At 67.6% G+C, this 111,433-nt stretch carries 119 protein-coding genes and 2 tRNA genes (2 of these 121 only partly in view); 65 read left to right on the top strand and 56 right to left on the bottom strand.

Going from position 1 to position 111,433, the window contains the following annotated elements; translation table 11 throughout:
• On the top strand, positions 1–269 hold the end of the coding sequence (gene rdgB / locus QRN16_RS09715; protein ID WP_056448927.1) for an RdgB/HAM1 family non-canonical purine NTP pyrophosphatase. Its footprint begins 343 nt before the window's first position; only the last 269 of its 612 coding nucleotides appear in the window; the start codon falls outside the window, past its left edge; the stop codon is at positions 267–269.
• Here rdgB and QRN16_RS09710 read toward each other — a convergent pair.
• From QRN16_RS09710 to QRN16_RS09690, 4 genes are all read right to left on the bottom strand, one after another.
• On the bottom strand, positions 259–573 hold the full coding sequence (locus tag QRN16_RS09710; protein ID WP_374107253.1) for a DUF3817 domain-containing protein: 315 nt from the start codon (positions 571–573) through the stop codon (positions 259–261). The two genes, rdgB and QRN16_RS09710, sit on opposite strands and share 11 nt — an antisense overlap.
• A 59-nt stretch (positions 574–632) precedes the next feature.
• Entirely contained in the window at positions 633–1,046 is a 414-nt protein-coding gene (locus QRN16_RS09705) for a transcriptional regulator (protein ID WP_285185958.1), read from the bottom strand.
• 70 nt (positions 1,047–1,116) lie between these two features.
• Positions 1,117–1,201: transfer RNA gene (locus QRN16_RS09700), tRNA-Leu, on the bottom strand.
• A 512-nt stretch (positions 1,202–1,713) separates the two neighbouring features.
• Entirely contained in the window at positions 1,714–2,433 is a 720-nt protein-coding gene (locus QRN16_RS09690) for a DUF8548 family protein (protein ID WP_285185954.1), read from the bottom strand.
• 451 nt (positions 2,434–2,884) lie between these two features.
• On the opposite strand from QRN16_RS09690, the gene QRN16_RS09685 reads away from it, so the two are divergent.
• Together QRN16_RS09685 and acpS are read left to right on the top strand one after the other, a co-directional pair.
• Positions 2,885–12,085 carry a type I polyketide synthase gene (locus QRN16_RS09685; RefSeq protein ID WP_285185949.1) on the top strand — a complete coding sequence of 3,067 codons (9,201 nt, stop codon included), beginning with the start codon at positions 2,885–2,887 and terminating at the stop codon, positions 12,083–12,085.
• Positions 12,082–12,474, top strand: a complete 393-nt coding sequence (gene acpS / locus QRN16_RS09680) for a holo-ACP synthase AcpS (protein ID WP_027505498.1) — start codon at positions 12,082–12,084, stop codon at positions 12,472–12,474. Before QRN16_RS09685 ends, acpS begins: the two co-directional genes overlap by 4 nt.
• A gap of 39 nt (positions 12,475–12,513) precedes the next feature.
• Here acpS and QRN16_RS09675 read toward each other — a convergent pair whose 3' ends face one another.
• Positions 12,514–13,125, bottom strand: coding sequence for a TetR/AcrR family transcriptional regulator (locus QRN16_RS09675; RefSeq protein ID WP_027505499.1), 612 nt, complete (start codon positions 13,123–13,125; stop codon positions 12,514–12,516).
• A gap of 348 nt (positions 13,126–13,473) precedes the next feature.
• Between QRN16_RS09675 and QRN16_RS09670 the strand changes: the two genes are divergently transcribed.
• Entirely contained in the window at positions 13,474–14,814 is a 1,341-nt protein-coding gene (locus tag QRN16_RS09670) for a hypothetical protein (RefSeq protein ID WP_285185946.1), read from the top strand.
• 31 nt (positions 14,815–14,845) lie between these two features.
• Entirely contained in the window at positions 14,846–16,237 is a 1,392-nt protein-coding gene (locus QRN16_RS09665) for a dipeptidase (RefSeq protein ID WP_285185943.1), read from the top strand.
• Here the strand turns inward: QRN16_RS09665 and bcp are convergent.
• Entirely contained in the window at positions 16,215–16,688 is a 474-nt protein-coding gene (bcp, locus tag QRN16_RS09660) for a thioredoxin-dependent thiol peroxidase (protein WP_285185942.1), read from the bottom strand. The two genes, QRN16_RS09665 and bcp, sit on opposite strands and share 23 nt — an antisense overlap.
• Before the next feature lie 112 nt (positions 16,689–16,800).
• On the opposite strand from bcp, the gene QRN16_RS09655 reads away from it, so the two are divergent.
• The 6 genes from QRN16_RS09655 to QRN16_RS09630 all read left to right on the top strand — a co-directional run bounded on the left by QRN16_RS09655 (position 16,801) and on the right by QRN16_RS09630 (position 20,283).
• Positions 16,801–17,022: a DUF3618 domain-containing protein gene (locus tag QRN16_RS09655; RefSeq protein ID WP_027505503.1), complete on the top strand. Its 222-nt coding sequence runs from the start codon at positions 16,801–16,803 to the stop codon at positions 17,020–17,022.
• 92 nt (positions 17,023–17,114) lie between these two features.
• A tRNA-Lys gene (locus QRN16_RS09650) sits at positions 17,115–17,190 on the top strand.
• Positions 17,191–17,559: 369 nt separating this feature from the next.
• Positions 17,560–17,928 carry a hypothetical protein gene (locus tag QRN16_RS09645; protein WP_285185939.1) on the top strand — a complete coding sequence of 123 codons (369 nt, stop codon included), beginning with the start codon at positions 17,560–17,562 and terminating at the stop codon, positions 17,926–17,928.
• A gap of 522 nt (positions 17,929–18,450) precedes the next feature.
• Positions 18,451–18,930, top strand: a complete 480-nt coding sequence (locus QRN16_RS09640) for a DUF5994 family protein (protein WP_285185937.1) — start codon at positions 18,451–18,453, stop codon at positions 18,928–18,930.
• Positions 18,927–19,802 carry a universal stress protein gene (locus QRN16_RS09635; protein ID WP_285185935.1) on the top strand — a complete coding sequence of 292 codons (876 nt, stop codon included), beginning with the start codon at positions 18,927–18,929 and terminating at the stop codon, positions 19,800–19,802. Before QRN16_RS09640 ends, QRN16_RS09635 begins: the two co-directional genes overlap by 4 nt.
• Before the next feature lie 112 nt (positions 19,803–19,914).
• A complete protein-coding gene (locus QRN16_RS09630) occupies positions 19,915–20,283 on the top strand; it encodes a DUF5313 family protein (RefSeq protein WP_285185933.1) in 369 nt (122 codons plus the stop codon).
• 105 nt (positions 20,284–20,388) lie between these two features.
• On the opposite strand, the gene QRN16_RS09625 is transcribed toward QRN16_RS09630, so the two are convergent.
• Together QRN16_RS09625 and QRN16_RS09620 are read right to left on the bottom strand one after the other, a co-directional pair.
• Positions 20,389–21,258: a universal stress protein gene (locus QRN16_RS09625; RefSeq protein ID WP_285185930.1), complete on the bottom strand. Its 870-nt coding sequence runs from the start codon at positions 21,256–21,258 to the stop codon at positions 20,389–20,391.
• A gap of 62 nt (positions 21,259–21,320) precedes the next feature.
• Positions 21,321–21,644, bottom strand: a complete 324-nt coding sequence (locus tag QRN16_RS09620; RefSeq protein ID WP_285185927.1) for a DUF1003 domain-containing protein — start codon at positions 21,642–21,644, stop codon at positions 21,321–21,323.
• A gap of 286 nt (positions 21,645–21,930) precedes the next feature.
• On the opposite strand from QRN16_RS09620, the gene adhP reads away from it, so the two are divergent.
• The 3 genes from adhP to QRN16_RS09605 all read left to right on the top strand — a co-directional run bounded on the left by adhP (position 21,931) and on the right by QRN16_RS09605 (position 24,530).
• Positions 21,931–22,941 carry an alcohol dehydrogenase AdhP gene (adhP, locus tag QRN16_RS09615; RefSeq protein WP_285185926.1) on the top strand — a complete coding sequence of 337 codons (1,011 nt, stop codon included), beginning with the start codon at positions 21,931–21,933 and terminating at the stop codon, positions 22,939–22,941.
• Positions 22,942–23,033: 92 nt separating this feature from the next.
• Complete coding sequence (locus tag QRN16_RS09610; RefSeq protein WP_285185924.1) at positions 23,034–23,807, top strand: GAF and ANTAR domain-containing protein; 774 nt, start codon at positions 23,034–23,036, stop codon at positions 23,805–23,807.
• 144 nt (positions 23,808–23,951) lie between these two features.
• Positions 23,952–24,530: a hypothetical protein gene (locus QRN16_RS09605; RefSeq protein ID WP_285185922.1), complete on the top strand. Its 579-nt coding sequence runs from the start codon at positions 23,952–23,954 to the stop codon at positions 24,528–24,530.
• Between the two features lie 12 nt (positions 24,531–24,542).
• Here QRN16_RS09605 and QRN16_RS09600 read toward each other — a convergent pair whose 3' ends face one another.
• On the bottom strand, positions 24,543–24,992 hold the full coding sequence (locus QRN16_RS09600; protein WP_285185921.1) for a VOC family protein: 450 nt from the start codon (positions 24,990–24,992) through the stop codon (positions 24,543–24,545).
• 23 nt (positions 24,993–25,015) lie between these two features.
• Positions 25,016–25,531, bottom strand: coding sequence for a flavodoxin domain-containing protein (locus tag QRN16_RS09595; RefSeq protein WP_285185918.1), 516 nt, complete (start codon positions 25,529–25,531; stop codon positions 25,016–25,018).
• A 258-nt stretch (positions 25,532–25,789) separates the two neighbouring features.
• Here QRN16_RS09595 and QRN16_RS09590 point away from each other — a divergent pair, with 258 nt between their 5' ends.
• The 7 genes from QRN16_RS09590 (at position 25,790) to QRN16_RS09560 (ending at position 34,144) form a co-directional block, all read left to right on the top strand.
• Positions 25,790–26,461: a response regulator gene (locus QRN16_RS09590; protein WP_285185916.1), complete on the top strand. Its 672-nt coding sequence runs from the start codon at positions 25,790–25,792 to the stop codon at positions 26,459–26,461.
• Positions 26,454–28,163 (top strand): sensor histidine kinase, encoded by a 1,710-nt coding sequence (locus QRN16_RS09585; RefSeq protein WP_502943988.1) that lies wholly within the window; start codon positions 26,454–26,456, stop codon positions 28,161–28,163. The genes QRN16_RS09590 and QRN16_RS09585 overlap by 8 nt, the downstream gene beginning before the upstream one ends.
• Positions 28,164–28,778: 615 nt before the next feature.
• The gene (locus QRN16_RS09580; protein ID WP_285185910.1) at positions 28,779–29,624 is read left to right on the top strand and encodes a universal stress protein; all 846 of its coding nucleotides are present in this window, start codon (positions 28,779–28,781) and stop codon (positions 29,622–29,624) included.
• Positions 29,625–29,777: 153 nt separating this feature from the next.
• Entirely contained in the window at positions 29,778–30,656 is an 879-nt protein-coding gene (locus QRN16_RS09575) for a universal stress protein (protein WP_285185908.1), read from the top strand.
• Positions 30,653–33,049, top strand: coding sequence for a phosphoketolase family protein (locus QRN16_RS09570; RefSeq protein ID WP_285185906.1), 2,397 nt, complete (start codon positions 30,653–30,655; stop codon positions 33,047–33,049). The genes QRN16_RS09575 and QRN16_RS09570 overlap by 4 nt, the downstream gene beginning before the upstream one ends.
• Positions 32,940–33,329: a cation transporting ATPase C-terminal domain-containing protein gene (locus tag QRN16_RS09565; protein ID WP_285185904.1), complete on the top strand. Its 390-nt coding sequence runs from the start codon at positions 32,940–32,942 to the stop codon at positions 33,327–33,329. The genes QRN16_RS09570 and QRN16_RS09565 overlap by 110 nt, the downstream gene beginning before the upstream one ends.
• The gene (locus QRN16_RS09560) at positions 33,326–34,144 is read left to right on the top strand and encodes a universal stress protein (RefSeq protein ID WP_285185902.1); all 819 of its coding nucleotides are present in this window, start codon (positions 33,326–33,328) and stop codon (positions 34,142–34,144) included. The genes QRN16_RS09565 and QRN16_RS09560 overlap by 4 nt, the downstream gene beginning before the upstream one ends.
• Here the strand turns inward: QRN16_RS09560 and QRN16_RS09555 are convergent.
• From QRN16_RS09555 to QRN16_RS09545, 3 genes are read right to left on the bottom strand one after another with little or no spacing between them, the layout of a single operon-like run.
• Complete coding sequence (locus QRN16_RS09555) at positions 34,129–34,545, bottom strand: hypothetical protein (RefSeq protein ID WP_285185900.1); 417 nt, start codon at positions 34,543–34,545, stop codon at positions 34,129–34,131. The two genes, QRN16_RS09560 and QRN16_RS09555, sit on opposite strands and share 16 nt — an antisense overlap.
• Entirely contained in the window at positions 34,542–36,062 is a 1,521-nt protein-coding gene (locus QRN16_RS09550) for a bifunctional aminoglycoside phosphotransferase/ATP-binding protein (protein WP_285185897.1), read from the bottom strand. Before QRN16_RS09550 ends, QRN16_RS09555 begins: the two co-directional genes overlap by 4 nt.
• Positions 36,062–36,253, bottom strand: coding sequence for a hypothetical protein (locus QRN16_RS09545; RefSeq protein ID WP_285185895.1), 192 nt, complete (start codon positions 36,251–36,253; stop codon positions 36,062–36,064). Before QRN16_RS09545 ends, QRN16_RS09550 begins: the two co-directional genes overlap by 1 nt.
• A 672-nt stretch (positions 36,254–36,925) precedes the next feature.
• Here QRN16_RS09545 and QRN16_RS09540 point away from each other — a divergent pair.
• Positions 36,926–37,216, top strand: a complete 291-nt coding sequence (locus QRN16_RS09540) for a hypothetical protein (RefSeq protein ID WP_285185893.1) — start codon at positions 36,926–36,928, stop codon at positions 37,214–37,216.
• A 220-nt stretch (positions 37,217–37,436) separates the two neighbouring features.
• Here the strand turns inward: QRN16_RS09540 and QRN16_RS09535 are convergent, their stop codons facing one another.
• From QRN16_RS09535 to QRN16_RS09520, 4 genes are all read right to left on the bottom strand, one after another.
• Complete coding sequence (locus tag QRN16_RS09535) at positions 37,437–38,465, bottom strand: LLM class flavin-dependent oxidoreductase (RefSeq protein ID WP_027505529.1); 1,029 nt, start codon at positions 38,463–38,465, stop codon at positions 37,437–37,439.
• A gap of 521 nt (positions 38,466–38,986) precedes the next feature.
• Positions 38,987–39,157, bottom strand: coding sequence for a hypothetical protein (locus tag QRN16_RS09530; RefSeq protein ID WP_155957004.1), 171 nt, complete (start codon positions 39,155–39,157; stop codon positions 38,987–38,989).
• Positions 39,154–39,369 (bottom strand): hypothetical protein, encoded by a 216-nt coding sequence (locus tag QRN16_RS09525; protein ID WP_261769312.1) that lies wholly within the window; start codon positions 39,367–39,369, stop codon positions 39,154–39,156. Before QRN16_RS09525 ends, QRN16_RS09530 begins: the two co-directional genes overlap by 4 nt.
• Positions 39,370–39,765: 396 nt before the next feature.
• Entirely contained in the window at positions 39,766–41,067 is a 1,302-nt protein-coding gene (locus tag QRN16_RS09520; RefSeq protein ID WP_285186162.1) for an alpha-hydroxy-acid oxidizing protein, read from the bottom strand.
• A 549-nt stretch (positions 41,068–41,616) separates the two neighbouring features.
• Here QRN16_RS09520 and QRN16_RS09515 point away from each other — a divergent pair.
• Positions 41,617–42,489 (top strand): alpha/beta fold hydrolase, encoded by an 873-nt coding sequence (locus QRN16_RS09515; RefSeq protein WP_285185886.1) that lies wholly within the window; start codon positions 41,617–41,619, stop codon positions 42,487–42,489.
• Between the two features lie 161 nt (positions 42,490–42,650).
• Here the strand turns inward: QRN16_RS09515 and QRN16_RS09510 are convergent, their stop codons facing one another.
• The gene (locus tag QRN16_RS09510) at positions 42,651–43,457 is read right to left on the bottom strand and encodes a MerR family transcriptional regulator (RefSeq protein ID WP_285185884.1); all 807 of its coding nucleotides are present in this window, start codon (positions 43,455–43,457) and stop codon (positions 42,651–42,653) included.
• A gap of 108 nt (positions 43,458–43,565) precedes the next feature.
• Here QRN16_RS09510 and QRN16_RS09505 point away from each other — a divergent pair, with 108 nt between their 5' ends.
• The 3 genes from QRN16_RS09505 to QRN16_RS21840 all read left to right on the top strand — a co-directional run bounded on the left by QRN16_RS09505 (position 43,566) and on the right by QRN16_RS21840 (position 45,639).
• Positions 43,566–43,955 (top strand): ArsR/SmtB family transcription factor, encoded by a 390-nt coding sequence (locus tag QRN16_RS09505; RefSeq protein ID WP_285185882.1) that lies wholly within the window; start codon positions 43,566–43,568, stop codon positions 43,953–43,955.
• A 4-nt stretch (positions 43,956–43,959) separates the two neighbouring features.
• On the top strand, positions 43,960–44,607 hold the full coding sequence (locus QRN16_RS09500; protein WP_056448793.1) for an SRPBCC family protein: 648 nt from the start codon (positions 43,960–43,962) through the stop codon (positions 44,605–44,607).
• Between the two features lie 204 nt (positions 44,608–44,811).
• Complete coding sequence (locus QRN16_RS21840; protein ID WP_414891996.1) at positions 44,812–45,639, top strand: VOC family protein; 828 nt, start codon at positions 44,812–44,814, stop codon at positions 45,637–45,639.
• A 47-nt stretch (positions 45,640–45,686) separates the two neighbouring features.
• Here QRN16_RS21840 and QRN16_RS09490 read toward each other — a convergent pair whose 3' ends face one another.
• Entirely contained in the window at positions 45,687–45,824 is a 138-nt protein-coding gene (locus QRN16_RS09490; protein ID WP_285185879.1) for a hypothetical protein, read from the bottom strand.
• Positions 45,825–45,863: 39 nt separating this feature from the next.
• Between QRN16_RS09490 and QRN16_RS09485 the strand changes: the two genes are divergently transcribed.
• The 6 genes from QRN16_RS09485 to QRN16_RS09460 all read left to right on the top strand — a co-directional run bounded on the left by QRN16_RS09485 (position 45,864) and on the right by QRN16_RS09460 (position 49,364).
• Positions 45,864–46,079 (top strand): hypothetical protein, encoded by a 216-nt coding sequence (locus QRN16_RS09485; protein WP_285185877.1) that lies wholly within the window; start codon positions 45,864–45,866, stop codon positions 46,077–46,079.
• A 307-nt stretch (positions 46,080–46,386) separates the two neighbouring features.
• Positions 46,387–46,989 carry a hypothetical protein gene (locus QRN16_RS09480; RefSeq protein ID WP_285185875.1) on the top strand — a complete coding sequence of 201 codons (603 nt, stop codon included), beginning with the start codon at positions 46,387–46,389 and terminating at the stop codon, positions 46,987–46,989.
• 279 nt (positions 46,990–47,268) lie between these two features.
• The gene (locus QRN16_RS09475) at positions 47,269–47,472 is read left to right on the top strand and encodes a three-helix bundle dimerization domain-containing protein (RefSeq protein WP_027505531.1); all 204 of its coding nucleotides are present in this window, start codon (positions 47,269–47,271) and stop codon (positions 47,470–47,472) included.
• 584 nt (positions 47,473–48,056) lie between these two features.
• On the top strand, positions 48,057–48,317 hold the full coding sequence (locus QRN16_RS09470) for a hypothetical protein (RefSeq protein WP_285185873.1): 261 nt from the start codon (positions 48,057–48,059) through the stop codon (positions 48,315–48,317).
• 90 nt (positions 48,318–48,407) lie between these two features.
• Positions 48,408–48,587 (top strand): hypothetical protein, encoded by a 180-nt coding sequence (locus tag QRN16_RS09465; protein WP_285185871.1) that lies wholly within the window; start codon positions 48,408–48,410, stop codon positions 48,585–48,587.
• A gap of 51 nt (positions 48,588–48,638) precedes the next feature.
• Complete coding sequence (locus tag QRN16_RS09460) at positions 48,639–49,364, top strand: hypothetical protein (RefSeq protein ID WP_285185869.1); 726 nt, start codon at positions 48,639–48,641, stop codon at positions 49,362–49,364.
• 211 nt (positions 49,365–49,575) lie between these two features.
• Here the strand turns inward: QRN16_RS09460 and poxB are convergent, their stop codons facing one another.
• Positions 49,576–51,309, bottom strand: a complete 1,734-nt coding sequence (gene poxB, locus QRN16_RS09455) for a ubiquinone-dependent pyruvate dehydrogenase (protein ID WP_056448978.1) — start codon at positions 51,307–51,309, stop codon at positions 49,576–49,578.
• Between the two features lie 227 nt (positions 51,310–51,536).
• Between poxB and QRN16_RS09450 the strand changes: the two genes are divergently transcribed.
• The 4 genes from QRN16_RS09450 (at position 51,537) to QRN16_RS09435 (ending at position 56,049) form a co-directional block, all read left to right on the top strand.
• Positions 51,537–51,737 carry a helix-hairpin-helix domain-containing protein gene (locus QRN16_RS09450; protein WP_285186157.1) on the top strand — a complete coding sequence of 67 codons (201 nt, stop codon included), beginning with the start codon at positions 51,537–51,539 and terminating at the stop codon, positions 51,735–51,737.
• 125 nt (positions 51,738–51,862) lie between these two features.
• Positions 51,863–53,974, top strand: a complete 2,112-nt coding sequence (helR, locus tag QRN16_RS09445) for an RNA polymerase recycling motor ATPase HelR (protein WP_285185865.1) — start codon at positions 51,863–51,865, stop codon at positions 53,972–53,974.
• Positions 53,975–54,109: 135 nt separating this feature from the next.
• Positions 54,110–54,625: a DUF3995 domain-containing protein gene (locus QRN16_RS09440; protein WP_285185863.1), complete on the top strand. Its 516-nt coding sequence runs from the start codon at positions 54,110–54,112 to the stop codon at positions 54,623–54,625.
• Entirely contained in the window at positions 54,622–56,049 is a 1,428-nt protein-coding gene (locus QRN16_RS09435) for a serine hydrolase domain-containing protein (protein WP_285185862.1), read from the top strand. Before QRN16_RS09440 ends, QRN16_RS09435 begins: the two co-directional genes overlap by 4 nt.
• A 54-nt stretch (positions 56,050–56,103) precedes the next feature.
• Here the strand turns inward: QRN16_RS09435 and QRN16_RS09430 are convergent, their stop codons facing one another.
• Genes QRN16_RS09430 through QRN16_RS09420 form a run of 3 tightly spaced genes read right to left on the bottom strand, consistent with a single transcriptional unit; the run spans position 56,104 to position 59,380 of the window.
• Entirely contained in the window at positions 56,104–57,762 is a 1,659-nt protein-coding gene (locus QRN16_RS09430; RefSeq protein WP_222647429.1) for an efflux permease Rv1217c-related protein, read from the bottom strand.
• On the bottom strand, positions 57,759–58,688 hold the full coding sequence (locus QRN16_RS09425; protein ID WP_502943994.1) for an ABC transporter ATP-binding protein: 930 nt from the start codon (positions 58,686–58,688) through the stop codon (positions 57,759–57,761). Before QRN16_RS09425 ends, QRN16_RS09430 begins: the two co-directional genes overlap by 4 nt.
• Positions 58,682–59,380 carry a TetR/AcrR family transcriptional regulator gene (locus tag QRN16_RS09420; protein ID WP_056448759.1) on the bottom strand — a complete coding sequence of 233 codons (699 nt, stop codon included), beginning with the start codon at positions 59,378–59,380 and terminating at the stop codon, positions 58,682–58,684. Before QRN16_RS09420 ends, QRN16_RS09425 begins: the two co-directional genes overlap by 7 nt.
• A gap of 184 nt (positions 59,381–59,564) precedes the next feature.
• Between QRN16_RS09420 and QRN16_RS09415 the strand changes: the two genes are divergently transcribed.
• Positions 59,565–61,022 (top strand): cytochrome P450, encoded by a 1,458-nt coding sequence (locus QRN16_RS09415; RefSeq protein WP_350310204.1) that lies wholly within the window; start codon positions 59,565–59,567, stop codon positions 61,020–61,022.
• Between the two features lie 79 nt (positions 61,023–61,101).
• Here the strand turns inward: QRN16_RS09415 and QRN16_RS09410 are convergent, their stop codons facing one another.
• Entirely contained in the window at positions 61,102–61,797 is a 696-nt protein-coding gene (locus tag QRN16_RS09410; protein WP_285185850.1) for an SMI1/KNR4 family protein, read from the bottom strand.
• A gap of 247 nt (positions 61,798–62,044) precedes the next feature.
• Between QRN16_RS09410 and QRN16_RS09405 the strand changes: the two genes are divergently transcribed.
• The gene (locus tag QRN16_RS09405; RefSeq protein ID WP_156380572.1) at positions 62,045–62,452 is read left to right on the top strand and encodes a hypothetical protein; all 408 of its coding nucleotides are present in this window, start codon (positions 62,045–62,047) and stop codon (positions 62,450–62,452) included.
• 122 nt (positions 62,453–62,574) lie between these two features.
• Here the strand turns inward: QRN16_RS09405 and QRN16_RS09400 are convergent, their stop codons facing one another.
• Positions 62,575–63,006, bottom strand: coding sequence for a hypothetical protein (locus QRN16_RS09400; RefSeq protein ID WP_027505539.1), 432 nt, complete (start codon positions 63,004–63,006; stop codon positions 62,575–62,577).
• Positions 63,007–63,067: 61 nt separating this feature from the next.
• A complete protein-coding gene (locus QRN16_RS09395) occupies positions 63,068–63,244 on the bottom strand; it encodes a hypothetical protein (protein ID WP_285185848.1) in 177 nt (58 codons plus the stop codon).
• A 297-nt stretch (positions 63,245–63,541) separates the two neighbouring features.
• Between QRN16_RS09395 and QRN16_RS09390 the strand changes: the two genes are divergently transcribed.
• Positions 63,542–64,684, top strand: a complete 1,143-nt coding sequence (locus tag QRN16_RS09390) for a DUF6745 domain-containing protein (protein ID WP_285185846.1) — start codon at positions 63,542–63,544, stop codon at positions 64,682–64,684.
• A 29-nt stretch (positions 64,685–64,713) separates the two neighbouring features.
• Entirely contained in the window at positions 64,714–65,166 is a 453-nt protein-coding gene (locus QRN16_RS09385) for a DUF8820 family protein (RefSeq protein ID WP_056448975.1), read from the top strand.
• A 133-nt stretch (positions 65,167–65,299) separates the two neighbouring features.
• Here QRN16_RS09385 and QRN16_RS09380 read toward each other — a convergent pair whose 3' ends face one another.
• Positions 65,300–66,559, bottom strand: a complete 1,260-nt coding sequence (locus QRN16_RS09380; RefSeq protein WP_285185842.1) for a hypothetical protein — start codon at positions 66,557–66,559, stop codon at positions 65,300–65,302.
• 37 nt (positions 66,560–66,596) lie between these two features.
• On the opposite strand from QRN16_RS09380, the gene QRN16_RS09375 reads away from it, so the two are divergent.
• Positions 66,597–66,764, top strand: a complete 168-nt coding sequence (locus tag QRN16_RS09375) for a hypothetical protein (RefSeq protein WP_285185841.1) — start codon at positions 66,597–66,599, stop codon at positions 66,762–66,764.
• Between the two features lie 24 nt (positions 66,765–66,788).
• On the opposite strand, the gene QRN16_RS09370 is transcribed toward QRN16_RS09375, so the two are convergent.
• The gene (locus tag QRN16_RS09370) at positions 66,789–67,775 is read right to left on the bottom strand and encodes a phytanoyl-CoA dioxygenase family protein (protein ID WP_222629857.1); all 987 of its coding nucleotides are present in this window, start codon (positions 67,773–67,775) and stop codon (positions 66,789–66,791) included.
• Positions 67,766–68,578 (bottom strand): class I SAM-dependent methyltransferase, encoded by an 813-nt coding sequence (locus QRN16_RS09365; RefSeq protein WP_222629860.1) that lies wholly within the window; start codon positions 68,576–68,578, stop codon positions 67,766–67,768. The genes QRN16_RS09370 and QRN16_RS09365 overlap by 10 nt, the downstream gene beginning before the upstream one ends.
• A gap of 48 nt (positions 68,579–68,626) precedes the next feature.
• On the opposite strand from QRN16_RS09365, the gene QRN16_RS09360 reads away from it, so the two are divergent.
• On the top strand, positions 68,627–69,508 hold the full coding sequence (locus QRN16_RS09360) for a class I SAM-dependent methyltransferase (protein WP_162246787.1): 882 nt from the start codon (positions 68,627–68,629) through the stop codon (positions 69,506–69,508).
• Here the strand turns inward: QRN16_RS09360 and QRN16_RS09355 are convergent.
• A complete protein-coding gene (locus tag QRN16_RS09355; RefSeq protein WP_027505550.1) occupies positions 69,489–70,343 on the bottom strand; it encodes an alpha/beta fold hydrolase in 855 nt (284 codons plus the stop codon). The two genes, QRN16_RS09360 and QRN16_RS09355, sit on opposite strands and share 20 nt — an antisense overlap.
• A gap of 91 nt (positions 70,344–70,434) precedes the next feature.
• Here QRN16_RS09355 and QRN16_RS09350 point away from each other — a divergent pair, with 91 nt between their 5' ends.
• Both QRN16_RS09350 and QRN16_RS09345 read left to right on the top strand, forming a co-directional pair.
• The gene (locus QRN16_RS09350; protein ID WP_285185833.1) at positions 70,435–71,112 is read left to right on the top strand and encodes an alpha/beta fold hydrolase; all 678 of its coding nucleotides are present in this window, start codon (positions 70,435–70,437) and stop codon (positions 71,110–71,112) included.
• Positions 71,113–71,213: 101 nt separating this feature from the next.
• Entirely contained in the window at positions 71,214–72,716 is a 1,503-nt protein-coding gene (locus QRN16_RS09345; RefSeq protein ID WP_056448723.1) for a flavin-containing monooxygenase, read from the top strand.
• 18 nt (positions 72,717–72,734) lie between these two features.
• Here QRN16_RS09345 and QRN16_RS09340 read toward each other — a convergent pair whose 3' ends face one another.
• Genes QRN16_RS09340 through QRN16_RS09330 form a run of 3 tightly spaced genes read right to left on the bottom strand, consistent with a single transcriptional unit; the run spans position 72,735 to position 74,949 of the window.
• A complete protein-coding gene (locus tag QRN16_RS09340; protein WP_285185830.1) occupies positions 72,735–73,388 on the bottom strand; it encodes an enoyl-CoA hydratase/isomerase family protein in 654 nt (217 codons plus the stop codon).
• The gene (locus tag QRN16_RS09335) at positions 73,385–74,038 is read right to left on the bottom strand and encodes a TetR/AcrR family transcriptional regulator (protein WP_285185828.1); all 654 of its coding nucleotides are present in this window, start codon (positions 74,036–74,038) and stop codon (positions 73,385–73,387) included. The genes QRN16_RS09340 and QRN16_RS09335 overlap by 4 nt, the downstream gene beginning before the upstream one ends.
• 59 nt (positions 74,039–74,097) lie before the next feature.
• On the bottom strand, positions 74,098–74,949 hold the full coding sequence (locus QRN16_RS09330; RefSeq protein ID WP_082544688.1) for an SDR family oxidoreductase: 852 nt from the start codon (positions 74,947–74,949) through the stop codon (positions 74,098–74,100).
• A 200-nt stretch (positions 74,950–75,149) separates the two neighbouring features.
• Between QRN16_RS09330 and QRN16_RS09325 the strand changes: the two genes are divergently transcribed.
• Complete coding sequence (locus QRN16_RS09325; RefSeq protein WP_222638515.1) at positions 75,150–76,430, top strand: sensor domain-containing phosphodiesterase; 1,281 nt, start codon at positions 75,150–75,152, stop codon at positions 76,428–76,430.
• A gap of 56 nt (positions 76,431–76,486) precedes the next feature.
• On the opposite strand, the gene QRN16_RS09320 is transcribed toward QRN16_RS09325, so the two are convergent.
• The 3 genes from QRN16_RS09320 to QRN16_RS09310 form a co-directional block, all read right to left on the bottom strand.
• The gene (locus QRN16_RS09320) at positions 76,487–78,121 is read right to left on the bottom strand and encodes an FAD-dependent monooxygenase (RefSeq protein ID WP_285185823.1); all 1,635 of its coding nucleotides are present in this window, start codon (positions 78,119–78,121) and stop codon (positions 76,487–76,489) included.
• 175 nt (positions 78,122–78,296) lie between these two features.
• A complete protein-coding gene (locus QRN16_RS09315; protein ID WP_285185821.1) occupies positions 78,297–78,974 on the bottom strand; it encodes a TetR/AcrR family transcriptional regulator in 678 nt (225 codons plus the stop codon).
• Between the two features lie 180 nt (positions 78,975–79,154).
• Positions 79,155–79,730 (bottom strand): TetR/AcrR family transcriptional regulator, encoded by a 576-nt coding sequence (locus tag QRN16_RS09310; RefSeq protein WP_285185819.1) that lies wholly within the window; start codon positions 79,728–79,730, stop codon positions 79,155–79,157.
• 98 nt (positions 79,731–79,828) lie between these two features.
• On the opposite strand from QRN16_RS09310, the gene QRN16_RS09305 reads away from it, so the two are divergent.
• Positions 79,829–80,449, top strand: a complete 621-nt coding sequence (locus tag QRN16_RS09305; RefSeq protein ID WP_285185818.1) for an NAD(P)H-dependent oxidoreductase — start codon at positions 79,829–79,831, stop codon at positions 80,447–80,449.
• 9 nt (positions 80,450–80,458) lie between these two features.
• Here the strand turns inward: QRN16_RS09305 and QRN16_RS09300 are convergent, their stop codons facing one another.
• On the bottom strand, positions 80,459–80,974 hold the full coding sequence (locus tag QRN16_RS09300; RefSeq protein WP_285185816.1) for a hypothetical protein: 516 nt from the start codon (positions 80,972–80,974) through the stop codon (positions 80,459–80,461).
• A 143-nt stretch (positions 80,975–81,117) separates the two neighbouring features.
• Between QRN16_RS09300 and QRN16_RS09295 the strand changes: the two genes are divergently transcribed.
• Positions 81,118–82,065, top strand: coding sequence for an ABC transporter substrate-binding protein (locus QRN16_RS09295; RefSeq protein WP_285185814.1), 948 nt, complete (start codon positions 81,118–81,120; stop codon positions 82,063–82,065).
• 155 nt (positions 82,066–82,220) lie between these two features.
• On the opposite strand, the gene QRN16_RS09290 is transcribed toward QRN16_RS09295, so the two are convergent.
• The 4 genes from QRN16_RS09290 to QRN16_RS09275 are packed head-to-tail and all read right to left on the bottom strand — an operon-like array spanning position 82,221 to position 84,686.
• Positions 82,221–82,688 carry a Sec-independent protein translocase subunit TatA/TatB gene (locus tag QRN16_RS09290; protein ID WP_285185812.1) on the bottom strand — a complete coding sequence of 156 codons (468 nt, stop codon included), beginning with the start codon at positions 82,686–82,688 and terminating at the stop codon, positions 82,221–82,223.
• Positions 82,676–83,458 carry a twin-arginine translocase subunit TatC gene (tatC, locus tag QRN16_RS09285; protein WP_285185809.1) on the bottom strand — a complete coding sequence of 261 codons (783 nt, stop codon included), beginning with the start codon at positions 83,456–83,458 and terminating at the stop codon, positions 82,676–82,678. Before tatC ends, QRN16_RS09290 begins: the two co-directional genes overlap by 13 nt.
• Complete coding sequence (locus tag QRN16_RS09280; protein ID WP_027505561.1) at positions 83,455–83,688, bottom strand: twin-arginine translocase TatA/TatE family subunit; 234 nt, start codon at positions 83,686–83,688, stop codon at positions 83,455–83,457. Before QRN16_RS09280 ends, tatC begins: the two co-directional genes overlap by 4 nt.
• A gap of 23 nt (positions 83,689–83,711) precedes the next feature.
• The gene (locus QRN16_RS09275) at positions 83,712–84,686 is read right to left on the bottom strand and encodes an intradiol ring-cleavage dioxygenase (protein ID WP_285185806.1); all 975 of its coding nucleotides are present in this window, start codon (positions 84,684–84,686) and stop codon (positions 83,712–83,714) included.
• Between the two features lie 161 nt (positions 84,687–84,847).
• Between QRN16_RS09275 and QRN16_RS09270 the strand changes: the two genes are divergently transcribed.
• On the top strand, positions 84,848–85,183 hold the full coding sequence (locus QRN16_RS09270; protein ID WP_285185804.1) for a nuclear transport factor 2 family protein: 336 nt from the start codon (positions 84,848–84,850) through the stop codon (positions 85,181–85,183).
• A gap of 12 nt (positions 85,184–85,195) precedes the next feature.
• Positions 85,196–86,008 (top strand): MerR family transcriptional regulator, encoded by an 813-nt coding sequence (locus QRN16_RS09265; RefSeq protein ID WP_285185802.1) that lies wholly within the window; start codon positions 85,196–85,198, stop codon positions 86,006–86,008.
• A 175-nt stretch (positions 86,009–86,183) separates the two neighbouring features.
• On the opposite strand, the gene QRN16_RS09260 is transcribed toward QRN16_RS09265, so the two are convergent.
• From QRN16_RS09260 to QRN16_RS09250, 3 genes are all read right to left on the bottom strand, one after another.
• Positions 86,184–86,519 (bottom strand): hypothetical protein, encoded by a 336-nt coding sequence (locus QRN16_RS09260; protein WP_285185800.1) that lies wholly within the window; start codon positions 86,517–86,519, stop codon positions 86,184–86,186.
• Positions 86,520–86,580: 61 nt separating this feature from the next.
• Positions 86,581–86,988, bottom strand: coding sequence for a hypothetical protein (locus tag QRN16_RS09255; RefSeq protein WP_285185799.1), 408 nt, complete (start codon positions 86,986–86,988; stop codon positions 86,581–86,583).
• A gap of 22 nt (positions 86,989–87,010) precedes the next feature.
• Positions 87,011–87,994 (bottom strand): arsenic resistance protein, encoded by a 984-nt coding sequence (locus tag QRN16_RS09250; protein WP_056448682.1) that lies wholly within the window; start codon positions 87,992–87,994, stop codon positions 87,011–87,013.
• 93 nt (positions 87,995–88,087) lie between these two features.
• On the opposite strand from QRN16_RS09250, the gene QRN16_RS09245 reads away from it, so the two are divergent.
• From QRN16_RS09245 to QRN16_RS09230, 4 genes are all read left to right on the top strand, one after another.
• The gene (locus tag QRN16_RS09245; protein ID WP_285185797.1) at positions 88,088–88,738 is read left to right on the top strand and encodes a dihydrofolate reductase family protein; all 651 of its coding nucleotides are present in this window, start codon (positions 88,088–88,090) and stop codon (positions 88,736–88,738) included.
• Between the two features lie 31 nt (positions 88,739–88,769).
• Positions 88,770–92,294: an ATP-binding protein gene (locus tag QRN16_RS09240; RefSeq protein ID WP_285185791.1), complete on the top strand. Its 3,525-nt coding sequence runs from the start codon at positions 88,770–88,772 to the stop codon at positions 92,292–92,294.
• A gap of 60 nt (positions 92,295–92,354) precedes the next feature.
• A complete protein-coding gene (locus QRN16_RS09235; RefSeq protein WP_027505574.1) occupies positions 92,355–93,371 on the top strand; it encodes a LacI family DNA-binding transcriptional regulator in 1,017 nt (338 codons plus the stop codon).
• Positions 93,372–93,488: 117 nt separating this feature from the next.
• Positions 93,489–94,673: a phytanoyl-CoA dioxygenase family protein gene (locus QRN16_RS09230; RefSeq protein ID WP_285185788.1), complete on the top strand. Its 1,185-nt coding sequence runs from the start codon at positions 93,489–93,491 to the stop codon at positions 94,671–94,673.
• Position 94,674: 1 nt separating this feature from the next.
• Here the strand turns inward: QRN16_RS09230 and QRN16_RS09225 are convergent, their stop codons facing one another.
• Positions 94,675–94,878 carry a zinc-ribbon domain-containing protein gene (locus tag QRN16_RS09225; protein ID WP_027505576.1) on the bottom strand — a complete coding sequence of 68 codons (204 nt, stop codon included), beginning with the start codon at positions 94,876–94,878 and terminating at the stop codon, positions 94,675–94,677.
• Positions 94,879–94,947: 69 nt separating this feature from the next.
• Here QRN16_RS09225 and QRN16_RS09220 point away from each other — a divergent pair, with 69 nt between their 5' ends.
• Both QRN16_RS09220 and QRN16_RS09215 read left to right on the top strand, forming a co-directional pair.
• Positions 94,948–96,210: an MFS transporter gene (locus tag QRN16_RS09220; protein ID WP_285185785.1), complete on the top strand. Its 1,263-nt coding sequence runs from the start codon at positions 94,948–94,950 to the stop codon at positions 96,208–96,210.
• A 14-nt stretch (positions 96,211–96,224) separates the two neighbouring features.
• A complete protein-coding gene (locus tag QRN16_RS09215) occupies positions 96,225–96,587 on the top strand; it encodes an ArsR/SmtB family transcription factor (protein WP_027505578.1) in 363 nt (120 codons plus the stop codon).
• Between the two features lie 6 nt (positions 96,588–96,593).
• Here the strand turns inward: QRN16_RS09215 and QRN16_RS09210 are convergent, their stop codons facing one another.
• The 5 genes from QRN16_RS09210 to QRN16_RS09190 are packed head-to-tail and all read right to left on the bottom strand — an operon-like array spanning position 96,594 to position 100,302.
• Positions 96,594–97,199: a response regulator transcription factor gene (locus QRN16_RS09210; protein ID WP_027505579.1), complete on the bottom strand. Its 606-nt coding sequence runs from the start codon at positions 97,197–97,199 to the stop codon at positions 96,594–96,596.
• Positions 97,196–98,335 carry a sensor histidine kinase gene (locus QRN16_RS09205; protein WP_285185782.1) on the bottom strand — a complete coding sequence of 380 codons (1,140 nt, stop codon included), beginning with the start codon at positions 98,333–98,335 and terminating at the stop codon, positions 97,196–97,198. Before QRN16_RS09205 ends, QRN16_RS09210 begins: the two co-directional genes overlap by 4 nt.
• A gap of 40 nt (positions 98,336–98,375) precedes the next feature.
• Entirely contained in the window at positions 98,376–99,161 is a 786-nt protein-coding gene (locus QRN16_RS09200; protein ID WP_285185780.1) for an ABC transporter permease, read from the bottom strand.
• On the bottom strand, positions 99,158–100,078 hold the full coding sequence (locus QRN16_RS09195; protein WP_056448663.1) for an ABC transporter ATP-binding protein: 921 nt from the start codon (positions 100,076–100,078) through the stop codon (positions 99,158–99,160). The genes QRN16_RS09200 and QRN16_RS09195 overlap by 4 nt, the downstream gene beginning before the upstream one ends.
• On the bottom strand, positions 100,075–100,302 hold the full coding sequence (locus tag QRN16_RS09190; RefSeq protein ID WP_056448660.1) for a hypothetical protein: 228 nt from the start codon (positions 100,300–100,302) through the stop codon (positions 100,075–100,077). Before QRN16_RS09190 ends, QRN16_RS09195 begins: the two co-directional genes overlap by 4 nt.
• Before the next feature lie 123 nt (positions 100,303–100,425).
• On the opposite strand from QRN16_RS09190, the gene QRN16_RS09185 reads away from it, so the two are divergent.
• The 5 genes from QRN16_RS09185 to QRN16_RS09165 all read left to right on the top strand — a co-directional run bounded on the left by QRN16_RS09185 (position 100,426) and on the right by QRN16_RS09165 (position 103,838).
• Positions 100,426–100,581 carry a hypothetical protein gene (locus QRN16_RS09185; RefSeq protein ID WP_197027779.1) on the top strand — a complete coding sequence of 52 codons (156 nt, stop codon included), beginning with the start codon at positions 100,426–100,428 and terminating at the stop codon, positions 100,579–100,581.
• A 106-nt stretch (positions 100,582–100,687) separates the two neighbouring features.
• Entirely contained in the window at positions 100,688–101,359 is a 672-nt protein-coding gene (locus QRN16_RS09180; RefSeq protein ID WP_222629975.1) for a TetR/AcrR family transcriptional regulator, read from the top strand.
• Positions 101,356–102,288, top strand: coding sequence for a TIGR01777 family oxidoreductase (locus QRN16_RS09175; protein ID WP_222638495.1), 933 nt, complete (start codon positions 101,356–101,358; stop codon positions 102,286–102,288). The genes QRN16_RS09180 and QRN16_RS09175 overlap by 4 nt, the downstream gene beginning before the upstream one ends.
• 80 nt (positions 102,289–102,368) lie before the next feature.
• A complete protein-coding gene (locus tag QRN16_RS09170) occupies positions 102,369–102,773 on the top strand; it encodes a four-helix bundle copper-binding protein (RefSeq protein ID WP_027505583.1) in 405 nt (134 codons plus the stop codon).
• A 207-nt stretch (positions 102,774–102,980) separates the two neighbouring features.
• The gene (locus tag QRN16_RS09165; protein WP_285185772.1) at positions 102,981–103,838 is read left to right on the top strand and encodes a cyclopropane mycolic acid synthase family methyltransferase; all 858 of its coding nucleotides are present in this window, start codon (positions 102,981–102,983) and stop codon (positions 103,836–103,838) included.
• Here QRN16_RS09165 and QRN16_RS09160 read toward each other — a convergent pair.
• Together QRN16_RS09160 and QRN16_RS09155 are read right to left on the bottom strand one after the other, a co-directional pair.
• A complete protein-coding gene (locus QRN16_RS09160) occupies positions 103,822–104,343 on the bottom strand; it encodes a hypothetical protein (protein ID WP_285185770.1) in 522 nt (173 codons plus the stop codon). The two genes, QRN16_RS09165 and QRN16_RS09160, sit on opposite strands and share 17 nt — an antisense overlap.
• Complete coding sequence (locus QRN16_RS09155) at positions 104,334–105,008, bottom strand: RNA polymerase sigma factor (RefSeq protein ID WP_231476307.1); 675 nt, start codon at positions 105,006–105,008, stop codon at positions 104,334–104,336. Before QRN16_RS09155 ends, QRN16_RS09160 begins: the two co-directional genes overlap by 10 nt.
• A 233-nt stretch (positions 105,009–105,241) precedes the next feature.
• Here QRN16_RS09155 and QRN16_RS09150 point away from each other — a divergent pair, with 233 nt between their 5' ends.
• The 4 genes from QRN16_RS09150 to QRN16_RS09135 all read left to right on the top strand — a co-directional run bounded on the left by QRN16_RS09150 (position 105,242) and on the right by QRN16_RS09135 (position 108,892).
• On the top strand, positions 105,242–105,661 hold the full coding sequence (locus QRN16_RS09150; protein WP_285185767.1) for an Asp23/Gls24 family envelope stress response protein: 420 nt from the start codon (positions 105,242–105,244) through the stop codon (positions 105,659–105,661).
• Between the two features lie 217 nt (positions 105,662–105,878).
• On the top strand, positions 105,879–106,577 hold the full coding sequence (locus tag QRN16_RS09145) for an aquaporin (RefSeq protein ID WP_285185764.1): 699 nt from the start codon (positions 105,879–105,881) through the stop codon (positions 106,575–106,577).
• A 92-nt stretch (positions 106,578–106,669) separates the two neighbouring features.
• On the top strand, positions 106,670–107,305 hold the full coding sequence (locus QRN16_RS09140; protein ID WP_285185762.1) for a luciferase domain-containing protein: 636 nt from the start codon (positions 106,670–106,672) through the stop codon (positions 107,303–107,305).
• Positions 107,306–107,392: 87 nt separating this feature from the next.
• A complete protein-coding gene (locus QRN16_RS09135; protein ID WP_285185760.1) occupies positions 107,393–108,892 on the top strand; it encodes an amidase in 1,500 nt (499 codons plus the stop codon).
• Here QRN16_RS09135 and QRN16_RS09130 read toward each other — a convergent pair.
• From QRN16_RS09130 to QRN16_RS09120, 3 genes are read right to left on the bottom strand one after another with little or no spacing between them, the layout of a single operon-like run.
• Complete coding sequence (locus QRN16_RS09130; protein WP_285185757.1) at positions 108,873–109,316, bottom strand: Rieske (2Fe-2S) protein; 444 nt, start codon at positions 109,314–109,316, stop codon at positions 108,873–108,875. The genes QRN16_RS09135 and QRN16_RS09130 overlap by 20 nt on opposite strands.
• 28 nt (positions 109,317–109,344) lie before the next feature.
• Positions 109,345–109,641: a hypothetical protein gene (locus QRN16_RS09125; RefSeq protein ID WP_027505588.1), complete on the bottom strand. Its 297-nt coding sequence runs from the start codon at positions 109,639–109,641 to the stop codon at positions 109,345–109,347.
• Positions 109,638–110,585, bottom strand: coding sequence for a DMT family transporter (locus tag QRN16_RS09120; protein WP_285185755.1), 948 nt, complete (start codon positions 110,583–110,585; stop codon positions 109,638–109,640). Before QRN16_RS09120 ends, QRN16_RS09125 begins: the two co-directional genes overlap by 4 nt.
• Before the next feature lie 35 nt (positions 110,586–110,620).
• On the opposite strand from QRN16_RS09120, the gene QRN16_RS09115 reads away from it, so the two are divergent.
• Complete coding sequence (locus tag QRN16_RS09115) at positions 110,621–111,202, top strand: TetR/AcrR family transcriptional regulator (RefSeq protein ID WP_056448620.1); 582 nt, start codon at positions 110,621–110,623, stop codon at positions 111,200–111,202.
• Here QRN16_RS09115 and QRN16_RS09110 read toward each other — a convergent pair.
• Positions 111,176–111,433, bottom strand: the final stretch of a protein-coding gene (locus tag QRN16_RS09110) for an LLM class flavin-dependent oxidoreductase (protein ID WP_285185751.1). Its footprint extends 768 nt past the window's final position; the window shows 258 of its 1,026 coding nt (coding positions 769–1,026); the start codon falls outside the window, past its right edge — the gene reads right to left on this strand; it ends in the stop codon at positions 111,176–111,178. The two genes, QRN16_RS09115 and QRN16_RS09110, sit on opposite strands and share 27 nt — an antisense overlap.

Below are 111,433 nucleotides of genomic sequence, written 5' to 3'. Positions count from 1 at the left end.
TGCCGGACGAGCGGCGCGGTGCGGCGTTCGTCTCCGCCTGCGCGCTGGTGCTGCCGGACGGACGTGAGCACGTCGTCCGCGGCGAGTGGCGGGGGAGTGTGTCGAGAACCCGTGCCGGAAGCGGTGGATTCGGTTACGACCCGATCTTCGTTCCGGACGGTGCCGGGCAGTCCGCTGCCGAGATGACGCCTGCGGAGAAGGACGCGTCGTCCCATCGCGGCGTCGCGCTGCGCCGGTTGCTCCCTCAGATCACCGCGCTCACGCAGTAGGTCGGACGGCGAAGTCCCGCTTCACCTGCTGGGTGCGGCGGTGCTCGATGACGAACGACAGGAACGGCACGGTGCCGGCGAGGAGCGTGCCGATGGTGCGGCCGACGGGCCAGCGCACCTTCACGGCGAGGTCGAGCGTGACGATCAGGTACGCGAAGTAGACCCAGCCGTGCACGATCGCGATCCACCCGGGCAGGTTCTCGACGCCGAAGATGTACTTGGCCACCATCTCCGCGGTCAGCACCAGCAGCCAGACGCCGGTGGCGTAGGCGAGAACGCGATAGCGCAGAAGTGCGGGCTCGATCCGCCGGTCGGTCGGCCGACCCCCGGTGCTTCGAGCGGCGGGGCGAGGTTCTGCGGTGCTCACGAAGTGCTCCTGTCGTTCTCGCGGCCGGCGTCCAACTCCGCGAGATAGCTGTTGTACTCCCGCAGTTGACGAGTCTCCTCGTCGTCGGCAGTGTCGTCGGGCATGCGGGTCGTCCGTGCTGTCGGGCGCTGCGGGAGGAGATCGGTGGGGATCTCGGTGATCACCGTGGACTCCACCGGTTCGTCCACGGTGTCCTCGAGTTGGACGAACCGTCGGTAGGCGAACACGACGAAGGCGGCGAAGAGGGGCCACTGGAAGGCATAGCCGAGATTCTGACCCGTGCCGGACGACGATTCGAATCGTTCCCACTGCCAGTATCCGAGCGCCAGGCATCCGCAGGCAGCGACGATGACCAGCACGATGAGTGCTGGTCGGCGCGTCCTGGAGGTGGTGTCCCGGCTCTGATCCACACCACGACGGTACCGGACCGCGCACGGTCAACGACACCGCGTCGTAGGGGTCGTGGTGGGACTCACCTGCTGGTGCGCGAGGGGGGACTTGAACCCCCACGTCCGTCGGACACCACATCCTAAGTGTGGCGCGTCTGCCATTCCGCCACTCGCGCGTGCAGGTGAGTCTAGACGACCTCGGTGCGGGCCACAGTCGAGAAGTCGTCGCCGTAGACGGGCGTGCGTGAGGCCCACGTCGAGGTCTGGCTGTGGCAGTTGGGGCACAGGAACCGCAAATTGACGAGTCGACAATCGAGGTTGTTTCCATCGATGTGGTCGACGTGGAGTCGCAGGGGCGCGCCGTTCCACGTTCCGCCGAGCCCACAGCCCGCACACGACTCGGGCACCCCCGACTCTCTCAACGCCCGACGTAGGTGATGAGGCTTCGCCCGCGCGGCGCCCCTCGGGCGGATGACGAGAATGTCGGCCGCAGAGTGGCGGTTCGCCGCCGACTGCCCACGACGGTGGGCTTGTCCGGTGAAGTGCGCGGTGTCGATACCGAGTCTCCTGATACGTCGGGAGATGTGAGCGTGGGAACCGCCCGCCGGTGTGATGCCGAGGTGCCGAAGCACCCCGGCGACACTGACTGAGCGCGCGACCGCGTCGCGCAACCGAGCTTCCGAATACTTCACTCGTCGTTCGAGTCGTCCAGAGGCATCTGCGTCAAAGAAGGATGCGCTGGCACCTCGCGGGTCCGCGGCCTGCGGACGAGCGAACGCTGGTAGCGCCACACCGCGTGCCGCAGCGTCGCGCGGTCGGTGTCGAGGTCACCTGCGACCGCGTCCAGGACGGCAGTCCGGTCCTCGACTCCGTCGACGGTCACGGCGAGTGTCACGCGCAGGAAGTCGTCGACCCCGGCGTCGCTCAGCGGTGACGCGACGCCGAGGGCGCCGAGAAAGCACTCCCATGACAGCTCGCCGACACCTGCGACGGAGACGAACGCGTCGTGTTGCGTCTCGGACCCGTCCACGTCCGTCGCCCTGGTCACCCCGACTGCGAGCAGTGCGGCGGCGACGGCCCGCGCGGCGTCGGCCTTGGTCGAGTGATTCCCCGGAACCCGCTGCCGGTTGTCCACGACGTCGGCATCGAGCGTGGTGAGAGCGCGGAGATCGTCCACCGCGCCGATGCGCGAGCGCCGCCACGCGGCGATCACCCGGCGCACTCCCGTGGTGGGACCGCCGTACGTCGCTCTCGACGAGAACACGGCGTCGAGGAGAGCGGCCTCGACGTCCCCGGCCCACCCCGGAAACCAGAACGGCCAGGTCTCCCGTGGAATCACCGCGTCGACGGCGGTAGCGGTGGCAGTCTGCGTCGAACGGTCGATGATCGCTGCGATGGTGTCGGTCATGTGAGTCCCCCCGGTCTCGGTGCACGACGTGTGCGATCAGGAAGGTAGACGGACGGTCCGACAGGAACCGCCCGTCCGCTCGTATAACGAATTGGTAACGATGAACACGAGGAATACCTCAGGTTCCTCGCCCGCGGAAACCGCCCTGGTCTGCAGCGATCGACCCTACTTTCGGGTCAGTTGAGCCGCCGTTTCTGGCCACGATCACGACGTACCCGCGGGTAGCACTAGGACGTCAAACAGAACGTGAGGAATTCCTCATGATTCCGTGTCATCCTTGAGCCCACGAGATGCGAGTGGTCCGTCGATGATGACTGCCCACCGTCTCGGGCTCCCGGAGTCTCGTGTCGCCGGTGGCCCAGCAACGTCGAACAACTCAGCCACGTCGAACGAGCCCAGCGTCAGAAGTACCCAGCACCTCGCGATCCGAGGTAGGAGAGGACACGCACGCGTGACCATCAACGAGAGCACTCCCCCCAACCGCCAGCGCTCCACCGATCGGGCGGAGTCGCTCGCGGAGCGGTTCGTCGCGGGCGAGCCCTACGCGTTCGCCTTCGGTGGCCAGGGTGCGCCCTGGTTGCCCACCCTCGACGAGCTGACCCGGGACTGTGCACTCGAGCCGCAGATCACCGATCTCGTCAACACCGCGGCCGACATCCTCGCGCCCGTGGCGCAGGAGCTCCTGGTCGTGCGGCCCCTCGGCTTCGATCCCATCGCCTGGATGCTGGAGCAGGAGCTCGCCGACGATCCGTCGGCCGGTCCGTCCACCGCAGCCCTCGCCTCCGCGGCCGTCTCCGTCCCCGGCGTCCTCCTCACCCAGATCGCCGCACTGCGCGCGCTGTCGGTGCAGGGACTGGACTGGACCGCCACTCCGCCCTCCGCCGTCATCGGCCACTCGCAGGGTGTCCTCGCCGAGGCGGCTGTCGCCGATCTCGGACGCAGTGACGCCGAACTGCTGGCCGTTGCGCAGCTCATCGGTGCCGCAGCCGGTCTCGTCGGCCGCCGCCGTGCCCTCATCGGCTCGGGCGAGCGGGCTCCCATGATCGCCGTCTCCGCCGTCGACCCCGTCCGTCTGCAGGCCATCGTCGACGAGGTCGCGGGCGACGACGCCACGACGTCCGCCGTCGTCGCCATCCGCAACGGTCGCCGCCGCGTCGTCCTCAGCGGTCCGTACACCAAGCTCGTCCGCGTGCAGCAGCGCTGCGAGGAGATCTCGGCCACCGAGACCAGCGAGCGTGACGCCAAGAAGCGTGGCGGCGCGATCTTCGCTCCCGTCTTTGAACCCCTCGACATCGAGGTCGGCTTCCACCACCCGCAGATGGGTGAGGCCGTCGACGTCGTCGGCCAGTGGGCCGAGCGCTGTGGCGTCGACGTCTCTCGTGCCCGCGCACTCGCGCAGGCCATCCTGGTCGATCCGGTCGACTGGGTCGCCGCGACCGAGTCCGTGGTCACCGCCGGCGCCTCGTGGATCCTCGACCTCGGTCCCGGTGACGCCCTCACCCGCCTGACCGCATCGAACATCAGTGGCCACGGCGTGGGCGTCGTCGCCGCGTCGACCCGCACCGGGCACCGCAACCTCCTCACTCCCGGCGCCGCACCCGAGGTGGACCGGCCGTGGAGCGACTTCGCCCCGTCCGTGGTCACCCTCCCGAACGGATACACCGCCGTCGAGACGTCCTTCACCAAGCTGACGGGTCGGTCGCCGATCCTGCTCGCGGGCATGACCCCGACCACCGTCGACCCGAAGATCGTCGCCGCCGCGACCAACGCCGGCCACTGGGCCGAGCTCGCCGGTGGCGGACAGGTCACCGAGGAGATCTTCGCCGGCCACGTCGCCGAGCTGCAGGAGCTCCTCGAGCCGGGCCGGTCCGTGCAGTTCAACTCGCTCTTCCTCGACCCCTACCTGTGGAAGCTGCAGCTCGGCGGCAAGCGCCTCGTGCAGAAGGCCCGCACGGCGGGTGCGCCGTTCGACGGCGTCGTCGTCACCGCGGGCATCCCCGAGCTCGACGAGGCCGTCGCGCTCATCGAGGAGCTGACCGAGGTCGGCATCAGCCACGTCTGCTTCAAGCCGGGCACGGTGGCGCAGATCCGCGCGGTGATCCGCATCGCCAACGAGGTTCCGGACTACCCGGTCATCGTCCACATCGAAGGTGGCCGCGCCGGTGGCCACCATTCGTGGGAGGACCTCGACGACCTGCTGGTAGCCACCTACGCGGAGCTGCGGTCGCACGACAACATCGTCATCTGCGTCGGCGGCGGCATCGGAACTCCCGAGCGCGCAGCCGACTACCTCACCGGACGCTGGTCGGAGGCCGCCGGCTTCCCGGCCATGCCGCTCGACGGCATCCTCGTCGGCACCGCCGCGATGGCCACGCTCGAGGCGACAACGTCCCCCGAGGTCAAGCAGCTCCTCGTCGACACCCCCGGAACGCCCGACTGGGTCGGTGCCGGCACCGCGATCGGCGGCATGGCCTCCGGCCGCAGCCAGCTCGGCGCGGACATCCACGAGATCGACAACGCCGCCTCGCGGACCGGTCGTCTGCTCGACGAGGTCGCCGGCGACGACGAGGCCGTGGCCGCCCGCCGCGACGAGATCATCGCCGCTCTCGACGCCACCGCGAAGCCGTACTTCGGCGACGTCGCGTCCATGACGTACCTGCGCTGGCTCGAGCGTTACCTCGAGCTCGCTGTCGGGCACGACATCGACACCGACACTCCGTGGCTCGACGTCACGTGGCGCGTCCGCTTCCGCGACATGCTCCAGCGCGCCGAGGCCCGCCTGCACCCCGTCGACCGTGGCCCCGTTCCCACCCTCTTCGCCGAGGACGACATCCTCGATCGCCCCGCCGATGCCCTGCGGGCACTCGTCGCGGCCTACCCCGACGCCTCGACGGTCGAGCTGCACCCGGCCGACGTGCCGTTCTTCATCTCGCTGTGCCGCATCCCCGGCAAGCCGGTCAACTTCGTTCCCGTCGTGGACAAGGACGTCCGCCGCTGGTGGCGCAGTGACTCGCTGTGGCAGGCCCACGACGCGCGGTACTCGGCAGACCAGGTCTGCGTCATCCCCGGCACCGTGGCAGTCGCCGGCATCGACCGGCTGAACGAGCCGGTCGGCGATCTGCTGAACCGCTTCGAGAAGGCCACCGCGGACCGCCTGCTCGGCTCCGGCGCGGACTCCGTCGCCGTCGCCACCCGCCGTCATCCCGACATCGCGGGCGGTCTCGTGGGCATGGTGCTCGCCGCTCCGGACATCACCTGGGCATCGCGCCTCGCACCCAACCCCGTTCGTCGACTCGGTGCACTGTCCGAGTGGGACGTCGTGTCCGACGAGGCCGCCACCCACGCCCGTACCGGCGCCACGCTGACCGTCGCCGGCTCGGACCAGGTGCTCCTCTCGGTCCCGCTCTCGCCCGGCAAGAGCGTCGACATCCGGATCACCGTCCCCGCCTCCGCGGTCGACGGCGGAGCGCCGCTCGTCACCGACGCGGACGCCGAGTCGTCGATGTCCGCGCTGCTCGGAGTCGCTGCGGGACAGGAGCTCCCGACCGTCAAGGGCGGCGCTGCTCGTCTCAACATCGCCTGGTCGCCCGACCTCGTCGCCGACCATGCGGGCGTCACCGGCTCCGGCCTCCCCGCGGACTACGGCGTCGGCCACTCGGCCGTGCCCGACGTCCTCGTCGGAGCGTGCTGGCCCGCCGTGTTCGCCGTGCTCGGCTCGGCGCGTACCGCCGACGCCGGCTCCGTCATCGAGGGCATGCTCGACCTGGTGCACCTCGACCACCGCATCGATCTCATGGGCACGCTGCCGGACCACCACAGCATCCTGGTGGTGAAGGCGCAGTCGGGCGAGGTCGTCGACACCGATCTCGGCCGCGTGGTCGAGGTCTCCGTGGAGATCGGCGCCATGCTGGGCGAGGGCCTCGACGCTCCCGTCGTCGCCACCCTCGTCGAGCGGTTCGCCATCCGTGGCCGCACCGGCACCGGCACGCTGTCGGATCCGCCGCGCGCCGGCGGGTCGGTCACCGACGCGCTGGTCGAGACCCCGCGCCGCCGTCGCCGCGACACCACCATCACGGCTCCGCGTCACATGGGTGCGTTCGCTCAGGTCTCCGGCGACCACAACCCGATCCACACCTCGGACGCCGCAGCACGTCTCGCCGGTCTCGGCGATCCCATCGTGCACGGCATGTGGCTCTCGGCTGCCGCGCAGCAGGTGGTCACCGCCGTCGATCCGGCCGCGACGACTCCGCCGCGTCGCCTCACGGCGTGGACCACGCGCTTCCTCGGCATGGTGCGTCCCGGCGCCTCGATCGACGTCCGCGTCGATCGCGTCGGCTACGAGGCCGGTTCCGAGATCGTCGAGGTCTCCTGCAAGGTCGACGGCGACATGGTCATGATGGCCACCGGCCGCATCGCCGCACCGAAGACGGTCTACGCCTTCCCGGGTCAGGGCATCCAGCAGCCCGGCATGGGACTCGACGCACGGGCTCGCTCGAAGGCCGCCCGTGAGATCTGGGAGCGTGCGGACAAGCACACCCGCGCTGCCCTCGGCTTCTCCATTCTCGCTGTCGTGCGGGACAACCCGACTGAGCTGCGCGCCAGGGGAGTGACCCACCGTCATCCCGACGGCGTCCTGCACCTGACCCAGTTCACCCAGGTCGCGATGGCCGTGCTCGGTGTCGCCCAGGTGGCTGAGCTCCGCGAGTCCGGCGCGTTCGTCGAGGACTCGTTCCTCGCCGGCCACTCCGTCGGTGAGTACAACGCTCTCGCCGCCGTCGCCGGGGTCCTGCCGCTCGAGGCCGTCCTCGAAGTGGTCTTCCAGCGCGGCTCCGCCATGCACCAGCTGGTCCCGCGTGATGCGAAGGGCCGCAGCCAGTACCGCATGGCCGCTATCCGTCCGTCCCAGGTCGGCCTCGCCGACGACGACGTCATCGGATTCGTCGAGTCCATCGGTGAGCGCACCGGCGAGTTCCTGCAGGTGGTCAACCTCAACCTGCGCGGCTCCCAGTACGCCATCGCCGGCACCGTCGCGGGTCTCGAGGAGCTCGAGCGCGAGATCGACCGTCGCCGTGCCGAGTTCGGCGGCAAGCGGGCCTTCATCCTGGTCCCCGGCATCGACGTCCCGTTCCACTCCACCGTTCTGCGCGGCGGTGTGGACGACTTCCGGGCCCGTCTCCTCGAGCTGCTCCCGGAGACGATCGACCCGTCGATCCTCGTCGGCCGCTACATCCCCAACCTGGTTCCGCGTCTGTTCACGCTCGATCGTGACTTCGTGCAGGAGATCGCCGACCTGGTGCCGTCCGAGCCGCTGGCCGACGTACTGGGTCGGTGGGACGACTGGGCCGCCCGCCCGGCCGATCTGTGCCGCGTGATCCTGACCGAGCTGCTGGCATGGCAGTTCGCCAGCCCGGTCCGGTGGATCGAGACGCAGGACCTGCTGTTCGCCGACGAGTCGGACGGCGGACTGGGCATCGAGCGTTTCGTCGAGGTGGGTCTGGGATCCGTTCCCACGGTGGCCAACCTGGCGACCAACACGCTGAAGCTGCCCGGTCGCATCGGCCACCCCGTCGAGGTGCTCAACATCGAGCGCGACGCGGCCGTCGTCTTCTCCACGGACACCGATCCGGAGATGGTGGACGAGCCCGAGTCCGAGACTCCCGCTGCAGATCCGGCGGCTGCCCCGGCAGCCGTCGCCGCCCCGGTCGCTGCTCCCGCGGCACCGGCCGGTGGGCCGCGTCCCGACGATATCGCGTTCACGGCGTCGGACGCCACGACCGTGCTGATCGCCCTGTGGACCAAGCTCCGCATCGATCAGATCGGCCCCGCCGACACCATCGAGGCACTGTGCGACGGCGTCTCGTCCCGGCGTAACCAGCTGCTCGTCGATCTCGGTTCCGAGCTGTCGCTCGGTGCGATCGACGGCGCGGCCGACGCCGACATGGGTGCCCTCGCCGGCACCGTCAACAAGCTGGCACGTACCTACCGTCCGTTCGGGCCGGTGCTCAGCGACTCGGTGAACGATCACCTGCGCAAGGTGTTCGGACCGTCGGGACGTCGTCCCGGCTCCATCGCGGAGCGCGTCGCCAAGGTGTGGCAGCTCGGTGACGGGTGGGCCCACCACGTCACCGCCGAGGTCGCTCTCGGCACCAGGGACGGCGCATCGATCCGCGGCGGCGACCTCGGTGGTCTCGCAGACGGTGCCGTCGCCGACGGTGCCGCGGTCGACGCGGTCATCGACGCAGCCGTGACTGCGGTCGGTCAGCGACGCGGCATCCAGGTGTCCATGCCCTCCAGTGGGGGCAGCGGCGGCGGTGGCACCGTCGACGCGGCCGCCCTGGGTGAGTTCACCGAGAACATCACCGGGCGCAGCGGAGTGCTGGCCTCGGCGGCCCGACTGGTCCTCGAACAGCTCGGATTCGCCGAGAACCTCACTCTGCCCGAGGCGGACGCGAGCGAGGCCGAGCTGGTCGACCTGGTGTCCACCGAGCTCGGCACCGACTGGCCGCGTCTGGTCGCTCCGTCGTTCGACGCCCGCAAGGCGGTGCTGATCGACGACCGCTGGGCCAGTGCGCGTGAGGATCTCGCCCGGCTGTGGCTGGGGGACGAGAAGGCTCAGGCACTCGCTGTCGACACTTTCGCCGGAACCGGTACGGCGGTCGCGTCCCAGGCGAGCTGGTGGCAGCAGAAGGCTGACGCCCAGGGGCGCGGCGACCTGGCGGCCACCTACGGCGCCATCGCGTCGGCTGCGGCGCAGTCGACCGAGGCGTCCACCCGCTGGACCGGACAGGTCGCGGTCGTCACCGGCGCCAGCAAGAACTCGATCGCCGCTGCGGTGACCGGGGAACTGCTCGCCGGCGGTGCGACCGTGTTCCTCACCACCTCGCGTCTCGACGAGAGCCGAGTCGGGTTCTACCGTGAGCTCTACCGCACGAATGCCACTGCGGGAGCAGCCCTCTGGGTGGTCCCGGCGAACATGGCCTCGTACGCCGACGTCGATGCCCTGATCGAGTGGATCGGCAGCGACCAGATCGATTCGGCCGGTGGCGCGAAGAAGCTGGTCAAGGCCGCCGTCACCCCGACGATGCTGTTCCCCTTCGCGGCACCGCGGGTCGCCGGCGAGCTGTCCGACGCCGGTGCCCGCGCCGAGATGGAGATGCGCGTCCTGCTCTGGTCGGTCGAGCGTCTCATCGGTGGTCTGTCGAAGATCGGTCACGACCGCGACGTCGACACCCGTCTGCACGTGACACTTCCCGGTTCACCGAACCGTGGACTGTTCGGTGGCGACGGTGCCTACGGCGAGTCCAAGGCAGCGCTCGACGCCGTGGTGAACCGCTGGAAGGCGGAGCGCACCTGGGCCGAGCGAGTCACGTTGGTGCACGCCCGTATCGGTTGGGTCCGCGGCACCGGCCTCATGGGTCACAACGACCCGGTGGCCAACGCTGCCGAGGCAGCCGGTGTGCGCACCTGGTCCACGGCGGAGATGGCCGAGCAGCTGCTCGCCACCTGCGACGAGGAGTCCCGGACCGCCGCCGCGCAGGCACCGCTCGAGGTCGATCTCACCGGCGGCCTCGCCGAGGCGGGCCTCGATCTGGCCGCACTCGCCAAGCAGGCGGCCGACGAGGCCGTCGCGGACGACGCCGTCGCCGAGGCACTCGCCACCGTCGACGCGCTTCCCGCGCCGCCGCGGCTCGACGAGCAGCCCGCAGCACCCGCGTGGACCGCTCTGGACATCGAGCCGTCCGAGATGGTCGTCATCGTCGGAACGGGCGAGCTCGGGCCGTACGGCAGCGCACGCACCCGCTTCGAGATGGAGGTCGACGAGAAGCTCTCGGCGGCAGGCGTTCTCGAACTCGCGTGGAACACCGGTCTGGTGGTCTGGGAGAACGATCCCAAGCCGGGGTGGTACGACGCCGAGTCGGGCGATCTGGTGCCCGAGGCGGAGATCGCCGACCGGTACCACGACACGGTCGTCGAACGCTGCGGTATCCGGCAGTACGAGGACGACGGCGCGATGGTGAACAACACCGCGCCGCTGCTCACCTCGGTGTTCCTGGACAACGATCTGACGTTCGTCGTCGGCAGCGAGGCGGAGGCACGCGCCTTCGTCGGTGCCGATCCCGAGCGGACGGTCGTGAACCAGAACGCGGAGGGTGACTGGCAGGTCACGCGCAAGGCGGGCACCGAGATCCGCGTACCGCGTCAGATGAAGCTGACGCGCACGGTCGGTGGTCAGATCCCCACGGGATTCGACGCCACCAAGTGGGGCATCTCGCCGGACATGGCGAGCTCCATCGACCGGGTCGCGCTGTGGAACATCGTCTGCACGGTCGACGCGTTCATCACCAGCGGCTTCACCCCGTCCGAGCTCATGCGCTGGACGCACCCCTCGCTGGTCGCCAACACGCAGGGCACCGGTATGGGCGGCATGGAGTCGATGCGCTCGCTGTACATCGACACCCTTCTGGGTGACGCTCGTGCGAACGACATCCTGCAGGAAGCGCTGCCGAACGTCGTTGCGGCGCACGTGGTGCAGTCGTACGTCGGGTCCTACGGCGCGATGATCCACCCGGTCGCGGCCTGCGCCACGGCGGCGGTCTCGGTCGAGGAGGGCGTGGACAAGATCCGGCTCGGCAAGGCGACGTTCGTCGTGGCCGGCGGGTTCGACGACCTCAGCACCGAGGGCATCATCGGCTTCGGCGACATGTCGGCGACGGCGGAGGCCTCGGCGATGCACGCCAAGGGCATCTCGGATCGCCGGTTCTCCCGAGCCAACGACCGTCGACGCGGCGGCTTCGTCGAGTCGCACGGCGGCGGAACGATTCTGCTGGCTCGCGGTGACCTCGCTCTGGAGATGGGCCTGCCCGTCCTCGGTGTCGTCGGATGGGCGCAGTCCTTCGGTGACGGCGTGCACACGTCGATCCCGGCTCCCGGTCTCGGCGCCCTCGGCGCTGCCCGCGGCGGTCAGGACTCGGCGATGGCGTTGTCGCTCAGCGCACTCGGCGTCTCCGCGGACGACATCGCGATCGTCTCCAAGCACGACACGTCGACCAACGCGAACGATCCCAACGAAGCGGAGATGCACACGCGTCTGGCCCGAGCACTGGGCCGCACGGAGGGCAACCCCCTCTTCGTGGTCTCGCAGAAGTCGCTGACCGGACACAGCAAGGGCGGCGCCGCTGCCTTCCAGCTGATCGGTCTGTGCCAGGTGCTGGCCGAGGGCGTCGTGCCGCCGAACCGCAGTCTCGACTGCGTCGACGACACGATGACCGAGTTCGAGAACCTGGTCTGGGTACGCGAACCGCTGCGCTTCGGGGAGCGGCTGCCGTTCAAGGCCGGTCTGCTGACCAGCCTCGGCTTCGGCCATGTGTCCGGCATCATCGCCGTGGTGCACCCGCAGGCGTTCCTCGAGGCGGTTCCGGCCGCGCAGCGCGAGGAGTACACGGCGAAGGCGCAGGCACGTGTGGTGGCCGGCAAGCGGCGGCTGATGGAGGCGATGTGCGGCGGATCCTCGCTGTACGAGCGTCCGGAGGATCGCCGACTGGGCCACGACGGCACGTCGAGCGATGCGAAGCACGAGCTCGAGATCGATCTGCTGCTGAGCGAAGATTCTCGCCTCGGCGCGGACGACGTCTACCGTACGGTGGCCGAGTGAGCATCCTGGGAGTCGGTCTGGATCTGGTGTCGGTCTCGGAGTTCGCCGAGCAGATGGAGAAGGTCGGGACCACCATGGTCCGCGACAGCTTCACTGCCGGCGAGCGCCGCCACGCCGCCACGCGCAGTGCGGATCCCGCGCGGCACTACGCCGCGCGGTGGGCCGCGAAGGAAGCGGTGCTGAAGGCTTGGGCCGCATCACGTTTCGCTCGTGCGCCCCAGATCGGCGACAACCCGTACCCGCTGATCGAGGTCGTCAACGACGCGTGGGGACGTCCGTCGATCAAGCTGCACGGCATGGCCGCGGAGTTCCTGCCGACGGTCAAGATCCACCTGTCGCTGACCCACGACGGCGACATGGCGGGAGCGGTGGCGATCCTCGAGGAGTGATCGTCAGACGAATGACGGAGAAGAGGAGAGCCGACGCGATCAGCGTCGGCTCTCCTTTTCTGCCACCAACAGGTAGGCGCCCATCAGGCGCTTCAGCTCGGCGACGGCGTCGGCGTGACTCTGACCGTCCTGCACCGAGAAGTTGAGCATGGAGTAGACGACGTGCACGAGCACCTCGGCCATGAGGTTGCGGCGGGCACGTGGGGTGCGGGGTGTGAGCGGTGCGAGCACCCGCTCCACCTGGGCGGCGAACGCCTTCTCGTGGATCATGCCGGTGGCGCGTGTGGCCGGGGTGGACTGCATCGCCAACCACACCTCGCGTCGGGACGGATCCGACGTCCACAGGCTGGAGAGATGGTCCAGGAAGTCGTCGAGGAAGCGTAGCCAGTCGAGTGACGGAACCTCCCCGTCGAAATCGGCGAACTCCTGGCGCACGCCTGCGAGATCCTGGCGACCCAGTTCGCACACGATGACGTACTTGTTGGCGAAGAACTGGTACAGCGTGCCGATGGGCAGCCCGGCGCGGGCCGCGACCTCCTCGCACGTGAACGACTCGAACCCCACGTCGGTCAACAGTTCGCGCGACGCCGTCAACAACGCGTCGAACTTCCGTTTGCTGCGCTCCTGGGTGGGGCGGCGGCGGGGGAGCAGCTCGACGGGCTCGTTCTCGTCCGCGTTCTCGCTGGTGTCGGCCCCGTCGCGGACATCGGTCTCGTCGTGAAGGCCCTGTTCGTGCGCTGTCTCCTCGGTGATCGGGGTGCTGCGCCCCGGTGCTCCGTCGGTCGACTCCACGTCACCAACAGTATCGGTCGACCCACCGTTCTCGAACAGTGAGCTACCGTTCGGCCGCATTCAATATGAACTTACGGTATGTTTAGAGACTGTTACAAGACGCATCGTTCACTGACGGAGCAAGTAGTCGATCGTTCAGGCCGGTCTCGGGGGAGTCACGACGGCTGTGTCGGCTTCCGGTTCGTCTTCGAGAAGAGGAGGCACATCATGAACGACACCCCCCGCAACAGCAGCGCACCCGAGACCCGTGGTGACACCACCGTGGTCTCCGCCGTTCTGCTGTATCACCTGGACGGGTCCACGGTGACGGCGTCCCTGCTGTCTCCCATCGACGGGTCGGACCTCGGCGTCGCCGAGTCGATCGACCTCGAGGACTTCTCGCCCGAGCAGATCGGGCTGACGGTGCCGATGCTGTGGGACCTGGTGGACGTCGCCGACGCCTGTGTCATGTCCGTCGTGACCTCGGGCGCTGCCGCTGACATCGACGTGGCTCCGCCCATCCTCGAACTCGCGTTCGGTGTTCCCGTCTTCGACTCTCCCACCCCGGTCGTCGCGGACACGCCCGCCGCCGGCGCGACACTCGACGACGACGCCACTCCTCCTGCCGACGATGTCGCGCCCTGGCAGCGGACCACACCCTCCGCTGTCGCCGCCGCCGCAGCGGCAGCCCGCCCACCTCTGCGCCCGACGCGTCCCGTCCCGGCCAAGCCGGTACGCCGGTCTGCGACCGGTGCGGGGAAGTCCGGCGTCGTGAAGTCGGGCGCGTCCGCGTCGCCGATCTCGAAGTCCGCAGCGGCACGTGCCGGTGTGGCAGGTGCCGCCGCCGCGGCTGCTCGCCCCCGAGTCGCGTCCGCCGACGAGGTCACGCCCGTCGACAAGGCCGTTCCTCCCACGACGTCGTCCGACACCGGCACCGAGGTGTTCCCCGCCGTCGTGGCGCCTGCTGTCGTCGATCCGATCGACGATGCTCGGACCGAGGCCATCCCGGTGGTGACGGCCGCGTCCGTCGCTCCCACCGGTCGCCGCTCGCGCCGTTTCGTCGGGTTCGCCGGCGCTGCCGCCGCAGCAGCGCTGGTCGCGGCGGGCATCGGTACCGCTGCCGTGATGTCCGGTGGATCGGACAGCGTGCCCCAGAACACCGCCGCGGAGCAGCAGGCCCCGAACGGTGGCTCCGCGTCCCCGGTGGCAGATGCTCCCGCAGCCGCGGCACCGGTGGTTCCCGCTGCTCCGGCCGCGTCGCCGGCCCCCGCTGCTCCGGCAGCGCCGGTTCCGACAGAGGACGCCGCAGCAGACGCCGCGGCCTCCGACTGGACCGCGCCGTCGGCAGCACCCTGGTCGCCGACCGCCGCTGCGCCGGCGCCCACGCCGTGGACCACCACGCCGCCACAGCAGCAGTCGTCCTCTCCCAGTGCGGTACCCGCTCCGCAGTTCACCGTCCCGGTGCCCGAGCAGGATCCGAACAAGTCCCCGCAGCAGCTGCAGGACGAGGCGTGGGCGAAGCACTGGCAGCAGACCGGGCAGTGGCTGAACCAGGAGTTCCCGCAGTAGGTCGACGCGTCGAGGTGCCAGACTGTTTTCCATGACCTCTGGTACCGATGCGCAGTTGTCCGAGCTCCGAGACCGCGTGCGTGCGAGCATGCCGCGAGTGCGCGCCGAACTGGCAGACCTCGTTGCCTTTCGCTCCATCGCCGATCCCGAGCAGGCGCCGCCGTCCGAGTGCCGCTCCGCCGCGGAGTGGGTGCGGGACGCGTTCCGCGACGCCGGCGTGAAAGACACGGAGTTGCACGAGACGTCCGACGGATCGGCGGCCGTCATCGGTCGGCGCCGCGCCGCGGACGGTGCTCCGACGGTCCTGCTGTACTCGCACTACGACGTCCAGCCTGCGGGCGACGAGTCGCTGTGGAACAGCGCGCCTTTCGAGTTGACCGATCGGGACGGTCGCTGGTTCGGCCGCGGTTCGGCCGATTGCAAGGGCAACGTGCTGATGCACCTCGCGGCGCTCCGTGCGCTCGGCTCCGACTCGGAGGTGGGCATTGTGGTGGTGTGCGAGGGCTCGGAGGAGACCGGGACCGGTGGCCTCGAGGACCTGGTGCACGATCGTCCCGAACTGTTCGCGGCCGATGTGATCGTCATCGGCGACACGGGCAACATCGCCGTCGGAACGCCGACGCTGACGACGTCGCTGCGCGGCATGGCGATCGTGCGGGTCGACGTCGAGACACTCCGCGGCGCAGTGCATTCCGGCATGTACGGCGGTCCTGCGCCCGACGCACTGGTGGCCCTCGTGGCAATGCTCGCCACACTGCACGACGTCAACGGAGACACCACGATCGACGGGGTGGACGGTTCCGGCGTGTGGGACGGTGCCGAGTATCCGGTCGAGCGTTTCCGGACGGATGCGGGCGTGCTGGACGGTGTGGAGCTCACCGGGAGCGGGTCCATCGCGGACCATCTCTGGGCCCGGCCGTCCGTCACCGTCATGGGCATCGACTGCCCACCCGTGGTGGGAAGCGCCGCCGCCGTGGTGCCTCGCGCGTCCGCGCGCATCGGACTGCGCGTACCGCCCGGCATGGACGCCGAGAAGACGCGTGATCTGCTCGTCACTCACCTGACGAATGCGGCGCCGTGGTCCGCGCGGGTGACGGTCACGCCGGATGCCGTCGGATCACCCTTCGCCGCCCGTACGGACGGCCCCGCGTACGGCACGCTGATGACCGCGTTGAGCGACGCCTACGGCGAGCCCGTGCAGTTCGCCGGGCAGGGCGGTTCCATTCCGCTGTGCACCGCGCTGCAGCGCGCGGTTCCGGACGCGGAGGTCGTCCTCATGGGCGTCGAGGAGCCGCTGTCGACCATTCACGCACCGAACGAGAGCGTCGACCCCAGCGAGATCGAGACCATCGCGGTGGCCGAAGCAGCGTTCCTGAGCCGCCTGCCCGAGCAGTGGCGGCTCAGAGCTTCAGATCGCGGATGAGCTTGGCGACGTGGCCGGTGGCCTTCACGTTGTACTGAGCCACCTCGACCTTGCCGTCGGCGTCGATGACGAACGTCGAGCGGATGACGCCCGTGACGGTCTTGCCGTACATCGACTTCTCGCCGAACGCGCCCCACGCCTGCAAGGTCGACTTCTCCGGATCGGAGAGCAGCGGGAACGTGAGGCCCTCGTCGTCGCGGAACTTCGCCAGCTTGGCGGGCTTGTCCGGCGACACCCCGATCACCTCGAGGCCCGCATCGTTGAGCTGCGCCAGGCTGTCGCGGAAGTCGCACGCCTGCTTCGTGCACCCCGGCGTCGCCGCGGCGGGGTAGAAGTAGACGACCACGCGTCGGCCGGCGTAGTCCGCCAGCGACACGGTGTTGCCGTCGGCGTCGGGGAGGGACAGGGCGGGAGCAGCGTCGCCTGCGGACAGTCTCGAGGTCGTGGTCACGATGCCAAACTTAGCCGACTCGTCCGAGCCGGGCAGGCGCGCCGGGCGTCGTGCTCTAGGCTTTGAGGCGACCGCAGAAGTTCTGCATCTTCGTCCAGCCGGGAGGGCTTTCGTGGCACGCAACACCGACAACATCGAGCGCGACATCGAGGCCGCACGCGACCAGCTCGCGTCGACCCTGGACGAGCTCAGCGTGCGCGCCAACCCGAAGCGGCTGGTCGAGAACACCAAGCGCAGCGTCGTGGGCACCCTCAACGAGCCCGCCGTGAAGTTCTCGCTCATCGGCGTCGGCGCCGTCGTCGCCATCCTGGTGATCCGCAAGATCGTCAGCTGAGCATCTGCGCAGGTCAGTGACTCGATTTCACTCCATGCGCGCCAGGTGTTAATGTCTTTCACGCACCGAGGAGCGCGAGCCGCTCCGACCATGCGCCTATAGCTCAGTTGGTAGAGCAAGTGACTCTTAATCACTGGGTCCGGGGTTCGAGTCCCTGTGGGCGCACCAGAAAGAGCCCCTGATCAGCGGATACGCTGATCAGGGGCTTTTGTGGTTTCGGTGCCACTCACTACATATTCATGACTTTCAACTCGAAATCCTCGGAGTCGGGGCTATCGGGCGAACATCGGCGATTCGTACCTGCTGGTCAGGGCGTTGTGTTCGTGTCTGTACTGGTTCCAGTAGACGGTCGGTATAAGAGTCGTGTAGCCATGACCGTTCAGGACGGATTGCACCACTACCACTGATCCCGTCGGTGCCGGGTCCGCTGCGGTAGGCGTGTAACCCGGTAGCTCGCTGCAGAGTCGGTGCGGCGCCGTGACAGCCGCCCTGTACACCGAATCGACTGCACGCCCGGGTCGAGAAGGTCGAGTTCACATGATTGACACCCCGATTCACGATCATCTGCGGCAGACCCTGGGCATCGATCCACGATCCGAGGACGGGGGGTCGAGCCGCCCGCCATCGGGTCTCCTGCTCGAGGCGATGGTCGATCCCCGGACCGACACCGTCAGGTCTGACAGCGTGGCCACAGAACGTGGGAAGCAGGATCGGGCGTTCTCGTCGTATTGCCGGGCCAAGGAACGAGAACGTCGGCTCGCCGGTGAGCGCGGACAGTGGAGTATCGACAGGCCGCTGACCGTCGCCCGAGAGAACGCCGAGATGCGCAGAGCCATCGACGACGACGTCTCCGTCCAGGAAGCGTTGACTGCGGCCCTGCGTGCCTGTGACGACGTGCCGGGGTGAGGTCATTGTCGGACATTCGGCACTGACCGCGCCGCCGGACTCGATCACGCAGGAGGATCGACACTGATCTTTTCGGTGTCCGCAACAATCGCGGCAGGGTGCTCACGCAAACGCGGGCGTACCCGCCCACGCCGGGCGGGTACGTCCACAGCTCCCGGCGTCAGTCCCGCACGGGCATTCTCGGTGCGCTACCTCGTCGTGGAGCTACTGCGAACCCTACACTCCGTGAAATAACCTGCGCCTGAGCGATATTCGATCAGGCATCGGAGCGCGGTGGCCCGGATCGTCGCGTACCGCGTGCCGTGACAGTTCACGACCAGCAAAGGTGTTCCGCGCGGGTCGGTGGTCCCACCGACTGAGTCCTTTGTGCTCTGTCGCGCCGTCGGCAACTCGTCCACGATCGAGTGGATCCGCCACAGACCGTGCGATCCGAGAAACGAGGGCCCAGTGACACCCACCACCACACCGTTGCGTCCATCGAGCCAGTCGGTAGGCGACGTGGATCGGGGGCGAACCGTGATCGTGCGCCCCGTCGTTGCCGGCGCGCTCCGCCCGGTCGACGGCGGATGGCGCCCCGGCAGCAGCGACCTGGAAGCAGTGCTGCCGCATCTGCTCTGGGAGGTGGCGCAGCGCGGGAGTCAGGTCGAGCGGGTGATCTATCGTCTCGACGAGTGGTCGCACGCGCCGAAGCAGATACGAGTGGGTGGCGACCGGGTTCATCTGGACGGATACCACCGCCAACCCCGCCACACGGTGTCACTGTTGTGTTCCGACGGGAGTCGTATCGTCATGCTGGTCGTGCCCACCTCGGTCAGCGGGCCCGCGGCGCGGGCGATCATGACGAACGCAGGAAGAGCGGGGAACGCGGAGACCGTGCAGCAGCTTCTCGGTCTGACGTTGACGGACATGGCGCCGTTCACGGACCCGGCTGTGGCGCAACAACGGTGGGACACCGATGGAGGCCCGCAGGACGCGCGGCGTCCGGCGACGGACCTGATGTGAGTGAAGTGCGTCGAATAGTCGTCGGTGTCGACGGATCGGCGGCATCATTGCACGCCGTCAGATGGGCGGTGCGCGACGCGGTGACCCGCCGAGTGCCGGTAGAACTCGTCACCGTGGCCCCGCGGGTCCCACGAATCTCGGGCTCGTCCCTGGCATTGCGGGCCGATGACCGCACCGATCGTCGAGCAGACACGGGCCGCATCTCGAGCATCGCGGTTCGCGCGGCCCGCGCAGTGGGCGGATCATCGACGATCTACATCGGCTCGCGAGTCGAACACGGTGCCCCCGTCGACATCTTGGCGGGGCTCGCCGAGCCGTCCTCGATGATCGTGCTGGGGTCGAGGGGGCTCGGGAAGTTCGCCGATGGCGTGTTCGGATCGGTGAGTGCGGCGGTCACGACCCATGCCACGTGCCCCGTTGTGGTGGTCCCGTCGGCGCAGTGCGCGCAGGGCCCGGTGGTGGTCGGGGTGGACGGCACCTCGGCCAGCGAGGCAGCGGTCGATCTTGCCGTGGAGGAAGCCTCGCTACGAGGCGTCGATCTCGTCGCTGTCCACGCCTGGAGCGACACCGACACAGGCTGTGTTCTTGCCGGTGATGTCGGCTCACACGGACAGGACGGAGCCGTGCAGAACGTGGCTCTGTCGAAAAGCCTTGCCGGGCGGTACGACGACTACCCTGATGTGACCATTCGCCGAGTGGTGGCCAGAGACGGCCCGGTGCGAGAGATGGTCCGTGAGGGTTCGCGCGCACAGTTGGTGGTGATGGGTAGGCGGGGCCGGGGCGGCCTCGCCTCGCTGCTGCTCGGTTCCACGTCGCAGGCGGTGCTGCACAGTGTTCACATTCCGGTGATCGTCGTTCCTGCAGGCCGCTGACTGGTGAAGCCTGCGGCGACCGGGCCGATGATCCGAGGTTGGGGACCTTCGGCGCTCGACGCGTGCCGAACGGCCCTGCGCTCCGGACGCGGACGGGCCGAGCATGATGGGCGTGATCGAACCGACTCGTCAGCAATGGGCACGATACAACGTGGGCGGCGTGTTGCCGCCGGTCCTGGGGCCGTGGGTGAAGGACGACCTCCTGGGTAGAGGAGCGTGGGCCCGATACATTCTCCGCTTCTCGATCCCCCTCGTTCCGTTGCTGTCGGCTTTCCTGCTGCTCCCGGGTCCACGGTGGGTGGTCCTGGGCATGATGTCGCTCATCCTGCTTCCCGTCCTGTACTTCGCAGTGGGTTTACGGCAGGTGTACACCCAGTTCAGGTTGCGGCAACACGGACTCGACCACCGGATCCCGGCGCACGAACGGGCAAGTGCCGCCGAGGAGCGGCGCGTCTACCGGCGGAACCACGGTCACGACTGACGAACACTGCCCTCTCGGACGGGGCCGGTCCCGAGTATCGCTCGGAGAGCACCGGTGTGGCCCAGCGGCACGAAGGCCGAGACCGGTCCCGGAAGACGGCAGGAGTCATCGCACCACGAGCACACTGCACCGGGCATGGTGCACCATGTTCTGGCTGACCGATCCGAGAGCGGCGCCGGAGACCCTGCCCCGTCCACGGCTGCCGACCACGACGAGCCGCGCCGACGTCGACAGGGCGCGCAGTGCCATCGACGGGGATGCACTGGAGGTCGAGATGCCGACCGACACATCCGGAAACTTCTGTCGCAAATTCTCGACTCGGTCCCACAGCCACTTCCGCTCCTCCCGGCCCACACGCTCCCAATCGATGTAGCCGGCGCCCAGTGCGAGGCCGAGTTTCATCGACACGCCCCAGAAATGGGCGGCCGTCACGGGTGCGTTCAGCAGGTCTGCGTACTCGAACGCGGCCAGCATTGCCCGGCCGGACTCCGGGGATCCGTCGACACCGACCACGACGGGGTGGTGCGTCGTGGTGTCGATGTCGTCCTGACGCCGGATCATCACCGGGCACTGCACCCTACCGATGATGCGGATGGTGTTGCCGCCCAGCACGATGTCGCGGACGGGGCCGGTACGTCCTGAGCCGAGCACCACCAGTGAGGAATCCACCCGCGCGAGGTAGTCGGTGATGGACAGTTCTGTGCCGACTCGTTCCACATCCGCCGCAGGGTCGATGGCAACGATGGCGTCGGTGGCCGCGTCCAGGTGTCGGCGTCCGAGGGCGTGCATCTCGTCCGACAGCGGTATCTCCGAGACGTACGCGGCGCTGCCGAGATACCAGCCGGGAACGTGCATCGAATGCACCACCCGCAGCGGTGTGTGCGTCACACGCCCGAATGCGGCCGCCCATCGAGCGGCGGCCAGGGCGGTGTCGGAACCGTCGATACCGATCGAGATGGGTGCGGGAGTGGTCATGGGGGAGGTCCTTTCGGAACGTCGGCGGAATTCGACGATCGAGGTCGATGACTGCTGCACCGTCATCCGGTCGGAGGGGCGGGCGCGCACACGTGCTCGTGGATCTCGGTGGACAGGCCCGCAATCGATTTCGTGAGAACGGTATTGGCTTCGATCATGTCGCGGAGGAGGGCGGTGTTGGCCAAGGTGTGTACGGCGACCTCGCTGCTGATCGAGTCCGCGCGTTTCGCGGAGATCAACAGGATCGCCCCCTGGAGTCCGGCGATCATCGACAGGAAGAGGTTGAGCAGTATGAACGGATACGGGTCGAAACCGCCGCCCTTGTTGTAGGCCGCCCAGAGTGCCATCGTCCCGAGGAACAGGAAGACGAACGGCCACGAGCCCATTCCGTTGCGTACGTAGTCCGCCGCCCGCTCACCTGTCGTGAGCGAATCGCCGGTTCGAACCCCCGGGTGTCTCCTCCAGAGGTTGATGGTCGGGGCGTCGACGCTGTCATGACACCGAGCATGGCCGCAGCGTTCCGCGCCGACCAGAGCACAAGGACCGTCGCGGACGAGGATTCGCGGATGACTTCCGGCACTACCCGCCAGGCGACGTCGAAGCGACGATGAGCGCAGTGCATCGCTCGATCATCGAGAACGGCACGGAACGTATCGATGGAGGACCAGTTCGATGAGAGCCGCTGTAGTGACCGAGTTCGGCAAACCCCTGACCGTGCAGGATCTTCCGATACCTGCACCCGGGCCCGAGCAGGTTCTGGTCAAGATGGAGACGTGCGGTGTGTGCCACACCGACATTCACGCGGCGACCGGCGACTGGCCGGCGAAACCGACATTGCCGTTCGTTCCCGGCCACGAGGGGGTCGGTGTCATCGAGGCGGTGGGGACGCAGGTGTCGGACACACGGATGGGTGAACGCGTCGCCATCGCCTGGCTCGGGTCCGCGTGTGGGGAGTGCGACCACTGTGTGTCGGGGTGGGAGACACTGTGCGAGGAGCAGGAGAACAGCGGCTACTCTGTCGACGGTGCCTACGCCGAATATGCTGTCGCGCATGCTCGCTACGTCGTCCGAGTTCCCGACGAGATTTCCTCGTTCGACGCCGCCCCGCTGACGTGCGCGGGAGTCACGACGTACAAGGCCGTCAAGGTCGGCGGAGTGACACCGACGCAGAGGGTGGCCATCTTCGGCGTCGGCGGCCTGGGGCACATGGCCGTGCAGTACGCGAAGATCGCGGGCGGTTTCGTCACCGCCGTCGACATCGACGACGGCAAGCTGGACCTGGCGCGCGAACTCGGCGCGGATCACACCGTCAATTCCTCGACGACCGATCCCGTGGAGGCCATCGCAGCACTCGGCGGTGCCGACGTCGCGATCGTCCTCGCGGTGATCCCCAGCGTGTTCGACCAGGCGTTCCGCTCGCTGCGGCGCGGTGGGCGTCTGGTGTGCGTGTCCATGCCGGCTGACGGTGTGTTTCCGATTCCGATCTTCGAGACTGTGGTCGGGGGAATCTCGGTGTTGGGCTCGATCGTCGGGACGCGCAAGGACCTGCGGGAAGTGTTCGCCCTGCACGCCGCCGGCCGCACCACGGTCTCCGCCGTGTCTCGCACGATCGACGACGTCAACGAGTGCTTCGCCGACCTCCTCGCCGGCCGGGTGACAGCTCGTCAGGTGATCGAGTTCTGATCGGCGCCGTGGTTGCCGCGCCACGCCGGTAGGGTCACCCGTGGGCTCGCACGCGTCGTCTTGCGCGTGCGCCCACGACGAATCGAGACCCGATGGACGTGCAGGACGACAGACGCATCGACCTCGAACACGCCGGCGCCGGCCGGGTCGAGGACGACTCCAGGTCGTCCCTCGCCGACCTGAGTCGTCTGGCGACCACCACACTGTCTCTTCCGGACATGCTCTCTCACGTCGCCGAGTACGCAGTGCGCGCCATCCCGGGTGCCGACGGCGCAGGACTGACCCTGCTGCACCCGGAGCGGGCCGCGACCATCGTCGCCAGCGCAGCGTTCGTCCGCGACGTCGACGACATCCAGTACGCACTCGGGCAGGGGCCGTGCATCACCGCAGCGTCGGAGGGGCGAACCGTGCGGTCGGGGGAACTTGAGACCGACGCGCAATGGCCGGACTTCGGTCGACGCGTCGCCGTGTTGAACGTGCACAGCGCCCTGTCCCTGCCCTTGATCACCGACAGCGGTGTTCTCGGTGCGATGAATGTGTACGCCCGCCGCCCCGATGCATTCGACGATCAGGCCGCGGAACTCGGTCAGTTCTTCGCGATCCCGGCGGCGATATCGGTGCAGAACGCCCGCGCACTGGCCAGTGCGAAGCGGTTGACCGAGCACCTCGAGAAGGCGCTCGGCAGCAGCTCCTCCATCGAACAGGCAGTGGGCATCCTCATCAGTCGCAGCGGATGCACACCCGACGAGGCGTACGCCCAGCTTCGTACCCTGAGCCAGAACGACCACGTCAAGATGGACGTCGTCGCGCGCCGTGTGGTCACCGAAGCGTCCAGGTCGGCTCGTGCGCGTCGACGCAGACGGTGACCAGGGAGTAATGTCTGCCCCGGTAAGTGATCTCGAGGCCCGACGTTCCGAATCGAGCCGCACGCTCACCCGTGTACCGCGCCACCGCGGAACATGCGATCCGGGAGCACCCGTCCGGCGATCGGACCGCCTCGGGGTTCTCTCATGCACTTGTCTGCCGGTCTGACAGTCGACTTGAACGTTCTCACCGCGATGTTGGACGACCCGAGCATCGACTTGGCCCGATCGACCCGCGAATTCGTCTCCGATGTCGACGACGCGGTCGCATGCATCACCACGATGAGCGTCACGGTGGAGATCAGCGGTGTGGGGATCCGGCTCGCGGCCGCCGCCGTGCACGATGAGGTCGAGTCCGCGGCCACGTCCTTGCGCGTGATGCTCGTGCACGTACCGCAGTCGGAGGTGACCGCGCATGTCCTGTTCCGTTCCTGCACTGCAGGTTCCCTGAACGCGCTTGCTGCGGCCGCAACGTCGACGTTCGGTGCCGATGCCGTGCACACCGACGACCATCTCGACATCGAGTCGTCGGTGCGTGACGGGCATGATCTCGCCTCCGTCACGGAGACGAACAGGGCTGTGGGAGTGCTGATCGACGGTGGACGTACGCCGACCGAAGGCCACGCGGAGTTGAACCGCCTCGCCGCACTCTCCGGTGCTTCGGTCGGCGATGTCGCCCGCCGGATACTGCGCGACGCGGTGCGCTGGCACCCGCCCGCGAGCTGAATCCGGTGGTGGCTACCTGAAGCGCCGAGCGATGTGCACGCGAGGCAGCTGCAGGGGGCTCGGAAATGCCACCAGGACTCGATTACCGTCCGGGTCGCGGCCGTCGATGAAACTCACACCGCTCTCGGTGTGTGAATAGGTGGCGGCGTAATACCGACGCAGGCGACTCCCGACGTGCTCGAGGGTGTCGGCGTCCGGGGCCGACCACATCACCTCCCGCACGCCGAGGGCGCCGATCGGCCGCGAGGTCGACGACGGATCGGCGTACAGATAGATCTGGAAACCGTCAGGTGCCAGCAGCAGTGCGGCGTCCTCCTGGCGCAGTGCGACGGTGCAGCCGAAGACGTCGCCGTAGAACACGACGGACCGTTCGAGTTCGAGGACTCGCATCAGCATCGAGGTGGGTGCGAGCGAGGTGGTGACTGTCGTGTCGATTGCCGGGTCGGGTGCGCTGATGGTCATGTCGTGTCCGTTCTCGAGGGGTGTCATCGGGATCGGTCAGAAGTCGGCGTCTCCAGAGAGTCGCCGATGGACCGAGCCCACGATTCGATGTCGGCACGAGAGCGGTCGTCTCCGTCCTCGGCGCGGATCAGGCGCACCACGAGCCGCTCGAACCGGGACAGGGTGGAGCGGTCCAGCTTGCCGCCGAACGTCCGATGTTCCACCGCCCAGGGCACCTCGTCCCACGAGGAGCGCCTCGTGGACGGTGGCGTGCCCCCGATGGGGCCGCTCGAGAACAACCACACGGGTACCGCGTCGAGCTCGGCCTGCTCGCGGGCGACGAGTGATCGGGCCGACGCGAGCCACCTGCCCATGTACACCGCACTTCCGAGAACGACCGCGTCGTACTCGGCGATGCTGTCCACATCCTCCACGTCGCGCAGATCCACCTCCGCGATGTTCTGCGCATTGCCCGCACAGGACGTCAGGGCCGTGGCGATCCAGCTGCCGATGTTGCGGGTGGAGCCGTGTCGGCTCGCGGTCGCTACAAGCACACGCATGGTCGGTTCCTCCAGCAGAGTCGAAGTCGAGGCCCCCTGCGGCGCCGACTGTCCTCGAGTGTGGTCTCGCGCCGCCCCCTCGCGGCAGGGTCCAATGGCACGTCGAACCCGCCGAAGGGAGGCACCCGACGTGCTCTCGCACGACCGTGTGGGACTTTCGGCGTCGACAGAGATGACCTTCGGGAGCGACTGCGGCGCAGCCGCGGACGTAGAGTCGACACGACGCGCCCGGCGAGGACGCTCGTGAGGAGCATGGGCATGATCACCGTCTTTCTGGTCGACGATCACGAGATCGTGCGGCGCGGGCTGATCGACCTCATCGACTCCGACCCCGGTCTCGAGGTCGTCGGCGAAGCCGGCACCTGCGCGCAGGCGCTGGCGCGGATCCCGGCTCTGCAACCGCAGGTGGCCGTACTCGACGTCAGGCTCCCGGACGGAAACGGGATCGAACTCTGCCGAGAGCTCCGTGATCGGCTGCCGGACCTCACATGCATGATGCTCACCTCGTTCACCGAGGATCAAGCAATGCTCGATGCCATCCTGGCCGGCGCTTCGGGCTACGTCGTCAAGGACATCACCGGCATGGACCTCACTCAGGCCATCCACGATGTCGGAGCCGGTAAGTCGTTGTTGGACAACAGGGCCGCTGCGGTACTGATGGAGAAGTTGCGGGCGGGCACCGGAACTCCCGGACCCATCGACCACCTGACGGGTCAGGAACGCACCCTGTTGGACCTGCTGGGCGAGGGTCTGACGAACCGGCAGATCGCCGCCCGGATGTTCCTCGCGGAGAAGACTGTCAAGAACTACGTGTCGCGGCTGCTGGCCAAGCTGGGCATGGAGCGCCGCACGCAGGCCGCGGTGTACGCGTCCAAACTCGGCGACTCGCCGGCGTCGACGGACGACCATCGGAGTTCTCGGCATGGATGACCGCCACGGATCCGTGACCTCGCCTCTGCCGCAACTCAGACTCGGCGAGCTGCTGCTCGAAGTGCAGAGCCGCATCGGTCGGATCGCCGACGCGAGAATGCAGGCGGACGGGCTCCTCGAGGCGATGCTGGTGATCACCGCGGGCTTGGACCTCGACGTCACCTTGCGGTCGATCGTGGAGTCGGCTCGGACGTTGGTCGATGCGAAGTACGGCGCCCTCGGCGTGCGCGGAGCGGATCATCGACTCGCCGCATTCATCCATTCCGGCATGGACGAGGCCGTAGTCGAACGGATCGGACCACTGCCCACCGGACGAGGTGTACTGGGTTTGTTGATCGACCGGCCCGAGACCATCCGCCTCGACGACCTGTCCCGCCACCCCGCCGCCGTGGGATTTCCCGAGGCCCACCCGCCCATGGAGTCCTTCCTGGGTGTGCCGATCAGAGTCCGGAACGAGGTGTTCGGGAACCTGTATCTCACGGAGAAGAACAACGGACTGCAATTCACCGACGACGACGAGGTGGTCATCCAGGCACTCGCGTCGGCAGCGGGAATTGCCATCGAGAATGCTCGGTTGTACGAACAGTCGCGTACGGGACAGGCCTGGATGGAGGCGATCAAGGACATCGGCACCGAGCTGCTCGCCGGGTCCGACGCAGCAACCGTGCTCCGCCTCGTATCGCGTAAAGCATTGCAGCTCACCAGTTCCGACCTCGCGATCATCGCAGTACCCGACGACCCCGGCGACGAACCCGCCCTCGTCGACCATCTCGTCATCACTGTCGCCGAAGGCGACGGTGCCACCGGACTTCTCGGGAAAACCATCCCGATCGACGGGTCCAGCGCCGGGGCTGCCTTCCGCAGCAGGACCGCTTTCCGCAAGGAACAACTCGATCACGAGTCCGCGGAACTGCGCACCGACGAGCTCGGGCCCGCCATGATCGCCCCGCTGCGGGTGGCCACAGGAGTCAGCGGAGTACTCGTGGTCTCACGTGCGCGCGGAGCCGACAGCTTCACCGACGCACAACTCGAGCTCGTGTCAAGTTTCGCCGATCAAGCCGCTCTGGCTCTGCAGATGGCGGACACCGCACATCGTGTGCACGAACTCGACGTGCTGTCCGATCGCGACCGCATTGCTCGCGATCTTCACGACCATGTGATCCAACGGATCTTCGCTGCCGGACTGTCGCTGCAGAGCGCGATGAAGAGAACCGATTCCGAGGACATGCGCCGTCGGTTGTCCCGCACGGTGGACGACCTCCAGGACACCGTCCAGGACATCCGGACGGCGATCTTCGATCTGCAGAGCACCTCCCAGGCGGTCACCCGGTTACGTCAACGCGTCGAGGACGCCGTAGTCGAACTGACGGCGCACTGTCACACACGTGCTGTCGTGCGGATGTCCGGGCCGCTGTCGGTGGTCGACCACATCATGGCCGACCACGCCGTCGCCGTCGTCAGGGAAGCAGTGAGCAACGTTGTCCACCACGCGAAGGCGGACACCGTCACAGTGCACGTGTCCGTCGGCAACGACCTACGGGTCGAGGTGACCGACGACGGAATCGGATTGCCCGACAACGTGTCCGAGAGCGGGCTCGCCAATGTTCGTGCCCGCGCCGCGGCGTGCGGGGGCACCACCGCCGTCCGCATGCCCACTTCCGGAACAGGTACCAGCCTCGTGTGGAGAGTCCCACTACCGTGACCGGCGCTACAGCCCTGCGGGGCCGGCTCTGCCTCGAGGTTTAGCTGTCGACATCACCGGCGCGGGCGTCCAGTCATATGTTCGATGCTCATGAAGTCCTGATCCTGATCTGTCTCGCCTCGGGCCACACGTGCTGCACACAATTCTTCGAAGATGTCCGGTCCCTGCGACACCGACTCTCCGTGGTGGGTTCGCACTCGCGACAGCGCGAGCGCAGCGACGACAGCGACAGCGACGGCAACGACAACAAGCAGCAGCAGCCGATACTCGATCAGGGACTGGTCCTAGCGACGGTTCGCGGAGTGACGCATGAAGTCCTCGCAGGAGTGTGGGTGGCCGGCGCGCCACGTGGACGCTGTCGCACGCCAGTCTGCGACACCGACGATCTCAGCGGTCGGGGTCTTTGTGTCCCCACCCCCAGCACATCGGGCTGCGGGACGCGAGCGGTACGAGTGAGGGCGGTCAGGGTGTACGTGTCACGGTGGGTGAGTGCTGACTTCGGACCTCGAGAATGTGACCTCCGGCCACTCGATCGGACGGGTGCCGGTTCGTAGGGTGAGCTCGACGGTCACCTGCACCTGTCGGATCATGTGAATCCAGTGAGAGGGCGCACAGATGAACGAGTACGAGCACTCTGGTTCCATCGTCTGCGGAGTGGACGGGTCGGCAGCGGTGTTCGACGCGGTGCGGTGGGCAGTGCAGGAAGCGTTGCGTCGCGATGCCTCGCTCACGATGGTGCATGTCGTCACTCCACCGGTGCACCGCGACAGGGTCTTCGACGCCCCCGACATCGGCGGTGACCATGCGCGCGAACTCCTGCGGGAAGCCCGAGCGACCGCCATCGACACCGGGCGGCATCCCCGGGCCATCGGCGTCCTTGTGGCGCACGGCCGACCGGACGAGCACTTGATCGCGGCGTCTCGTTCGGCCCGCATGCTGATTCTGGGGAACAACGGTGAGTCCGCGACGACGATCGTGGCGGTGGGGTCGACTCTGCTCTCGGTCGTGGAATCCGCAAGGTGCCCGGTCGCTGTCGTCCGGCGGTACGACCCCGCGCGACGAGGCGCGGTCGTGATCGGCCTCGACAGGTCAGGGAACACCACGCCTGACCGCGTCGTGGCCGAAGGCTTTCGTGCGGCAGCGATGCGAGGCACCGAATTGATGGGCCTGCGCGCGGACACCATGGCGGGCAACCTGGTGCATGCAGCCGGTCGGGCCGACGGCGTCAGCGCGACCACGTCGATGTTCGACCGGGCGTTGGATTCGTTCCGCGCGACCTACCCGGGGGTGCGCACCAGCTCCGTCCACGCGGAGGGGGGCGCTGCCGTCGAGCTGATCGCGCTGTCCAGAAGTGCCGAGCTACTGGTGCTCGGTCACGCCCGCGGGCGTCCCTGCGGTACGACGCTCATCTCGGTACTTCGGCACGCGCACTGCCCGGTGCTCGTCGTTCCGCATTCATGACCTGGACCCTCAACTTCCTGTGCCGGAGAGGTAACGCCCACCAGGACTTCCGACCCGGCGGAAGTGACTTCGGTCCCTGTCGTAGACAGGCCTGCGGCCGCCATGCTCGAGATGAACCTGCAGTGCCGAAGGTCGACGGAGAAGAGAAGTGTGATGGTTGCATCGACTCGCATAGTGGTCGGAGTGGACGGGTCCGCAGGTTCGCTCGACGCCGTGCGGTGGGCGACGCGTGAAGCCGTCCGCCGCCACGTGCAGATCGAGGTGGTCACCTCCACCCTTGACAGGACCGGAAGCTACGGCGACGCAGTCGGTCTCCGGATGGGAGCGTTCCGAGACGCCGACGTCGAAGCCAAGCGTGTTCTCGTGGACGCGGTCGACGTCGTGCACGACACGGCTGGTGTCGCCGGCGTGTCCGTCGATACTCGTCTCGAGCGCGGGTCCGCAGCAGAGGTCCTGCTGGGCCTGAAGGATCGACCGGCGATGATCGTCGTGGGGTCGCGAGGTCTCGGCGACTTCACCGGCGGCCTCATCGGGTCGGTCAGCTCCGCTGTCGTCACCCATGCACGGTGCCCCGTCGCCGTCATCAAGGACGGCGCGGTGCGCGACGGGCCCGTCGTCGTCGGCGTGGACAACACGCCGAACAGTCGACCGGCGATCGGCCTCGCCCTCGAGGAGGCCTCCGCGCGCGGAGTCGACCTGGTCGCAGTTCACGCCTGGAGCGATCTCGAACTCGCCAGCGTGTTCACCGTCGACGAGTACGGACGGTGGTGGGAGTCCGAGCTCGCCGAGAACGTCTCCCTTGCCGAGAGTCTCGCCGGATGGGCGGACGAGTACCCGGACGTGACCATTCGACGGGTACTCGTGCAGGACAGACCGGTTCGTGAGCTGGTCCGACAGGCAGAGGGCGCTCAGCTCGTCGTCATGGGAAGCCGCGGTCGGGGCGGCTTCGCATCCATGCTTCTCGGCTCCACCTCTCGAGCTGTCCTGCATACCGTCGACGCTCCCGTGATCATCGTTCCGACGAGCCGATGAGCGCACCGGTGATCGCATCCATCTATCGTGACGCCGACGTGGACGCGGACCTGCGGTACTGGGCAGCGGCGAATTACCTGACCGTCGCCCAGATCTACCTGCAGGACAACGTCCTGCTCCGGCAGCCCCTCGCCGCCGAGCACATCAAGCCGCGACTGCTCGGACATTGGGGTACGAGCCCCGGTCTGTCCATGATCTACACCCTGCTCAACCGGCTCATCAGGCGTACCGAATCCCAGTGGCTCTACGTCACCGGCCCCGGACACGGCGGCCCCGCCATCGTCGCCAACACCTACCTCGAAGGCACCTACAGCGAGATATACCCGTCGATCTCGTTGGACAACCAGGGGGTTCGGGCGCTGTGTCGCCAATTCTCCACTCCCGGCGGCATTCCCAGTCACGTCAGCGTCCAGACGCCGGGCAGTATCCACGAGGGCGGCGAACTCGGCTACGCGCTGACACATGCCGCCGGCGCGGCGTTCGACAACCCCGACCTGGTGGTCGCCTGCGTGATCGGGGACGGCGAGGCCGAGACAGGCCCGCTGTCGGGGTCCTGGAAGGTACCGGCATTCCTCAATCCCGTGCGCGACGGCGCGGTGCTACCGATCCTGCACCTCAACGACGCGAAGATCTCCGGCCCCACCGTGCTCGGCCGCAGTACGGACCTGTCCATCTCCGAGTATCTCGGCGGCCAGGGGTGGGCGCCGATCTTCGTCGAAGGCGACGATCCACGAGAGGTGTTCGCCGCCTTCGACCGCGCCCTCACCCGCGCCCACGACGCCATCGAACGGATCCAGCACGCCGCACGCCGCGGGAACGCCGAGCTCGGTGTCGAATGGCCAGCCATCGTCCTGCGCACCCCCAAGGGGTGGACCGGCCCTCACGAGGTGGACGGCAAGCTCATCGAGGGAACACACTGGGCGCACCAGGTGCCGCTGGCCGGCGTCCGTGACAACCCCGCGCACCTCGCCCAGCTCGAACGCTGGCTGCTGTCCTACCGGCCGACCGAACTCTTCGGCGATGACGGTGCTCCCGTGGCCGAGATCCGCGCGCTCGCCCCGGACGGTGAGCTGAGAATGGGTGCCACTCCGCACGCCAACGGCGGAGTGCTGCTTCGGCCGTTGATCATTCGCGATCTGGAGAACTACGCGCTGACCGTCGAGTCACCGGGTGCCGCCTCGCACGAGACGACGACCGTTCTCGGCGAGATGATGCGCGACATCTACCTCGACAACGCGACAGCGGACGGCGGCGGCACGTTCCGCCTGTTCTGCCCGGACGAGACCGCGAGCAACCGGCTCCAGGCGGTGTTCGAGGCCACCGACAGGTGCTGGCAGTTGCGGACGACGGTGAACGACGACGACCTCTCACCCGACGGCCGCGTCATGGAGGTCCTCAGTGAGCACTTGTGCGAGGGGTGGCTCGAGGCGTACCTGCTCACCGGACGGCACGGCCTGTTCGCGAGCTACGAAGCATTCGCGATGGTGAGCGTGTCGATGCTCGTCCAGCACACGAAATGGTTGCAGCACGCCGCGACTCTGGAATGGCGCGCCCCGATCGCATCGCTCAACGTGCTCCTTACCAGTACGTGCTGGCGCAACGACCACAACGGCTTCAGCCACCAAGGTCCCGGACTCATCGACGCGGTCATTCCCCTGGCCCCGGACGTCGTCCGGGTGTGGCTCCCGCCGGACTCCAACACCCTGCTCGCCGTGACCGACCACTGCTTCCGCAGCAGAAACCACGTCAACGTGATGGTGGTGGACAAGCAGTCCCACCCGCAGTACCTGACCCTCACCGAGGCGCGGGCACACGCCGCGGCGGGCGCGTCCGTGTGGGCGTGGGCCGGCACCGAGAAACCGGCAGCGCAGGACGGTACGTCGGCGGACCCGGACATCGTCCTCGCGTGCGCCGGCGACGTGCCCACCGAGGAGACGCTCGCATCCGCGCAGTTGCTGCGCGAATGGCTGCCAGGGTTTCGCGTGCGGGTGGTGAACGTCATCGACCTGATGGCGCTCCTGCCGAGAGGCGATCACCCGCACGGGATGCCCGACGACGACTTCGTCGACCTGTTCACCGCCGACGTCGATGTGGTGTTCGCCTTTCACGGGTACCCGCGAGCGGTGCACGAGCTGCTGCACGGACGCCCGAACGCCGCACGCTTCCATGTGCGCGGGTTCATCGAACAGGGAACCACGACAACAGCGTTCGACATGGTCGTGCTCAACAAGACCAGTCGCTACCACCTGGTCCTGGAGGCGCTGAATCGAATCGAACTGATCGATGGTCGATTGCTACGCAAGCACTGCCACGACCGACTGGCCGCACACCAGTCCTACATCCGTGAGCACTTCGTCGACCTCCCCGAGATCCGCGAGTGGAGATGGTCGTGACCGGAGCGGCACACCTCGACGACCGAAAGACCGTACGCGAAGCCTGATCACCAACCGATGGATCATCGTGGGCGTGTCCGTACAGATCGTCGGTCAACTGGCGCTCACCTGTACGCCGTTCATGAACACCATGTTCGGCACCGCGCCCATCGGCCTCGGCGCGTGGGGCCGCATCGTCGCGTTCGCGGCGGCGATCACCGTCGTCGTAGCACGCGACAAGCGAATGCGCACCCACCGACTCGAGCCGGTGACACCGTTGATCGCAGAGGAGAGAACATGACAGACAACGCCCCGATCGTGGTGGGAGTCGACGGATCCGGCGGCTCGTTCGACGCCGTCCGGTGGGCCGCGCGAGCAGCCGAACTGCGCGGAACATCGCTGCATCTGGTGTCGACCTACCAGGACCGCAACGTCTACACCACCCTCGCTGCCATCCCAGCCGAGCAGCTCGGCAAGCTGCAGCAGGCGGCGCGTTCGACTCTCGATGCCGCCTCGGAGATCGCACGAGGTGCAGTCCGCAACCCCGAGACGTTGTCGACGAGCTGCGAGGGCGCGCTCGGCTCGACGGTGTCCGTGCTGCTCGACCACGCAGTCACGGCACGAATGCTGGTGGTGGGCTCTCGGGGGAACAACGAGTACTTCGCCGAGCTACTCGGCTCGGTCAGCGCCGGAGTTACCGCGCGGGCGCACTGCCCGGTGGTGGTCGTTCAGGGGCAAGTGACCGCGGAGCGCGCAGCGGGTCCGGTGGTGGTGGGTGTCGACGGATCGCGGCAGAACCGCGGCGCCGTCGGGGTGGCGTTCGATGAAGCGTCGGTACGGGGTGCGCGACTCGTAGCCGTTCATGCGGGAGACGGTGCAGTCCTGGCGGAGAGTCTCGCCGGATGGCAGGAACAGTTTCCCGACGTGGCAGTCGAGCGGGCACTCGTGCGTGACGATGTCGTCGACGAGATCGTTCGCGTGTCGATCACCGCGCAGGCCGTCGTCGTCGGGACACGATGTCACGGGTTCAGTGGCGTGCTACCGAGATCGACGAGCCGGACACTCGCACACCGCATCGACTGCCCGCTGATCGTCGTCGGTCACGTCGCGGACTGACGACTGGGGCGATCCGGCCGGGGAAAATCACGCAGCGCCAGAACGGTGATGACGACGCCGGCGGTCAGCGCGGCGATCTGCAGGTAGTCCACCTCACGAATGATGATCATCTGCACGAGGATCCATGCGACGAGAATGACTCCGGCGGCGAACGCGGACGGGGCACCGTTCACACTTGAGTGTTGTGTGCGTACGGCCGCGATCGTCATCGGAACACCGACCACGATCGCCAGCGCGATACCGGCCAACGCTGTGTTCGAAGCGGGAATACGGTCGACGGCAGAGACACTGAGCTCGACGACACCGAGAATCAGTCCGACGGCACCGCCGTAGGCCAGCACCGCCAGGGGCCAGCACAGTGCACTGAGGAGGCGTGGGGACCGAGCGAGGGGATCCTTCATCCGACAACCCCTGCTCCGTCTCGCATCGCCGACACCGGCTCGTTGGTGCGCAGCCGCCAATGCGCGAGCGCTGCATCGCCGGCTGTTTCTCGGTCCGTTGTGGTGACGACCGTCGAACTCGCCGGCCACGCTCGCCTCCGGCGAGCCATGTCGCGATAGACCTCGGTCGTGGCATCAGATGCCGAGCCGGTTCGGGTGCTGACCCTCTCCAGCGCAACGGAAGCGGGAACGGAGCATTCGATCTGCACCAACGTCGACCGGGTGGCAGCAGCGAGCGCCTCGGCGCGGGCGCGCAGGGTCGGATCCATCCACGAGGCGTCGAGTACCACCGAGTGGCCGCCCGCCAGGTGAGCGTGGGCTCGGTTCAGCATGGCGTCATAGGTGCGATGAGTCATCTCCTCGGCGTAGAGGTCCCTCCCCACGTCGGCCGTGTGAGAAGTCGTCGGCGCGAACCCGGCGAGCGACTTCCGGACGACATCACTCGAGATGACGACCGAGTCCGTGTTCTCGGCCATGTACGTTGCGAGGGTCGTCTTTCCGGTGCCCGGGAGGCCCCCGACGATCGTCAGGGTGACGGTGCCCGCATGCAGGTGGTCGAGGGCCAGGCGGGCGTGATCCACGGCGTCCGACCGTGCTTCGTCGTCTCCCTGGCGATCACGGATGCAGGCGACCTTGGCGCGTACAAAGGCGCGGTGCGCGATGTAGTGGTGCACCAGCGCCGGGGGAGCGAGATCGAACGCGGCATCGCGGTAATACCGGATGAACTGTCTCGCGAGGTCCGCACGGCCTTGGAATTCGAGATCCATTGCCAGACAGGCGGCGTCGTCGATACCGTCGAGAAATCGGAGTGCATCGTCGAAGTCGAGGCAGTCCAGAATGCGTGGCCCGTCAGCGGCGCAGAAGATGTCGTCGGCGAGCAGATCGCCATGGCCGTCGACGATCCGACCCTCCTCGATCCGGCGGTCGATCAGCGCGGCGCGGCCACCGAGAAAGGTCTCCACGCAGGACTCGATTTCGTCGAGCATGGTGTCGTCCAGCACGCACGATCCATCTCCGCGCGCTTCCAGCAGATTGGCCGCCCAGCGCCCGGCCAGGGAATCCGAGCTGCCTCCGCGATCGATCCGTGCGGTCCGTCGACTCGTGGTGTGCACCCCGGCGACCTGACGGGCGATGGCGTCGAGATCGTCGTCGAGTTCGCGCGTTCGGTCGCGAGCAAGTGTGGACAGCCGTTCCGCATCGGGAAGCCGGCGCATCCACAGCACCGGTTCTGCCGGCCCGCCGGACGGGTCGGTGAGATCTCCGACTCCGCGGTAGACGTCGGGAGCGAAGCGAGCGTTCAGAGTGTGTTCACGCTCCAGGGCGTGCCTCCGGGAGATGACCGACGAGAAGTCCAGGAAAGCGGTCCGTACCGGCTTCTTCATCTTGTACGCCGTGTCACCGATCAGGATCACGTATGCGCTGTGCGTCTCCCGGACCTCTGCGCGAGCCGGAACGGTCCGTGCGTCTTCGGGGCTCATCACGATGCCGCGACGCCGCGGACGGCCTCGACGCGCCGGGGATGGCGGTGGTGCGTGCCGTGCGCCACGAACTGGCGCGTCGACACGAGGTCTGCGATCGACTGCGCATTCTGGTTCACCATCAGCACCCTGGCGGCCGAGAAGATCGAGTAGAAATGTCGGGCGAGTGGACTGAGGAGGGGCATCTGCACCGCCTCCATCACGGACTTGGCTTGGGGCCCGGGGCCTGACGACTGGGGCGACGACATCACATTTCCTCCAACTCGACCGCTCGTCGGATGCCGAGCGTCGACAACCACGCTAGGTCCGCGTACGCACCGAGCGATGCTGGCTGAAGTCCTCCGTATCGGTGCCATTCGGCAGACCCACTCGAGCTCCGAAAAGCCGACAAGTGGGAGGAAATGATGCGCACGGTCGCAGACGATTTGTCTTCAGCCCGGCGGCCAGTGTTCTGGTCGGGTCCGGCCCACCACTGAATCGAACGCTGACTCGATACACCAGAGGCGATTCATCACATATTCATGACTTTCGTTCTGGTCTCACCCGAACTGTGGTGGCCCCGTGTGGTCATGTGACTTTTAATCCGCGCTGCTCAGGTGGACTTTCGTGGTCCCACTCGGCTTCCTGGATTTCGCCGGGCATAGTCACTGGGTCCGGGGTTCGAGTCCCTGTGGGCGCACCACAAAGGGCCCCTGATCAGCAGTTAGCTGGTCAGGGGCTCTTCTGGTTTCGGTGCCACTCACTACTTATTCATGACTGCAACTCGAAACTCGAGGTTTCGGGTCTTCTCGGCAATATCGAACGACGCATTGTGCCTGCTCAGGCGGCTGCAAAGTTGTCTGTACCGGGTCCAATGAACTGCGGTGCAGGCTGCTCGCGCCCACTGCGACGCCTGGGGTGCCACTGTCCGCTACATCGAGAATTCGGACGGCGACATCGTCCCCCGGGCGGAGTGGGAGTTGCTGTGGATCGTGGGAGCGCCCCTGCCGTACATCTACACCGTCGAACTCCGCTCTCCGATCTCGACCGGGGGCGACGAGCTCATCACCGCACTGTGGACCACCACCGAACGCTGCACGCCGATATGGGTGGGCACGTCGGCGTCCCCGAATACGCCAGCGACGAGGCGGACCGATTCTTCACCCGGCACCTGAGACAAGGCCGGCCCTACCCGTCGATTGGATCGGCGACTGTGAATCGAATCTTTCCCGGGCGGGGCACAATGCAATCTCGCGCCAGAGCCCGCCGTCCGAACTTGGACGGCGGGCGAAGATCCACGGAATCTACGTGGGCTGGGAATCGAGATCGAACGCGCCCGAGCAATTCCGCAGAACCGGCCGTAGGTCCGCTAGCTTGTCATGATCAAGCCCACGGTCAGAGATCGGCCACCAGCGGTGCGACCTCCGTTCCCAGTAGCTCGATGCCGCGGAGCAGATCACTGTGAGCCAAGCGGGGATTGGTCATCTGCAGGGACAGCCGATCCACACCGCCGAGCTGTTCGCCCACTCGCGCGATCTTGTCGGCCACCGTCTGCGGGTCACCCATGAAAAAGGCACCGTTAGGTCCGGACGTGGCATCGAACTGCGCTCGGGTCGGTCGCGCGAATCCTCGCTCCCGCGAGATCTTCGTGAACATCTCGTTCCACCCGGGGTAGATGGTGTCCGCCGCCGCCTGCGTGCTCTCCGCGACGAACCCGAACACGTGCAGGCCCACCTTCAATTTCTCCGGCGCATGACCTGCCTGCGCACCCGCGCGGCGGTACAGATCGACGAGCGGCGCGAACTGGCGCGGCTCACCGCCGATGATCGCGATCATCAGCGGCAACCCCAACAGACCTGCGCGAGCGAATGATTCGGGACTGCCGCCGACACCCACCCAGATCGGCAGAGGATCCTGCATCGGACGCGGATAGATGCTCTGCCGCGTCAGCGCCGGCCGGTGCTTGCCCGACCACGTCACCTCGACGTTGTCCCGGATCTGCAGCAGCAGCTCGAGCTTCTCGATGAACAGCGAGTCGTAGTCGGCCAGGTCCAGACCGAACAGGGGGAACGACTCGGTGAACGAGCCGCGGCCCACGACCAGATCCGTCCGCCCCTTCGAGATCAAATCCAGGGTGGCGAATTCCTGGAAAACTCGCACCGGATCGTCCGCGCTGAGTACCTTGACCGCACTGCCCAGCCGGATTCGTTCCGTGCGAGCTGCCGCGGCCGCGAGGATGATCGATGGAGCGGAATCGAAGTACTCGCTGCGGTGGTGCTCGCCGATCCCGAACGAGTAAAGACCCACCCGGTCGGCGAGGGTGATCTCCTCGAGCAGGTGCTCCATTCGCTCGGCAGCGCCGATCACGCGGCCGTCGGTCGGATCGGTCACGGAGGACACGAAGCTGTCCACACCTACATGCATTGCTGAACCTCTCGGTCGGGGCCACGACGTCGACCCTGGTTTAGTTTACAAGTCAACCATCTCGACCGAGAAACTGTTCCCAGGGCTACCCACCTCTCCGCGCCCCTGATCGGCACGGCTGCTGATCAGGGGCCCTTTGTGGTGCGCCCACAGGGACTCGCACCCCGGACCTTTACTGACACTCGACGGCTATGCCGCCCCGCAACCTGGCACCCGGGGCGGCAACTGGGACAAGAACACAACCCAGCTCGACGAGCACCGCCTCGCGCAGTACAGCCAGACACAGCTACCTCGACCGAGCCGGGAGAAACACTCCATGACCGAGCCTCTCAGCTTCGAGGTCGTGGTATCGAGACGGCGGCGATACGCCGCAGCGACGGATGGACCGTGTACAGCCCTTCTCGGGCTGAGCGCACTGATCGGTCGGTTCCCCGAGCAACGCCACAGCGAAAGACAAGTGTTCTACGCCCGCTGCGCCAGTTGGTGTTCACCTTCCAAGCAGCCGCTGCACCGCTGGAAGGTCAGGTCAGATCAGGCGGTGGCGTGGTGGGACGGCCGGCAGCAGTGTCGCGAAGCCACTGCGGTACCTCTCGTCCGCTTCGCTCGCGGATGGCGATGGAGGCGCGGGCAGCGGCAGCAGCCACCCTGGGCCGCTCGGCCGGTCGGTCACTGCGTTCCTCGGTGGCGGTCATCGGGGGTCCTCCTGCTGCTCGCTCTGGCTGTCAGTGTCCTCGGTTTCGGTCGGCGGCACCAGCGCCCGCCGTGCCGCTGCACGGTCGGTGACAGCGACCAGAACGTCTTCCTCGGTCCTGGTGGTCAGCGCCGAGTCGGTGACCGTGGCGTAGATGTCCCGGCCGAGTTCGGCCTCGTCGCCGTTGTCACTGGTGTGCGTTCGAGGCACCATGTGATGCGTTGCCAGGCCTGGGCGCGCTTGTCTGCGACAGTGCGTTGTCGGACGGTGAGAGGAACGCCGACGACGGCGAGGACCAATAGACGAGATGTGGTACGTCGTCTCCATGCACGTCGCTGGGGTCCGGTCGTACCCGAGGGTGTCGGCGTGGTCATGGTGGCGTCCTGTATTCACTCGGCCGCGGCCCGAACGACTTTGCTCGCAGTGCGTTTGGGTGGTCTTGCTGTTTCGTCTGTGGGCGATCGCCTTGATGATCGGAGCTGAGCTGCGAGTGATCGGCACACCGGGATGCCGGACGGCGGTTCGCCGTCCAGGGTCTGTTGTATTCGCGAGGAAAGTAGGGTTCGCGCCGCGGCTCCGTCGTGGCTCACTGCGCTGCACTCGATCGTGTCATGGTGCTCGCCACAGGGAGTCTCGATCGATGCTGTCGGGTGAGCAGTGGCCGGCGAGTGCCATGACGAGGTCGAATTCGGCAACGATATTGGCGACGACGTCGGCGGCACCGGCGGCACCGGCCAGAGCGAGTCCGTACATGTGCGGTCTGCCGATGCACACGGCGTCGGCGCCCAGGGCGAGTGCCTTGAACACATCCGACCCTGATCGGATTCCGGAGTCGAACAACACCCTCACGCGTCCGTCGACTGCGTCGACGACCCCCGGCAAAGCGTCAGCGGCTCCGATCGCTCCGTCGATCTGTCGTCCCCCGTGGTTGGACACCACGATTGCGGCGACGCCGAGATCGACGGCGCGTCGGGCGTCGTCCGGATGCAGAACGCCTTTCAAGACGATCGGCAGGGACGTGCGGTCCTGCAGTCCGGCGATGTCGTTCCAGTTCAAGCTTTCTCGCGAGTAGATGTCGGTGAACGTCGTCACCGCGGTGCGCGGCTCGGGCGACAGGAGATTGGCCACGGTGCTGCCCGGTGCGTTCCGTGCGATCGAGAACAGGGTGCACAGCGCGGACAGTGCACTCGACGGGCCCGTGATGGGGAGATTCGGCTTTTCGGCGCCGGCCGCCAGGCGCTCCGCGACGATCGAACGGAACCGAGCATCCGAGGTGTACTGGCTGATGCCGATGCCACGTGAGAACGGTAGCGACCCAAGGTTGAGGTCCTGTGGTCGCCATCCCAGCAGTGTCGTGTCGAGGGTCACCGTGATCGCACTGGCACCGGAGCGCTCGGCCCGCGTGAGCAGGGAATCGACCAGGTCGTCGTCGGTCGACCAGTAGAGTTGGAACCACCTCGGGGACCCGGGCGCGATCCGGTCCATGCCGGCAGCGACCTCCTCCATCGCGACGGACCCCTGGTTGGAGAAGATGTAGGGAAGTCCCAGTGTGGCGGCGGCTTGGCCGATCAACAGATCTGCCTGTCGATGCACTGCGCCCCCGGCTCCGACCGGAGCGAACAACACGGGTGCCGGAAGCGTGAGGCCGAGGAGTTCGCTTTCGGTGGTTCTCGCAGACACGTCCCGAAGGACCCGAGGCACGATGTTCCACCGGTCGAGAGCGCGGCGGTTGTTGTCCATCGTGGTGCCGGAGCCGGCCCCACCCGCAATGTAGGCACGCGCTCGGTCGGACATCTTCGTGAGTGCACGCCGTTCCAATCCCGGGAAATCCGTGGGAACAGTCGGTGTTCGTCCGGCCACCCCCGCTGTGTAGATGTGGTTTTGGCGTTCGCGTCCGGTGGAGAGTGGCATGTGCGGATCCGTTCCCGAGTCGTGGCCCACTTGGTCGGCATTGCCGTCGACCGATCGATGGTGCGTCGGCATGGCGGGGACGGTACACGAGCTCGGATTAGCGATGAATGCGCAGCTCAAGGGTGTGCAGCGGCACAAATTCGGTGAGGTGCCCGTGTGCGCGGTTGCCCTTGCGTCCTCGTCCGCCTCGTCGTTCACCTACAAGGTTGTGCGCCGTCTCGTCATGAAAGCCGTTGCCCGTGCGACCGGGGTACCTGACAGCAATGATTCCCGACTTCTATTGCGGTCTCATCGGAACCGTGATGGTCCCACATGGTCATGTGACTCTTGATCCACGCTACTGAGGTGGGATTCATGGTCCCACTGGATTTCCGAGTTCGGCCGGGGACAGTCACTGGGTCCGGGGTTCGAGTCCCTTCTGGTTCAGATGCTACTCACTACTTTCTTCGAGACCGTGGACCACAGGTCTGACGGCGAGGTACCGATGTGACGTCGACACGGCGTGCCTGTCCGGTGATGAGTTCGGCAGCGCACCCGAGTCGACACGGCATGACTACACACACGCTCGCCGTTTCCGGCGCCACCATCACCTACGACGTCCATGGTCCACTGACCTCGGATACACCCCTGTTGCTCATCGGTTCACCGATGGATGCGAGTGGGTTCACCACGCTCCGTACGCATTTCATCGATCGACCGGTCGTGACCTACGACCCACGCAACACCGGCCGCAGCGTCTGTGGCGAACCCACGGCTGCGGTCACGCCGTGGCAGCACGCCGACGATCTGGATTCGCTGATCACAGCGCTGGGGTCCGGACCTGTCGACGTGTTCGCGTCGAGCGGCGGCGCGGTCAACGCCCTCGTCTGCGTCGAACGCCGGCCGGGCGCGATCCGAACTCTCGTCGCCCACGAGCCACCCGCCGGTGGTGCACTCGCTGACCACAACCACATCTCGGCTGCCTGCACGCACATGGTGGAGTCCTACGACGCGGCGGGGACGGGGCCGGCGATGGCCGAGTTCATCCGCCTGGTGATGCACCGCGGTCCTGTCGACGACGCGTACCTCGCAGGGCCGGCGCCGGACCCGGCGCAGTTCGGACTCCCGACCGAGGACGACGGTTCTCGTACCGATCCGCTGATGTCGAACATGCGTGGACTGGGCGTCGATTACGTGCCCGACGTGGAGCGTCTGACGGCAGCGTCGACTCGCATCGTCATCGCGGTAGGCGAAGAGTCCGGTGGGCCTGAGGACGGCGAGATGGCCGGTCGTGCAGCGTATGCGGTCGCCCGGCTGTTGGGTCAGGACGCCGTCGTCTTCCCTGGCGGGCATCAGGGTTTTCTCGGTGGTGAGTACGGTCAGACGGGTCGGCCCACCGAATTCGCTGCTGCGCTACGAGAGTGTCTCGACACCGTGGGGTGACGGTGGCGCCGTGCGCCTGATCGAACGACACTGTGTGCGAACAAGACTCGATTCGCTCGCCTGTCGAACGGTGGCCGAGCTCGTGTCGTGTGGAGGGAGGCGATGCTGTGGTGGACGGAATTGGGAGGCGGTATTTCGTGACACACACCGGACGGAGTTCTTCATCGGGGTGGTGAGTGGAAGAACCACTGCTGACCTTCCGGATCGCGGGCGCCCCATTCCCGCACCCCGTACGGCTGGTCGATCGGTTCCTCGATGACCTCGGCACCCGCGGCGGTGCAGCGCCGGTGATGTTCGTCGACGTCGTCGACCACGATGACTGTCATGCCTGTGGCGGCCCCCAGTCGCGCCGGAGGCTGATAGCCCTCACCACAGGGGTGCAGCCAGATGACGTGGTGACCGGCGCGCACCTCCGCATGCACCACGGCGCCGTCGTCGTCGACGTGCAGTGGGCCGGCCGACAGGCCCAAGACGTGCACCAGATGATCGTGGGCAGCGGCCAGGTCGTCGTAGACCAGCATCGACGTCGTTTCGCGGATCGGTGTCTCGAGCATGGTCATCTCCTCGATCGTGGAGAACAATTGTTCGGTGGAAAGACCCTCCACTTCCTGGAGGGCCGTGGCGATGTCGCTGAGCCGTGTGACCAATCGAGTGGCGACCGACGCGGTATGTCGAGCATCGACGAGGTGGTTGGCGACGGCTTCTTCGAGCTGCCATTGCGACTGGGAGAGCAGGTCGGCTATGTGGTCCAACGGGAAACCCAGGCGCCGCAACACGCGGATCCGATACAGCCGTTCAGCATCGGCAGCGCTGTAGAGCCTGTGTCCTGACGTGGAACGCTGGGAGGGGGTCAGCAACCCGATCTGGTCGTAGTGGTGCAACGCACGCACCGACAGTCCGGTCCGCTGCGCCAAGGCGCCCACCTTCCACACCTCGCCCGAGCCCTCTCGGATTGCATTCTCGCTCACACCAATGACGCTAGAACCTCACGCCGCGTCAGGAGCAACTCCTCCGAGTCGGACGCTCTGCAAAACCCGACCGTCACATATATAAGTCAGCACTGATACAGTTCGCCTGTGCACGCGTTCGACGTCCTCGGCGACCCGGTTCGTCGGCGCATCCTGGAACTGCTCGTCGATGGTGAGCGCACGTCGGGCGCGATCACGGACGTGATCAGAGCCGAGTTCGCGCTGTCGCAACCGGCCGTCTCCCAGCACCTTCGTGTCCTTCGCGAGCACGGCTTCTCGTCGGCCCGGGCAGAGGGGACTCGTCGGTACTACACCGTGGAGTCCGCGCCGCTGCTGGAGGTCGACGCGTGGTTGAGTCCGTTCCGTCGATTCTGGGATCAACGACTCGACGCACTGGAGACCGAGCTCGCGCGTGGTCGCCGCGCCGCTGGCAGACACCACTCACCGCTGGCCCAGAAAGGTTCTGGGTCGACAAGAATGACCGACCGTGAGGAGTAGGACGATGAAAGATGTATTCGATGAACTCGCCGCCGCCCGCCGGACGATGGGCACGGCCACACTTCCTGCCGGTGGGGCCTACACGGTGGAGTTGACGCGTCGCTACGACGCGGATCCAGACGACGTGTGGGACGCCATCACGAATCCGGAACGCCTGAGTCGTTGGATGAAACCGGTCACGGGTGACCTGCGTCCGGGGGGCGTGTTCGAGCTGGACGGCGGCGAGCACGGCGACATTCTCCGATGCGAGCCACCGCGCATACTGCGGGTGTCCTGGATGTTCGGCCCCGGCGCCGACGAGTGGCCTGGTACGAGTGAGGTCGAGGTGCGCCTGGCGCCTGATTCGTTGGGGGGCACCGAGTTCGAACTCGTCCATTCCATCGCTGTCGGGGAGCCGATGTTTCCCACCTACGGCCCGGGTGCCGGCGGCGTCGGTTGGGACCTGCATCTCCTCGCCCTCGCCTCGATTCTCGACGGCGCAGTTCTCGACCATCAGAATTTCGCGGCATCACCCGCCGGTGCCGACTTCACCCGCCGAAGCGCCGCCGCCTGGGGTGAGGCCCACCTCGCCGGTGGCGGCGACCCCGACCACGTCGCGGCTGCGGTCGAGGCCACCATCGACTTCTACCTGACCACCCGGTATTCCGAGTGAGGTAGAGATGGTATCGACGCCGACGGAGCCATAGTCGCAGTGAACACCCACGCATGAGGGGTGAGAGGCCCACTGTCTGTGGCCTGTCCTGGCCTCGTTCTTCCACGGTTCACCGATCACGCCGGAGCACGTCGCTGCGGTGTGATGAGTTTCCGGGCGCTGATCGGTCACAACCTGGACGCTGACCGATGCAAAGGAATGAGCATGCAGATCACGGATACCCTGGCCGTCCTGTTCGTCGACGATCACGACGCCGCCATCGACTGGTACACGAAACTGTTCGGCCGCACGTTCGATCGACGGCCGATGGACCCCGACGCCGAATGGGACCTCGGCGACGGACGCGGAGTTCAGGTCTACCTCGACCCGGCACGGGCCGGCGGTCATGATGTCGTCCTCGGCGTGCCCGACCTCGACAGCACGCTGTCGGAGCTCCGCTCTCGCGGAATCGACGCCGAAAAGTTCACGGTCCCTTCAGGGCAGTTCGAGCTCGCCATGCTCACCGACCCCGCCGGCAACACCGTGATCCTGTCCCGGTCATTGGTCGGTACGATGTCCGGGACCGAGCGGTACATCTCGCACCGCACGATGGCTGCGTCACCGTCGGACATCTTCGCGTTTCTGACCGACCCCGACAAACACCAACACACCGAGCCGACCGACTGGGTCCGCGGCGCCGTCGACTCTGCCCGAATCGTGGGTCCTGGACAATCATTCGCGATCAACATGTATCTCGACGAAGCGGGAGGCGAGTACGTGATGCACAACGTCGTCACCGCGTTCGAGCGAGACCGCCACATCGCGTGGCTTCCGTGTACGCAGAACACCTCCGGCGGCCTCGACGCAGGGGGATGGTGGTGGCGTTACGACCTGGCACCGCACGACGACGGAACGCGGGTGACCCTCACGTACGACTGGGCGGATACCCCCGCGGCGATACGAGAGCAGATCGGCGGCCTCCCGGCGGTTCCGCCGACCTTCCTCGACGAATCGCTGGCGTCGCTGGACGCCGCAGTCCGGAGCGGCCGGTGACGCCCCCGCTGAGTCTCCTGGATCCGCTCCTCGGCCGGTGGCGAAGCTCAGGCGTCGTGCTGGATCGACACGGAGAACCTGACGGCGAGATAGCGGGTACGGACACGTACTCCATACTGCCGGGCGGGCAATGGATCACCCACGACGTCGATGTCGTCGTGGGCGCGCAGCACGCACTCGTTCACGAAGTCATCGGAGGATCGCACCCCGACGGGGGATGGCTCATGTACGCCTTCGACGATTCCGCCGAACCCGGGCTCACGCGGCTGTCGATGCACGACTCCGAACTGCTCCTTCTGGAGGGGGACGGCATTCGTAGCTGGTTCCACATCAGAGCCGGCCCCGACCACATGACGGCTCGTTGGGAACGGTCCGACGGCAGCAGCTGGACGACGTGGATGGCGATGCGATTCGACACACTCGGTGAAGCGGAGACGTGACGACGGTGACTGGATCGGCCGAGCTACCGGTGAACGGGTGACGCGGCAGCGATCGACGGCACGAGCGTCGCCGAGATGAACGGTGAATGATCACTGGTCAGCCGATCTCGATGTCGAGGTGCGCCCTGATTGCCGTGTGTGCACGTCGGACGCTCGCGCGAGGTCGATCGCAGCATCGTGAGGACGCCGAAGGGAGACAGTCGCTCTTGCGGTCATCATCGCCTCTGTTCATACTGGCGGCTACCGAGAGCACCGCTCTCCATGACCGAGGAGCCCGATGCGTTCACGCCCGACACTCCTGCTGCTCGTGACCACAGGACTCCTGTTCGCTCTCTACGCGACCCTGCGCCCGTACTCCACCGAGGTCGGCAGCGAAGGCGCCCGAGCCTTCGCATCGCCACTGTGGGTAGCGGCTCACGTCGCTGCGATGCTCGGTTTCACGTGTCTGGTGTTCGTCGCGCGCCAGGCGCACGCGGGTGCACTCGTCGACACGACCGTCATCCTCGGTTTCGCCTTGGTGCTGCCCTATTACGGCGCCGAGACGTTCGCGCTGTACGCGGTGGGACAAGACGCCCTCGACACAGGCCACACGGATCTCCTCGAACTCGCCGACCCCATCCGCTACGGCGTGGTCCAGGTGAGTATGTTCGGCGTCGGTCTGATGCTGATCGCGGCCGGAGTCGTGATGCTGGCAGTGCGCACCGGGGGCGTCGGCGCCACAGTGTTCGCGGCGGGTTTCGTCCTGTTCCTACCGCAGTTCTTTGCTCCGCCGTGGATTCGCATCGCTCACGGCCTGCTGATTCTGGTCGGCGCCGTACTGCTGGCCCGCCGTATCGCCACCGGCACTGACGCCGGCGCGTCGAGTGGCGACCCGCAGTCGGCCGCTGGTGACGTCAGCGCTGCCAGGTAGCACGGCTCACGTGACCCGCCTCAGAATGCAGCTCGGTGCGGCGGTGCAGGCGAGGTCGCACGCCATAGATCTCGGCGTCGCCGCATCGTTCGGATGCGGCGATACTTCGGGCGATCACCGCACGATCGGTTCCCCGTCGTCGATGAGGAACGTCGCCGATCGCACCGTCCGCGTGGACAGGCTCGGACGCGAGAATGAATGAGCAGAGTGATCGTTACTGCTGCGAACAATATCGTCGAAACCTTGACTCGGTCCTGACACGAGGTCGATTCTGAGTAAATGACAACCACCAACGAATCGGAGCATCTCGCGGCGGTGCAGGACCGGCTCACCGCCGCCCTGCCCGGGGTGAGCCGACACGACATCGAACAGACCGTGGCGGCCGAGTACGCCCGCTTCGAGGGACGCTCGGTGCGCGACTTCGTGCCGCTGTTCGTCGAGCGCAACGCACGAGAGGCACTGCGCTCCGTCGCACCGCACTGACACCACCTGTCGCACAGCAATACACGGCCGCCCAGAACGCGGGCGACCGTGCACGGTGCGGCCATTCACCGATCGGATCAGGCTTGCTGCGGCGCGGATCAGATCGGCCCGGGGTGTGTCAGCTGAAGAAGCTGAGTCCGTCGAGGAAGTCGCCGCTGCCGCCGAAGATGTCGGACAGGGCGCCAAGGAAGTCGACGAAGCTTGCGAGGTCGGTGATCATGGGAGCTCCCGTGGTCGAGTGGTGGTGGCAGGAATGCCTGTTCATTGGTACCGAGCATTGGTGAACGAACGGTGGATCATCGGTTGTCCCAATGGGGTTGCCGCCGTGAACGGTTCCGATCAGACCGGGGTGATCACCAGCAGCTGAGCCCAGTACGCGGCGGTGTGCTCACCGAGGTAGGGGAGCAGGGGGTCGAAGAGGATGTAGGACATCGGGGGGGGCTCCTCGGGTCGGGTCATGGTGGGGCTGCGCCGAGTGAGGGGTGCCCGCTCCGCAGGTGGTCGGAGTGGCGGTGCGGTGAACAGCGGGTGTCGACTCGGCTCACCGCCGGGTGGGACGGCTCGTCGGCCGCGATGATGGTGCGATGAGCACGAGTCAGGCCGAGGGCCTTCGCGGGATGATCGAGTTCGCGCGTCGGTGGTTGCCCTACGGCGGCGGTCCTGACGAGGAGATCCTCGTGACGTTCGGTGTCCCCGGGTATCAGTTCCACGAGCGGCTCGCTCGTATCCTCGACAGCGGCGACCCGACGGTGGCGCAGGCGTTGTCGGCGCCCGAGATCGCGGCGCTGCGCCTGCAGTGCCGTACCCGCTCGCTGCATCGTCACAACGTCCCCGCCTGGCAGTGACCCACTGGTCCTCGAAACGCCTCGTCAGCTGCCGCTGAGTCGTCCTCGACGAGACTCACCGCGACTGCGCGAGGTGGGATGCTTCCAGCCATGACCGGTCGACACGTGGGACTCGCGTTGTTTCTGGTGGTGACGGTTGCTCTCGCGTCCTACGGCGTCCTGACCACTCCTGACCCGAGGTCGGTCGCCGAGATCGGTTCGGCCGATCGCTTCGTCTGCGCGTTGCCACAGGACGTCGGCGGCTATCTCGCGGCCCCGCCGCCGCAGTAGAGCGTCGCTCCCCGTTCGGCGCGGGGCACGGTGCCCGAGGGGTTCGAGCCGGTGGCAGCCGTGGTGTGCGACATCGGTATCGGAGACCACGTCGAGGCCGACGGGACCGTGACCTACGTCGAACGCCGCTACGCCGGGGACTTCGGCAGCGCTGTGCGGGAGCTGAACGGGCCGCCCACACGTCGCTCGATCTTCGACGCCGAATGTCTGGCGTCCGTGCTCGCTGCGGCGCCGGTCGACATGTGGCTCGTCGACGTGGACGGCCGCGCCGTACAACCGTCGTACCCGCGTGGTGACTGCGGCCTGGACAACACCCTGGGACTCGCCAAGATTCTCGAGCTCCCGGAGGTAGAGGCCACCGAACACCGCGTCCGCCTCGATGCTGCCGGGATCACCTACTTCTACTCGTGCTCGCCGATCGTCTCGACACCGGTGCCGGGGTCTCGGTCGCTACTCGACCTGACGTCGACACCGTCCGGGTTCTGCCGCTTCGACACCGCCGGGCCCGATCTGATGTTCACCGGGGCGGATCGGTACGAATCCGAGCCGTACCTCGACTGGAACGCCGCCTTCATCGACGTCGAGCCCGCCGGGCCCTGCGGTGAACGCGCGACGTCGCTGGCGACCACCTCGACGCAGTCCACGATCGGGGACGAGTTGGTCATGATCGACGTCCACATCGAACTCGACGGGTGCCGGCGCATCCTGGCCGACGGCTTCACTCCGTTGTCGGCGCCCGCCTCTGTCGTCGACTCGATCGTCAGCGCAGCGTCGTGACCTGACGTCTGTCGGCCACGTCGGGTCGAGCCGTGACGGCCGTGGTTTCCGTTGATCGCCGTTCACGGAGCAGAACGTGGTTGGGGCGCACGTTTCACCACTCGACGCCTGTATGGTTGCGCGTCGACCACGACCGTGGCACCGGATCACGCCAGTCCGGCCGCGATGGCCGCACCGAACGCCCATGTCCAACCGGTGACCAGCACGTCTCTCAGTCGAAGATCCGCCGACGGACATTGGTGTCCGCGAGGTCCACGAGTTCGTCGGCCCGGCCGGACAGGATCGTCCGAATGCCGTACAGCGTGAACCCCTTTGCCTGCTCAAGGGTGATCTTGGGAGGAATGGAGAGCTCCTGTGCCGCGGTGACGACGTCGATGACGGCGGGACCGTCGTACGCGAACGCGTCGATCAGAGCCGCCTCCAGATCCTGCGGCTTCTCCACTCGTCGGCCGAACATCCCCAGAGCCTGTGCCACAGCTGCGAAGTCGGGGTTCTTCAGGTCGGTGCCGTAGTTGACGATGCCGGCAGCCTTCATCTCGAGTTCGACGAAGTTCAACGACGAATTGTCGAAGATGATGACCTTGACCGGCAGACCGCTCTGCATCAACGTGATCAGCTCACCGAAGCCCATCGTCAACCCGCCGTCGCCGGCGAAGGCCACCACCTGCCTTCCGGGCTGAGCGGTCTGCGCACCGATCGCCAAAGGGAGCGCGCAGGCCATCGATCCGTGATTGAACGACCCGAGCAATCGGCGCTTGCCGTTCATCGTCAGGTACCGGGCGGCCCACACGACAGGCGACCCCACGTCGACGGTGAAGACGGCGTCGTCGTCTGCCAGCTCGTTCGCCATGCGCGCCAGATACTCCGGCCGGATGGGTGTGCGGTGCCGGTCGTCCACAGCGAACGAATCGAGATTCTTGCGTGTCTTGCGATAGTGCTTGACCGATGTGTCCAGATGCTTGCTGTCCGTCTTGGCGTGGACACGGGGGAGCAGAGCGTCCACGGTGTCGGCGACGGTACCCACCAAGCCGACGTCCAGGGTCGCTCTGCGGCCCAGGTTCTGGCCGCGGATGTCCACCTGGATGATCTTCGCGTCGTCGGGATAGAAGTTGCGGTACGGAAAGTCGGTGCCCAGCATGAGAAGAACGTCGGCATGCGAGATCGCGCGGTACCCCGAGGCGAAGCCGAGCAGCCCCGTCATCCCCACGTCGTAGGGATTGTCGTATTCGACGTGCTCCTTGCCGCGCAGTGCGTGCACGACAGGAGCCTGCAGCGCGCCGGCGATCTCGAGCAGTTGTCGATGCGCACCCGCCACACCGGCGCCGGCCAGAATGGTGATGTTGTCGGACGAGTTCAGGATCGACGCCGCCTCGTCGAGCGAGGCATCGTCGGGACGCACGTGGGACGTGGTCGCGCGGATGGCCGGGGTGGCCTTTCTCTGTTCGGCATGCGCCAGCAGCACTTCGCCCGGGACGACGACCACTGCGACACCGCGTTCTTCGATCGCCGCCCGCATCGCCATCGCGAACACGTGTTCCGCCATCTCCGGGTCACTGACCAGCTCGCAGTAGACACTGCATTCCTGAAAGAGGTTCTGGGGGTGAGTTTCCTGGAAGTACTGCGATCCGATCTCGCTGCGCGGGATGTGCGCCGCGATCGCGAGCACGGGGACACGGCTGCGGTGCGCGTCGAACAGCCCGTTGATCAGGTGGAGATTGCCGGGACCACAACTGCCGGCGCACACCGCGAGTTCGCCGGTGATCGCCGCGTCACCGGCTGCGGCGAAGGCGGCAGTCTCCTCATTGCGGACGTGCTGCCACGTCATGCCGTCGTTCCGGCGGATCGCGTCGGTGAAGCCGTTCAACGAATCGCCCGGAAGACCGTAGACGTGGGTCACGCCGCTCTCGGTCAGGGTCTGCACGAAATGGTCTGCCACGGTCGCCATGGCGAACAGTATGCGCCGGATCCGCACCGGAAGCGTCGTGGAACGAGTGACCGATCGTCCTGGCTCGGACACTCGTGGAGATCGGTGAGGACCGGCGAAAGCGCTGTGGGCGAATACTGCAGCAGGTGCCCGGGCGAGCTCTGGGGACAGCCGGGCCTATGTCGTCCCGGGGAGCGTCAGAATGGATCCATGCAGAGAAAGACGACGAGCGGAAGGCGGTGAGCAGCATGACGAACGACGCGCCGACCGATCGTGGGCCCGTGTTCGACGGTGTCCGCATCGGTAGGCCTGCGACGGGCGCGTTGATCGACGCCGGGTATCGCACGGTGCTCGACCTTCCGGCGGACCTCGCGGTGTTGTTCGCGCTGCACGGAGTGGGGCCGTCGGCGATCAGGCGGTTGGCCGAGGCGCGCTACGATCGGCGTTGACGGGAACGATCCCTTCCACCTCCAAGATATAGCGCACGGTGGGGCTTGCGGCAAGCCCCCGCGGTCGGCGCAGAATGGCTCGCTCGATGCCATGACCTGCACGTTTTCCCGATCGGAGCCGACCTGTGGACACCGTGTTCGCCCTGCCCCCGCACCGCCGAGCCAAGGCCGACCCCGCCTCGATCGCGGCGGATGATCGACATCTCGCCAGAATCGACGCGGCCCTGCGTCGGTCCCTCGCGGATCTCGAACGACGCCTCGCCCGGACTCGCGCCGCCCCCGGCCGATCCGGCCAGGACGCGATGGAACGTGACCTGGAGACACATCGACTCACCGCCGAGATTCGCGCAGTGCGTCGTGTCGGGCGGGACATGTGTCTCGGGCGACTAGTGCCGGCGGACGGAACGGAGCCGGTGTACGTCGGGCGGCGCGGACTCCTCGACGAGGCCGGTCATACTCTGCTCGTCGACTGGCGCTCACCAGCAGCAGCACCGTTCTTCGCCGCGACCCCGGCACGTCCGATGGGTGTTGCCTGGCGTCGTCGCTACCGGTGGACCGGAGGACGAGTGAGCGATTACTGGGACGAGGCGTTCACCGCCGAGATCCCGCACGGCGCTGTGGCATTGGACGATCGGTCGGCCTTCGTCGCCGATCTCGGGGGGGCGCGGTCGTCCCGCATGCGCGACGTGCTGGGCACCATCGCAGCGGACCAGGATGCGATCGTCCGCGCTCCGTCCCGAGGAGTGCGTGTGGTGGACGGCGGCCCCGGAACGGGAAAGAGCGTGGTCGCACTGCACCGTGCGGCCTACCTTCTGTACGCGGATCCTCAGGTCGGGCACCACCGCGGCGGGGTTCTGGTGATCGGACCGCACGAGCCCTACCTGTCGTACGTCGCCGACGTGCTTCCTGATCTCGGAGAGGACGGCGTCCAGGTGTGCCTGCTCGACGAGATGGTTCCCGAGGGCCGGAATGCAGTGGCGGAGGCCTCACCACGCGCCGCCGCGGTGAAAGGCTCCGCGTCGATGACAGAGATGATCGATCGCGCGATCCGCTTCTACGAGACACCGCCCGCGAACGACATGGTCGTCGAGACCGAGTGGGGTGCAGTGCTGCTCCGGGCAACCGACTGGGCGGAAGCCTTCGCGGCACCCGACGCGGAGACTCCGCACAACGATGCGAGAGAGGAGATCTGGGCGGCGCTGGGCGACATCGTCGTCGACCGCCTCGCCGGCGACGTGTCGGCCGCCGAGCTGACGTCGTCGCTGCGGGAGGTCGACGAGCTTCGCGACAGCGTCGAGTCGTCGTGGACGGTGATCGATGCTCCCGATCTCGTCGCCGACCTCTGGGCCGTGCCGGCATACCTACGCCAGTGCGCGCCCTGGTTGGACGAGGACGACAGGGCCGCGGTCCGCAGAGAGCTCGGTGCTCCCTGGACGACTGCGGATCTCCCTCTTCTGGACGTCGCTCGTCGCCGCCTCGGAGACCCACGGGCGACGACGATGCGCGTGCGCCGTGCCCGGACGATCGCCTCCGAGCGTGCGCGCCGACGCGCAGTGGTCGACGATCTCGTCGAGTCCGACGATTCGGAGCTTCGCGTCATGTCGATGCTCCGCGGCGACGACCTGCAGAACGTGCTGGACGAGACCGAGTTCTCGACGGGCGAACCGGATCGGCTTGCTGGTCCGTTCTCCCACATCGTCGTCGACGAGGCCCAGGAACTGACGGATGCGCAGTGGCAGATGGTCCGTGCCCGCTGCCCGTCGGGCAGTCTCACGGTGGTGGGTGACCGGGCGCAGGCCCACAGCGGTTTCCCGGAATCCTGGGAGGCGCGGCTGGCGCGTGTCGGATTCACCGACGTGGCGGTGTCCACGCTCGACGTCAACTACCGCACACCGGCCGAGATCATGGCCGCGGCCGAACCGGTCATCAGAGCGGTCCTCCCCGACGCGAACGTGCCTCGTTCGGTCCGCAGCACCGGGGTGGGCGTTCGCCAGGCCGGAGTGGACGACCTGGACGCGATTCTCGACGAGTGGGCCGCGGCCGGTGAGGGCGTGGCATGCGTCATCGGTGTGCCGGCTCGGCCGGACACCGAGCGGATCCGTTCTCTGAGCGCACGGTCGGTCAAGGGGCTCGAGTTCGATCTCGTCGTCCTCGTCGAGGGGCCGGGTGTGGACAGCGCCGTCGACCGCTACGTGGCGATGACGCGGGCGACCCGGCAACTCGTGGTGCTGAGCTGATCGACTGGTGCGGGTGGGATGGTTCCGAGACGGCATTCCTGGTGTCCCTCGTCGGTCGAGACCTCGTCTGTCTCAGGGTGGGGTCGGGGTGTTCCCGGATGTTCGGGCGAGCGGAACGTTCCTAGTGTCGATCGTGTGCAGACACCCTCGGGAACGACACGCTTGAGAATGCCTGCGGCGGTGGCCTTTCTCCTCGCTGCGGCAGCCGGGCTGCTGCATGCGGCCGCGAGCGCGTACTGGGCGGCGGGAGGTCGATGGCAGCTCGCCTCGGTGGGGGACTGGGCGGTGACCCTGGCCGACGACCGACCGGTGGCGAGCGGTCTCGCGCTCGGTGTCGTCGCTGTGGTGAAGGCCGGCGCTGCTGTCCTCCCGTGGGTGAACGAGCGGGTCCGAGGCCACCGTTATCGGCAGGTCCGCGTGTGCGGGTGGTGCGCGGGCGGTGTGCTGTTCGTGTGGGGCGCAGTGTCGACGGTGTCCGCGGCTGCGGTGCTCGCCGGCGTCATCGTGCCCGACGGCGGGTACGACCGGACCGCGATGATCGGGCATGCCGTGGTCTGGGATCCGCTGTTCACGGTCTGGGGCGCAGCGCTGCTGACCGGGTTGTGGTTCACCACGCACCGGGCCACAGCGCTGACGGGAGTACGACGATGACCGCGGCACGACGAGTCGTTGCTGTGTTTCTGGGCGCCCTGACACTGCTCGCACTGTCGATCTGCCCAGCGGCCGGTCGAGGGCACGACGAGGAGTCGTTGCAGGGTCTCGTCACTCGGTGGGCCTCGGAGATCGGTGCACCGGGCATGGCCGCACGGATCGTCGACAGCGACGGTGCACGGTCTGCGGCATTCGTGGGAGTCGACGGGGACGGTCACGACATCGACGGGTCGACCCCTTTCGTCTGGGGGTCGGTGTCGAAGCAGTTCGCGGCAGTGACAGCGAGGGGCCTCGAGCGCGAGGGCGTTCTCGATGCGACCAGCCCTGTCGTCGAGGTGGTCCCGCAGGCTCGCCGAGTGCTCTCCGACCCCGCAGTGACCGTCGACGACCTCGTTCATCACACCAGCGGGCTGCCGCACGACATCACCGTCACGGACGAGTGGACCCGAAGGGGTTCCGCGACAGACGCCGTCACCGCCCTCGACGCGCCGAAGGGGGCTGGTCCTCGTGGTGAGTTCCGGTACTCGAGTCTGAACTACCTGCTCCTGCAGGCTGTGATCGAGCAGGCGGCAGGGTCCTCCTACGCGGACGCCGTGCGCCGCGTCGTACTCGATCCCGCCGGTAGTGACGCCATCACCGACCCGCAGCTGTTCGTCGACAGTGTTCCGCGGGGACACGTTCCGTTCTTCGGTTCCACCCGCCCGGTCGACGTCGGTGTCGATTCGGCGGGGTTGGGATACGGCTATCTCGCCGGTTCCATCGATGACCTGGGACGCTATGCGTCGTGGCGACTGCGGGAACGTCACGGCGGCGAAGCCCGGTATCGCGAGGTGCCGACGGCTCAGGGTTCGACCTACGGTGACGGCCTGTTCCACGAGAGGATCGATGGCCACGATGTCTGGTGGCATGCGGGTGCGGTGCCCGGCTACTACACCTACGTCTCTCTGATTCCGTCCCTGGACACAGCAATCGTGGTGGCGGCGAACCGATACGGTGAGATCGAGGCCGATCGACTCGCGGCCGTCGGCTGGAACCTGACGACGTCGGTGACGGGTGGACGGACGAGCGAGCTTCCCGAGTCCTCGGCGTCCACCGTGCTCGGAACGCTCGCTGCGATCATCGCGACGCTGGTGGTCGGCATCGGCGTTCACGCGGTCCGCATCGTCTCGGGCAGGACGCCCCAGCGGACCAGAGGAGTCGCCGTCGTGCGCGGGGTCGTGGCGGTCGGGGTAGGGACAGCGGCCGCTGTCGCCGTCCTGTTCGGACTGTCTGCGACGACCGGCGCGGGGTTGTCGGTGGCAGGCAGGTGGGCGCCGGACGTGGCTCTGCTGGTGTGGGTATTGCTCGTGGCGATCGCTGCGGCCGCCGTGGTCGACGTGCTCGGGCAGGTCGTGGCGTGCCGACGTGTCCGTGGGGCGCAGTGAGGTCAGGCATCGGGAGTGTTGCTGGTGTGCACTCGCCGACGCTCTGTCCGGCTTTCACACGAGGTCGCGGCGGCGCAGAGCCCACGATCCGGTGGTCAGAAGTGCTGTGGCCACGACGATGAGGATGAACGCGGCGGTGAGTGGAACCGGCGCGCCGACGTCGGCGGGAAGATGCGTGTGCGGTGCTGTGTCGCGCAACCACTGGGGAGCGCCGATGAGGGTACCGAGCGGCCCCAGCAGCAGGTCGAGGACGACTGCGGCCCACCCGACTGCGATCCACCGGCTTCCGAATCCGTATGCGGCCCAGGCGATCGCGGCGACAGCAAGGGTTGCCGGCAGCTGCGACACCGCTCCGACGAGCACGTCGACGACACCGGGGCCGTCTCCGCCGACGGCAGCAGCCCCGGTGACGAGCCCGACACCTGCCAGAAGCAACACGAGGGTTGCCGTGACTGTCGCCGTGGCGGCAGCGGCGAGCAGACGGGACACAGGGGAGACGGCGGTAGCGAGGAGTATTTCCGCGCGACCCGTCCGGTCGTCCTCGCGCAGGTGCCCGACCACGGACACCGCGGCAGCCGACGCGGCGATCGCCACGATGCCGAGGACGGTGTCGATCAAGGCGCCGACGAGGCCCGATGACGCCGCCCCCGAACCGCCCCCGATGTCTCGGAGTACGTCACCTGTCGCCCCGGACGCACCCACGAGATCGTCGATGGAGTCGGTGAGCAGCCCGACCAGGAGACAGTAGGCGAAGGCACCGGACATCCACGGCACCAGCGAGGCTCCCATGGTCCGGACGGTGACTCCGAGAGTCGAGATCGGCCATCGTGCGACCGGCGGGCCCGGTCGCGGCTGCACCAGGCCTGCACCCAGATCACGCCTCCGCACGACCGCTGCCGCAACTCCGAGGCCGACCGCACACAGGGCCACGCACGCGAGGAACGGCGATACGGCGCGGTCGCCGAGTGGGTCCACGCGTTCGGCCCACCCCAGTGGTGACAGCCACGTCATCCAGGCGAGTCCGCCCACGGCGTCACCGATCCCTCGGACGAGGTACGCGGTGAGCAGTACGACCGCCGACGTGGCGATGGCCGTTCGCGACGTCGTCACGACCTGGTCGACGACCGCGGCGACACCTGTCGCGGCGAGTCCGGCGCCGACGAACTGGAGAGCGAGGAAAGTCGCGGCCGGCGCGGGCACTCCGGCCAGGGCGGCCGCCGCACCGGTCGACACGCCGGTCGCGACCGCAGCCCCCATGGCGGTGATCGCCGCAGCCGCCAGAGGTGCCGCTGCGCCGATGGCGCCCGCCCGCACGAGCTCCATCCGCCCCGTGGCTTCCGGGCCGCGAAGGTGTCGCGTCACCGTCGCGGCGACGATGATCGCGACGACGAGAAGCGCGAAGGCGCCTACCCGCCAGACGGCGATCTGGGCGATGCCCGATGTGTCGCGAAGCGGGCCGAGAAGGATCCGGAAGACCGCGTTCGCTGCCGAGCCGTCGGCCAGTGCGGCGCGCGATGTCGCATCCGGGTACAGAGGCGCGAGCGACGCCGCGGTCAGCAGGTACAGGACCGGCACCACCAGGACGCCGACCGGGGTCGTGAATCGTTCGGTGCGCAGGGCGAGACGAAGCAGGTACGTGGTTCCGGCGAGCCGGCCCGGTGGGCGGTCGCCGGGGCGATCAGCAGTGTCACGCCGGTCGGAGAGCGTGGTCATGAACGATCACCGTCGGAGTCGTAGTACCGCAGGAACAACTCCTCCAGAGACGGTGGCGCCACCGTCAGATCCACGACGCCGAGAGCGCCGAGTGCGGCGACCGCAATGGGCATGTCCGCACGGGTCACGGAGAAGGTGACGCGCCATCGACCGGTCTCGGCGGACCCGACGACGTCGAGGTCGCTCACGCCGGGGGTTCTCGCCAACGACCCCGGGTCTCCCGTCACCTCCGCTGTCACGTGCACGGTGGTGACATGGCGGAGGTCGGCCAGCGTGCCGCTCTCTACCGTCCGCCCGGCGCGGATGATCGTGACTGTGTCGCAGAGTTTCTCGACTTCGGACAGGATGTGGCTGGACAACAGCACCGATGTTCCCTGGTCGGCGATCTCCCGAACGCACTCGGCGAACACGTTCTCCATGACGGGATCCAGGCCGGACGTGGGTTCGTCGAGGACGACCAGGTCGGCGTGCCCCGCGAACACAGCGATCAACACGACTTTCTGACGGTTCCCCTTCGAGTAGGTCGAGACACGTCTGGTGGGGTCGAGGTCGAAGCGCTCGATCAGGGACTCGCGTGCGTGGGCGTCCACGCGAGCGCCGCGCATTCCGAGCAGCAGGTCGATCGTCTCTCCTCCGGTCAGTCGTGGCCACAACGCGACGTCGCCGGGCACGTAGGCAAGACGCCGATGGACACTCACGGCATCACGCACCGGGTCTGCGCCGAGTAGTCGTACCGTGCCGGCGTCGCGGTGCACCAGTCCGAGAAGAATCCGGATCGTCGTGGACTTGCCCGCGCCGTTCGGGCCGAGGAACCCCGCGATCGCACCTTCGGACACCGTCAAGTCCAGCCCGTCGAGCGCCCGGTGTCGGCCGAATCGTTTGACCAGTCCGGCTATCTCGATCGCATTGCCGGCATCGTTCATGATCGGCTGTCTCCTGTTCCGTCGAGCGGAGAACCCGCAGCGCGGGCAGCGAGGACGGCGTCGAGGGCCGAATTGTCGGTGAGTAGTCCGTGGGTGGCGTACTCGGCGGCGGGCACCATCGTGCGGTCGCTGTAGGCGCGGAGGATGGCGGCACCGTCGCTCGGGTCTGGTGGAGGATTCATCGCCATGTCGATCGTCAGCGTCCCCAGCGCCATCGTGACGAGATAGCGGGCGCGCGCTGCCTCGTCGACAGAGGCGCGGACGGTTCCGGCCGCCACCGCAGCCCGCATCGAACTCTCCACGTCATCCACCAGTCGATCGACGAACGTCCGGGCAGAATCCCCACCTTCGGCCATCAGACGAGTGACGTACACCAGTAGCGGGCCGTGTTCGGCCATGGACTGCAGCGTCTCGTTCACCGCATCCCCCACTGCGCCACCGGACGAGTCGCTCCCATCTGCTCCCAGGATTCGGCCGGTGCGATTCCGGGTGGAGTCGAGCACGTGCGCGTCGCACTCGGCACGCAATCCCGCCTTGTTCGTGAAGTGGTGGATGACCAGCCCCGGACTCACTCCCGCTCGGACCGCAATCGTGCGAATGGGTGCACCGAAGCCGTCGCTCACGAACACGTCGATCGCGGCGTCGCGAATACGTGCTCGTGCTGTGAGGTCGCGATCGGCGGCGGTTGAACGCATGTTCAAGATGCTAAACGTCTATTCAGGCCGCGGCAAGGGTTTGTTCCGCCCGATCCCGCCCACGCCACCGCGCCCGCAGTCGTCTCGATTCGGAGCCAACGGCATTCGGTCCGCCGATGTTTCCCGCGCGACGATCGACGTAGCCTTCTGCAGAGCACTCGAGCACGGCGGCCCCATTCGTCCTATGAGGGCCGGCTGCCGGACTCGTCGATCCATCCACGGCTGGGGGGCCTGCATGACCACGTTCGAGACGACGCGTGCGATACGAGCGAGCGACCGAAAGTTGCCGCATCCGCCGAGGCGCCTGCCTGTGCTGGGAGACGTACTCGATCTTCACGTGACGGAGTCCAGCCAGTGGGGAATGCGCGACGCGCAGAAATACGGCTCGATCTTCGAACGCAACGTCGTCGGCACTCGTGTCACCTACGTGTCCGGGCCCGTGGAGGTGGCTGCGGTCAACGACGAGAAGACGTGGGCCAAGTTCCTCGGTGTGCCGCTGCGGAACCTGCGTTCCGTCGCGGGGGACGGTCTGTTCACCGCCCACAACTCGGAGCCGTCGTGGGCTGCGGCGCACGCCATCCTGGCGCCGGCGTTCACGCAGTCGTCGATGCGCGGCTACCACGACGCGATGGTCGCGAAGACCACTCGGCTACTGGCGTATTGGGACGGACTCGGTGCAGACGCCTGGGTCGATGTTCCTGCGGACACCAACACACTCGCTCTCGAGATCATCGGTGACGTCGCCTTCGGGTACGACTTCGCGTCGTTCGACACCTCCGAGCCCCACGAGCTGATTGCGCGCATCTCGCGCGCCCTGCGTTACATCAACCGCGCGGCCTACTCACATCCGTTGGTGGAGGCCACCGTGTTCCGCCGTCAGCGAGACCAGCACAAGGCCGACGTGGTGGCTGTTCGCCGGATCGTCGACGACATCGTCGCAGCACGGCGCGGCAGTCGAGACGGTGGGGGCCACCTGCTCGGTCTCATGCTCGACACGGTCGATCCTGTTACAGGACAGAGACTCTCGGACGAGAACATTCGAAACCAGATCCTGACGTTCCTCGTGGCGGGGCAGGAGACGTCGGCCGGTGTGTTGGCCTTCGCGCTCCACTTCCTGTCGTTGCATCCTCAGGTCGCGGAACGAGTGCGGGCGGAGGTGGAGCTGATTCGACCCGAGGGCGAGCTTCGTTTCGAGGATGTGGGCAAGCTGCGGTATCTGCGCCGCGTCGTCGACGAGACTCTGCGGTTGTGGCCTGTGGCGCCCGGCTACTTCCGCAAGGCGCGGCAGGACACGCGGGTGGGACAGCATCCATTCGAGAAGGGGGAGTGGGTCTTCGTCGTCCTGCTGCAACTTCATCGTGACGCCGGGTGGGGCAACGATCCCGAGGCGTTCGACCCCGACCGGTTCGAACGGTCGCGGGTACCGGCGAATCTCACCGACCTGTACAAGCCGTTCGGCACCGGAATGCGGGCGTGCATCGGTCGTCAGTTCGCTTATCACGAAATTGTGGTCGCACTGGCGATGATCGTTCAGCAGCGGACCCTGGTTCCTGAGCCCGGCTACGTTCTGCGGGTGGAGGAGACCATCACGCTGAAACCGCGGGACTTACGCCTGCAGGTCGGCCGTCACGCACCATTCTGACGATCTCTGCTGGATTGAGGAGGACGCTGCGTAGGGCAGCTGACGGGTTGGCGTCGTGCACCGCGCGGGGAGCCAACCGTCAACGGTATTCCCAAACCAGGCGAGTGCCCTCGATGAAGGGTTGGTATTTCGACCACAGTGTGACGCGCATGTCGAAGGTGGTGTTGCGTTCGAGGGAGAACGCCAGTTGCTCGAGCATGGCGCTGAGTGATCTCCACAGCGGAGGCTTCCAGGGTGCGTCCGCGTCGGGGTGGATGTTGACGCACCCGTGCAGGGGGCCTGTCCGAGTGTCGACGAACAGCGTGTCGGCGTTCGACTTGGCGAAAGCCACGAACCCGGGCAGCATCATCGGCGCTGGAGATCCCGCCGGCTTTGCCATCTCTTCGTCCATGTCGATGGGCTCCCCGAATGCCGGGTTCGCGTTGAAGTCGATCCACAGTCGATGATCGCTCAGTAACCTGTCCAGGCTCAGGAGCTCGAAGCCGGGTGGTATCAAAGCGATACCGCGTTGCTCTGGAGTCAGCTCGGCGCGGTGGTAGAGATCCCGCACCTCGTCGGTCCACGGGCACGTCGCCTTCTCTGCCGCCGCGATATCCGCGTCTGTCGCACCGCGAAAACTGACGCCGATATTCGCTTCGAGAATGGCCGACACCCGGGCCCACTGAATGTCGACTGAGCTCGGAGCGGGCGTTCTCAGCAATCTGGCGACATCGCTGGCATCGGCAGAGGTCAGAATGGTGGCAATCTCTGCGGCGTCGAGGTCATCGTGGGCCATCGCCCAAGTCTCCCACGACCTGACTCTTCATCGCCGGATCGTGGCGAAGGCCGCTGGTTGGCGCACAGTGTCGGTCGGCGCTTGTCGCACGTGTCGAGTGCCTGGATCTGTAGGGGTTTGTACGCTGTCGCTCGCGGTGAGTCCGTGCAAGCGTGGAACAGATGCAGACCATCACGCACCGCAGCCCGGCCCACGGCAGGCGTACCGCATCAGTGCATCCAGCTGTCTTGCCGCGACGAGACCGCCGGTGATGGGCGCGCTGCGTACCCGCCGCGACCCGGTTGCGGAACTGGTCTTACTCGCGATCGGTGCGGCGCTGTTCGCGGTGGCCCGCGTGCTCGATCTGGACGGCCTGTTCATCGGGTCGATCTTCCTGTGCGCCTTCGCTGGACTGGCTGCGTTGTTCTCCAGCAGGTTGGCCCAGCAGAGCTTGGGGACGAAGATTGCCGCGACCGTCATCGGGCTCGCAGTGACTGCGTTCGGCGCCGTGTGGATGATCACGCACGCTTCCTCGACCGAGATCTTCTCGCCCGCAATGCTTCTGTACCCCGGTGGAGAAGGTAGGCCGCAACGATCATTCGAGCGCGTGTCCGCCAGCATCCGTAGGTCAGTCCCGTATCGGCGGCGAATGCTCGCCGGATCGTTTTCTTACTGACTACGGCACCAACAGGAGCTTTCAGCGCTACACGAGAGCGATCAACGCTTTCGCCGCGGCCCTGGACAATTCCACCGTGTCGGAAGGACAGTAGAGCCGGACTGCCCGGACGCACCGATGCGTCACGTACGGCGTTCGCTCTGTCCGAACACACGTCGACGAACGACGGCGCCGGCGACACTACACACCGCAGCGCAGACAAGGCCGCTCGCGACGGCGACGCCCGGTGCGAGGGAGGTCAATCCCGCAACGAGTGACACCCATGCGAGGACCACTGCGCCGGTCTCCAGGCGCGCCGCCAGGACTGGCCCTGTTCTCCGTCTGTGCGCCGACACCGCCTTCAGGTACAACCCGTAGGCGGCATAGACCGTGGTGTACGCACCGATGCAGAACGCGAACACACCCATCGCGAACCACCCGGGGACAACGTCGTAGGGAGCGTCGCCGAGGGCGGACATTGCGGCGACCGAGATGGGCACCACCAATGCCGTTCCGATGTACAGGAGGACGGCGAGGCCCAGCACCGAATCCTTGGGCGACGACGTCCACGACATCGCACCACTGTAACCAACTGATCGGTCTAGATCGTGCTCGCCGCTGCCGCGCACGGGCGGGTCACGGCGTGTCCGTGCGAGACCTGACCGAGAGAATCGCTGCGAACAGGGCTCCGACCAGCAGGAGGAGCACCACGTCGTCGCTGCGATCGGCCGCCGACGTGCCTCCCCACGTCGCCACGCGCACGATCACCGCGAGCAGGTAGAGGCCGATCGCGGCGGTGCGTGGATTTCCCATGACGGCACCGTATGCCTGTATCGACGCCGCATCAACGCCGAAGACGAACAAGTGGCAGCGCACGAATGGTCTATCGCTCGACAATGACAGGTCCGGTGCGCTGCCCCTCTGGAGAACTTTCAGCCGAATGTGCCGATCCTGCTGCGGGTATCGGCACCGACTCTTGCGCTGCGTCGCGGGACGTGTCATTCTCGGACGCATGACAACCGGAAAGGCGGACACCGCCACCCTCGCGTGAGCGCCGCAGCAACACCCTTCGCGGTCAGGGCAAGAACCGCATCGTCATCGATTCATCAGATGGCATCCGTACCCACGTTGCGGGACACGTGGCTCGCGCTGGGTGTGTCCACTCTGCCGTCCGACAGGCCGACCGCCGAGGCCGCCGTAGCGGATCTGTACAGGCATGCAGGGTTCCGTTGTCCCGAGTTCCTCTGGGTACCGTCCCCACCGGCTGGCGCCGAACTGGTTGTCTCCGAACAGTTGTCGGGTACGAACTCCCTGACGTCCGGTGCTGCCGCTCGAATCGCGTCGACCGTCTCACGGTCACGCGAACGCATGGACAACCGCACGGGCGGGGTGTCGCGACGATGGCCTTCCGACAGTCGCTCCCTCTGGGCTGCACGCACGCAGCCACTGGCGGAGTCCGCGCGGCAGGGGATCGCGCCCGACGAGTTGCTGCGAATCGCGGTGTGGGATTCATTGCGCACCAGCCTGTTCGATGGAGTGGCGGCCGCTGTGCGGTCACTCGTTCAGCGACCGACGGGAAGCGTGGCGTGGTACGGGCAGCAGGAAGCGCACCGGCTCGCGTACTACGACATCCATCGCACACTGGGCATCTCTGCCTTCCGCGGTACGGATCACGCCATCCTCGATACTCAGACAGCCCTCGCGGGGGCGACCGGCTGGTGGTGGGCATTCGACAATGTCTGCGTCATGTCCGAGCGACCTGGATTTCTTCAGACCGAACCTCTTCCGGGAGCGGTGCACAACGAACGGCGACTGCACGGACAGAACGAGCCCGCCGTCCAGTTCGCCGACGGACGATCCGTTCATGTCGATCACGGGACCATCGTTCCCGAGTGGGTGATCGCCGAACCCACCGTCGAGCGCATCGCACGCGAACGGAACATCGAGGTACGCCGGTGCGCCATCGAGCGCATCGGGTGGGACGTCTACATCGACGAGGCCGGACTCGAGCTCGTCGACCGGACGGGCGATCCGGGGAATGCCGGCGCCCCGCTGTCGCTCTACGCCACGCCGACCAGCTGGGTGGACGACGGCCGAATCCTGCTCGTGGTCAACGGTTCTGTCGAGCGGGACGGTCGGCGGCGACGCTACGGGTTGCCGGTTCCGAACGGCATGACGTCCGCGCTCGACGCCGCCGGATGGACCTACGGCATCACCGGCGACGACTACTCCTGTCTCGTGCGCCGCACGTGACCACATTCCGACGACCCGAGGTGACTTCGATGACCACGACCATGACTTTGTCCACACTCACGGCCCTGACCGGCCTCGACGTCTTCGACTATCTCGATCGAGACGTGTCGATACCCGTCGTCGACGGGCTTCAAGCTCAGGGCGATCTGATCGTCGTGCCGCGCCCGATGATCGTCCACGTGCAGGCAGTTCGGGGCACGCGGGCCGACGACGTGCCCCTCACCGGCGTCGAACTGCTTCGCAGCGCCGCCGGCGGCAACCCTCACAGCCTCGTCTGCGAGGAAGGCCATTGCATGTGGTCCACTCCGGTGTTCGATCCGAACGGCCTTGCGTTGGGCATCCTCGACACCGAGGTCACGGCGTACCTGATTCATCCCGAACACGGTGCGACAGGAATTGCGCCCGGCTCCTACGTCATCAGCAGGCAACGCGAGCGTGGAGTGGGTCGGCACTTTCGATCGGCTCGGTTGGTCGCGGACTGACGCACGAAGGATGCCGACCCGTGAGTGAATCGTGGAGGCGCGCTGCGTGCCGAGCGACCAGGCAGGGGCGCGGCTGACACCACGCCCCTTGGCGACGACAGGATCAGTCGGTGACGGCCACGACCGCTACGACTCAGGAGGGGCTCTGCTCCTTGTGGTTCCGACGGTCGACACGTGCTGCAACCCCCGCTGCGACGACGGCCGCGCACATCGCCACCACGACCGCGAGTACCGAGCGGGAACCCACGGTCCCGGGGTCGAGAACGAGAATCCGGTCGGCACTACCCGTCCATCCGAACTCGTACGGACGGTCCGGAGGAGCGGACAGTGTGACGACGGCGAGCATGGTCGGGATCAGCAGGCCCACGGAAGTGATCGTCGGATCGGACGGTCGGGACGACAGTAGCGAATAGACGATGGCAGCAGGCAGGACCACGGCATACCCGACGATGGACACGAGGCCGTACGGGAACAGAGCCGACGCGCAGACGAGCGCGAGGATGCAGCAGCCCACCGGAGTGGAGGGTGCCCACCGCGCTGCGAGGGCGCCGACGGTGAAGCCGGCGATCGCGAGGAGAACGAGCCACCACGCGTTCCACACCATTCCTCCGACGAAGGTGCAGGCCACGGCAAGCCCTGCGCACAAGAATGCACCGCTGTCCGCGGAACCGATGGCTGCCCCGACGATCACGACGACCGTCGCTGCCGCGGCCACTGTCCACTGACCGACGGACGCACTGTAGTCACCGAGGAGCGCGTACACGACCCACAGCAGACCGACCGCAGCGGCCATGCGCCAGTGCACAGTTCGGGGACCACGGGTCACGACGTGCGGCATCGAGATCGTGCTCGCGAGTAGCACTGCGGTCACCACGAGCACCGGGATCGGCACGACCGGCTCGGGGAAGAATGCGTCGCCCGGCAGACTCACCGACCATCGGAAGTGGTCCGGATACTGCTGCGCAACGAGTGGGGAGAAGCGGTAGGCCGATGCGGCTCCGAGAGCCAGAGCGACGAATGCGGTGCGACTGGTGTGGGCCAGTGTCACCGCCGTGACGAGGATCAGTCCGGATCCGACACCGGCCACAGTCACGGACCACGCCGTGGAGATGTCGACCGCCGCCGGCGTCGCCAGGACGGCGGTGCCCGCCGCGCCGACACCGGTGATCAAGCCCCGCCGCGAGTGAGTGAACGCCACACGGACAGCCGTCGCTACCACCACGACTGCGACGACGCCGGCCCACGCGGGACTGAGGAACACAGAGCTGACAGGAGAGTCGCGCTCTGCCACCATCAGATCGGTGGGCGGGGTGGACATCACCGCGAGACACGCTGTGAAGGCGCCCGTTCCGGCGGCGGCGCTCGCCCGAGGGTCGTACTGTCGCCACTGCACGGCGACCAAACTACCGCGGTGACACACGGAGGCAGCGATGAGTACCGACCACGAGCAGCCGGACGACCCACGCGCCCACTGGCGCGTTCTGCCGCAGACGGTGTCACCGACAGACGACGGAGTGCAGACGCAGACGACGCAGGTCGATCTCGATGTGCCGCCGTCGTTCGATCCGATTCGGGGAATGGTGCGTACGTACCGCTGACGACGGCCGCTGCCGCCGGCCGACTCAGTCCCGGCGACCCACCACCGGGTTGAGCTCGGAGTCCGCGAGTCCGCCCGGCTCGATGCCGGGGAGGAACTCGCGCCACGTACCGCTGATCAGGGTCGGCGATTCCACAACACGGGTGCCGTCGGCGAAGTAGGTGGTGGCGAGTGCTCGACGCGGCTGCGTCGTCCGGTTCGGGCCCGCGGTGTGGAAGCACAGCGCGGAATGGAACGACACGTCTCCCACTGCGAACGGCTCCGCTTCCACCGCGACGTCGCGCTGGAGGAAGCGTTGGGTGACGGCCTCGTCGTACGACGTGCCGACCTTGTCGAACTCCAGATCGGCGACCTCGTCCAACACGTCCCGGCCGCGGGCGAAGGACAGCGGACCCATCCGGCCCGGGATGGCCGACATCGGCATCCACGCGGTGACGGCGTCGGTGGTCTGCAGGGGGAAGTGTTCGGCGTCGTGATGCCACGGCGTGCGCCCGCAGCCGGGCTCTTTGGACAGCGCATTGTCGTGGTAAAGGCGAACTCCGGGCACGTCGAGCAGTGCCGCAGCCAGACCGCCGATGCGGGGCGAGAGCGCCACGGTGCGCATCAGATCGTCGTGGAGCCACATCTGCTCGAGCGCGGTGAATCGCCCGGCGACGTCGTCACCGTGCTCCGCGCGCAGCAACTCCTCGAGTCGCTCGGCGAGGCGGCGCACCACCGCCGGCGACAGCACTGCGGGCAGTCGCACGAAAGCCTGCCGTGCGAAGGCCTCGACGGAAGCGGGATCGAGGACGTAGGGCTCGGCCAGCTCGCGCTCGATCTGCTCGTCCGTGGCGGCTTCGACATCGGGCAGGCCGGGACCGTCCACCAGTTCGGCGGGCGCCGCATCGTTCGCGGCCAGGGTGACGTACCAGTCCCACCAGTCCTGATCGTCGCCTGCCCAGTCCTGATCGATACCGCCGTCCCGGTTCTGTTCGGGCAGGCGATCATTGGTGGTCGAGTCGTTCAGAGCCACAGCAGCGCCGCCTCGTGCGAGAAGGTGTAGGAACCGGACGCGTCGCGGCAGGAGGCCAGGTACTCGCCCAGCACCGGAGCGGCTTCCATCTCCTCCAGCGACACCGAGTCGTCGAACGCGCAGCGCTGGAGAAAACCTTCGGCGATGCCACGGTCGGAGGTACCGGTCGTGTAGGTGACGCGCTGATCGCGTACGTCCGCGCCGGCTCGTGTCAGTGCGTCGCGCACCTGTTCGGCGGTCGTGTACGGCGTCGCCTCGCGCACCCCGGCGCGGAAGGCGTCGTAGAACGCGAGGTAGTGCGAGGCAGCCGTGGCCTGTGCGATCAGGCCCAGGCCTCCGGGAGCCAGTGCGGCCACGAATCGTTCTGCCGCAGCGTCCAATTCGTCCGGCGGCAGTGCGTAGAGAGCGTGGGTGGCCCAGACGACGTCGTAGCCGGCGTGATCCGCGGGGAGGTCCTGCAGGGTCATCACCAGGTCATGCCGGGCCGCGAACGGCGCGCCGAGCGCGCCGCGTGCCTCGGCGACGGAGAACGCGGACGGGTCGAGAAGGTCGTAGGCCAGCTCGGGAACCGCCGACAGGTCGGTGTAGCGGCGCAGCGCGGTGGGGAACTTTCCGCTGCCGCACGCCACGTCGAGCAGCGACCAGCCCTCGTGCGCGCGGTCGCCGAGGAGCGTCGGCCAGTCGGCGGCCAACGCCAGCTGCCGGTAGTCCTCGGTCGCGAGAGCGTAGAACGCCTCCATGCCCGTGCGACCGGCTTCGCTCCAGTGCTCGAGGCTGCGCTCTGCTGTGTCTCCGCTGCTCATGTCACTCCTCCTGAAAGGAGCCGACCGCAACACACCGGATGAGGCGTCGTGATTGACTCGTATCTGATGTCCAACATAGCTGCGCCACCGCCCACCGAGCTCGCCGCAGTGCTTCTCGACGGTGTGCGCGCCGTGCGGCGGGGAGCTCCGGCCCTGGCAGGCCTCGAACCCGACTCTTACGCCCGCCTGCATTCCGCTTTCGAACTGCTCTCCGATCAGCGCGATCTGATCGCCGAGCACCTTGCCGGCAGGCTGGGTACCAGGGGGGACGGACCGATCTCGGTGCTGTCCGTGGGATGCGGTGACGGCGTGCTGGACGTCCGTCTCGCCGCCGGTCTGGTGTTGGCGGTGCCAGGGCGCCCCGTGCGGTACGTCGGAATCGATCCGTGGATCGGCAGTGTCGAGCGCTTCACCGCCACGATGGCCGCGCTGGGTGCCGACGAGCTGAGTGCCGACGGCCACGTGGCGTCGTTCGGTGACTCCCCGGTGGACGACGAGACCTTCGACGTCGTGATGTTCGTGCACTCGATGTACTACGTCGCCGACGTCGGGGCGACCCTGCGCGCTGCTCTCGCGCTGCTACGTCCCGGGGGCGAACTGTGGGTGGCCGTCGCACCGTCGGCCGAGCTGAACGCGCTGGTGGGAGTTCTCGCACCGCCGCTCGAGGGTCATCGACAGTGGTTCAGCGGTGACGTCGGAGACGCCTTCGTCGACGCCGGGATCGTCGTCGACGACGTGGCCACTCTGCACGCGCTGGTCGATCTGGCGTCCGCGAGCGACGAGGTGCTCGACTTCGCGGTGCAGGCCAGGCTGACCCCCGATCTACAGGGCCCGGTGCGGGCCTACCTCGACGCGGTGTCGGTCCCCGGCGCGGACGGAGGCCTTCGAGTGCCGCATCCGGTGGACGTGTTCACCGCGTCCCGTCACTGACCCCGTCCCGCAGTGCGTCGTCGATCGTCTCGCCCACGGCAGCCGCGCCCACGGCGGTCATGATCGTGCCGGCATGATCGAGGCCGTCCAGTGCTCTGACGGACGTCAGCTCGAGAGCGTCGATGTCCTGCGGCGAGTACATCGGCGGAGACCCTGCCCCGACGCTCCACTGCGCGTGCAGGAATCGGATCGGCACCGTCAGGTCGCGGAACCGCGAGTCACCGAAGAAGACGTCCGTGGCGTCCGCGACGACCGCATCGGTCGACAGCCGGATCGCACCGTCGGCCAGATCATGAGCGGCGTACTCCCGGAGGAGCGGATCGTCACGGTCCAGCAGCGGTAACGACGTCGACACCAGGAAGTCGAGGTAGTCGTCGAGGTCGTCCCATCGCTGCCGCGTTCGCGCGATCCTGTCCTCGAACACGGCCGCGACGGTGTCTCGGGTGAGACCGGCCGGCGGTTCCACCGGCACGCCTCCGTCGACGAGAACGAGACTCTTCGCTCTGGATGGGAACCGCGCTGCGAATTCGACAGCCGCGAATGCACCCATCGACATGCCGCACACGTGCACGGAGTCGAGTCCCAGGGCCTCGAGAACGGCGTCCAGATCGTCCGCGTGACGGGCGAGCGACGACGCGCCCGTGACGTCGACGCTGTCACCGCGGCCGCGGAGGTCCGGCGCGACGAGCGTCAGGTGTGGCGCCTCCGCGTGCAGCCAGTTCCACAGCATGCGCTGGCTGGACACCCCGTGGATCACGAGGATCGGATCGGAGCTGCCCGTGAGTGTCTCGACGGTGATGTGTCCGCCCGACACCGGTACTCGTTCGACGGTCATGGTGCAGACACTAGGAGGTCGGCATGCCGACGAGTGCGACACCGGTGATTGCGGACCGAACTCGACCTCGATCATGCCTAGTCTGGGCCGTATGACGAGTTACGTACTGATTCCCGGATTCTGGCTCGGCGGCTGGGCTTGGCGGGACGTCGCGGCCGAGCTGCGCGAGCAGGGCCACGATGTCCACACGGTCAGCCTCACCGGCATGGGCGAGCGCGCGCACCTGGCAGGCCCCGGCGTCGATCTGAACACTCACGTGACCGACGTGGTCAACGTGGTGCACTACCGCGAACTCGACGATGTCGTGCTCGTCGGCCACAGTTACGCCGGGGCCGTGGTGACGCCGAGCGTGGCCGACCGGGTACCCGAGAAGATCGCGCGTCTCGTCTTCGTCGACACCGGGCCGCTGCCCGACGGTATGTCGCAATCCGACTTCGGTGGGTCGTCGGAACCGCTGGGCGAGCACATACCGCCGCCGCGCTGGGACGATCTCCTGGCCTCCGGTGCCCAGCGCACGACCAGGCTGTCCGTCGCGCAGCCAGGAGCAACGGCCACGAGCGTCGTCCACTACACCGGTGCGTGGGAATCGGTTCCGCGTGTGTTCGTGATGAGCAGCGTCACGGAGGCGGATGTCCGCGAATCGTCGACGACGGTACCCGCCTATCGACACATGACCGGGGAGTTCCGGGAGCTGCCGGGCTCACATTGGCCGATGATCGATCAGCCTGCAGCACTGGCGGCGATCCTCGCCGAGATGGGCCGCTGCTGACTGCACGCCGCCCACGAGCGAGGCGGAGTTGTACCGTCGCAGAGTCACGAGGCCACGAGGGACGCACCTCGACGGCCACACACCGTCGAAGAAGGGGCCTCATGCCCGACACGTCACCGCGCAGGCACCACGAGATCGTCATCGTCGGCGGAGGCTTCTCCGGCCTGGGTACCGCTATCGCGCTCCGCAAGGCCGGTTTCGACGATCTTCTCATCGTCGACGACGGTGACGGTCCCGGCGGCACGTGGCAATGGAACACCTATCCGGGCGTGGCGGTCGACATTCCGTCCTTCAGCTACCAGTTCTCGTTCGCTCAGCGATCCACCTGGTCGCGCAGCTACGCCCCCGGCCGCGAGTTGCGTGCCTACGCCGAGCAGATCGTCGACGAGTACGGCCTGGCGCCTCATCTGCAGTTCGGCACGCGCGTACACGGGGCCTCGTTCGATGCGCCGTCCGCGACGTGGTCGATCTCGACCAGCGCCGGCGACGTGACGGCACGCTGGTTGATCCACGCGGGCGGGCCGCTGAGCCAGCCCAAGCTCCCCGACATCGAGGGCATCGACACCTTCGAGGGCGCGACAATGCACACCAGCCGGTGGAACCACGAGGTCTCGCTGGCCGGTAAGCGGGTCGGCATCATCGGTACCGGCGCGACGGCGGTGCAGGTGGTCCCGGAGATCGCACCGGAGGTGGACCATCTGACGGTGTTTCAACGCACGCCCATCTGGTGCCTGCCGAAGCCGGACTTCCCGCTCGGCCGGATGGGACGGGCGAGTCTCGAGACAGTCCCCGGAGTCCGGCAGATCGCCCGCCTGGCGAGCCAGGCGTTCGTCGAGGCGACGTTCCCGGTGCTGGCGCACTTTCACAAGTGGGTTCCCGCCACCGCGGCTCTCCAGGTCGCCGCGCGTCGGTACATCGCCGCACAGGTACACGATCCGGCCACACGGGACGCCCTGACTCCGACCTACGCGCTCGGGTGCAAACGGCCGAGTTTCCACAACTCGTATCTCTCGACGTTCAACCGGGACAACGTCTCTCTGCAGACGACGTCCATCGAGGCGATCACGCCCGGCGGCATCCGCACGAGCGACGGCGTGCAGCACGAGCTCGACGTGTTGGTCCTCGCCACCGGATTCAAGGTCACCGACAGGGACGCACTGCCGACGTATCCGCTCACCTCCGCCGACGGCACCGATCTGGCGGAGCACTGGGACGCCGAGAGGTTCCACACCTATCAGGGCGTCGCGACTGCGGGCTTTCCGAACTTCTTCACCGTCTTCGGCCCCTACGGATACAACGGCGCCTCGTTCTTCACCCTGGTCGAGAACAGTGCCGCGCATATCGTGCGTGTCCTGACCGAGGCTCGTCGACGCCGGGCCACCTTCGCCGAGGTGACCTCGGCGGCGCAGGAGCAGTACATGAGCGCGATACTGGCACGTCGGTCGTGGCAGGTCTTCACCGATCCGACGTGTGCCGGCGCCAACAGCTACTACTTCACCGCGAACGGGGACGTGCCGTTCCGGGCGTCGACCACTCCCGAGGCGGCATGGCGCAGCCGCCGATTCCCCCTGGCCGACTACGCCTTCGGTGGACGGGCGGGCTGATCGCCGCCGAGGTCGAACTCAGCTCGCGCGCAGAGCCGCGACGACCGGCGCGAACATGGTGGTCTTGATCGCGCCGAGGGTGCCGCGGTCCTTGCCGGCAATGGACGTGATCCGCTCGATCGCGGCACCGACGACCTCGTCGTCGGGGGCGATGGCGTCGACGAGTCTCGCGGCCAGTGCGTCGTCGCCGCCGTAACGGTGCCCCGTGGTCATCGCGACGACGGCGTCCTGCGGTGACAGCTTCGCCTGGATCAGCGCCGCCATGCCCGGGGTGAAAGGAATGTTGATGTCGACCTCGGGGAAGCAGTAGTAACCGCGATCGGCTCGCATGGTGCGGAAGTCGTGCGCCAGAGCGAACATCGCGCCGGCGCCGAAGGCATGGCCGTTGACGGCGGCGACGGTGGGGAGCGGGAACGTCAGGATGCGGGCGAACAGAGCGTGCACGCGGCCGACGTACCAGTCGGCGCGCTCGCCGTTGGCCATGAGCCAGTCGAGGTCGAGTCCGTTGGAGTAGAACTTTCCGGTGCCGACGGTGACGAGTCCGCGGGCGTCGGCTTCGACCGTGTCGAGCTGGGCGCCGACGGTGTCGAGCCAGTCCGGGGAGAAGCGATTCTCGTCGTCCCCGAGGGTGAGGACGGCGATGCCGTCGCGGAGGTCGAGGGTGGCGGTCATGAGGAGGCCTTTCGTCTGGGCGGGGCGTGATCCGTGGTCGGTGGGGGCAGGGCGAGAATGCCGCGGACGGCGGCGGCAAGTCGTTCCCGGGCGGCGATGTCGGGTGATGTGGTGCCGCGCAGCAACAGTGCTGTCGGGAGCCCGACGACGCAGTCCTTGACGACGGCGACGCTCTCACGATCGGCGCGGTTCCACAGGGCTCGGGAGAGTTGGACGAGCAGTGCGGCCAGTGTCTCGTCGAGGGTGCGCAGGTCTGCGGCGACCTCGTCGGGCAGGTCGTGGGTGCCCAACAGCTCTCGCCGCGAGACCGTCATGAGAAACCGTGCTGCGACGGGTGATTCGGCGAGGAAGGCAGCCGGTGCGTCTGCGGCTGCCACGACGGCCCGGACGGCGGAGTCACGTCCGGGTCGGTGCTCGAGTGCCGTGGTCACCGCATCGTTCTGCAGAGTGAGCATCCGACGTGCGTCACGGACCCACACTCGTCCGAGGAGGCCCGCTCGTGACCCGAACGCGTGATAGATGGCGCCGTTGGAGATCGAGGTGCGCTCCGACATCGCGCGGATCGTGACGGCGGAGGCGCCGGAGTCGACCGCCAGCGACTCGGCGGCGTCCATCAGCGCGTCGAGGTCGTGGAGGCGGGGGCGAGGCACCACCGAACCATACCAGAGCATGTGCTCTGTTACGGCACGGTGGTCGCCGGCGGGCTGCCTCAGGCGGGTGGTCGGTAGCCCGGGGGATTGGGCTCGTCGACCCAGATGTCCACTGCGAGGTCGCCTCCCGGCGTGCAGTCGTATGCCGACAGGTCGGTCACGCCCGACTCCAGCAGGACGTCCTCGCACAGCAGAGTCTGTCCCGTGTAGTCGCGGGCCGGTCTGCTCAGCACCGCGTACGCCGCGTCCGCGTAGATCTCGGGCTTCCGTGCCTCGCTCATCGCCTTGTCGCCGCCGAGCAGGTTCTGCACCGCGGCGGTCGCGATGAACGTGCGAGGCCACAGCGTGTTCGATGCGATGCCGATCTCCCGCATCTCCTCCGCGATTCCCAGGGCGCACAACGTCATCCCGAACTTGGCCATCATGTAGGGGGTCGGCACGAGCCACCGTTGTTCGAGGCGCAAGGGCGGTGAGAGCGTGAGGACGTGCGGGTTGTCGCGGCCCTTCATGTGGGGCAGGCACGCCTGCGACACGGCGTACGTCCCGCGCACCTGGATGCCGTTCATCAGATCGAACTGTTTGAGAGCAACCTCGTCGATGGATCCGAGGTTGATCGCCGAGGCGTTGTTGATGCAGATGTCGATGCCACCGAACTGCTCCACGGCGGCGCCGACGGCGGCCTGCACCGCCTCGCCGTCACGAACGTCTCCGACGATGGGCAGCGCCTGCCCGCCCGCCTCCTCGATCTCCGCGGCCGCGGTGTACACGGTCCCGTCGAGCTTGGGGTGGGGTTCGGCAGTCTTGGCCAGCAGCGCGATGGTGGCGCCGTCCGCTGCGAGGCGCTTCGCGATGGCCAGCCCGATGCCGCGGCTGGCCCCGGAGATGAACACGGTCTTACCCGAGAAAGTCATGAGGCATCCGTCCTTCGTCGATGTCGCGGTGAACGGTGAGTACCGCGGACTCCTCGGACCGTAGCAGAGCGGATGCTCGGTTACTCGAACCCCGATCAGCGTCCCGACACGCGCGGGACCCGTAGGCTGGCGGGTGATCACAGTCGCTCCGTAGTCGAGCGGCGGCGGACCAACCCCGGAAGTCCGTCGGAGAGGGTGGCGTGCAGCGCATCGTCGATCCCGAATCCCGCGCGGTCGAGGCCGTCCTGGCGGACGTGTGGGGAGCGCGATCGGTGTATCAGCCGATCGTCGACCTGGACTCCGGGGTGGTGGTCGGTTACGAGGCGTTGGCTCGGTGGCCCGCGGTACCCGGTGTGGATGTCGGACGGGTATTCGACGAGGCGGCGGATCGAGGTGTGGTGCGTGAGCTCGACTGGGCATGCCGACTGGCCGCACTCTCCGGTGCCGCGGAGGCCGGTCTGAGTACCGAGTACAGCGTCTTCATCAACGTCGAACCGCACAACGGGCCCGTCATACCCGACTTCGCACGGAGAATGCTCGACAGCTTCGACCGGCCGATCAACGTCGTGATCGAACTGACCGAGAGGTCGCTGCTGTCCGATCCCGCCACGTTGCTGGCGGTGGTCGACGCTGCTCGACGACTCGGGTGCTCGGTGGCCCTCGACGACGTCGGGGCCAACGAGGCCACGGTCACCATGCTGGAGTTCGTGGCACCGGACATCATCAAGTTGGACTGCACGCTGGTGCAGTCCGATCCGAGTCCGGCACAAGCGCGTGTCATCGCTGCGGTGCGTGCGCACGCCGAGTTCACCGGCGCGACGATTCTCGCCGAGGGTGTGGAGAACGAGGAGCATCTGGCCCGTGCCAGAGCGCTCGGTGCCACCCTGGGGCAGGGCTGGCTGTTCGGCCGACCCGCGGCGTTGCCGTCCGACACGTCGCGACGCCGCGACGTTCTCGACCGGACGCCGTCGGTGGTGTCACGCAGACGGTCGTCGGCCGGTTCCGCAGTGCCGGAGGTGCCGTCCGACCTGTTCGGGGAGATCCCACCCCTGGTGGGGCGAAAAGCGTTCGTGCTGAGCATGGCTCGTGAGATCGAGGACCACGCCCGCGGCGCTGTGGACCCACTCATCGTGCTCTCGGCATTCCAACGTGCCCGGTGGTTCGCGCCGAACGTGGTCGACCGGTACGCCGATCTCGCGGCCCTGCACCCGTTCATCGCCGCGCTGGGGGTGGGCCTGCCGGACGAGCCGGCCCCCGGAGTACGCGGTGCCGCACTGGATGCAACAGAACGATTCTCGGGCGAGTGGACGGTGACGGCGGTGGGCCGGCACTACTTCGCGGCGCTGATCGCTCGCGACCTCGGCGATGTCGACGTTCCCGACGCCGATCGGCGATTCGAGTTCATCCTCACGCACGACCGTCGTCTGGTCGTGTCGGCGGCACGGTCGCTGATGAGGCGCGTGCTGCCGACGCATCGGTGATGCTCCGGTGACCAGGCCACGCAGCACGACTCGTCGGCCACGGACGTCATGTGTAGTCACCGCTCCTCGCAGTCCGACATCGACGGCGGCCGAACCACGCCTGCTATCCGCGCGTGGTCCGCGGGGGTCAGGTCACGGTCTGTGCCGTAGACGAAGTGATCGGGTCGCACGAGGATGCCTGCGGCACCGGATCGGCGGAACTGACGTTCGAGTACCTGCTCGCTGTCGACGACGTGGCCGTCGGGCACGCGGTGAGTCGCCAGTGCCGAGGATCGCTGCAGTCGAATCTCGGACACCCCTGCCTCGGCCAGTTGCCGGGGAATGGGAGCGGACGGGAACCCCAACCACGTCCACCTGTCCGCCAGGAGGGTGTCCAGGCGCACGGGAGTGAGGTCCGACCCCACCACCCACGGCTGGGCGACGAAGGATCCGCGCAGGCTCGCCCTGCGTGCGTTCCGGGCGAAGAATCCTCGCCGTGTTCCCAATGTGTACCGAGGCTTCACGCCGAGCCTCGCGAGCCACGATCTGACGACGGGGGTCTTCGCCGCCGCGAGAAAGGCCGTGTCGCGAAGGCGGGCGGTGGTGGTGTGACGCAGCATGACCGTGCGGCCGATCATCAGCGAGAAGCGGGTCAGGCTGACGACGTTCGGTCGTCGTTCCGGTTCGTACGTCTCGAGCAGTGCCGGGTCAGCGCCGTCACTCAGGACAGCGTCGATCTTCCAGCACAGGTTGGCCACGTCTCGGACCCCGGACGACACACCCTGCCCGGCGAAGGGCGGCATGATGTGCGCCGCGTCCCCCGCGAGAAAGACCCGCCCCTCGCTCCATCTCTCGGCCTGACGGATGTGGAAGGTGTAGGCCCAACTTCGGAAGACCTCGACCTCGTCGTAGTCGATTCCGCGTTCGGCGAGCAGAGATCGCAGTCCCGCCTCGGACTGCAGATGGTCGATGGTCTCGCCCTCGTTGACGCGGAATTCCACTCGGTGGTAGCCCATCGGGCAGGGGCAGTCCACGCCCGGCCTGCGGGGGTCCGAGATGAAGGTGAAGTCGAGCGGCGCATCGGACGGCAGGTGGTACCAGGCGCGGAGTTGGATGTCGAACCACTGCTCCTGAATGTGTTTGCCCGGCAGCGCGATGCCGAGCATCTTGCGGATCGAGCTGGAGCCGCCGTCGGCAGCGATCACGTAGCGAGCCCTCAGTGTCCGATCGGGTCCGCCGGCTGTGGGCCGCAGAGTCAGCGTGACCCCGTCGGGGTCCTGTGTGAGCCCCACGGCGTCCAGGCCCGCGGTCACGGTGACCAGGGGGTAACGGTCGATGCCGTCACGCAGTATTCGCTCGAGCTCGGGTTGGTGGTAGAACGCCATTCCGGGAACGCCCTGCTGGTAGCTGTCCGCCGAGTGGGTGGTGAGGAACGTGCGCTCACCGTGTTTGAGATGCACCCGTACGTCCGTGGACATGGTCGTCAGCATCTCGTCGAACAGACCGAGACCCTGCCAGACTCGGTGCGCGTCCTCGTCCGAGGCGATGGCGCGCTGGCGCGGGTAGATCTCCACGTCGCGCTCGACGACCGCCGTCCGTATTCCTCGCTGACCCAACAGGTTGGCAGCGGTGGCCCCGGTGGGACCCAGGCCCACGATCACGACGTCCACATCGTCCATCGGTACGGGTGAATCGACTCTGGTGCTCGTCATGTCCTGCTCTCCTCGCGTGTGACCCCATGTCCCGGACCGGTGAGCGACGGGGCGCTCCAGCCGTCGCGGGTCGTGGTCCGATCGTCACGTTCGAGTACCGAGCCGAGCAACTGTGTTCACTATTGATGACATCATCAGTCGGGATAGGGTGCGGAACCGTGATCGTGCGCGTCGATCAGGGAAGCGTCGCGGGTGCGCAGCGCGGTGCGGCGCCGAATCGCCGAGGCGGAAACTCGAGTGGGTGGGATGCGGCAGCGGTCGCGGTGGAGTCGTCGAGCCCGAACATTCGAAGCAGCCCCGCAGCGAGAGCACTCACGGTCCGCGTCACGTCGAGCGAGGGGTCTGCCGCGAGTAGGTGGAGGCAGCCCAGCAGCGAGCCGGCAGTGCATGCGAGAGCGGTGTCGAGATGATCGATTCTCAACCTGCCGGACTCTGCCGCTGCTCGAAGTCCGGCAGCTGCTCGGGGCGCGAGAGCCGTGTCCTTCGCCAGGTACTCGAAGCCGAGTCGCATCACGATCTCGCTCATCTCGCGGTGGGACTCGAGAAGGTGCGCGGTCATGCGCACGCCGTGGGCGAACAGCACGACGGGGTCGTCGATACCGTCGCACGCCTCGTCGAAGAACCTGCCGAACTCGGTGAGAATCTCGGCGGTCGCGGCGTCGAACAGGGCTTCCTTGTTCGCGAAGTGGTTGTAGAAGCTTCCGACGCCGACATCGGCACGGTCGGCGAGTTGTTGGACACTCACCCGCGAGCCGATGTCGCTGGCGAGGAATGCGCACGCCGACTCCACCAGCAGCGCCCGTGTCTGCATCCGTCGTCTGTCGTGGCGGGTGACCGCCTCGTCCTCGACCATGGTGAGACCTGCTTCCGACCGGCTTCCGTGAACACCTGAGTGTATCCGCAGAGGTGATCGTGTCATCAGTACGGCGAGCCACGGCGGTCGACGTTCTCATGGTCGGGAGTCCGACGCTCCCGGCAGTACGTGCGTCACCGATCTGCGGTCTCTGAGATTTTGTGGACGGCCTCGCCCCGGTCAGTCGGCGATGCGTCGACGACTGCGTTCCACTCCGTCGACGATGGTCGCCGTCAGTTCGTCGTAAACCTCCCGGGTGTCCAAGTTTCCCGCAGCTGCTTCTGCCGAGAGTGCCTCCGCTGCACCGAGAACGGCGGTCATGGTCGACGCCGGAAGCGTTCCCTCGACGAACGGTTCGAGGAATGATCGACACCGATCCGAGTAGGCGGCGTCCGACCGGCGCTTGTAGTCGGCCAACTCGGGTGCGCCTTCCAGGGCCGCGGCGACGCCCGCCAGTTCGCGCCCGTGGGTGACCACGCAGTCGACGTGCGCCGTGGCGATGGCGCGCGCTCGCTCGGCAAGTGAGTGCTCGACCGCGTCGAGCGCCTGCTCCAGTGCGAATGTCTGCGTCGCGTCGTACGCCTCGAACAAGGCCACCAGCAAGGCTGCGCGTGAGGGAAAGTGACTGTACACAACAGGTTTGGTGATACCGGCCGCGTGCGCGAGTCGACCCAGCGTCAGCGCGTCGGCGCCTTCCTCGCGCACGATCGTCCAGGCGAGGGTCACCAGTTGCCCGTGGCGATCCTCTCTCGTCATTCGCACCCGTGTCATCGACACCGCCTCGTCTCTTATGTACCGTTGGTAACCTACCACCGGTAACCTACTGATGGTACATCCCGACCGAGAGGATCATCATGACCGCGCTCGTCGTCGTCGCCCACCCCGACACCACGTCCTTCACCCAGCGTCTCGCTCGCTCCGTCGCCGACCGACTCACCGAGGACGCCGTGTCCACCGCTGTCGCCGACCTTCATGCCGAGGGCTTCGATCCACGGTTCTCGCTCGAGGACCGCGCCGGATATCCGGCGGGTGGGACTCCTCCTGCGGATGTGCTCGCCGAGCAGCGTCGCCTGGACGGTGTCGACGACCTGGTTCTGGTCTTTCCGGTCTACTGGTGGTCGATGCCCGCGCTCCTCAAGGGGTGGGTCGATCGCGTCTTCACCGACGGGTGGGCATTCGACACCGGAGTCACGCCGACCGGACGCAGGCTCGACAACCTGACCGTGCATCTGGCCATGGTCGCGGGGGAGGACGCCGAGGGATTCGCTAAGCGCGGCTACGACACCGCCCTGTCCACCCAGATCATCACCGGCATTCTCGGATACACCGGCGCGCGAACCGGGCACACGGGAATCGTCCACGACGCGGAGACGCGCTCACGTGACTCCCTCGCCCGGGATGCGCGGGCGATCGTGGACGGCGTGGCGGCCCGGGTCCGTTCCTCGGCGGCGGAGGCTTCCGGTGCGCGGGCGTGAACTCGGTGGCTAGGCCACCGTGAAGCGAACCGTGTTGCCCGCGGGGTCGAGCAGGGTGGTGTTGAGTGGAGCGTCCGTGGTGAGGGTCAGTCCCGCTCTGCCGGAACCGATGTCGATCGCAATCTGCTCGGTCCACTTCCTGCCCGCGGGTGGGACCGTGCCGATGGCGGCCGACTCGAGATGGACCATCCAGGTCCCGCCTGTCGGCTTCGCGCCGCTGTAGGGATCCACGCGAGGTGCGTCGGTGTTGTTCATGTTCACGTAGACGGCCAGTGGGCACGCGTCGGTGACGAACGTCCTCCAGGTCAGAGTGACTACGGCGATGCCGGGCCTGTCGTGGGGTGTGTACACGTCGCCACCCACCTCGCCGGCGCACGGCAACGACATTCCCCGGCCCAGTGAGATGTTGTACGGGAAGGGTGTGAACTCCTGGTGGTGGGCCGATGCGAGGCCGGGTGATGTCGCGAGTACGCCGACGACTGCGGAACCTGTGGCGGCCAGACGTCTGAACCACGAGGAAGACACGAGTGGCACGATACGGGACCAGGGTGGTGGGTGAGCGCGAGTCCGGTCGGCGTTGCGGTGTCGTTGACGCATCGTGACCGTTCACACATGCTCGGGCCCGAGCTGGCGCCACAATGCTGTCGGCCACCTCGCTACGGTGAGGCGTGCATTACCAATCCTTTACCAAAGTCTTCGCAGTTGCCGGTGCCGTCGCGGTGCTGACCGCCTGCAGTGCGGACGTCTCGGCCGACGACGCCACCGGCCGCACGGTCGACACCAGCCTGGGGGCCATCGTCGTCCCCGACGAGATCCGGTCGGTCGTGGTCATCGACGGGCGTCGGGATCTGGACATCGCCCTGTCCTTCGGCCTCCCTGTCGTCGGCATGCCCGTCGAGTCCGAGGCTCCGCCGGAGATCCCGGGGCCGTTGACGGCACCGACCCGAGACCTGCTGTCGCGGGGAGTCGCGGAGCTTTTCCCGCGCAACAGCATCGACATCGAAGCCGTGGCCGCAGCGGATCCCGACCTCATCATCGCGCGTGACGAGGTGGTCGAGGAGATCTACGACCAGTTGAGCGCCGTCGCGCCTGTGCTCCCCGTGGGATCGACCGATTCCGGGGTGTCCTGGCAGGACGACGTGACCAGGGTCGGTGCGGCACTGGGTCGCGAGGACACGGCCGCCACACTGCTCGACGAGTACTCGGACCGCGTCGACGCGCTCCGACAGCAACTCGCAGGACCTCTCGGTGACACGACGGTGCTGTCGATCGCCACCGGAGACGGCGGTGGCATCTCGATCAACAGGGAGCGAATCACCTCGCTGGTGCTGGAGGACGTCGGAGCTCGATTCGGACAGGCCTGGCAATCGGCTCGTCCCGAGGCCGACTTCGCAGCGGAGAACATCCCTGTCGCAGCGGATTCGGACGTTCTTCTCGCGGCCATCACGTCGAGTGAAGATCTACGAGCACTGGAGTCGAATCGACTCTGGGCCGATCTGCCGGCTGTGCGGGACGGGCGGGTGGTGCGAACGGACAAGTTCACCAACGACGGTGGGCCTATCACAGCGCAGTGGTCACTCGACCTCGTCGAGCAGATGTACGGGTCGGCCGGCTGAGCGGTCTTCGGCGCGGACGTGCTCGGCGCAGGCGTCGTCGACCAGCTGCACGGGTCGCAGCGCACCACACCCCCTCCAGCCGGCTGAAGGGGGTGTGGGCGACGTGGAACCCGTGCGGCTTACCTGGTGTCGAGCGACACTGCCGACCTGAAGCCCTACAGCGTCTCTCGCTGGGAAGGGCTCGCATCAGCGACAGGCGCGTCTGCCTCAGTCACGAGTCTCGCAGCGATTCGTCGGGGGTCGTCGGCGGGCAACGAGGCGATGAGGGTGCGGACGGGGTGCGAGGACGGTCCTGTCACCAGGTACTTCTGGCCCGGCCGTATCCGCTCCGCCTGCTCGATCATCTCGTCGGTCACGACGGTCTTCGGGGTGGTGTCGTGGAGTGCGTCGCGCACGATGCGTCGTGGGTCGTACTGCCGTAGGTCGAGCGACTCCCACTCCGAACGGTGGAGCGGCACGCCCATCTCCCGCTCCGCCGTGGCGCGCGTCGTCTCGATGAACTGCTTCAGCGTTCGAATCGCGCGAGTGAGGTGGTGTGCGTAGCCGGGCAGTCGGCTCGGTCCGAGTACGAGGCCGGCGATGACGGCGACGAAGAAGAGCTTCTCGAGGGTCAGGCCGAACATGGGGTTCTCCCGATCGTGGTGGGGTTCGAGGTGAGTGCCCGCCGGTCGTGCACGGTGGTGATGGCCACGGCGGCTCCGAAGAGCGCCGACATCGGCAGTGCGACGAGAAACATCGACAGCACGTCGGCCGCCGGCGTGACGAGCGCGCTGAAGAGGGCGATGACGACGACGATGATGCGCCAACTGCTGCGTAGCCGGTGGGCGGACAGGACTCCGAGGCAGTTGAGCATCACCAGCAGTACGGGCAGGACGAACGCGACTCCGGTGGCGAGGACGATCCGCATGACGAAGTCCACGTAGTAGGAGGCGTCGAGGATGGTGCTGTCCTCCTCGGAGGAGAAGCTCGCGAGGAGGGTGACCATGCGGGGGAAGATGAGGAAGCCGAAGGCGCACCCGGCGGCGAACAGTGGCACCGCCGCCGCGGTGAAGCCGAGAACGTACTTCTTCTCCCGAGCCGTGAGGCCGGGGGTGAGGTAGGCGAACAGTTCTCGCAGCCAGACCGGGCTCGACAGGATGATTCCCGAGAAGAGGCCGATCCTCATCTGCAGGTCGAAGGCCCCGGTGACGGTGTCGTAGTTCAGGCTGGCCTGACGAGACTGCGCGAGTTCCTCCACCGGTGTGCGCAGGACGTCGAGGATCTGGTCGGAGAGTACGAAGCCGAGAATCACTCCGACGACCAGCGACACCGCCGCGCGGGTCGCGCGGCGGCGTGCCTCGCTGACATGCCCGGCGAGGGGCATAGTGCCTCGCGCGGCGGTGGTCGTGGTCATGAGGCGTGTCGGTACGGCACCGGGACGCCGTCCGCGGCGGTCGTGGTCGAGTCGACGGCGTCGACGCGTCCCGTCGACGGCGTGGGGGTGTCGTCGCGGACCTCGTCCTTGAGGATGCGCATGGACTGCCCGACGCCTTTGGCGAGGGAGGGGAGCTTGGTCGAGCCGAAGACGAGAAGCAGGATGGCGAGGACGATGAGTGCGTGCCAGCCGGTCAGGTTGTGCAACATGATGATTCCTTCTGTGTGAGGGGTCAGTTGGACGGTGCGGCGGGAGGGGTCCCGCCGCCCATGGGAGGTTGTCCGCCGCCGGGCCCGCCCCCGGCGGGTGCTGCGCCGGCGGCGGGTTCGGTGGTGGTGTCGACGGCGACGGCCAGTGATCCGACGTAGCCGGAGGTGGGGTCGCCGGTGAAGGTGCCCATCTCGAGGTCGTGGCCGTCGCCGAACACGTTGTCGTTGTCGAGACTGCCGATCTGGGTGAGGTTCTCGGTCGACCCGGCGTAGGTGTCCAGCTGGTAGACGGCGTCGAGCATGTCCTGGGGGAAGGCGACCTGGGAGGTGGCTATCGCGTTGTCGGCGGTGGTGGCGGAGGCGATGTCCGGGTAGACCTCGAAGTGGATGTGCGTCCAGCGGCCGGAATAGCAGGCCGGGACGATGGTCGTGAAGGTCACGACGCCGGCGGCATCGGCGACCTGGACGCCGCGCAGATAGGTTTCGTCCTCGATGCCGTCGGAGTACATCGAGTACTTGCCGGCTGCGTCGCAGTGCCACAGGTAGACGGCGGCGCCGGTGAAGGGGTTGTTGTCGTTCGCGAGGTCGGTGACGGTGAAGGTCATCGACAACGGAACTCCGGCGGCGACGGTGCCGCCGTCCAGGCTCGAGGTGACGTCGGCGCGGACGATTCCCGATTCCTCGAGGACGTTGACGCCGTTGCTTCCGTCGGCCGGGTAGGGGCCGTTGGTCTCGTCGGGGATCTCGTTCGTGGCGACTGCGGCGGCGACAGCGGTGGTGGTCGTGGTGCTCGCGGTGTCGGACGACCCCGAGCACGCGGCCAGGGCCAGTGCTCCGGCTCCGGCGCCGACGACGCTGAGGACTCGGCGGCGGGTGACGAGAGTGGCGATGTCGAAACCGACTCCCTGATCGACGACGTCCTCGTCGGGCCGGGGGAGTGGGCGCCCGGCGTAGGTGGGCCCGTCGGGTGTGGGCGTGGGTTCGGGAACGGCGCTCATTGCTGTAGCTCCTCGGTTGTCGCGGTGTGCGTTTCGGTGTGGAGTCGATACTTCGTGAGGTTCCGGGGAGCGGCCTGCACGCCAGCTGTGAGGCACCCGGGAGCGTGTGTGGTCCGGCCACCACTTGACCTTCACCTCGGGGCAGGGCTGATTCTCGACGCATGACCACCACAGATGCTCCCGACGTCGTTCTCCGCTACCTCGACGCCGCCGACCGCGACGACAGCGACTCACTCACGACATGCTTTGCTCCGGACGGAACTGTGACGGACGAAGGCCACACCTATCGGGGCTGCGACGAGATCCGCGCGTGGCGTGAGACCGTGGCCGGCCGCTACACCTACACCACGACTGTGACGGGGTCCGAGCTCGTCGATGCGAGGAATCATCGAGTCTCGGTTCGTATCGCCGGGAACTTCCCCGGTGGGGTGGCCGACCTCGTCTACCGATTCGAGCTCGCCGACGGCGTGATCGCACGGTTGACCATCGGTGGATGAGAGACTGGGTCCGTGGCGGCGCGGGTGACCATCGGCGAGTTCTCGACGATGACGAGACTGACGCGAAAAGCGTTGCGGCTCTATCACGATGCTGGCCTCCTGGAACCGGTCGACGTCGATCCGTCGAGCGGGTACCGCTATTACGACGTTTCCCAGGTCGCGAGTGCACAAGTGATCAAGCGACTGCGCGACCTCGACATGCCGCTTCCTGATGTGCGGTCCTACGTCGCCGCCGAGAACGACAGTGTTCGGCGCAGTGTGCTCACGCAGCACCTCGATCGCCTGGAGTCGGAATTGCGGCGGACGCACGACGCGGTGTCGTCGCTCCGTGCACTGGTGAACGAGTCGATGACGTCGCCGTCGATCGAGATGCGGACCGACCCCCCGATCGTCGCCGTGGCCGTCAGCGGCACCGTGACGCTGTCCGGCGTCGCGGGCTGGTGGAATACCGCGCACGACAGCCTGATCGAGCGCCTGCGTAGTGCTGGAATCGAGGCTGTCGGGCCGCTCGGGGCCGACTTCGACAAGGAACTGTTCGCGGACGAGACGGGCTCCGCGTCATTGTGGTACCCCGTCGACGCGGCGCGTGCCGCTCGGTGCGCTCTCGACGTGGTGACGGTTGCCGGAGGCCACTTCGCCGTGGCGCTGCACGACGGTCCGGACGCCCGGATCGACGAGACGTACTCTGCGCTCGGCACCCATGTCGCAGAGCACGGCATCGGACGAGAAGGACCCGTGCGTGAGCGCTATCCGCGAGGCGTCGTCTTCGAGGGTGAACTGGTGACGGAGATCGGCTGGCCGGTCCGGGACCCCACCGCGCTGTGACCGCGACCGTCAGGGTCGGGTTGCGCGCGTTGCGTGATGACGATTGTGAGTGGTGGTGATGACCACGCTCGGAACGTAGAGGGCGAGGACGTGTGGCCGACATTCACGGCGGACACCTGGAAATCGGTCCAGATGCGCAGCGCCGCAGCGACGACGAAGACGAGTGCTGCCGCGATCACGAGGTCACCCGACCCTCGACGGCCGAATTGTGGCGGCGTGTGATGACGACGTGGGGAAGAAAGTAGCCGATCGTCAGCACTGCCGCGCTCAGCGCGATGGGTCCCGCGAAGGAATGTTGCCACAACGCCGGTCCGAGGTAGAAGCTGCCGAGCATCAGCGCGAAGACGCCGAACGCGCGAAGCAGGCGAATTCTCGTCGTGATCCGAGTCGCGGTGTTCTCATGTGTGAGCGACAGAACGACTCGCGGGTTCTCCCGAGCCGTGACCTTGGCACCCACTGCAGCAAGAGCGCTGCCGATGACGACGAGCGCGACGGCCGGGATCACGGTCATCTGCTTCTCCTCACGTAGCGGATCTCCTCAGCGTACCGATCGGTTCGTACACGGCGGCTCCTCATGGCCCGTCTGTGGGCGGACGCCGCGCGGCGTCCACCAAGAGCGATGCCTCGCGTAGCCCCAGCCCGGGGTGCGTCTCCCTCAGTGCTTTCACTGCCATCACTCTGGACGGCGCCGACGCCACGGCAGTATCGACGTCGGCACGCGGAACCTCGGCTGGATCGAGGGCAGGCGTTCGCCTCGTCGACCGGGCGCTGCCACCGAGGAACCACGCCCTGACGAAAGCCGTACCGGCGTAGGCGACGAGGACGACGCACGCTGCTGCTTTCGCGACATGCCACCACGACGGCGCCGAGACGAGCTCGGAGACCGCGTCGGGGAGGACGAGCGCGGCGAAGAACACCAGGAAGAACGTGGTGCCCGCTTTCTCCACAGCAGGTCGTTCGAACCACGGGCGATCTGTCATACGTCCACCGTCACACACGGCATCAGGTTCGCGCGGCGGGTACGAGCCTCGGAACCAGTCGCACGTAGACCACCATGCCGAGCAGCTCGACCAGTGTCTGTGTCACCACCACGACGGCAGCGAGGTCGAGTGCCGGCGGAAGGGCGAGGGCAAGGGGGAGAACGACGAGAGAGTTACGAGTCGCACCCGAGAAGACGAGTGCCCGTGTCGACGGCACGTCCTGACCGAACACCCGACCCACGCCGATGCCGGCCGGCGCCATGACCACGAGAAACGCGACGAAGACGAGGGCCGCGACGATGAGTCGGTCGAACTCGCCTCGGACCGAATCGATCTGCGACGCGACGACCACCGCGAGCGTCGCCATCATGAGGGGCACCATCGCGGCGGCCATCACGTCCATCAGCTGCAGGCCGACCCGATGCCGTCTGGCGAGTGCTTGCGTCAGTGCGGCCACCGTCAGAGGGACGACGATGAGCAGGACGAAGGCCTCCACGAACGGTGCCACGTCGATGACGGCCACCGTTTCGGATCCGGCGAATACCCACAGCCAGAGGGGAAGCAAGGCGACCTGCAGCAGCATCAGCAAGGGAGCGGCAGCGAGAAGCCGCGTCGACGCGGCACCCGCGAGCCCACTGAACACGATGACATAGTCGATACACGGAGCCAGCAGGACGAGCACGATGCCCACGAGTACCGCCCTCTCGTCCGCGACGACCCGCGTGAGGGCGAGGACGACCACCGGGACCACCACGAAGTTGAGGACCGCGACGGCTGCGAGGAAGCCGACATCACGGAGGGAGCGACCCATCTCCGCGAACGGGACTGCCAGGAACGTCGCGTAGAGCAGGGCGACGAGTACCGGATCGATGGCGTGTTCGAAGGCTGGGGCGGTCTGCGGGAAGGTCAGCCCGACAACGGCTCCGACGGCCAGTGCCGCGAGATACAAGCCGATCTGGTGCCTGTCCCACCACTGTGCGGCGGGGCTGTTCGCCCAGTCGGTCATGCGACGACACTAGGTGACGCGCTGGTCGTGCGATGAGTCCTCCCGGCTGTGCGAGTCTGCTCACCGACCACCTTCCTCGAGTCGGGAGCAGACATGACGCAGTTGTCGAGAGTGCAGAACTTCACCGTGTCCCGCGACGGGGTGGCCGCCGGCGTCGAGCAGAGCCTCGAGAACCCGTTCGGCCTGGACCATCGTGAGCTCATGTCGTGGTATCTCGGCACCGCGAGCATGCCGGGACGCCCCGGATCCGGCGGTACGCGCGGCCTCGACGACTACTTCGCTCGGGACTTCCCCAACAACATCGGTGCCGAGATCATGGGGCGCAACAAGTTCGGCCCACAACGCGGACCGTGGACCGATCACGAATGGCAGGGATGGTGGGGTGACGAGCCGCCGTTCCACACGCCGGTCTTCGTGATGACGCATCATGTGCGGCCGTCCCTCACCCTGTCCGACACCACGTTCCATTTCGTCGATGCCGGCCCGTCGGATGTCCTGACGCAGGCGAAGGCTGCGGCGAACGGTCGAGACGTCCGGATCGGTGGCGGTGTCACCACGGTCCGGGAGTTCCTCGACGCCGACCTCGTCGACACGCTGCACGTCGCGGTCGCACCCGTCGATCTCGGACCGGGCCTGGCGCTGTGGGAGTCCCCGGACGATCTGAACGATCGCTTCGAGCACGAGGTCGTTCCCAGCGCGAGCGGTGTCGTGCACCATCTATTCTGGAGGCGCCATCAGACGTAGGGTTCCCGCCGACCCGGGATAACTTACAACTGTGTCGCTTCCTTCTCGTGCCGTGATCCGGCTCATCGGATCGCCGCGGGTGGAGAGCGACGCGGGCGTCGTCGACGTCCGGGCCTTCGGCGGACCTCGGTGTGCGACGGTGTTCTCGTATCTGGCGATGAATCACGGACGCGGTGTGGTGTACGGCGAGCTCGCCTCGGTGATCTGGTCGACCGATCGACCCACCACCTGGTCGTCGGCCGTTCGGAGCGTCCTGTCCAAGGTCCGCGAGCTGCTGGCGACGAGTGCAGCGCTGGCGGGCACCACCGTGTCCAGTCGATCAGGAGCGGTGACACTGACGCTCGGCCCCGCGGTGATCGTGGATCTGGACCTGGCGCGTCGGCACCTGGATCCCGATCACCACTCGGCGGATGCGCGTGCCGATCGCGCCGGTGAGTTGCTCGGCCTGCTCGACGCTCCACCTCTGGACGGCCTGCACGGAACCTGGGCCGACGAGGTTCGCACCGTGTTCGGCCGCATCCGTCTTCGTGCACTGGAGGTGGACGCCGCCGCCTCGCTCGAACTCGGTCGCCACGAGCACGCGCTGGCCCGGGCGCAGGAGCTGCTCGACTCGGACCCTTTCTGCGAGGTCGCCTACCGGGTCGCCATGCGTGCGCACGACGCCCTGGGAAACCGCGCTCGCGCCCTCGGTGTCGCCGAGCGGTGCCGCACCGTGCTGGCCACCGAACTGGGCGTGGAGATGTCCGCGGAGACCCAGCGAGTGTTCGTCGAGTTGCTCCGAGATCCCGACGCGATCGAGGTGACGACACCGTCGTCGTCGCAGATGGTCGTCGTCCCGGCTCGACGAGCGGAGGTGGACCGCGTCGGGGCCACTCCTCCGAGCGATTCGCCCTTGCTCGTGGGACGTACCAGGGAACTCGACGTCATCGCGTCGGCCGTCGAGGCGGCCGCGGGTGGGGCCGGTCAGCTCGTCGTCGTCTCCGGCGACGCCGGCGTCGGCAAGTCGACGGTGGTGACCGCGGCGCTGAACCGTGCCGACTCCGCCGGCGCCGACGTGCTCTACGGGCGGTGCAGCATGGACACGGTCGTCCCGTTCGAACCGTTCATCGACGCACTCGGGCGCGAGAACGACCGGAACGACGATGCTCCCGCCGCCTCCGCCGTCCGCGAGATGCTGACGACCGGGTGGGTCGACACGGATCGGTGGTCGGCCGAGGGACCCGACGCGGATCATCGCGCGATGCTCTCGTCGGCGATGGAACGGTGGTTGACCGGTCCCACCCGTCGTCGGGTGACGGTGTTCGCGATCGACGATCTGCAGTGGGCGTCGCAGGCCACGCTCTCCGTGCTGCGATTCCTGGTACACGCGGCGGGGCGCCATCGCCTCTGTGTGGTCGTGACGATGCGCGGAGCGCAGCTCGACGGTCCTGCGGCGGACCTGCGGTCGGCCCTGCCGCCGTCCTCGGTGCACACGGTGTCGATCCCGGCCCTCACCGTCGAGGACGTGCAGGACTGGACGCGCCGGTGCGGCAGCACCTTGGACCCGATCTGGTTGCACGGCTGGACATCAGGATCACCGATCTTCCTCGAGGCCGTGTTCGACGCGCATCGGCGCGAGCCGGACGGACCGTCACCGGCGTCCCTGGCGGACGCCGTGCTGTGGGTCCTGCACCGCCTGACTCCGACCGCGCGGGAGATCGTGACGCTGTGTGCCGTCGCGGGAGTCAGCGCCACGCGCGTCGTCGTGCGCACCGCGCTCGCCACCCTCGACGACCGTTCCTTCGCTCGGGCGCTCGACGAACTGGCCGCCGCCGGTCTGGTGATCGAGGAACGAGCGCAGGACGTCCTGCACCTACGCCACGCGCTGATCGTCGACGTCGTCGACGCCACGCTGTCCGGGGCCGATCGCGCAGCGGCGCATTCTGCCGTCGCGGCCGCACTCATCGGCTCGGGGGCCACGTCCACCGTCGACGAGCTCGCCAGGACCGCAGGTCACCTCGAACGCGCGCTCGACGCCGACCGGTCGGCGGCAGCGGAGTATCTACGTCGTGCGGGCGAGAGGTCCTACGCCGTCGCGGCGTACGAGGACGCCGCCGAGTTCTTTCAGAGGGCGTCTGAGCGCAGCGTTCCCGGGGGCGACACCCGCGCGCGATGCGAACTGTTCATCCGGCAGGGGCGTTCGCAGCGGCGTGCACTGGACCGCGGCTACGGCGCGACCCTGCTGGACGCCGCCGAGATGGCGCGCCGACTGGGTGATCTCGATCTGCTGCTGGACGCGCTCACCGCGGACGTCATCGACGGCATCGCCCTGTTCCAGCTCTACGAACCCGACCCGAGGCGGACGGAGCACCTGCGGACAGGGCTCGATGCTCTCGAGAGGGCGGGTCGCGGTGCTTCCGGCGCTGCCTCCGAGCTCCTGACCCAGATGGTGGAGGAACTGGCATGGACCTCGACCGGATGGTCGGGTCGTGCTGCAGACCTCGCGCGCGCGGCCGACATGGCGCGCGGTGCAGGAGACGACGACGCCCTCGCCCACGCTCTGCGCGCCGTTCTCACCGGCCTGCGGCTGCCTCGCTTCCGGCAGCAGCGGGCCGAGGCGCTCGCCGAGCTGGTGCGACTGGTGGACCTCGGACCGGGGCACCTCGATCCGTCGCTCGCCGTCACCATGGCGCGGGCGCACATCGAGTCCGGCGAGCCGCGCGAGGCCGCCGCGGCTCTCGACGCCGTGTCGGCCACGCGGCTCGCACTGGACGAGGAGGCCCTCTGGACGGTGCAGTGCATGCGGGTCGGACTTCTCGTCGCGACGGGTGAGTTGCGCCGTGCCGCAGAGGTTCTCGAGGACGACGTTCGCCGCCCGCCGCCGGCGCCGATGGGGCGGCACACGTGGGGCCGGGAGATGAATGCCGTCTTCCTGCTCGGAATGTTCCGAGACGGGCTCGGCGAGTTCGCGGCGATGAAGCGGGACATGGAGCCACTCTTCGAGGCTCTCCCCGCCTATCGAGCAGCCTTCGCGTTGTCCGCCGTGGACAGCGGCGACACGGACGGCGCCCGATCCCTCGTGCAGTGGTTCGAGAACGGCAGACTGGCGGCGCTCTCCGTCGACACCTTGTGGCTCATCACCGTCGTCCTGGCGGCGCGCGCGGCTGCGGCGACGGCATCCACCGCGGTGTGCGAGGACGCGCTCGCACTGCTGGCTCCCTACGCCGATCACACCGTCCTGCTGACTCCCGGTGTCCTCGGAGTCGTTCACCACCATCTCGCCGACCTCTGCGCGGCACTCGGACGGTGGGACGACGCGCACGCTCACGTCCGGCGTGCCCGCGCCGCGCACGCCGCTCGCGGCTATCGGATGTGGGAGGCCGAGAGTGTGCTCCTCGCCGCTCGCATCGCGGTGTCCCGCGGCGAGCCCGTCGACGCGGTCGACGTTCGTGCGGCCTGGTCGACGGCGCGAGAGTGCGAGGCGGCGGCGTTGCTCGACCGTTTCGAGGAGATTCCGCTCGGCCCGGGCACTCCCGACCGACGGCCCCGACAGCCCAGAGGACCACGTCGGACTTGATAGCGTGTCGCTGATCGGGCAGTCGCGCGGCGCAGTGCCGTCGTCACCTCAGGAGCAGCAGTGGCGCATCGTTACCGGGTCAGAGAGATCGCGCAACAAGCGGAGTTGAGCGAGGCCACGGTCGACCGTGTGCTCAACGATCGCCCCGGTGTCCGCCCGTCGACACGGGAGATGGTGGCGCGGGCGATCGCCGATCTCGACGGCCAACGAGAACAACTGCGGTTCAGTGGACGCAAATACATGCTCGATGTCGTCATGTCTGCGCCCGATCGTTTCTCGAAGACCTTCAAGCGTGCGGTCGAGGCCGAACTGCCGAGTCTCGAACCCGCCACGGTGCGCGCACGGTTTCATCTGCAGGAGAGCGCCACCGCCGAGGCGGTGGTCGCGCGGCTGAACAGGCTGTCGGGCAGCGGATCTCAGGGCGTCATTCTGAAGGCGCCTGCCGTACCGGACGTCGCCGCCGCGGTCGATCGCCTCGTGGCCGCCGGGATTCCCGTGGTGACCTACGTGACCGACATTCCGGGGAGCCGACGGTCCGGGTACGTGGGTATGGACAATCGTGCAGCGGGGGAGACGGCCGCGTACCTGATCACCACGATGATGGCCGATCACCCGGGTGACGTCCTGATCACGCTGAGCAGCAACGCGTTCCACGGCGAGGAGGAGCGGGAGATGGGCTTTCGCACCGCGCTGCGACGACTACCCGGACCTGTGCGGACGGTCGTCGAGATTGCGGAGAACGACGGGCTCGACGATCGCGTGGAGTCGCTGGTTCTCGACGCCCTCGATCGTCACCCGACCATCTCCGCCGTCTACTCGTGTGGCGGCGGGAACTCGGCCATCGTGCGGGCCTTCCGGACGCTGGATCGACCCTGCCGGGTGTTCGTCGCGCACGACCTCGATGCGGACAACCGGGACCTGCTGTATCGCCGACAGATCAGCGCGGTTCTCGAGCACGACATGCGCGCGGACGCTCAGCGTGCGTGTCGGATGGTGCTGCACGCGCGCGATGCCTCGACCGCGGTCCGCGGATCCTCGTCACCCATCCGCATCGTCACCCCGTTCAACATGCCCTGATCGCGCGAGCGGGTCCCGCCTCGAGGGGAAACTGAGGGTTCGAAGCCTTGTCTCGAGGTGTCCGCGCCCGGCAGGCTCGACCATGACGACAACGGCCATCGGGACCGAGGAGCAGGTATGACCAGCAACATCAGCAGCCACTCGCACCGCGCGGATCGCCTCCGCGCGGCCGACTGCGACATCGAGGAGTTCCGGGCACTGGTGTCCGAGAGCACCCAGCTCGCCGACCACCCCCACGCGTCCGACGTGGTGCAGAACGTGCTCGTGTACGACGGACCGGAGCTCGCGCGGCGGGCGACCGACGACCAGGTGCGCGCCGACATCCAGGACGAACTGGCGAATGCACTCCTGAACGGCCCCGGCATCGTGGTGTTCCGCGGTGCCTTCACGGCCGACCACGCGGTCGCGGAGACCACCCGCACGTACCGGGACGTCATTCGTGGCCAGCGCGAGAGCGGTGTGAGCAACGGTGACCACTTCGCGAAGCCGGGAGCGAACGATCGCATCTGGTCGGCCCTGCAGAAGTTGGCGGTCGCCGAGCCCGAGCAGTTCGCTCTGTACTACGCCAACGATCTCCTGGCGCTGGTGGCGGAGGCGTGGCTCGGGCCGATGTATCAGGTCACGTCCGCCATCAACGTCGTCAATCCCGGTGGCGCCGCCCAGAATCCGCATCGTGACTACCACCTCGGGTTCATGTCGACCGACACGGCCGCGGCGTTCCGGGCGCACATCCACCGCCTGTCACCGGCGCTGACACTGCAGGGAGCGGTGGCGCACTGCGACATGCCGATCGAGAGCGGCCCGACGATGTATCTGCCGCACTCACAGAAGTTCGAGGCCGGCTACATCGCCTTCAACCTCCCCGAGTTCCGGGAGTACTTCGCCGACAACCACGTTCAGCTTCCGCTTCGGGAGGGCGACGCCGTGTTCTTCAATCCGGCGCTGTTCCACGCGGCAGGGCACAACACCTCGACCGACATCTTCAGGATGGCGAACCTGCTGCAGATCTCCTCGCCGTTCGGCCGCGCGCTCGACAGCGTCGACCGGCAGACGATCGTGTCCGCCCTGTATCCGACGCTGGTGGACTGGGCGGCGCAGGGTCGTGAGCGGGACGTCGCCAACGTGATCGCGGCGTCGGCCGAGGGTTACGCGTTCCCGTCGAACCTCGACCTCGACCAGCCGATCAGCGGTCTGGCGGGGGAGACGCACGCCGAACTGGTGCGGCGCGCGCTGGCGAGCGGGCTCGACGCCGCCGAGTTCGACGCCGCCGCCGCGGATCTGTTCGCCCGCCACCGGGCGTGACTCACACCTCGGTCGCGGTCCCGCAGATTCCGCACACCTCGAGCACGCGCCGCTTCCAGCGTGCGACGGGGATGAAGAAGACGCTGAGCTGCGTGTACTGCCGCATCCGCTCCCACTGGGTGGTGTTGTGGCAGCGGGGGCACGTCCGGGTGCTGCCGGCGCCGAGCGAGGACCGTTTCGTGCCGTATCCGAAGAGGAAGAACATCGGACCAGCCTAGAGGCCACCGAACACCCATGTGTGCGCACGTGCGCACACATGGGTATGGTCGTCGGCATGGCCGTTCTGCAGATTCGATCCGAGTCCGTTCTCGCGGTCCCGGCGTTTCGCAGGCTCTTCACCGCACAGGTGGTGGCACTGGTCGGCACCGGTCTGCTCACCGTGGCGCTGGGACTTCTGGCCTACGACATCGCCGGTAGTTCCGCCGGCGCTGTCCTCGGCACGGCGCTGGCCGTCAAGATGGTCGCCTACGTCGGGGTGGCTCCGGTCATGTCCGTGCTCACCGGCCGTCTGCCACGCCTGACCGTGCTGGTGTCCGCAGACGTCGTACGGCTCCTGATCGCGTTACTGCTGCCGTTCGTGACGCAGGTGTGGCAGGTGTACGTCCTCGTGTTCGTCCTGCAGGCGGCCTCGGCCACCTTCACGCCGACCTTCCAGGCCGTCGTTCCCGCGGTGATCTCCCGCGACGATCAGTACACCCGCGCGCTCTCGCTGTCCCGGCTCGCCTACGACCTCGAGTCGCTGGTGAGTCCGATGCTCGCCGCGGCGCTGCTCACCGTCGTGTCGTATCACTCGCTGTTCGTCGGCACAGCAGTAGGTTTCGCGCTGTCGGCCGTCCTCGTGGTGAACACCCGAATTCCGGACAGAGAGCCCCGGTCCGCCCTGGACGGGGCTCGGTCGTTCGGTGACCGACTCGTGGCCGGAGTGCGCCGCTTCGGTGGCCGTCCGTCGCTTCGGGGGCTGCTCGCACTGAACCTCGTCGTCGCGGCCGGAACGGCGTTGGTGATCGTCAACAGCGTCGTCTACGTGCGCGACATCGTGGGTGGGCCGGCCAGCGCCCTGGCCGTGGCTCTCGGCGTCTTCGGCGGCGGGTCGATGATGGTGGCGTTCGCAGTTCCCCGCATTCTCACAGTCGTCGACGACCGTCGGCTGATGCTCGCCGGTGGTGTGGTCGTCTCTCTCGGGACGACGGGTGCTGTCGCGCTCGCCGCCCTCCGTCCGAGTGGTGCCGCGGGCTGGGCGTCACTCGCCGTCGTCTGGGCCGTGGTGGGCGCTGGAACGTCGATGATTTCCACCCCGTCTGCTCGCGTGATCACCCGAGAATCCGACGACGGTGACCGGGACGAGCTCTTCACGGCGCAGTTCTCGCTGTCTCATGCGTGCTTCCTGCTCACCTATCCGGTGGCGGGCTGGGTGGGCGCCGAGGTGAGCCAGGTCGTCGCCGCGTCGATCATCGCCGTCCTCGCTACACTTGCCGCGCTGGGTGCCGGTCGGCTCTGGACTCCGGCATCGACGGTGGGCGCGCCACCGACCGAGTAGACGGAAGCGGCGATATGACGGCATCGGACGAGAAGCGGGCTCACGCGAGTCTCGACCACGCCGACCGCCCGGACCGCGCGCGTCTCGAGGCCGCCGGCGACACGTTCCGCATGCTGTCCGATCCCACTCGGCTGCACCTGCTCTGGACGCTGAGCCACGGCCCAGCCGACGTCACGGCACTCACGGAGGAGACCGGCGCGTCCCGCACCGCGGTGAGTCAGCATCTGGCGAAGCTGCGCTTCGTCGGCATGGTCGAGACCGAACGCAGCGGCCGCAACGTCATCTACCGACTCGCCGACGGCCACCTGGCCCGGCTGGTGCGAGAGGGTCTCAACTTCGCCGATCACACCGTGACCGGCGAGCCTCCGCATCACTGATCGGGTCTAGATCCACCCGTGGCGCCGGGCGATCGCGCATGCCTCGTGGCGATTGGCGGCGCCGAGTTTGGCCGCGGCGGCCGAGAGATAGTTGCGTGCCGTTCCCGGTGAGAGATGTGCGCGCTGGGCGATCTCGGCGATCGTGGCTCCGTCCGCGGCGAATTCGAGCACGTCCGACTCGCGCGGTGTCAGCGGCGAATCGCCCGCGCCGATGGCCTCGGCCGCCAGACTCGGATCGACGTAGCGTCCGCCGCTCACCACCGTTCGCACCACCTCGGCGAGGGTCGCCGCGGACGTGGTCTTCGGGAGGAATCCGCCGACGCCGGCAGAGAGCGCCTTCTTGAGGTATCCGGGCCGACCGTGGCTGGTGACGATGATCGACCGGCAGTCGGGAAGCAGCGCGGCGATGCGTTGGGCCGTCTCGATACCGTCGATCCCGCCGAGCTGCAGGTCGAGCACCGCGACGTCGGGGGTGGTCCGCGCGGCCTCGGTCACCGCCGCCTCGCCCGAGTCCGCATGTCCCACGACCTCGATGTCGTCCTCCAGATCGAGCATCGTGCCCAGGGCCACCCGGATGAGGTTCTCGTCGTCTGCCAGCAGTACCCGGATCATGATGTGCCCTTCGTGGGGGATGTCGTCGTCGGTGCGAATTCGACAGCGAGGGTGAAGGTGTCGGCTCCGGCCTCGACGGTGAGGGAACCTCCGACCGCAGCCAGACGCTCACGGAGACCGGCGAGACCGGTGCCGTCGCCCGCACGTTCCGGCGACGTCGGCCGGTCGTTGACGATGCGGAGCCGGTCGTCACCGAACTCGATACGGCAGTAGGTGGCACGCGAGTGGCGCAGGATGTTCGTGACGCCTTCCCGCACCACCCACGCAGCCTGTTCGGCTACTGCGCCGGGGATGTCGGCGACCGTCCCCGTCAGCTCGGTCCGGATGCCGGCGGCGGACAACAGGGACTGGGCGCCGCGGAGTTCCGCCGCGACGTCGACGGAACGGTAGCCGCGCACCAGCTCCCGAGCGTCGGTCATCGACTCCCGGGCGAGCACACGTACCTCGTCCATCTGCGCGGCAGCTCGGTCGTCTCCTCGCCGAGCCAGCGCGGCGGCGAGCTCGCTCTTGACCGCGATGGCGGACAGCGCTCGACCGACGACGTCGTGCAGGTCCCGGGAGAAGCGCAGTCGTTCCTCGGCGACCGACAGGGCGGCGGCGGCGTCGCGGGTGGTGGCCAGCTCGGTGACGATGCGCAGCAACCACATCGACAGGCGCACCGTGGTGGCCATGGCGACGATGCAGAAGGCCAGGAGTGTGATCTCGAGTGCGGTCGAGCCCGATGCGGCGGCGACCACCGGGGCGACCACCGCGGCGCCGAGAGACCAGCGCAGGTCCACCAGTGCCGCGATCGGTGTCGTCACCAGGATGGCCACCCACAGGAGGTTCGGTGCGGCGCCCACCACGACGAGCACGGCGGCCGCTGCGATCTGTACGCACAACGGTGCCCGGACGTCCGCACTCGAAGCGCCACCGAGTGCGGGAATACGGTGCAGGACAACGAGTGCAGACACCACGCACACCAGCGCGGCGGCGGTGGAGATCGCGTCACCCGCCTGCGCCGAGGCCGCCATCGAGGCCACCGCGACCGCGACGACGATGAACTGGAAGGACTGCCGGGTGTAGGTGCGGACCTTCTCGACGTCGCTGCTGCCCCGCCATCCGAGTGTCGGGTCGAGATGATCGCGCAGTCTCATGGTCTCCAGCCTTGCAGATCGGACGGTCGGTGGCGGGACGTCAGGAGCGCGGTTCCCAGCGGAAGTGGGTCCGGGCGATCAGGACGCTGCCCGCGATCCAGGCGAGCATGACGAGAGCCGGCTGACCAGCCTCCGCGAACGTCGACGCGAAGCCCACCGAGTCGGCGCCAACGGCGGCATCACCCACCGAGGTGGTGCCGAACCACCCGAGGTTCAGGAGATCGCTGACCGCGGCCATCGGTGTCAGAGCCACCACGTCGGCGAGGGACTCGGGTACCACGTCGCGCAGGAGTGACGATCCGAGCATCGCCAGCAGGATGACGGGCAGGCTGGTGATCTGTGCTGCTTCCGCGTTGCGGGTGAAGGCGGACGTGATGAGGGCCAGTGCGGCGAAGAGCGCCGCACCACCGACCAGTGCCGCCGCGATGAGCAGGACGTTGACGGGAGTGCCGCCGCCGAGGACCACCACGACCACGGCGACGATCACTCCGAGGAGGAGGGTCAGGAGGAACGACGGTACCGCGGGTCCGAGAAGGATCTGTGCGTCCGTGCTCTCCCCGGTGCGGAGACGTTTGAGCACCAACTCGTCTCGACGCGTCGCGTAGACCGACAGGAGGTTGTAGTAGACCAGGAACACCAGCAGGAACAGGGCGAAGATCTCCAGCGCGGCCGACACGCCGGCGTCGGTGAGCCCACCGTCTCGACCCGCGACGACCAGAAGGACGATCGGCAGGACGAGGGGCATGACCAGAGCGTTGAAGAGAAGGACGCGGTTGCGTCCGAGGAGCGTGAATTCCGCTCGGGACAGTGCGGTCATCGTACTCATGCCGTGATCACCTCGGGGTCGTCGAATGTGTCTGCGATGGAGAGGAACACGGTCTCGAGGGACGCGGCTCGCGCGTCGAGACCGTGCAGGGTGACGCCGCTGTCGCGGGCCCACACGAGCAGCTCGGTCAGCGTCTCCTGTACCGAGTTCGTCGTGATCGACACCGTGTCGCCCTTCCGGTCGACGTCGGCTCCCGGGAGTTGCGGCAGTGCGGTCCGCGGGTCCTTCAGCTCGATGCGCGCCGGGTGACCGGCGACCACGTCGTCGACCGTTCCGCTGCGAACGACGCTGCCGCGGTGCATGATCGCCAACCGATCGCACAGCGATTCCGCCTCGTCGAGATAGTGCGTGGTGAGCATGATGGTCACCCCGGAGTTCTTGAGCTCCTGAATGAGCTGCCACGTGTTGCGCCGACTCTCGGGATCGAGTCCGGTGGTCGGTTCGTCCAGGAACAGGACTCGCGGTCGGCTGATGATCGCGCAGGCGAGATCGAGACGACGCTGCTCGCCGCCCGACAGAAACTTCACTCGGGTGTCCGCACGGGCTTCGAGATCGACGCGCGCCAGGACGTCGTCGACAGGCAGTGGATCGCTGCACGTGCCGGCCCACATCCGCAGGCTCTCGGCCGCGGTCAGGTCCTGCGGTAGTCCACCCTTCTGCAGCATGATGCCCAGGGCGGGCCGGACCTTTCTCCGATCCGCGACGGGGTCGAGTCCCAGGATGCGGACCGTGCCCTCGCTGGGACGCGACAGACCCTGGATGACTTCCAGAGTCGACGTCTTGCCGGCGCCGTTGGTGCCGAGCAGTCCGAACAGTTCGCCCTCCGCGATGTCGAGGTCGAGGTTGCGGACCGCGTCGTACGCTGTCTTGCCGGAGCCGTAGCGGCGGGTCATTCCCGACACCTCGATGACGGTCATGACGCTCGCCCCCAGTGCCGACGCCCGACGGCGACGCGGACGGCGAGGAACGCGGCGACGACGGCAGCCGCTGCCACGGTCGGCACCGAGACTCCGACGATCGCGATCAGCACCGCGATGAGGGCCACCGAAATGACGGCCACCACCAGTTCGCGGGCTGGGGTCGGCGCGGGTCCGATCTCCATGAGGTCGGTGAAGAGGTTTCCTTCGTCTGGTTGCTTCATGAGAACAATTCTTCGGATCATGCGGCAGGACCGGCAGTGCCAGGATGCATCGGTCGAGGTGACACCGTCACGGTCGAGCGATGACAAACGTCATGAACCGGACGGCCGAGTAGCGTGTCGACCATGAACGGATGGTTCGTCGTCGCGCTGCTCGGGGTGCTCGGTCTGGCGGCGATCGTTCTCGGCGGCGCCGACGATTCACCGGGACTCCAGTTTCTCGGGCTGATCCTCGTCGTCAGCGCGGTCGTGACGGCGGTTCGCCGTCGCCGTATCTCCTGATCGCACCCTCCCCTCGATTCTCGTCGCGAGTTCATGGTGGCACTTGTTGAACGTGTTCAACTTCGCTACGGTCGTTGTTGAACACGTTCAAGACGGGAGTCCGACAATGGTGCGAGACACGGCGACGCGGGAGCGGTTGGTGGAGGTGGCGCTTCGACTCTTCCGAGAGGACGGGTTCCAGGCGACCACGATGCGGCGCATCGCGACCGAGGCGGGCGTCTCGCTGGGCAATGCCTACTACTACTTCGCCGGCAAGGACGAGTTGGTCCACGAGCTGTATCTCGTCGTCCAACGCGAGCATCGGACCCGCGCGATACCCCTGCTCCGTGACGGCGCCTCGCTGGCGGACAACCTCTCGGCGGTGCTGCACGCCGGTCTCGACGTGATGCACCCTTACCGAAGCTTCGGCGGCTCGTTCCTCCAGTCGGCGCTTCCCCTGCAGTCGACCTCCAGTCCCTTCTCGCCCGAATCGTCCGCCGCGCGAGACATGGCCGTGGACCTCATGCGACTGACACTGCAGAAGTCCAAGCAGCGCGGACCGGCATCGCTGGAGAGTCGTCTCCCCACGTTGCTGTGGGTCGCGTACCTGGGTGTGACCCTGCACTGGGTCACGGACGGATCCGACGACCAACGCCGCACCCGCGCGCTCGTCGACGGTCTCGTTCCCGTCGTCACGAAGACGATCAGCCTGTCCCGACTGCCGGTCGCGCGAGGACTGCTCGGCGACATCGTCGGGCTGGTGGACACCATGACATCCGAGAAGGGAAGCGGGCGATGACGAGAGACGTACGGACCGTCGTGATCTGTGGAGCGACGGGATACATCGGGCAGTACCTCGCGAGGGCGTATCGGGACCGGGGAATCGACGTGAGATCCGTGGGCCGCGGCGCCGTCAACGACGCGTCGTGGTCGGACCGTGACCGGTTGACCCGTGTCCTCGACGGAGCCGACATGGTGATCAATCTGGCGGGCCGTTCGGTGAGCTGCCGCTACACCAAGAGTACCGCCGACGTCATCTTCTCCTCGCGGGTGGAGACGACGGCCGCACTGGGCCAGGCCCTCTCGCGCGTGGACCGCGCTCCGGACGTGTGGTTCAACGCCAGCACCGGAACCATCTACCGCGATGCTCGTGACCGGCCGATGACGGAGCGGGACGGGGACGTGGGGACGGGTTTCTCCGTCGAGGTGGCCCGCGCGTGGGAGCGCGAACTGTTCGACGCGCCCACCGGCGTCCGCAAGATCGCTCTGCGCATGGCGATCGTCCTGGGTGCCGGTGGCGGCGCCGTCAACCCCCTCATCGATCTGGCGCGGCTCGGACTCGGCGGCCGGATGGGTGACGGCACACAGATGTTCAGCTGGATCCACGTCGCGGACGTGCTCCGGTCCATCGACCATCTGTACGCGCGCGAGGACATCGCGGGACCGGTGAACCTCGCGACACCGTTCGCCGTGGACAACGCCACCATGATGCGCGAGGTCCGACGTCACCTGGGACGGTCACGAGGTGTCGCGACCCCCGCATGGTTGCTGCACGCCGGCGCCGCTGTCATCCGCACCGAACCGGAACTGGTCCTGAAGAGTCGGTGGGTGGATCCCGAGGTGTTGCGGCGCAGTGATTTCGAGTTCGAGTATCCGCGCCTCGGTCCGGCGTTGGAGCAGATCGCTCGCCACACGTCCCGCGGTCTGCTGCCGGTCACCCTGGGCTGACGCGACGTCATACGCGCCGTTTCCGCCGACGGTCCGCGGGTAGCCGACACCGACGCGATCCGTGCGACGAAGGAGCAGCGATGACGACCGTGACGGACCTACTGGCCACCCATCCCCTCGATGGTGATCGTGCACTGGTGGCGGCCTGTGTGGAGGCGTGTCTCGACTGTTCGACGGCGTGCACCGTCTGTGCCGACGCCTGCCTCGCCGAGGATTCCGTCGCGCGACTCAGGTCGTGCATTCGACTCGATCAGGACTGCGCCGACCTGTGTGCCGCGACCGCCCGGATCATCACGCGGAGCGGTGCCCGGTCCGAGACGGCACGCGCCGCGCTGATCGCCTGTGCGTCCGCGTGCGACGACTGTGCCGACGAGTGCGCCCGGCATGCGGGGATGCACGAGCACTGCGCCGCGTGTGCGGACGCATGTCGGCGATGCGCGCGGGCGTGCCGCGACCTGCTGGCCGCGCCGGGCACACCGATGTGAGGAGCCGGCGAGGAACAAGCACATCGGGTTTCCGTCACCTCCGGTATTCGGTGACGCGGTCGGGCACGGGTACCGCGGTCGGACCGACCGAAACTCCCTGATCGAGGATCTGACGGCGTGTTTCGACGCGACGATCGCGGGAACACGTGCGCCGCAGCACCACCGTCGGGTGGGGCTCGGTTGTCCGGTGACCCGTGGAGGAATTCAGTGTCCGATCTTCAGCCGTTCTACGACGACGTCCAAGCTCACTACGACCTCTCGGACGAGTTCTTCAGGCTCTTCCTCGATCCGACGCAGACCTACAGCTGTGCGTACTTCGAGCGCGAGGACATGACACTCGAGGAAGCGCAGCTCGCGAAGATCGACCTGTCGCTGTCCAAGTGCGACCTCCGTCCGGGCATGCGTCTGCTCGACGTCGGCTGCGGGTGGGGCGCGACGCTTCGGCGAGCGGTGGAGAAGTACGACGTGAACGTCGTAGGTCTGACCCTGAGCAGGAACCAGTACGAGCACGTGTCGGCGATGCTGAACGGGCTCGACACGGGACGCACCACCGAGGTGCGGCTGCAGGGGTGGGAGGAGTTCGACGAGCCGGTCGATCGCATCGTCAGCATCGGCGCCTTCGAGCACTTCACCTCCCCCCGCTACGACGACTTCTTCGCCCGCGCTTACTCGATCCTGCCCGGGGACGGCCGGATGATGCTGCACACCATCGTGCAACTCGGCCGCGACATGTTCCGGCAGAAGTCGCGCGTGACGCGGGCGGACATGGACTTCGCCGACTTCATCGGCCGCGAGATCTTTCCCGGCGGCGAGCTCCCGATCCCGCAGGTGGTGATCGAGAAGGGCGAGCGAGCCGGCTTCCGCGTGGAGAAGGTCCAGTCGCTGCAACAGCACTACGCTCGAACGCTCGATCTGTGGTCGGCCGCGCTGGAGGCGAGGAAGGACGAAGCCGTCGCCATCGCCGGCGAGGCGATGTACCAGACCTACATGCGGTACCTGCCCGGCTTCGCCGACTTCTTCCGGCGTGAACTGATCGACGTCCGCCAGTTCACGATGGTGAAGTAAACGCCGTCGCCTGGTCGGGGGCGTCGATCTCCGCGATCACGACGCCGATGTCGTCGGCGCTGTAGGGAAGTCCGAGGACATCCGTCAGAGCGGCAGCTGCCCGGCTCGCGACGAGATCGCCGGCCTCCTGGAGATCCGTGCCGTAGGCGGCGATCACCGTCACCAGACCGCCCGTGCACCGGTGACCCTCGGTGTAGAGCGAGATGTCGGCGGGCTCCGTGCCCGCCACCTCGGCGACGGCGCTGCGGACGGCGATGCGGACGACGACGTCACTGACCCGAAGGGTGTCGGCGTCGACGTCCACTCCCTCGACGACGCCCTCGTCGGGGTAGCGGGCGTCGAGGGGCCACGTCCGGACCCCGACGGCTCGCACTCGTGAGAGGGCGGCGGCGCTGATGTCCACCCACCCGTGCACAGGCGCGTCGCGCAGCACGCTCGCGGCTCGACGGAGCGTCGAATCCGTCTGCGGCGGTGTCGAATCAGGCTGACCCGACGTCATCTCCACGTCTCCAATCGTGTCTCGAGTGTGGCGCGTGCACGCGTGAGGTGGCCGCGGACGGCACCGGGGGAGAGGGCCATGACCGTGCCGATCTCGGTGTGCTTCATGCCCTCGACCTCACGGAGCAACCAGCAGGCCCGCTGGCGATACGGTAGCTCAGCGAGGGCATCGTCCAACGCGGACAGGAAGTCGGCGTCGGACACGGTGCGCGACGGGTCGTCCCTCGGGTCCTGGCTCGGCCTCTCGAACACCCAGTCCTCGACGGGCGCGATGCTGCGGCGCCGCCGATGATCCGTCACCTTGTGGGAGACGACGCTGAACAACCAGGTGCGCAGCGACGAGTCGGAACGGAAGTGGCGCAGTCCGCGCCAGGCGTCGACCAACGCGTCCTGGACGATGTCCTCGGCAGCGCCTCGGTCGGACAGGAGGTGCGTCGCGTAGCGCAACATGTCCGGTCCGAGTCGGCGCACGATCTCCTCGAACGCGCGTCGGTCGCCCATGCCCGCGGCGGCGGCGAGGGCGCGATCGCCGAGCTCGCGGTGGTCGGCGGCGAACGTCGGACGAGTGGACGTGTCGCGGTCCGCCGACGGTGCTGCGATGGACGGGAGGCTGACATCACCGGCCACGTCGGGACTGCCGGGATCGGGCGCGATCGACGGACGACTGAGCACTGTTCCCCCCGAACCGCCGTCGGAGTGACCCACCCCGAAGATTGATGAAGCAACTACTTTCCCCGACGCGACTGTTCCCGCGCAGGATCACGCGCAAACCGATGTGATGCGCATCACTTGATTTCCGACGTGCGTTTTCGTGGTGAGGACCCGACTCAATGACTGTGACGAGCCGTCACAGTCCAGAGAGAGGACCTGAAGTGAACGCCCCGCAGACTGCGACAGGAAACGCCGTGAGGACGTCCGTCGCATCGACCGTCGACCACAGTGACGACCGAACCGACCGCAGAAATCGCGGCCGCACAGTCGTCGCGGACGCCGTGGTCGCCACCGTCGCCGGCATCGCCGCACGAGAGGTACCGGGCCTCCACGCCCTGGAACCGGCCGGTTCTCGTGCGCTCGACGTACTCCGGTCCGCAGTGGGCGTCGACGGGGCGAGGCACACACAGGGGGTGTCGGTCGAGGTGGACGACCGCACCGCAGTCGTCTCGCTCGATCTGGTGGCGGACTACGGAATATCCATCGCCGACGTCGCAGCGGACGTCCGCCGCAACGTCTCCAGTGCGGTGACGGCACTGACCGGACTCACCTGCAGCCGCGTCGACGTCGTCGTGCACGACGTGCAGGTCGGTGGCCACCGCACGGCCGCCTGACCACAGTCTCGTCCGACCACACACACCGACTCGCACTCCGCGGGCCGGTCGAAGAGAGGAACCATGATGACCACGATCGAGAAACGCACCGACGAGGTGCGCGCATGAGCGCCCGTCGGAGCCTGTCCAGCCGACTCTTCGAGGGCCTGGGCCGCGTGACGTGGGGCTACGCCAAGCGCAAGATCGACGAGCGCCGCACCCGACGAGGAGGACGACGATGACCAAGTTCACCGTCTACATCGCCGAGGCCATCGGCACCGCCGTTCTCGTGATCGGAGGTGTGGGCACCGCCGTCCTGGCGGGCGACGACGTCGGCACCACCGGAATCGCGCTCGCCTTCGGCCTGACACTGCTCGCGATGGTGTTCGTGCTCGGACCCGTGTCAGGTTGCCACATCAACCCGGCGGTCACGCTCGCGTTCCTCGTCACGGGCCGCATGACGGCCGCCCGCGCCGCCGGATACGCCGCCGCACAGGTGATCGGCGGACTCGTCGGCGCCCTGGTGGTCTACGCCATGGCGACGGGTCGACCCGGATACGACCGGACGGTCGACGGTCTCGGCGCCAACGGATACGGCGACGCCTCGGCAGGAAACTACTCGCTTCTCGCCGTCGCGATCGTGGAGATCGTGGCAACGGCAGTTCTCGTGCTGGTCGTACTCGGCGTGACAGGGCCGCATTCCGTTGCGGCAGCCGGGGTTCCGATCGGACTGACGCTCGCGTTCGTGCATCTGCTCGCCATCGGGGTCGACTCGACGTCGGTCAACCCGGCGCGCTCCATCGGGCCTGCGCTGATCGCCGGCGGAAGCGCACTCTCGCAACTGTGGGTGTTCCTGGTCTTCCCGTTGATCGGTGGTCTGGTCGGTGCACTCGCCTACAAGGCGGTGCGGCCCGCCGAGGCGGTCGCCGCGCACTGACTCTCGTGTGCGACGAGCCCGTTGCTCGCCGGGTGCACCCGGGGCATGATGCGACGGTCGGTCGTGGGGGCCGTCGCACATGGGGGTGGGTCATGAACACGGTACGTCGTACGCCAGGTCTGCGCGCGATCCTGGACGACTATCGACGCTGGCGCGCGATCGGGCCGGGCGGGCTCCCCGACAATCCGGTCGGCTGGGTGGTCATGACCGCTCTACGCCCCCTCTGTCGAGAGACCATTCGACTGCGCGACAACGATATCCGGGCCGCCGTCGGTGCGCTCGAGTTGCCGGACCGCGGCAGTCGACCCGTCATGGCACCGTTCCCGATCCCGCACCGGCAGGTGGTGTCCGACGGCGATCCCGTCAGTGTCCGGTCGTTGCAGGATCACCTGACGATCCTGAGCTCCACCGACGGATGGCACAGCGCGCGTAGCCATCTGGAACGTCGAGGCGACGCGCTCCACGTCGATCACCCGCGCAGCGCCGCCGCTCGGCGTGCTCGCGGAGAGATCGCCCACGTGCACGACGCGCAGGGGTCGATGCACGTGGTCGCCGATCCGCGGGACGTCGCCGAGATCGTCTCGCGTGGCTGGGGAGAGCGGCATCCGCTGGCCGGGCGTTCCCTCGTGGGACTGCCGGACAGCTATCTCTACCTCTACGCACCTCGGAACGAGGCAGAGCAGCAGCAGCGCATCGTGGACCGAGCGATCGTCTCTGCTGGAACGTGATCGGTTCCCGGGGTCACGGGCCGTGCGGTGTCCAGACTTCGACGACACCGGCGCTCGCGGGCGGCACTCGCACCTAGTCTGAGCGCCATGAGATTCGACGAGTATCGGGCCCACGACGCGACCGGGCTCGCCCAGCTGGTCGCGTCCGGCGACGTGACGGCCGCGGAGTTGGTCGAGGTCGCGATCATGCGAGCGCGCGAGGTGGATCCCACCCTGAACGCCCTCGTGCAGTGGCAGGAGGATGCCGCGCGAGTGCGGGCCGCGGGCGCCTTGTCCGGTCCGATGGCGGGAGTGCCGTTCCTGCTCAAGGATCTCTTCCAGGCTCAGGCCGGGATCGTCGAGACGTCGGGGTCACGCTCGGGGGCGTCGTCCAGGCCCCGGGTCACGGACACCGTGGTGCAACGGTGGCTCGACGCCGGGGTCGTCGTCCTGGGCCGCACGGCCGTACCCGAATTCGGCGCCAAGGGAGTCACCGAGCCGCAGGCGCACGGTGCGACCCGCAACCCGTGGGATCCCGCCCGCACACCCGGTGGCTCCTCCGGTGGTTCGGCCGCCGCGGTGGCGTCGGGCATCGTGCCCGTCGCCGGCGCCAGTGACGGCGGCGGCTCCATCCGCATCCCCGCGGCGTACTGCGGCCTGTTCGGACTCAAGCCTGGCCGGGCAGTCGTCCCTGCCGGGCCCCGCGCCGGGGAGATGCTCTTCGGGAGCGCCGTCACCGGTGTGCTCACCCGCTCCGTGCGCGACTCGGCCGCGTTCCTCGACATCGTGCGCGGCTCGGACGACGACGCGCCCTTCGAGTTCGCGGCCCCGTCGACGTCCCATGTGGAGGCACTCGGCCGGCCGGGTCCTCGGCTCCGGATCGGGGTCGCGGCGCAATCGGCGCTGAACGACGCACCGCACCCGGACGTCCTCGCCGCGCTCGACCGCGCCCGCGACCTGCTCGTCGAACTGGGCCACACCGTCGAGGAGGTCGCCTCGCCGTTCGACGAGGAGCAGCTGGCCCGAGACTTCCTCGTGCCGTGGTTCGTCCACCTCGCCGCCGAGGTGTCGTCCGCGCCGGCCACGGCGCGGCCCACCACGACGGAGTTCGAACTCGACACGCTGGTCCTCGCCGAGATCGGGCGCGCCACGAGAGCGGTGGATCACGATGCGGCACTGGCACGCTGGCAGGACCACGTCCGCGCCATCGCTGCATTCCACCGCCGCTTCGATCTGCTCATGACACCCACGACGGCGGGTCCCGCGCCGCTGATCGGCGCCTTCGACACCCCGTTCGTCGAGAGGGTGGGCGCCCGGCTCGCGCTCGCGCTGCGACTCGGACCGATTCTCGGACGGCTCGGCGCGGTGCAGGACGCGGTGATGCGCAGCCTGTCCGCTGTCCCGTACACGCAATCGGCCAATCTGACCGGGCGGCCGGCGATGAGTGTTCCGCTCTCGGCGACAGTCGACGGTCTGCCCGTCGGCGTGCACTTCCTGGCGCCACCGGGTGGGGAGACTCGGCTGCTGGTGCTCGCCGCGGAGCTCGAGGTGGCGCGGCCGTGGTTCGACAGGATCCCCGCGGACGTGGTCAGTGAGCGAGTCGGATGACGCCGTCGACGATCTCCACCTGCGCGGTGGTGAGCGGTACGGCGCGTCCGACGGCGGCCACCACTGCGGAGTAGGGCGGGAAACCGAAGATCACTCCCTTGGGACCGGACACCATGGACCCGTCGGTCACGTCGAATTCCGCCCTGTGCCAGGGGCACTGGAGGCAGCCGTTCTCGGTCACCCGCTCGCGCCCGAGCTTGGCGAGTTGGTGTCGGCACGTGTTCCCGACGGCGAACGGTGTCCCGTCGGGCCGGATACCGACCGCGAGCACCCCGTGGTCGTCGGTGCGCACCTCGGCCACGCCCCTCTCGTCCAGATCGGCGACACGCACGAGGTCGCGCCCGCGTGCCCGGATCGGCTGATCGTGGAGCACGGGTGGGAGCACGCTGCGCGGTCGCGGGGAGGGGGCGTGGTCGTCGGCCATGGGCGAGGGTTACCCGGACGGCGGCCGACTACGCGTCGTCGGTACCGGGCCTCGGGACGTCGGTCTCCCAACGCGCGCGGCGTTCGTCGTCGGACTGTTCCCACCACGGCGTGCCGCGTTCGCCGAGAGCGACCTTGGCGGCCTGTACACCGGCGCGGGACTCCGCGGCGCCGCCGGTCCGGCGGACGTCGCGTCGCCACGCCATGAGGATCGACCGCAGTTCGGCGCCGCGCTCCTCGGGAATGTCGGGATCGGTGGCGCGCCACTTCCGCCCGTCGATCACGATGTGGTGGCCGTCCTCGGTGTACTCCCGGCCGTCCGTCATGACACCGATGCTAGCGACGACTTCGGGATGTCCCGTCGGGTTCCGGCCCGAAGACGCATCGTGACGGCAGTGATGGCCACGAAGGTCAGCGCCAGACCGATCGCGGTGAGGGCGGTGAACGGCTCGCCGAAGAGCAGGGCGCCCCACACGGTGGTGACGGGCGGTACGAGGAACATCAGAGCGTTCACCCTCGTCACCCCCACCCGGTCGAGCAGATACCAGTACAGCCCGTACCCGCCGAACGTCGCGAACACCACCAGTCCCGCCGTCGCCGCCCAGAAGTCGAGTGTCGTCGGCGGTACCGCGGTGCCCGTCGCGACCGCGCCGGCGGTGAAGACGACGGCCGATGTGGCGCAGTGGATTCCGAGAGCGCTGACGGGTGCCGGTCGCTGGGCGCGACGGTCGACGAAGGTCGCGGCGACCAGAGACATCATGCCCACCAGCGGAACGAGGTAGGCCCACGCCGGGGTGGTCGCGGTGGTCGCCGTGGCGTCCGCAACGGTGGCGAGCGCGACGCCGAGAGCACCGATCAGGAGCCCGATCCATTGTCGGCCCGAGGCCGCCGCGCCCAGCAGGGGGCCCGCCAGCGCTGCCGCGACGAGTGGCTGCACTCCGTCGACGAGGGCCGTGGTGCCGGTGGAGACCCCGAGGCCGATGGCCCAGTACACGGTGAGGAGGTAGCCGGACTGCGACAGAAAGCCCACGATCACCTGCCGCCGCAGGTCCGGGCCTCGAACTCGGCGAGACCCGAGGAGCCACGTCGGTGCGAGCAGCAGGGCGAGTGGGAGGAACCGCCACATCAGGACGGTGGTGACGGCAGCGTCCTCACCGCTGATCTTCGCGCCGATGAAACCGGACGACCAGCAGAGTACGAACGCCGCGCCCGCCAGTACCGACCCGACGGCAGTGCGTCGATCCACAGGTATACCGATCTGTCTACTCATGACAGCAGACTACACAGATCGGTATAGTTCGAAACATGACATCCGAGGTCGCCTGGACGCCGAAGGCGCGTGCCGTGCTGGCCGCGGCCGACGAGCTGTTCTACGAGCAGGGCATTCACGCGGTCGGCGTCGACACGATCGCGGCGCGAGCCGGCGTCACGAAGAAGACGTTGTACGACCGCTTCGAGTCCAAGGAACGGCTCGTCGTGGAGTACCTGCGGGAACGTGACCGTCAGTGGCGCGAGTTCCTCGCCGTCCGGCTGGGTGCCGTCTCCGCAGACGCGGCCGGCGATCGGATCGATGCGGTGCTCGTCGCCTCGGCCGAGTGGACGGCGCAGCGAAGTGGTAAGGGATGCAGCATGGTCAACGCGCACGCGGAGATCAGCGACCCCGCCCACCCGGCCTATCCGGTGATCATCGGGCAGAAGCGCTGGATGGCCGATCTGTTCGTCGACATCCTCACGGCCGCAGGCGTGCCTGACCCGGTGGGCACGGCCGACCTGCTGATGCTCGTGCACGAGGGCGCGCTGGTGTGCGCGGGAATGGGAGTGGTCGAGCGGCCCTTCGACCGTGCGCGTGCTGCCGCGCGTCTACTCCTCGAGCCCACCGGCCGGTGACCACCCGAGCGCCGGCCCGAGCGTCGTCGCCATGTCGGTGAGAATCTGCACGTAGTCGTCGTGGTCGAAGCTGAAAGGTAGAGCGAACGCCACCTCGTCGATCTCCCGGAAGGCTGCGCGCGCCTGCAACTGCTCCACGAGCTGCTCGGTGGTGCCCACCAGATCGGGAGCGAACAGCAGGCGGGCCGGGCCGACCGGTGACCGGGTGCGGCCCAGACGGGCATCGGCGTA

The sequence above is a fragment of the Rhodococcus sp. MEB041 genome, from assembly GCF_030208955.1.
In the GTDB taxonomy this organism is placed as follows: domain Bacteria; phylum Actinomycetota; class Actinomycetes; order Mycobacteriales; family Mycobacteriaceae; genus Rhodococcoides.
Note: the sequence above shows the minus strand (reverse complement) of the source record. Positions and strands in the feature narration are given on the sequence as shown.

Excerpts from the sequence above, each read along its gene's own strand:
- QRN16_RS09250 (WP_056448682.1), bottom strand. The coding sequence starts at position 87,994 with ATGACCGACTGGGCGAACAGCCCCGCCGCACAGTGGTGGGACAGGCAC.
- QRN16_RS09450 (WP_285186157.1), top strand. The coding sequence starts at position 51,537 with ATGACGAACGACGCGCCGACCGATCGTGGGCCCGTGTTCGACGGTGTC.
- QRN16_RS09145 (WP_285185764.1), top strand. The coding sequence starts at position 105,879 with ATGACCAAGTTCACCGTCTACATCGCCGAGGCCATCGGCACCGCCGTT.
- QRN16_RS09500 (WP_056448793.1), top strand. The coding sequence starts at position 43,960 with ATGAAAGATGTATTCGATGAACTCGCCGCCGCCCGCCGGACGATGGGC.
- QRN16_RS09355 (WP_027505550.1), bottom strand. The coding sequence starts at position 70,343 with ATGACCGTCGAACGAGTACCGGTGTCGGGCGGACACATCACCGTCGAG.
- QRN16_RS09345 (WP_056448723.1), top strand. The coding sequence starts at position 71,214 with ATGCCCGACACGTCACCGCGCAGGCACCACGAGATCGTCATCGTCGGC.
- QRN16_RS09175 (WP_222638495.1), top strand. The coding sequence starts at position 101,356 with ATGACGAGAGACGTACGGACCGTCGTGATCTGTGGAGCGACGGGATAC.
- QRN16_RS09275 (WP_285185806.1), bottom strand. The coding sequence starts at position 84,686 with ATGAGCGCCGTTCCCGAACCCACGCCCACACCCGACGGGCCCACCTAC.
- QRN16_RS09645 (WP_285185939.1), top strand. The coding sequence starts at position 17,560 with ATGATTGACACCCCGATTCACGATCATCTGCGGCAGACCCTGGGCATC.
- QRN16_RS09180 (WP_222629975.1), top strand. The coding sequence starts at position 100,688 with ATGGTGCGAGACACGGCGACGCGGGAGCGGTTGGTGGAGGTGGCGCTT.
- QRN16_RS09280 (WP_027505561.1), bottom strand. The coding sequence starts at position 83,688 with ATGTTGCACAACCTGACCGGCTGGCACGCACTCATCGTCCTCGCCATC.
- QRN16_RS09390 (WP_285185846.1), top strand. The coding sequence starts at position 63,542 with ATGGCATCCGTACCCACGTTGCGGGACACGTGGCTCGCGCTGGGTGTG.
- QRN16_RS09330 (WP_082544688.1), bottom strand. The coding sequence starts at position 74,949 with ATGACTTTCTCGGGTAAGACCGTGTTCATCTCCGGGGCCAGCCGCGGC.
- QRN16_RS09205 (WP_285185782.1), bottom strand. The coding sequence starts at position 98,335 with ATGAGACTGCGCGATCATCTCGACCCGACACTCGGATGGCGGGGCAGC.
- QRN16_RS09395 (WP_285185848.1), bottom strand. The coding sequence starts at position 63,244 with ATGGGAAATCCACGCACCGCCGCGATCGGCCTCTACCTGCTCGCGGTG.
- QRN16_RS09215 (WP_027505578.1), top strand. The coding sequence starts at position 96,225 with ATGACGGCATCGGACGAGAAGCGGGCTCACGCGAGTCTCGACCACGCC.
- QRN16_RS09315 (WP_285185821.1), bottom strand. The coding sequence starts at position 78,974 with ATGGTCGAGGACGAGGCGGTCACCCGCCACGACAGACGACGGATGCAG.
- QRN16_RS09130 (WP_285185757.1), bottom strand. The coding sequence starts at position 109,316 with ATGGCCGACGACCACGCCCCCTCCCCGCGACCGCGCAGCGTGCTCCCA.
- QRN16_RS09670 (WP_285185946.1), top strand. The coding sequence starts at position 13,474 with ATGAACGACACCCCCCGCAACAGCAGCGCACCCGAGACCCGTGGTGAC.
- QRN16_RS09515 (WP_285185886.1), top strand. The coding sequence starts at position 41,617 with ATGACTACACACACGCTCGCCGTTTCCGGCGCCACCATCACCTACGAC.
- QRN16_RS09190 (WP_056448660.1), bottom strand. The coding sequence starts at position 100,302 with ATGAAGCAACCAGACGAAGGAAACCTCTTCACCGACCTCATGGAGATC.
- QRN16_RS09605 (WP_285185922.1), top strand. The coding sequence starts at position 23,952 with ATGCACTTGTCTGCCGGTCTGACAGTCGACTTGAACGTTCTCACCGCG.
- QRN16_RS09535 (WP_027505529.1), bottom strand. The coding sequence starts at position 38,465 with ATGCATGTAGGTGTGGACAGCTTCGTGTCCTCCGTGACCGATCCGACC.
- QRN16_RS09400 (WP_027505539.1), bottom strand. The coding sequence starts at position 63,006 with ATGTCGTGGACGTCGTCGCCCAAGGATTCGGTGCTGGGCCTCGCCGTC.
- QRN16_RS09585 (WP_502943988.1), top strand. The coding sequence starts at position 26,454 with ATGGATGACCGCCACGGATCCGTGACCTCGCCTCTGCCGCAACTCAGA.
- QRN16_RS09120 (WP_285185755.1), bottom strand. The coding sequence starts at position 110,585 with ATGAGTAGACAGATCGGTATACCTGTGGATCGACGCACTGCCGTCGGG.
- QRN16_RS09420 (WP_056448759.1), bottom strand. The coding sequence starts at position 59,380 with ATGCGTTCAACCGCCGCCGATCGCGACCTCACAGCACGAGCACGTATT.
- QRN16_RS09195 (WP_056448663.1), bottom strand. The coding sequence starts at position 100,078 with ATGACCGTCATCGAGGTGTCGGGAATGACCCGCCGCTACGGCTCCGGC.
- QRN16_RS09310 (WP_285185819.1), bottom strand. The coding sequence starts at position 79,730 with ATGACGAGAGAGGATCGCCACGGGCAACTGGTGACCCTCGCCTGGACG.
- QRN16_RS09665 (WP_285185943.1), top strand. The coding sequence starts at position 14,846 with ATGACCTCTGGTACCGATGCGCAGTTGTCCGAGCTCCGAGACCGCGTG.
- QRN16_RS09520 (WP_285186162.1), bottom strand. The coding sequence starts at position 41,067 with ATGCCACTCTCCACCGGACGCGAACGCCAAAACCACATCTACACAGCG.
- QRN16_RS09410 (WP_285185850.1), bottom strand. The coding sequence starts at position 61,797 with ATGGCCCACGATGACCTCGACGCCGCAGAGATTGCCACCATTCTGACC.
- QRN16_RS09590 (WP_285185916.1), top strand. The coding sequence starts at position 25,790 with ATGATCACCGTCTTTCTGGTCGACGATCACGAGATCGTGCGGCGCGGG.
- QRN16_RS21840 (WP_414891996.1), top strand. The coding sequence starts at position 44,812 with ATGCAGATCACGGATACCCTGGCCGTCCTGTTCGTCGACGATCACGAC.
- QRN16_RS09620 (WP_285185927.1), bottom strand. The coding sequence starts at position 21,644 with ATGGGCTCGTGGCCGTTCGTCTTCCTGTTCCTCGGGACGATGGCACTC.
- QRN16_RS09260 (WP_285185800.1), bottom strand. The coding sequence starts at position 86,519 with ATGACCGTGATCCCGGCCGTCGCGCTCGTCGTCATCGGCAGCGCTCTT.
- QRN16_RS09385 (WP_056448975.1), top strand. The coding sequence starts at position 64,714 with ATGACCACGACCATGACTTTGTCCACACTCACGGCCCTGACCGGCCTC.
- QRN16_RS09115 (WP_056448620.1), top strand. The coding sequence starts at position 110,621 with ATGACATCCGAGGTCGCCTGGACGCCGAAGGCGCGTGCCGTGCTGGCC.
- QRN16_RS09530 (WP_155957004.1), bottom strand. The coding sequence starts at position 39,157 with ATGACCGCCACCGAGGAACGCAGTGACCGACCGGCCGAGCGGCCCAGG.
- QRN16_RS09610 (WP_285185924.1), top strand. The coding sequence starts at position 23,034 with ATGGACGTGCAGGACGACAGACGCATCGACCTCGAACACGCCGGCGCC.
- QRN16_RS09475 (WP_027505531.1), top strand. The coding sequence starts at position 47,269 with ATGACAACCACCAACGAATCGGAGCATCTCGCGGCGGTGCAGGACCGG.
- QRN16_RS09560 (WP_285185902.1), top strand. The coding sequence starts at position 33,326 with ATGACAGACAACGCCCCGATCGTGGTGGGAGTCGACGGATCCGGCGGC.
- QRN16_RS09525 (WP_261769312.1), bottom strand. The coding sequence starts at position 39,369 with ATGGTGCCTCGAACGCACACCAGTGACAACGGCGACGAGGCCGAACTC.
- tatC (WP_285185809.1), bottom strand. The coding sequence starts at position 83,458 with ATGACCACGACCACCGCCGCGCGAGGCACTATGCCCCTCGCCGGGCAT.
- QRN16_RS09690 (WP_285185954.1), bottom strand. The coding sequence starts at position 2,433 with ATGACCGACACCATCGCAGCGATCATCGACCGTTCGACGCAGACTGCC.
- QRN16_RS09430 (WP_222647429.1), bottom strand. The coding sequence starts at position 57,762 with ATGACCACGCTCTCCGACCGGCGTGACACTGCTGATCGCCCCGGCGAC.
- QRN16_RS09485 (WP_285185877.1), top strand. The coding sequence starts at position 45,864 with ATGTACGCCTTCGACGATTCCGCCGAACCCGGGCTCACGCGGCTGTCG.
- QRN16_RS09565 (WP_285185904.1), top strand. The coding sequence starts at position 32,940 with ATGGTCGATTGCTACGCAAGCACTGCCACGACCGACTGGCCGCACACC.
- QRN16_RS09220 (WP_285185785.1), top strand. The coding sequence starts at position 94,948 with ATGGCCGTTCTGCAGATTCGATCCGAGTCCGTTCTCGCGGTCCCGGCG.
- QRN16_RS09550 (WP_285185897.1), bottom strand. The coding sequence starts at position 36,062 with ATGAGCCCCGAAGACGCACGGACCGTTCCGGCTCGCGCAGAGGTCCGG.
- QRN16_RS09595 (WP_285185918.1), bottom strand. The coding sequence starts at position 25,531 with ATGCGTGTGCTTGTAGCGACCGCGAGCCGACACGGCTCCACCCGCAAC.
- QRN16_RS09125 (WP_027505588.1), bottom strand. The coding sequence starts at position 109,641 with ATGACGGACGGCCGGGAGTACACCGAGGACGGCCACCACATCGTGATC.
- QRN16_RS09210 (WP_027505579.1), bottom strand. The coding sequence starts at position 97,199 with ATGATCCGGGTACTGCTGGCAGACGACGAGAACCTCATCCGGGTGGCC.
- QRN16_RS09230 (WP_285185788.1), top strand. The coding sequence starts at position 93,489 with ATGACCAGCAACATCAGCAGCCACTCGCACCGCGCGGATCGCCTCCGC.
- QRN16_RS09140 (WP_285185762.1), top strand. The coding sequence starts at position 106,670 with ATGAACACGGTACGTCGTACGCCAGGTCTGCGCGCGATCCTGGACGAC.
- QRN16_RS09435 (WP_285185862.1), top strand. The coding sequence starts at position 54,622 with ATGACCGCGGCACGACGAGTCGTTGCTGTGTTTCTGGGCGCCCTGACA.
- QRN16_RS09200 (WP_285185780.1), bottom strand. The coding sequence starts at position 99,161 with ATGAGTACGATGACCGCACTGTCCCGAGCGGAATTCACGCTCCTCGGA.
- QRN16_RS09415 (WP_350310204.1), top strand. The coding sequence starts at position 59,565 with ATGAGGGCCGGCTGCCGGACTCGTCGATCCATCCACGGCTGGGGGGCC.
- QRN16_RS09340 (WP_285185830.1), bottom strand. The coding sequence starts at position 73,388 with ATGACCGCCACCCTCGACCTCCGCGACGGCATCGCCGTCCTCACCCTC.
- QRN16_RS09575 (WP_285185908.1), top strand. The coding sequence starts at position 29,778 with ATGGTTGCATCGACTCGCATAGTGGTCGGAGTGGACGGGTCCGCAGGT.
- poxB (WP_056448978.1), bottom strand. The coding sequence starts at position 51,309 with ATGGCGACCGTGGCAGACCATTTCGTGCAGACCCTGACCGAGAGCGGC.
- QRN16_RS09375 (WP_285185841.1), top strand. The coding sequence starts at position 66,597 with ATGAGTACCGACCACGAGCAGCCGGACGACCCACGCGCCCACTGGCGC.
- QRN16_RS09350 (WP_285185833.1), top strand. The coding sequence starts at position 70,435 with ATGACGAGTTACGTACTGATTCCCGGATTCTGGCTCGGCGGCTGGGCT.
- QRN16_RS09135 (WP_285185760.1), top strand. The coding sequence starts at position 107,393 with ATGAGATTCGACGAGTATCGGGCCCACGACGCGACCGGGCTCGCCCAG.
- QRN16_RS09580 (WP_285185910.1), top strand. The coding sequence starts at position 28,779 with ATGAACGAGTACGAGCACTCTGGTTCCATCGTCTGCGGAGTGGACGGG.
- QRN16_RS09625 (WP_285185930.1), bottom strand. The coding sequence starts at position 21,258 with ATGACCACTCCCGCACCCATCTCGATCGGTATCGACGGTTCCGACACC.
- QRN16_RS09305 (WP_285185818.1), top strand. The coding sequence starts at position 79,829 with ATGACCGCGCTCGTCGTCGTCGCCCACCCCGACACCACGTCCTTCACC.
- QRN16_RS09225 (WP_027505576.1), bottom strand. The coding sequence starts at position 94,878 with ATGTTCTTCCTCTTCGGATACGGCACGAAACGGTCCTCGCTCGGCGCC.
- QRN16_RS09555 (WP_285185900.1), bottom strand. The coding sequence starts at position 34,545 with ATGAAGGATCCCCTCGCTCGGTCCCCACGCCTCCTCAGTGCACTGTGC.
- QRN16_RS09170 (WP_027505583.1), top strand. The coding sequence starts at position 102,369 with ATGACGACCGTGACGGACCTACTGGCCACCCATCCCCTCGATGGTGAT.
- adhP (WP_285185926.1), top strand. The coding sequence starts at position 21,931 with ATGAGAGCCGCTGTAGTGACCGAGTTCGGCAAACCCCTGACCGTGCAG.
- QRN16_RS09320 (WP_285185823.1), bottom strand. The coding sequence starts at position 78,121 with ATGACGAGCACCAGAGTCGATTCACCCGTACCGATGGACGATGTGGAC.
- QRN16_RS09465 (WP_285185871.1), top strand. The coding sequence starts at position 48,408 with ATGACCGGTCGACACGTGGGACTCGCGTTGTTTCTGGTGGTGACGGTT.
- QRN16_RS09290 (WP_285185812.1), bottom strand. The coding sequence starts at position 82,688 with ATGTTCGGCCTGACCCTCGAGAAGCTCTTCTTCGTCGCCGTCATCGCC.
- QRN16_RS09245 (WP_285185797.1), top strand. The coding sequence starts at position 88,088 with ATGACGCAGTTGTCGAGAGTGCAGAACTTCACCGTGTCCCGCGACGGG.
- QRN16_RS09270 (WP_285185804.1), top strand. The coding sequence starts at position 84,848 with ATGACCACCACAGATGCTCCCGACGTCGTTCTCCGCTACCTCGACGCC.
- QRN16_RS09570 (WP_285185906.1), top strand. The coding sequence starts at position 30,653 with ATGAGCGCACCGGTGATCGCATCCATCTATCGTGACGCCGACGTGGAC.
- QRN16_RS09365 (WP_222629860.1), bottom strand. The coding sequence starts at position 68,578 with ATGAGCAGCGGAGACACAGCAGAGCGCAGCCTCGAGCACTGGAGCGAA.
- QRN16_RS09255 (WP_285185799.1), bottom strand. The coding sequence starts at position 86,988 with ATGACAGATCGCCCGTGGTTCGAACGACCTGCTGTGGAGAAAGCGGGC.
- QRN16_RS09185 (WP_197027779.1), top strand. The coding sequence starts at position 100,426 with ATGAACGGATGGTTCGTCGTCGCGCTGCTCGGGGTGCTCGGTCTGGCG.
- QRN16_RS09600 (WP_285185921.1), bottom strand. The coding sequence starts at position 24,992 with ATGACCATCAGCGCACCCGACCCGGCAATCGACACGACAGTCACCACC.
- QRN16_RS09470 (WP_285185873.1), top strand. The coding sequence starts at position 48,057 with ATGAGCACGAGTCAGGCCGAGGGCCTTCGCGGGATGATCGAGTTCGCG.